Annotated in this window: 103 protein-coding genes and 1 tRNA gene (2 of these 104 only partly in view); 72 read left to right on the forward strand and 32 right to left on the reverse strand. The window is 72.8% G+C overall.

The window, feature by feature from the left end; translation table 11 throughout:
- On the reverse strand, positions 1–402 hold the 5' end (the start) of the coding sequence (locus GA0070216_RS20010) for a hypothetical protein (RefSeq protein WP_091248155.1). Its footprint begins 633 nt before the window's first position; 402 of the gene's 1035 nt are visible here — the first part of the coding sequence; the start codon lies at positions 400–402; the stop codon falls past the left edge of the window.
- A gap of 81 nt (positions 403–483) precedes the next feature.
- Between GA0070216_RS20010 and GA0070216_RS20015 the strand changes: the two genes are divergently transcribed.
- Positions 484–1524, forward strand: a complete 1041-nt coding sequence (locus GA0070216_RS20015; RefSeq protein ID WP_091248160.1) for a S66 family peptidase — start codon at positions 484–486, stop codon at positions 1522–1524.
- 24 nt (positions 1525–1548) lie between these two features.
- Here the strand turns inward: GA0070216_RS20015 and GA0070216_RS20020 are convergent, their stop codons facing one another.
- Positions 1549–1776: a winged helix-turn-helix domain-containing protein gene (locus GA0070216_RS20020; protein WP_091248163.1), complete on the reverse strand. Its 228-nt coding sequence runs from the start codon at positions 1774–1776 to the stop codon at positions 1549–1551.
- 270 nt (positions 1777–2046) lie between these two features.
- Between GA0070216_RS20020 and GA0070216_RS20025 the strand changes: the two genes are divergently transcribed.
- From GA0070216_RS20025 to GA0070216_RS20045, 5 genes are all read left to right on the forward strand, one after another.
- Positions 2047–2361, forward strand: coding sequence for a hypothetical protein (locus GA0070216_RS20025; protein WP_141723144.1), 315 nt, complete (start codon positions 2047–2049; stop codon positions 2359–2361).
- A gap of 223 nt (positions 2362–2584) precedes the next feature.
- On the forward strand, positions 2585–6223 hold the full coding sequence (mfd, locus tag GA0070216_RS20030) for a transcription-repair coupling factor (protein ID WP_091248169.1): 3639 nt from the start codon (positions 2585–2587) through the stop codon (positions 6221–6223).
- A gap of 123 nt (positions 6224–6346) precedes the next feature.
- The gene (locus GA0070216_RS20035; RefSeq protein ID WP_091248589.1) at positions 6347–7132 is read left to right on the forward strand and encodes a hypothetical protein; all 786 of its coding nucleotides are present in this window, start codon (positions 6347–6349) and stop codon (positions 7130–7132) included.
- A complete protein-coding gene (locus GA0070216_RS20040) occupies positions 7129–8118 on the forward strand; it encodes a nucleoside triphosphate pyrophosphohydrolase (protein ID WP_091248172.1) in 990 nt (329 codons plus the stop codon). Before GA0070216_RS20035 ends, GA0070216_RS20040 begins: the two co-directional genes overlap by 4 nt.
- A 114-nt stretch (positions 8119–8232) precedes the next feature.
- Positions 8233–9849, forward strand: a complete 1617-nt coding sequence (locus tag GA0070216_RS20045; protein ID WP_091248175.1) for a DUF885 domain-containing protein — start codon at positions 8233–8235, stop codon at positions 9847–9849.
- 16 nt (positions 9850–9865) lie between these two features.
- Here the strand turns inward: GA0070216_RS20045 and GA0070216_RS20050 are convergent, their stop codons facing one another.
- Together GA0070216_RS20050 and GA0070216_RS20055 are read right to left on the reverse strand one after the other, a co-directional pair.
- Positions 9866–10762: an NAD(+) diphosphatase gene (locus GA0070216_RS20050; protein ID WP_245722603.1), complete on the reverse strand. Its 897-nt coding sequence runs from the start codon at positions 10760–10762 to the stop codon at positions 9866–9868.
- Positions 10759–11451 carry a hypothetical protein gene (locus tag GA0070216_RS20055; protein WP_091248180.1) on the reverse strand — a complete coding sequence of 231 codons (693 nt, stop codon included), beginning with the start codon at positions 11449–11451 and terminating at the stop codon, positions 10759–10761. The genes GA0070216_RS20050 and GA0070216_RS20055 overlap by 4 nt, the downstream gene beginning before the upstream one ends.
- 220 nt (positions 11452–11671) lie before the next feature.
- Between GA0070216_RS20055 and eno the strand changes: the two genes are divergently transcribed.
- From eno to GA0070216_RS20160, 20 genes are all read left to right on the forward strand, one after another.
- Positions 11672–12955, forward strand: coding sequence for a phosphopyruvate hydratase (gene eno / locus GA0070216_RS20060; RefSeq protein ID WP_091248184.1), 1284 nt, complete (start codon positions 11672–11674; stop codon positions 12953–12955).
- Positions 12956–12986: 31 nt separating this feature from the next.
- Positions 12987–13613 carry a septum formation initiator family protein gene (locus GA0070216_RS20065; protein ID WP_091248598.1) on the forward strand — a complete coding sequence of 209 codons (627 nt, stop codon included), beginning with the start codon at positions 12987–12989 and terminating at the stop codon, positions 13611–13613.
- Positions 13614–13647: 34 nt separating this feature from the next.
- The gene (locus tag GA0070216_RS20070; protein WP_091248595.1) at positions 13648–14205 is read left to right on the forward strand and encodes a DUF501 domain-containing protein; all 558 of its coding nucleotides are present in this window, start codon (positions 13648–13650) and stop codon (positions 14203–14205) included.
- Positions 14202–14708 (forward strand): amino-acid N-acetyltransferase, encoded by a 507-nt coding sequence (locus GA0070216_RS20075; RefSeq protein ID WP_091248186.1) that lies wholly within the window; start codon positions 14202–14204, stop codon positions 14706–14708. Before GA0070216_RS20070 ends, GA0070216_RS20075 begins: the two co-directional genes overlap by 4 nt.
- A gap of 112 nt (positions 14709–14820) precedes the next feature.
- On the forward strand, positions 14821–16062 hold the full coding sequence (locus tag GA0070216_RS20080) for a hypothetical protein (RefSeq protein ID WP_091248189.1): 1242 nt from the start codon (positions 14821–14823) through the stop codon (positions 16060–16062).
- A 112-nt stretch (positions 16063–16174) separates the two neighbouring features.
- Entirely contained in the window at positions 16175–17116 is a 942-nt protein-coding gene (locus GA0070216_RS20085; RefSeq protein ID WP_091248193.1) for a Ppx/GppA phosphatase family protein, read from the forward strand.
- A 132-nt stretch (positions 17117–17248) separates the two neighbouring features.
- Positions 17249–17581, forward strand: a complete 333-nt coding sequence (locus GA0070216_RS20090; protein WP_067307540.1) for a PadR family transcriptional regulator — start codon at positions 17249–17251, stop codon at positions 17579–17581.
- Positions 17578–18660 (forward strand): HAAS signaling domain-containing protein, encoded by a 1083-nt coding sequence (locus GA0070216_RS20095; protein WP_176739056.1) that lies wholly within the window; start codon positions 17578–17580, stop codon positions 18658–18660. The genes GA0070216_RS20090 and GA0070216_RS20095 overlap by 4 nt, the downstream gene beginning before the upstream one ends.
- 108 nt (positions 18661–18768) lie before the next feature.
- Complete coding sequence (locus tag GA0070216_RS20100; RefSeq protein ID WP_091248198.1) at positions 18769–19266, forward strand: LppU/SCO3897 family protein; 498 nt, start codon at positions 18769–18771, stop codon at positions 19264–19266.
- Positions 19267–19493: 227 nt separating this feature from the next.
- Positions 19494–20180: a dienelactone hydrolase family protein gene (locus GA0070216_RS20105; protein ID WP_091248202.1), complete on the forward strand. Its 687-nt coding sequence runs from the start codon at positions 19494–19496 to the stop codon at positions 20178–20180.
- Between the two features lie 19 nt (positions 20181–20199).
- On the forward strand, positions 20200–21048 hold the full coding sequence (locus GA0070216_RS20115; protein ID WP_281190452.1) for a uracil-DNA glycosylase: 849 nt from the start codon (positions 20200–20202) through the stop codon (positions 21046–21048).
- Between the two features lie 19 nt (positions 21049–21067).
- Complete coding sequence (locus GA0070216_RS20120; RefSeq protein ID WP_091248601.1) at positions 21068–21805, forward strand: DUF4129 domain-containing protein; 738 nt, start codon at positions 21068–21070, stop codon at positions 21803–21805.
- A gap of 34 nt (positions 21806–21839) precedes the next feature.
- A complete protein-coding gene (locus GA0070216_RS20125) occupies positions 21840–22427 on the forward strand; it encodes a hypothetical protein (RefSeq protein WP_091248205.1) in 588 nt (195 codons plus the stop codon).
- Entirely contained in the window at positions 22427–23434 is a 1008-nt protein-coding gene (locus GA0070216_RS20130; protein WP_091248209.1) for an AAA family ATPase, read from the forward strand. The genes GA0070216_RS20125 and GA0070216_RS20130 overlap by 1 nt, the downstream gene beginning before the upstream one ends.
- Positions 23434–24804, forward strand: a complete 1371-nt coding sequence (locus GA0070216_RS20135) for a DUF58 domain-containing protein (protein WP_091248604.1) — start codon at positions 23434–23436, stop codon at positions 24802–24804. Before GA0070216_RS20130 ends, GA0070216_RS20135 begins: the two co-directional genes overlap by 1 nt.
- Before the next feature lie 5 nt (positions 24805–24809).
- Entirely contained in the window at positions 24810–25370 is a 561-nt protein-coding gene (locus GA0070216_RS20140) for a hypothetical protein (RefSeq protein ID WP_091248606.1), read from the forward strand.
- A 102-nt stretch (positions 25371–25472) separates the two neighbouring features.
- Positions 25473–26810: an NAD(P)/FAD-dependent oxidoreductase gene (locus GA0070216_RS20145; RefSeq protein ID WP_091248212.1), complete on the forward strand. Its 1338-nt coding sequence runs from the start codon at positions 25473–25475 to the stop codon at positions 26808–26810.
- Positions 26811–26943: 133 nt separating this feature from the next.
- Positions 26944–27027: transfer RNA gene (locus tag GA0070216_RS20150), tRNA-Leu, on the forward strand.
- A gap of 108 nt (positions 27028–27135) precedes the next feature.
- Positions 27136–27957: a Bax inhibitor-1/YccA family protein gene (locus tag GA0070216_RS20155; RefSeq protein WP_091248215.1), complete on the forward strand. Its 822-nt coding sequence runs from the start codon at positions 27136–27138 to the stop codon at positions 27955–27957.
- Between the two features lie 174 nt (positions 27958–28131).
- Positions 28132–28452, forward strand: a complete 321-nt coding sequence (locus tag GA0070216_RS20160; RefSeq protein WP_091248218.1) for a hypothetical protein — start codon at positions 28132–28134, stop codon at positions 28450–28452.
- A 3-nt stretch (positions 28453–28455) separates the two neighbouring features.
- Here the strand turns inward: GA0070216_RS20160 and GA0070216_RS20165 are convergent, their stop codons facing one another.
- The 3 genes from GA0070216_RS20165 to GA0070216_RS20175 all read right to left on the reverse strand — a co-directional run bounded on the left by GA0070216_RS20165 (position 28456) and on the right by GA0070216_RS20175 (position 31834).
- Positions 28456–29718, reverse strand: a complete 1263-nt coding sequence (locus tag GA0070216_RS20165) for an acetyl-CoA C-acetyltransferase (protein WP_091248222.1) — start codon at positions 29716–29718, stop codon at positions 28456–28458.
- A gap of 177 nt (positions 29719–29895) precedes the next feature.
- Positions 29896–30699 (reverse strand): SGNH/GDSL hydrolase family protein, encoded by an 804-nt coding sequence (locus GA0070216_RS20170; RefSeq protein WP_091248609.1) that lies wholly within the window; start codon positions 30697–30699, stop codon positions 29896–29898.
- An 85-nt stretch (positions 30700–30784) separates the two neighbouring features.
- Complete coding sequence (locus GA0070216_RS20175) at positions 30785–31834, reverse strand: SGNH/GDSL hydrolase family protein (RefSeq protein ID WP_091248225.1); 1050 nt, start codon at positions 31832–31834, stop codon at positions 30785–30787.
- Between the two features lie 181 nt (positions 31835–32015).
- Here GA0070216_RS20175 and GA0070216_RS20180 point away from each other — a divergent pair, with 181 nt between their 5' ends.
- From GA0070216_RS20180 to GA0070216_RS20190, 3 genes are all read left to right on the forward strand, one after another.
- The gene (locus GA0070216_RS20180) at positions 32016–32372 is read left to right on the forward strand and encodes a YkvA family protein (protein WP_091248227.1); all 357 of its coding nucleotides are present in this window, start codon (positions 32016–32018) and stop codon (positions 32370–32372) included.
- Positions 32373–32447: 75 nt separating this feature from the next.
- The gene (locus GA0070216_RS20185) at positions 32448–33818 is read left to right on the forward strand and encodes a cystathionine beta-synthase (protein WP_091248229.1); all 1371 of its coding nucleotides are present in this window, start codon (positions 32448–32450) and stop codon (positions 33816–33818) included.
- Between the two features lie 93 nt (positions 33819–33911).
- Positions 33912–34142: a peptidase associated/transthyretin-like domain-containing protein gene (locus GA0070216_RS20190; protein ID WP_176739057.1), complete on the forward strand. Its 231-nt coding sequence runs from the start codon at positions 33912–33914 to the stop codon at positions 34140–34142.
- 10 nt (positions 34143–34152) lie between these two features.
- Here GA0070216_RS20190 and GA0070216_RS20195 read toward each other — a convergent pair whose 3' ends face one another.
- Together GA0070216_RS20195 and GA0070216_RS20200 are read right to left on the reverse strand one after the other, a co-directional pair.
- Positions 34153–34671, reverse strand: a complete 519-nt coding sequence (locus GA0070216_RS20195) for a GNAT family N-acetyltransferase (protein ID WP_091248232.1) — start codon at positions 34669–34671, stop codon at positions 34153–34155.
- Positions 34668–35597, reverse strand: a complete 930-nt coding sequence (locus GA0070216_RS20200) for a ribonuclease Z (RefSeq protein ID WP_091248235.1) — start codon at positions 35595–35597, stop codon at positions 34668–34670. The genes GA0070216_RS20195 and GA0070216_RS20200 overlap by 4 nt, the downstream gene beginning before the upstream one ends.
- A gap of 474 nt (positions 35598–36071) precedes the next feature.
- Here GA0070216_RS20200 and GA0070216_RS20205 point away from each other — a divergent pair, with 474 nt between their 5' ends.
- A complete protein-coding gene (locus GA0070216_RS20205) occupies positions 36072–37790 on the forward strand; it encodes an alpha/beta hydrolase domain-containing protein (protein ID WP_091248237.1) in 1719 nt (572 codons plus the stop codon).
- A gap of 135 nt (positions 37791–37925) precedes the next feature.
- Here the strand turns inward: GA0070216_RS20205 and GA0070216_RS20210 are convergent, their stop codons facing one another.
- The 5 genes from GA0070216_RS20210 to GA0070216_RS20230 form a co-directional block, all read right to left on the reverse strand.
- Complete coding sequence (locus GA0070216_RS20210; protein ID WP_091248240.1) at positions 37926–39101, reverse strand: osmoprotectant NAGGN system M42 family peptidase; 1176 nt, start codon at positions 39099–39101, stop codon at positions 37926–37928.
- A complete protein-coding gene (gene ngg / locus GA0070216_RS20215) occupies positions 39098–40924 on the reverse strand; it encodes an N-acetylglutaminylglutamine synthetase (RefSeq protein WP_091248243.1) in 1827 nt (608 codons plus the stop codon). Before ngg ends, GA0070216_RS20210 begins: the two co-directional genes overlap by 4 nt.
- Before the next feature lie 2 nt (positions 40925–40926).
- Complete coding sequence (locus GA0070216_RS20220) at positions 40927–42717, reverse strand: N-acetylglutaminylglutamine amidotransferase (protein ID WP_091248247.1); 1791 nt, start codon at positions 42715–42717, stop codon at positions 40927–40929.
- Between the two features lie 233 nt (positions 42718–42950).
- Positions 42951–43613, reverse strand: a complete 663-nt coding sequence (gene msrA / locus GA0070216_RS20225) for a peptide-methionine (S)-S-oxide reductase MsrA (RefSeq protein ID WP_091248250.1) — start codon at positions 43611–43613, stop codon at positions 42951–42953.
- A gap of 207 nt (positions 43614–43820) precedes the next feature.
- Positions 43821–44237 (reverse strand): HIT family protein, encoded by a 417-nt coding sequence (locus GA0070216_RS20230; RefSeq protein ID WP_091248252.1) that lies wholly within the window; start codon positions 44235–44237, stop codon positions 43821–43823.
- A gap of 134 nt (positions 44238–44371) precedes the next feature.
- Between GA0070216_RS20230 and GA0070216_RS20235 the strand changes: the two genes are divergently transcribed.
- The 3 genes from GA0070216_RS20235 (at position 44372) to ilvA (ending at position 48322) form a co-directional block, all read left to right on the forward strand.
- Positions 44372–45511: a cystathionine gamma-synthase gene (locus GA0070216_RS20235; protein WP_091248253.1), complete on the forward strand. Its 1140-nt coding sequence runs from the start codon at positions 44372–44374 to the stop codon at positions 45509–45511.
- Between the two features lie 18 nt (positions 45512–45529).
- Complete coding sequence (locus tag GA0070216_RS20240; RefSeq protein WP_091248256.1) at positions 45530–46939, forward strand: amidase; 1410 nt, start codon at positions 45530–45532, stop codon at positions 46937–46939.
- 162 nt (positions 46940–47101) lie between these two features.
- Positions 47102–48322: a threonine ammonia-lyase gene (ilvA, locus tag GA0070216_RS20245; protein ID WP_091248612.1), complete on the forward strand. Its 1221-nt coding sequence runs from the start codon at positions 47102–47104 to the stop codon at positions 48320–48322.
- Between the two features lie 76 nt (positions 48323–48398).
- On the opposite strand, the gene greA is transcribed toward ilvA, so the two are convergent.
- Positions 48399–48899, reverse strand: coding sequence for a transcription elongation factor GreA (gene greA / locus GA0070216_RS20250; protein ID WP_176739058.1), 501 nt, complete (start codon positions 48897–48899; stop codon positions 48399–48401).
- A gap of 164 nt (positions 48900–49063) precedes the next feature.
- Positions 49064–49498: a DUF4307 domain-containing protein gene (locus GA0070216_RS20255; RefSeq protein WP_091248259.1), complete on the reverse strand. Its 435-nt coding sequence runs from the start codon at positions 49496–49498 to the stop codon at positions 49064–49066.
- 179 nt (positions 49499–49677) lie between these two features.
- On the opposite strand from GA0070216_RS20255, the gene mca reads away from it, so the two are divergent.
- From mca to GA0070216_RS20270, 3 genes are all read left to right on the forward strand, one after another.
- Positions 49678–50559: a mycothiol conjugate amidase Mca gene (gene mca, locus GA0070216_RS20260; protein ID WP_091248262.1), complete on the forward strand. Its 882-nt coding sequence runs from the start codon at positions 49678–49680 to the stop codon at positions 50557–50559.
- A gap of 50 nt (positions 50560–50609) precedes the next feature.
- A complete protein-coding gene (locus GA0070216_RS20265; protein ID WP_091248265.1) occupies positions 50610–50894 on the forward strand; it encodes a hypothetical protein in 285 nt (94 codons plus the stop codon).
- 242 nt (positions 50895–51136) lie between these two features.
- On the forward strand, positions 51137–53611 hold the full coding sequence (locus tag GA0070216_RS20270; RefSeq protein ID WP_245722612.1) for a putative bifunctional diguanylate cyclase/phosphodiesterase: 2475 nt from the start codon (positions 51137–51139) through the stop codon (positions 53609–53611).
- 406 nt (positions 53612–54017) lie between these two features.
- Here the strand turns inward: GA0070216_RS20270 and GA0070216_RS20275 are convergent, their stop codons facing one another.
- The gene (locus tag GA0070216_RS20275) at positions 54018–55052 is read right to left on the reverse strand and encodes a phosphatidylinositol-specific phospholipase C domain-containing protein (protein ID WP_091248271.1); all 1035 of its coding nucleotides are present in this window, start codon (positions 55050–55052) and stop codon (positions 54018–54020) included.
- 666 nt (positions 55053–55718) lie between these two features.
- Between GA0070216_RS20275 and GA0070216_RS20280 the strand changes: the two genes are divergently transcribed.
- From GA0070216_RS20280 to purE, 4 genes are all read left to right on the forward strand, one after another.
- Positions 55719–56501, forward strand: coding sequence for a MerR family transcriptional regulator (locus tag GA0070216_RS20280; RefSeq protein ID WP_091248274.1), 783 nt, complete (start codon positions 55719–55721; stop codon positions 56499–56501).
- 58 nt (positions 56502–56559) lie between these two features.
- Entirely contained in the window at positions 56560–58596 is a 2037-nt protein-coding gene (locus GA0070216_RS20285) for a thioredoxin domain-containing protein (protein WP_091248277.1), read from the forward strand.
- Positions 58597–58773: 177 nt separating this feature from the next.
- Entirely contained in the window at positions 58774–59934 is a 1161-nt protein-coding gene (locus GA0070216_RS20290) for a 5-(carboxyamino)imidazole ribonucleotide synthase (RefSeq protein WP_091248281.1), read from the forward strand.
- Entirely contained in the window at positions 59931–60422 is a 492-nt protein-coding gene (gene purE / locus GA0070216_RS20295; protein WP_091248285.1) for a 5-(carboxyamino)imidazole ribonucleotide mutase, read from the forward strand. The genes GA0070216_RS20290 and purE overlap by 4 nt, the downstream gene beginning before the upstream one ends.
- A gap of 353 nt (positions 60423–60775) precedes the next feature.
- Here purE and GA0070216_RS20300 read toward each other — a convergent pair whose 3' ends face one another.
- Both GA0070216_RS20300 and GA0070216_RS20305 read right to left on the reverse strand, forming a co-directional pair.
- Positions 60776–65668: an SCO7613 C-terminal domain-containing membrane protein gene (locus GA0070216_RS20300; protein ID WP_091248288.1), complete on the reverse strand. Its 4893-nt coding sequence runs from the start codon at positions 65666–65668 to the stop codon at positions 60776–60778.
- 157 nt (positions 65669–65825) lie between these two features.
- Positions 65826–67253 (reverse strand): UDP-glucose dehydrogenase family protein, encoded by a 1428-nt coding sequence (locus GA0070216_RS20305; RefSeq protein ID WP_091248292.1) that lies wholly within the window; start codon positions 67251–67253, stop codon positions 65826–65828.
- A gap of 246 nt (positions 67254–67499) precedes the next feature.
- Between GA0070216_RS20305 and GA0070216_RS20310 the strand changes: the two genes are divergently transcribed.
- Positions 67500–68663, forward strand: a complete 1164-nt coding sequence (locus GA0070216_RS20310; protein WP_091248296.1) for an acyl-CoA dehydrogenase family protein — start codon at positions 67500–67502, stop codon at positions 68661–68663.
- Positions 68664–68758: 95 nt separating this feature from the next.
- On the opposite strand, the gene GA0070216_RS20315 is transcribed toward GA0070216_RS20310, so the two are convergent.
- Complete coding sequence (locus tag GA0070216_RS20315; protein ID WP_245722604.1) at positions 68759–69907, reverse strand: helix-turn-helix domain-containing protein; 1149 nt, start codon at positions 69905–69907, stop codon at positions 68759–68761.
- Complete coding sequence (locus GA0070216_RS36185; RefSeq protein ID WP_281190451.1) at positions 69904–70035, reverse strand: hypothetical protein; 132 nt, start codon at positions 70033–70035, stop codon at positions 69904–69906. The genes GA0070216_RS20315 and GA0070216_RS36185 overlap by 4 nt, the downstream gene beginning before the upstream one ends.
- A 220-nt stretch (positions 70036–70255) precedes the next feature.
- Here GA0070216_RS36185 and GA0070216_RS20320 point away from each other — a divergent pair, with 220 nt between their 5' ends.
- The 4 genes from GA0070216_RS20320 to GA0070216_RS20335 all read left to right on the forward strand — a co-directional run bounded on the left by GA0070216_RS20320 (position 70256) and on the right by GA0070216_RS20335 (position 73076).
- Entirely contained in the window at positions 70256–71104 is an 849-nt protein-coding gene (locus GA0070216_RS20320) for a DUF5753 domain-containing protein (protein WP_176739059.1), read from the forward strand.
- Positions 71094–71273 carry a DUF397 domain-containing protein gene (locus tag GA0070216_RS20325; protein WP_091248302.1) on the forward strand — a complete coding sequence of 60 codons (180 nt, stop codon included), beginning with the start codon at positions 71094–71096 and terminating at the stop codon, positions 71271–71273. Before GA0070216_RS20320 ends, GA0070216_RS20325 begins: the two co-directional genes overlap by 11 nt.
- Before the next feature lie 77 nt (positions 71274–71350).
- Positions 71351–71872, forward strand: coding sequence for a UTRA domain-containing protein (locus GA0070216_RS20330; RefSeq protein WP_091248305.1), 522 nt, complete (start codon positions 71351–71353; stop codon positions 71870–71872).
- An 82-nt stretch (positions 71873–71954) separates the two neighbouring features.
- Complete coding sequence (locus GA0070216_RS20335; RefSeq protein ID WP_483819056.1) at positions 71955–73076, forward strand: NsdA family TPR-like regulatory protein; 1122 nt, start codon at positions 71955–71957, stop codon at positions 73074–73076.
- Positions 73077–73173: 97 nt separating this feature from the next.
- On the opposite strand, the gene GA0070216_RS20340 is transcribed toward GA0070216_RS20335, so the two are convergent.
- Positions 73174–73848, reverse strand: coding sequence for a hypothetical protein (locus tag GA0070216_RS20340; protein ID WP_091248312.1), 675 nt, complete (start codon positions 73846–73848; stop codon positions 73174–73176).
- Between the two features lie 23 nt (positions 73849–73871).
- Here GA0070216_RS20340 and GA0070216_RS20345 point away from each other — a divergent pair, with 23 nt between their 5' ends.
- Both GA0070216_RS20345 and GA0070216_RS20350 read left to right on the forward strand, forming a co-directional pair.
- Complete coding sequence (locus GA0070216_RS20345; RefSeq protein ID WP_091248315.1) at positions 73872–74387, forward strand: acyl-CoA thioesterase; 516 nt, start codon at positions 73872–73874, stop codon at positions 74385–74387.
- 249 nt (positions 74388–74636) lie between these two features.
- On the forward strand, positions 74637–76727 hold the full coding sequence (locus tag GA0070216_RS20350; protein WP_091248318.1) for an acetoacetate--CoA ligase: 2091 nt from the start codon (positions 74637–74639) through the stop codon (positions 76725–76727).
- A gap of 296 nt (positions 76728–77023) precedes the next feature.
- Here the strand turns inward: GA0070216_RS20350 and GA0070216_RS20355 are convergent, their stop codons facing one another.
- Complete coding sequence (locus tag GA0070216_RS20355) at positions 77024–77713, reverse strand: TIGR03089 family protein (protein ID WP_091248321.1); 690 nt, start codon at positions 77711–77713, stop codon at positions 77024–77026.
- Between the two features lie 151 nt (positions 77714–77864).
- Here GA0070216_RS20355 and GA0070216_RS20360 point away from each other — a divergent pair, with 151 nt between their 5' ends.
- Both GA0070216_RS20360 and GA0070216_RS20365 read left to right on the forward strand, forming a co-directional pair.
- Complete coding sequence (locus tag GA0070216_RS20360; RefSeq protein WP_091248325.1) at positions 77865–79010, forward strand: glycosyltransferase family 4 protein; 1146 nt, start codon at positions 77865–77867, stop codon at positions 79008–79010.
- 63 nt (positions 79011–79073) lie between these two features.
- Complete coding sequence (locus GA0070216_RS20365; protein WP_091248624.1) at positions 79074–80165, forward strand: mannose-1-phosphate guanylyltransferase; 1092 nt, start codon at positions 79074–79076, stop codon at positions 80163–80165.
- Between the two features lie 134 nt (positions 80166–80299).
- On the opposite strand, the gene GA0070216_RS20370 is transcribed toward GA0070216_RS20365, so the two are convergent.
- On the reverse strand, positions 80300–80884 hold the full coding sequence (locus tag GA0070216_RS20370) for an NUDIX hydrolase (protein ID WP_245722613.1): 585 nt from the start codon (positions 80882–80884) through the stop codon (positions 80300–80302).
- Between the two features lie 207 nt (positions 80885–81091).
- On the opposite strand from GA0070216_RS20370, the gene GA0070216_RS20375 reads away from it, so the two are divergent.
- Positions 81092–82129, forward strand: a complete 1038-nt coding sequence (locus tag GA0070216_RS20375) for a hypothetical protein (protein ID WP_091248328.1) — start codon at positions 81092–81094, stop codon at positions 82127–82129.
- Positions 82130–82407: 278 nt separating this feature from the next.
- Positions 82408–83409 (forward strand): ArsR/SmtB family transcription factor, encoded by a 1002-nt coding sequence (locus GA0070216_RS20380; RefSeq protein ID WP_091248332.1) that lies wholly within the window; start codon positions 82408–82410, stop codon positions 83407–83409.
- Positions 83410–83595: 186 nt separating this feature from the next.
- Here the strand turns inward: GA0070216_RS20380 and GA0070216_RS20385 are convergent, their stop codons facing one another.
- A complete protein-coding gene (locus tag GA0070216_RS20385) occupies positions 83596–84759 on the reverse strand; it encodes a coenzyme F420-0:L-glutamate ligase (RefSeq protein WP_091248335.1) in 1164 nt (387 codons plus the stop codon).
- Positions 84756–85703 (reverse strand): 2-phospho-L-lactate transferase, encoded by a 948-nt coding sequence (cofD, locus tag GA0070216_RS20390; RefSeq protein WP_091248339.1) that lies wholly within the window; start codon positions 85701–85703, stop codon positions 84756–84758. The genes GA0070216_RS20385 and cofD overlap by 4 nt, the downstream gene beginning before the upstream one ends.
- A gap of 98 nt (positions 85704–85801) precedes the next feature.
- Between cofD and GA0070216_RS20395 the strand changes: the two genes are divergently transcribed.
- From GA0070216_RS20395 to GA0070216_RS20420, 6 genes are all read left to right on the forward strand, one after another.
- Positions 85802–86722: a hypothetical protein gene (locus GA0070216_RS20395; RefSeq protein ID WP_091248342.1), complete on the forward strand. Its 921-nt coding sequence runs from the start codon at positions 85802–85804 to the stop codon at positions 86720–86722.
- A gap of 187 nt (positions 86723–86909) precedes the next feature.
- Entirely contained in the window at positions 86910–89432 is a 2523-nt protein-coding gene (locus GA0070216_RS20400) for a bifunctional FO biosynthesis protein CofGH (RefSeq protein ID WP_091248346.1), read from the forward strand.
- Between the two features lie 127 nt (positions 89433–89559).
- Positions 89560–89838 carry a hypothetical protein gene (locus GA0070216_RS20405; RefSeq protein WP_091248350.1) on the forward strand — a complete coding sequence of 93 codons (279 nt, stop codon included), beginning with the start codon at positions 89560–89562 and terminating at the stop codon, positions 89836–89838.
- A 179-nt stretch (positions 89839–90017) separates the two neighbouring features.
- A complete protein-coding gene (locus tag GA0070216_RS20410; protein ID WP_091248354.1) occupies positions 90018–91415 on the forward strand; it encodes a DUF4331 domain-containing protein in 1398 nt (465 codons plus the stop codon).
- Between the two features lie 76 nt (positions 91416–91491).
- Positions 91492–91785 carry a phospholipase gene (locus GA0070216_RS20415; RefSeq protein WP_091248631.1) on the forward strand — a complete coding sequence of 98 codons (294 nt, stop codon included), beginning with the start codon at positions 91492–91494 and terminating at the stop codon, positions 91783–91785.
- Between the two features lie 476 nt (positions 91786–92261).
- Positions 92262–92519, forward strand: a complete 258-nt coding sequence (locus GA0070216_RS20420; protein ID WP_007455784.1) for a WhiB family transcriptional regulator — start codon at positions 92262–92264, stop codon at positions 92517–92519.
- A gap of 303 nt (positions 92520–92822) precedes the next feature.
- On the opposite strand, the gene GA0070216_RS20425 is transcribed toward GA0070216_RS20420, so the two are convergent.
- The gene (locus GA0070216_RS20425; protein ID WP_091248357.1) at positions 92823–93272 is read right to left on the reverse strand and encodes a metallopeptidase family protein; all 450 of its coding nucleotides are present in this window, start codon (positions 93270–93272) and stop codon (positions 92823–92825) included.
- A gap of 153 nt (positions 93273–93425) precedes the next feature.
- Here GA0070216_RS20425 and GA0070216_RS20430 point away from each other — a divergent pair, with 153 nt between their 5' ends.
- Complete coding sequence (locus GA0070216_RS20430; protein WP_091248361.1) at positions 93426–93797, forward strand: DUF3499 domain-containing protein; 372 nt, start codon at positions 93426–93428, stop codon at positions 93795–93797.
- A 262-nt stretch (positions 93798–94059) separates the two neighbouring features.
- Here the strand turns inward: GA0070216_RS20430 and GA0070216_RS20435 are convergent, their stop codons facing one another.
- Entirely contained in the window at positions 94060–95406 is a 1347-nt protein-coding gene (locus GA0070216_RS20435) for an aspartate aminotransferase family protein (RefSeq protein WP_091248365.1), read from the reverse strand.
- Positions 95407–95948: 542 nt separating this feature from the next.
- Between GA0070216_RS20435 and GA0070216_RS20445 the strand changes: the two genes are divergently transcribed.
- The 3 genes from GA0070216_RS20445 to GA0070216_RS20455 are packed head-to-tail and all read left to right on the forward strand — an operon-like array spanning position 95949 to position 97061.
- On the forward strand, positions 95949–96692 hold the full coding sequence (locus GA0070216_RS20445; RefSeq protein WP_245722614.1) for a Scr1 family TA system antitoxin-like transcriptional regulator: 744 nt from the start codon (positions 95949–95951) through the stop codon (positions 96690–96692).
- Positions 96683–96871, forward strand: coding sequence for a DUF397 domain-containing protein (locus tag GA0070216_RS20450; protein ID WP_091248372.1), 189 nt, complete (start codon positions 96683–96685; stop codon positions 96869–96871). Before GA0070216_RS20445 ends, GA0070216_RS20450 begins: the two co-directional genes overlap by 10 nt.
- A gap of 4 nt (positions 96872–96875) precedes the next feature.
- Complete coding sequence (locus GA0070216_RS20455; protein ID WP_091248375.1) at positions 96876–97061, forward strand: DUF397 domain-containing protein; 186 nt, start codon at positions 96876–96878, stop codon at positions 97059–97061.
- A 174-nt stretch (positions 97062–97235) separates the two neighbouring features.
- Here the strand turns inward: GA0070216_RS20455 and GA0070216_RS20460 are convergent, their stop codons facing one another.
- Positions 97236–97748 carry an Lrp/AsnC family transcriptional regulator gene (locus tag GA0070216_RS20460; protein WP_091248381.1) on the reverse strand — a complete coding sequence of 171 codons (513 nt, stop codon included), beginning with the start codon at positions 97746–97748 and terminating at the stop codon, positions 97236–97238.
- A 208-nt stretch (positions 97749–97956) separates the two neighbouring features.
- Between GA0070216_RS20460 and GA0070216_RS20465 the strand changes: the two genes are divergently transcribed.
- The 7 genes from GA0070216_RS20465 (at position 97957) to GA0070216_RS20495 (ending at position 105790) form a co-directional block, all read left to right on the forward strand.
- Positions 97957–99141: a polyamine ABC transporter substrate-binding protein gene (locus GA0070216_RS20465; protein WP_091248384.1), complete on the forward strand. Its 1185-nt coding sequence runs from the start codon at positions 97957–97959 to the stop codon at positions 99139–99141.
- A gap of 5 nt (positions 99142–99146) precedes the next feature.
- Positions 99147–100298, forward strand: a complete 1152-nt coding sequence (locus GA0070216_RS20470; protein ID WP_091248634.1) for an ABC transporter ATP-binding protein — start codon at positions 99147–99149, stop codon at positions 100296–100298.
- Positions 100295–101206 (forward strand): ABC transporter permease, encoded by a 912-nt coding sequence (locus GA0070216_RS20475; protein WP_176739061.1) that lies wholly within the window; start codon positions 100295–100297, stop codon positions 101204–101206. The genes GA0070216_RS20470 and GA0070216_RS20475 overlap by 4 nt, the downstream gene beginning before the upstream one ends.
- A 233-nt stretch (positions 101207–101439) precedes the next feature.
- Entirely contained in the window at positions 101440–102312 is an 873-nt protein-coding gene (locus GA0070216_RS20480; RefSeq protein WP_245722605.1) for an ABC transporter permease, read from the forward strand.
- Positions 102309–103763, forward strand: coding sequence for an NAD(P)/FAD-dependent oxidoreductase (locus GA0070216_RS20485; RefSeq protein WP_091248390.1), 1455 nt, complete (start codon positions 102309–102311; stop codon positions 103761–103763). The genes GA0070216_RS20480 and GA0070216_RS20485 overlap by 4 nt, the downstream gene beginning before the upstream one ends.
- Positions 103763–104965 carry a saccharopine dehydrogenase family protein gene (locus tag GA0070216_RS20490; protein WP_091248393.1) on the forward strand — a complete coding sequence of 401 codons (1203 nt, stop codon included), beginning with the start codon at positions 103763–103765 and terminating at the stop codon, positions 104963–104965. Before GA0070216_RS20485 ends, GA0070216_RS20490 begins: the two co-directional genes overlap by 1 nt.
- A gap of 129 nt (positions 104966–105094) precedes the next feature.
- A complete protein-coding gene (locus GA0070216_RS20495) occupies positions 105095–105790 on the forward strand; it encodes an RlpA-like double-psi beta-barrel domain-containing protein (RefSeq protein ID WP_091248640.1) in 696 nt (231 codons plus the stop codon).
- Between the two features lie 13 nt (positions 105791–105803).
- Here GA0070216_RS20495 and gabT read toward each other — a convergent pair whose 3' ends face one another.
- On the reverse strand, positions 105804–107075 hold the full coding sequence (gene gabT / locus GA0070216_RS20500; RefSeq protein ID WP_091248396.1) for a 4-aminobutyrate--2-oxoglutarate transaminase: 1272 nt from the start codon (positions 107073–107075) through the stop codon (positions 105804–105806).
- Positions 107076–107078: 3 nt separating this feature from the next.
- Positions 107079–108515 carry a gamma-aminobutyraldehyde dehydrogenase gene (locus GA0070216_RS20505; RefSeq protein WP_091248398.1) on the reverse strand — a complete coding sequence of 479 codons (1437 nt, stop codon included), beginning with the start codon at positions 108513–108515 and terminating at the stop codon, positions 107079–107081.
- A 143-nt stretch (positions 108516–108658) separates the two neighbouring features.
- Between GA0070216_RS20505 and GA0070216_RS20510 the strand changes: the two genes are divergently transcribed.
- Positions 108659–110098: an aldehyde dehydrogenase family protein gene (locus tag GA0070216_RS20510; protein ID WP_091248644.1), complete on the forward strand. Its 1440-nt coding sequence runs from the start codon at positions 108659–108661 to the stop codon at positions 110096–110098.
- Positions 110099–110112: 14 nt separating this feature from the next.
- On the opposite strand, the gene GA0070216_RS20515 is transcribed toward GA0070216_RS20510, so the two are convergent.
- Positions 110113–111336, reverse strand: coding sequence for an SUKH-3 domain-containing protein (locus tag GA0070216_RS20515; protein WP_245722606.1), 1224 nt, complete (start codon positions 111334–111336; stop codon positions 110113–110115).
- A 74-nt stretch (positions 111337–111410) separates the two neighbouring features.
- On the opposite strand from GA0070216_RS20515, the gene GA0070216_RS20520 reads away from it, so the two are divergent.
- The 3 genes in view from GA0070216_RS20520 to GA0070216_RS20530 are tightly spaced (at most 21 nt apart) and all read left to right on the forward strand, a layout consistent with a single transcriptional unit that may run on beyond the window.
- Entirely contained in the window at positions 111411–111842 is a 432-nt protein-coding gene (locus GA0070216_RS20520) for a YbaB/EbfC family nucleoid-associated protein (protein ID WP_342670769.1), read from the forward strand.
- Positions 111835–112179: a hypothetical protein gene (locus GA0070216_RS20525; protein ID WP_091248401.1), complete on the forward strand. Its 345-nt coding sequence runs from the start codon at positions 111835–111837 to the stop codon at positions 112177–112179. Before GA0070216_RS20520 ends, GA0070216_RS20525 begins: the two co-directional genes overlap by 8 nt.
- Positions 112180–112200: 21 nt before the next feature.
- On the forward strand, positions 112201–115343 hold the 5' portion of the coding sequence (locus tag GA0070216_RS20530) for a toxin glutamine deamidase domain-containing protein (protein WP_245722615.1). It continues 1222 nt past the right edge of the window; the window shows 3143 of its 4365 coding nt (coding positions 1–3143); it begins with the start codon at positions 112201–112203; its stop codon lies beyond the right edge, outside the window.

A 115343-nucleotide genomic window follows, 5' to 3' on the forward strand; every position in this document is an offset into this window, starting at 1 on the left:
AACGGTGAGCGACAGTTGGGCCTGCCGGGCGGCCGGGGTGAGGACCTGGGTGACCAGTTCGGTGGCGGCCGGCGCGGAGGCGCTGGCGGTGGCGAGGGTGAGCGTGCCATCGGGGGCGGAGGTGAGCACGGCGTACACCCGACGGGCGGTGAGCGCGTCGTCGGCCGCGCCCGGGTCGGCGTACCCGATGGGCTCGATGGTGTCGGTGCGGGCCCGCACGGCGGTCAGCAGCGCCTCGGCGCGTTGGTCGCCGGTCACCACCCCGACCGGCACGTCCCGGGGGTGCGGCTGGTGCAGCGCGCCGACGTAGGCCGCGATGAACGCGGTGGCCAGCACCAGCGTGCCGAACAGCAGGGCTGCCGTGCGGGGCAGCCAGTCCGGGGTGCGCGGCTCCTCGTCCACGCCCTCAGCCTATGGCCGTAATGCGTGACTTAGGGGTTTTGTCGGGCGAAAACCGCTGGTGGTGGGCGGTAGGTTCCGATCGTGGCCCTTCCCGCATACCCCGCCAAGCCGAAGCCGGGTGACCGGGTCGCGGTGGTCTCCCCCTCCGCCGGCCTGCCGGGTCTCTTCCCGCACGTGCACGAGCTGGGCCTGCGCCGGCTGCGCGAGGAGTTCGGCCTGGTGCCGGTGGAGTATCCGACCACCCGGCAGACCCGGGCCGACCCCCGCGACCGGGCGCGTGACCTGACCGCCGCCTTCGCCGACCCGACGATCACCGCCGTGCTCGCCACCGTCGGCGGGGACGACCTGATCACCGTCACCCCGCACCTGGACGACGCGGTGCTGCGGGCCAACCCGAAGCCCTACTTCGGCTACTCGGACCACACCAACGTCCTCAACCACCTGTACCGGCTGGGGATGGTGGCCTACCACGGCGGCTCGGTGCTGGTGCACCTCGGCCGACCCGGAGCGCCGCACCCGCTGACCTTCGACTCGCTGCGCGCCGCCCTGTTCACCTCCGGCTGGTACGAGCTGACCCCCGCGCCGGAGTGGGGCGACGAACCGGGCGACTGGCGGGACCCCTCCACGCTCGCGGTCGCCCCACCGATGCGGCCCGGTGAGGGCTGGCGCTGGCGCGGGCCGTCGACGGTCGTCGAGGGCCGGACCTGGGGCGGTTGCCTGGAGATCCTGCACTGGCTGATGGCGGCCGACCGGGTCCCGTCGGCCGCGGAGTTGGCCGGCTCGGTGCTGGTCGTCGAGACCTCCAACGAGATGCCCGGCGCGCAGGAGGTGTTCCGGATCATGCGGAACATGGGGGAGCGGGGGCTGCTCGCCGCCTTCCCGGCGATCGTGGTCGGTCGGCCCAAGGCGTGGGACTTCGAACGGCCGCTGCCGGTGCCGGAACGACTCGCCTGGGCCGCCGCCCAACGGGGCGCCATCACCCGGGCGCTGGCCGCCTACCACCCGGACCCGGTGGTGGTCTTCGACGTCGATCTCGGCCACACCGACCCGCAGCTGATCGTCCCGTACGGCGGGGAGATCGTGGTCGACGCGGTCGAACGCCGGATCATGGTGCGCTACTGACGGCCCCGGTCGACGCGATCCGCGTTACCGGGCATCTCGTTTCAGCACGAAGACACCGGCACCTGGTGCGCCCTCCACCAGTCCGCGTGCCTTGAGCCAGTCGATGGCGGAGCGCACCACCTGGCGCGACACCTCGAACTCCGCGCACAGCTCGGTGCCCGAGGGCAGCTTGCTGCCCGGCGGGTACTCACCCGACTCGATGCGGTGGGTGAGGGTGTCGATCAGTTGCTGTTTCTTCGTGTAGGCAGGCATGGGCAGACTTCCGTGGCAGGTGAAGCCCATGTGATCACGGCGGCCGGCGGAGCGTCAATCAGAAGTGCTCACAGGTATTGACCTGACATGACAGGTAGTCATAGGTTGGGGTGGCGACCGTGGCAGGTCCGCCGCGTCAGTGCCGGGTGGCCGTGGCAGGACCGCCCGTCGAAACAGGGCGGCCCGGGGTGGAGCTGGCACTCCGCTCCCCGGGCCTTGACCAGGAAAGGACCCTGGCCCATGGGCAACCTACCGAATCCCACGCACCTGGTGAGTCCCGTCCGACCGTCGAACTCCGGCCATCCGCCGTGGTGCCTGCGTGGTCCGGACTGCGCCGGCCCGAACGACCTGCACCTGTCCCGACTCCTCGACGCGGCCGTACGCGGCGACGAGGTGATCCAGGTCCGGCTCGGCCTGTGGCGCATGGATGTCGGCCCGACCCCGCCGTCCGGGCTGCTGTTGGAGTGCTCGGCCGGCGAGGAGGTCGACCGCTGGCCGATCGGCCTCGCCCAGTCCCGCCGACTGGCCCGCCTGTCCCGCCACCTGATCAGCCAGCTCGACCCGCACCTGATCCGCGCCGCCTGAACACCTCCCGGGTGAGGCGCCGCAATGTCATGGATGTAGGGGTGTCTGCGAGCGGGGATGCCGCTACATCCGTGACATTGAGATGATCTTGGGTGGGGTGAGGGGCTCGTCGGGTGGGCGGGGATGGGGCGGTCGGCGGGGATAGGCTGGTCGTCGTGCACCCCCCGTCCGGCCGGACGAGGGGCAGCAGTCGTGCGCGTCGACTCCCTGGAAGTGATCACTGATGCTCACCGGACTCTTCTCCGCCGCCCTGGCCGACCCGGGGCTGGCCCGCGCTCGTGACCTGGCGCGCTCCGGTGCCGCCCAGGTCGACGGGCTGGACCTGACCGCCCCGGCCGCGCTGCGCCCGTTCGCCGTGGCCGCCGTCGCCGCCGACGAGCCGATCGGTGGGGCCGGCCGGCCGGTGCTGGCGGTGACCGCCACCAGCCGGGAGGCCGACGACCTGGCCACCGCGCTGGGCAGCCTGCTCCCGGCCGGGCAGGTGGCGGTCTTCCCGTCCTGGGAGACGCTGCCGCACGAGCGGCTCTCGCCCCGCTCCGACACCGTCGGCCGGCGGCTGGCCGTGCTGCGTCGCCTCGCCCACCCGGACGACGCCGACGCGCAGGGGGTGACCGGGCCGTTGCGGGTGGTGGTGGCGCCGGTCCGGTCGCTGCTGCAACCGCAGCTCAAGGGCCTCGGCGACCTGGAGCCGGTGCAGCTCGCCGCCGGCGAGGAGGCCGACCTGGAGGAGGTCGCCCGTCGGCTCACCGACCTGGCGTACGCCCGGGTCGACCTGGTCACCAAGCGCGGCGAGTTCGCGGTACGCGGTGGCATCCTCGACGTCTTCCCGCCCACCGACGAGCACCCGTCCCGGGTCGAGTTCTGGGGCGACGAGGTCGAGGAGATCCGCACCTTCGCCGTCGCCGACCAGCGCACCATCGAAGGCGTACCGCAGCTGTGGGCGTCGCCGTGCCGGGAACTGCTGCTGACCCCGGCCGTGCGCCGGCGGGCCGCCGCGCTCGCCGGGGAGCACCCGGAGCTGGCCGAGATCCTCGACAAGCTGGCCGAGGGCATCCCGGTCGAGGGGATGGAGTCGCTGGTGCCGGCGCTGCTCGGCAGCGAGAGCCTGGAGCTGCTGGTCGACACCATGCCGGCCGGCACCCACGTGCTGCTCTGCGACCCGGAGCGGATCCGCACCCGGGCGCACGACCTGGTCCGTACCTCGGAGGAGTTTCTCCAGGCCAGCTGGGCCGCAGCCGCCGTCGGCGGTCAGGCCCCGGTCGACCTCGGCGCCGCCGCCTTCAAGTCCCTGGCCGAGGTACGCGCCACCGCCCGCGCCCTGCGTCAACCCTGGTGGACCCTCGCCCCGTTCGGGCTCGGCGAGGCGGACGCCGCCACCCCTGCCCGGCAGCCCTGGGAGGACGCGCCGGCCGAGGTCGACGTGACCCCCGACGACGCGATCGCGGTGAGCCTGGCCGCCCAGCCCGCCCCGCTCTACCACGGTGAGACCGGCCGGGTGGTCGACGACATCACGCGCTGGACCGGCGAGGGCTGGTCGGTGGCGCTGGTCTTCGAGGGGCACGGTCCCGCCCAGCGGGCCGTCGAGGTGCTCCGCGACGCGGGCCTGGGGGCCCGGCTCACCGAGCAGGTGCCGGTCGCGCCGGCCCCCGGCGAGGTGCTGGTCGCCTGCGGCTGCCTGACCGCCGGCTTCGTCGACGAGACGTCGAAGTTCGTGCTGCTCACCGGCAACGACGTCAGCGGTGGCCGGGGAACCTCCACCCGGGACATGCGCAAGATGCCGAGCCGGCGGCGCAACACCATCGACCCGCTGGAGCTGAAGGCCGGCGACTTCGTCGTGCACGAGCAGCACGGCATCGGCCGGTACGTCGAGCTGGTGCAACGCACCGTCAACGGCGCGTCCCGGGAGTACCTGGTCATCGAGTACGCGGCCAGCAAGCGCGGTCAGCCCGGCGACCGGTTGTTCGTCCCCACCGACCAACTCGACCAGCTCTCCCGCTACGTCGGTGGTGAGCAGCCCACCCTGCACAAGATGGGCGGCTCGGACTGGCAGAAGTCCAAGGCCCGCGCCCGCAAGGCGGTCCGCGAGATCGCCGCCCAGCTGATCCAGCTCTACGCGGCCCGCAAGGCGTCCAAGGGGCACGCGTTCGCCCCGGACTCCCCGTGGCAGCGGGAGCTGGAGGACGCCTTCCCGTGGCAGGAGACGCCCGACCAGTTGGCCGCCATCGAGGAGGTCAAGCGGGACATGGAACAGACCGTCCCGATGGACCGGCTGATCTGCGGCGACGTCGGGTACGGCAAGACCGAGATCGCGGTCCGCGCGGCGTTCAAGGCGGTGCAGGACGGCAAGCAGGTGGCGGTGCTGGTGCCGACGACGTTGCTGGTGCAGCAGCACTACAACACGTTCGCCGAGCGGATGAACCAGTTCCCGGTGACCATCCGGCAGCTCTCCCGTTTCCAGACCGCCAAGGAGAGCGAGCGGACGCTGGAGATGGTCGCCGACGGCACCGTCGACATCGTCATCGGCACCCACCGGCTGCTCCAGACGGCCACCCGGTTCAGGTCCCTCGGCATGGTCGTCATCGACGAGGAGCAGCGCTTCGGCGTCGAGCACAAGGAGCACCTGAAGACGCTGCGCGCCTCGGTCGACGTGCTGAGCATGTCGGCCACCCCGATCCCGAGGACGCTGGAGATGGCGATCACCGGCATCCGGGAGATGTCGACCATCGCCACCCCGCCCGAGGAGCGGCACCCGGTGCTGACCTTCGTCGGGTCGTACGACGACCGGCAGGTGGCCGCGTCCATCCACCGTGAGCTGCTCCGCGACGGGCAGGTCTTCTATCTGCACAACCGGGTCGAGTCGATCGACCGGACGGCGCGGAAGCTGCGCGAGCTGGTGCCCGAGGCGCGGGTGGCGGTGGCGCACGGGCAGATGGGCGAGGAGGCGCTGGAGAAGGTGATGGTCGGCTTCTGGGAGAAGGAGTTCGACGTCCTGGTCTGCACCACCATCGTGGAGTCCGGCATCGACATCCCGAACGCCAACACCCTGATCGTGGAGCGGGCCGACCTGCTCGGCCTGGCCCAGCTGCACCAGATCCGGGGCCGGGTCGGCCGGGGCCGCGAGCGGGCGTACGCGTACTTCCTCTATCCGCCGGAGAAACCGCTCACCGAGCACGCGCACGAGCGGCTGGCCACCATCGCCCAGCACACCGAGTTGGGCGCGGGCATGTACGTGGCGATGAAGGACCTGGAGATCCGGGGCGCCGGCAACCTGCTCGGCGGTGAGCAGTCCGGTCACATCGAGGGCGTCGGCTTCGACCTGTACGTCCGGATGGTCGGCGAGGCGGTGTCGGCGTTCAAGGGCGAGAGCACCGAGGAGGAGACCGACGTCAAGATCGACCTCCCGATCGACGCGCACCTGCCGCACGACTACGTCGGGGTGGAACGGCTGCGGCTGGAGATGTACCGCAAGCTCGCCGAGGCACGCGACGACGTACGGCTGCGCGAGGTGGTGGCCGAGATGACCGACCGGTACGGCGAGCCGCCCGCCCCGGTGCAGAACCTGGTCGCGGTGGCCCGGTTCCGGCTGCTGGCCCGCCGGTACGGCCTCACCGACGTGAGCATGCAGGGCAAGCACCTGCGGTTCGGGCCGCTGCCGTTGCCCGACTCGAAGCAGTTGCGGCTCAAGCGCTACCACCCGGACTCGGTCTACAAGCAGGCCACCGACCAGGTCAGCGTGCCCCGGCCGAGCACCCGGCGGGTCGGTGGCGAGCCGCTGCGCGACCAGGCGCTGTTGGAGTGGTGCGCCCAACTGCTCTCCGACGTCCTCGGCGAGCCGGCCGCGTTGGCGGGGGCGCGGGCATGAGCGGTCCGTCGTGCGCGCGACGCCACCGCGTGCCGGGTGCCGGGTGGCGCGGGCACCGGGTGGGGCCGCAGCTCGCGGTGGGCGGCGTCACCGTACACGGGCAGGCATGAGAGAGTGACCGTCATGCGTGCACGCCGTCTCATCGCCGCCGCCAGCGTCGCGGCACTGGGTGTCCTCTCCCTCACCGCCTGCGGCAAGGCATCTCCGGATGTGGCCGCATACATCGGCGACAGTCGCTACTCGGTCGCCCGGGTGGACGCGATCTACACCGACGCGCAGACGAGGTACGCGGAGGCGGTGCGGCAGGGCGCGGCCCAGTCCGGCCAGACCCCCGGCCCGGAGCAGCTGCGTGCCGGGGTGACCCGGCAGGACGTGGTGAACCTGCTGGTCAGCATCGACCTGGGCAAGCGGGTGGCGGCCGAGAAGAAGCTCCAGATCCCGGACCAGATCACCCCGGACCAGTTGGCCCCGCAGCTCCAGTTGCCGCCGCAGGCGGAGTTCGCGAAGCTCTGGGGCGAGTGGGCGGACCTGTTCGCCGTCCTCAGCCAGCAGTTGCCGCCGGCCGACCTGAGCGACGAGTCGGTGATGGCGGTCTACCACGCGATCGAGAAGACCGGTGGCATCGACAAGGGGCTGCCGGTGGCCCAGGTGCGGCAGCTCTTCGGCGACGGCAGTTTCGTCCGTAGCGCCTCCGCGTTGAGTGCCGCGCTGGGGGAGCAGGCCGACAAGGTCGACGTCGAGGTCAACCCCCGCTACCGGCCGCTCGGCGTCCCCGCCTGGGTCAACAAGGGCCAGGAGCTGGTCTTCTACGCGCTGCCGTACATCGACGCGACCGGTCCGGTGACCGACGTGTCGACCCCCGACCCGGTTGCCAGCCCGACCCCGGCGCAGGGGCCGGTGGCCTCCTGAGCACGTCCCACCGGATCGTCCTGCTGGTCACCTCGCCCCGGTTGCCGGCCGGTCTGCTGACCGCCGCCGCCTGGGACGTGCTGCGCTCCGCGCCGGTGCTGACCGGTACGGAGAGCGCCCAGGTCACGGCGGTGCGCGCGGCGGGCGTCGAGGTCACCGTCGTTTCCGGCGGGGCCACCGACGCGCTGCTGGCCGCCACGTCGGCACACGGTACGGCGGTCTGGCTGGCCGGCCCGACCGGCGACGAGACCCTGGCCCGGGAGTTGGGCCTGCGGCTGGCCCGCCAACCAGGGCTGGCCGAGATGGAGCTGATGTACGGCTCGTGGGACCCGCCGGGGGCCCGGCTGCTCGACGCGGTCGAGGTGATGGACCGGCTCGCCTCGCCGGGTGGTGACCCGTGGAAGCGGGCGCAGACCCATCGCAGCCTGGCCGGGTTCCTGATCGAGGAGTGCTACGAGGCGTACGACGCGATCAACGACGACGACACCGACGCGCTGCGCGAGGAGCTGGGCGACGTCCTGCTCCAGGTGCTGCTGCACGCCCGCCTCGCGGAGAACCTGCCCGAGGGTGAGCGGTGGAACGTCGACGACGTGGCCGGCACCCTGGTCGACAAGATGGTCCGCCGCAATCCACACGTCTTCGCCGGTGCCGAGGCGGGCTCCCTGGCGGAGATCGAGGCGAACTGGGAGCGGATCAAGCAGACCGAGAAGACCCGCACGTCGGTGCTCGACGGCATCGCCCTGAGCCAGCCCGCCCTGGCCCTGGCCGCCAAGATCCTGGACCGGGCCGGTCGGGCCGGTCTGACCGTCCCGCTGCCGTCCCCCGACGCCCAGCCCGACCCGGAGTCCCGCCTGGGCGCCACCCTCCTGGCCCTGGTCGCCCACTCCCGCCACACCAACCTCGACCCCGAGGCCGCCCTACGCAAAACCATCCTCTCCCTAACCCCCACCCTCACCCTCCCCCCACCCTCACCCCCGTCCGCTTGAGTTGATCAAGAGGTTCAGGTCAGGCCGGCGCGGTTTCCTGACGCAAACCTCTTGATCACCGGGGTCTGGGTGGAGGGCGCAGGAGGGGGAGAGACGGGTGGGTAGGGTCGGGGGGTGAGTTTTGTGCCGTTGGCGGAGCGGATCGTTGATGCCGTGCTGGAGAGCCGGCCGGGGTTGGCCACGTCGAGTGGCGACCATCGGTTCGACGACCGGTTGCCGGATCTCTCCGCCCCGGCGGTCGCGGCCGACCAGGGGATGCTGAAGGAGGCCGCCGACGCGCTCGCCGAGGTCGACGCCGACTCCCTCGACGTCGAGGAGCAGGTCGACCACGCGCTGCTCAGCGCCCTGGTCGACCGGGAACTGTTCGAGTTGAGCGAGATCCGGGCCTTCGAGTGGGACCCGTTGGTGCACAATCCGGGGCCGCTGCTGCACGCCCTGCTCGCCCGCCCGTACGCCCCGGTGGAGGATCGGCTGGCCCACCTGGTCGGGCGGCTGACGGCCGTACCCGATGCGCTGGCGACCGCGCGGGCGACGCTGCGCGACATGCCCCGGGTCCACGCCGAGACGGCGGTCGGGCAGTTCGTCGGCACCGCCACGCTGATCCGCGACGAGGTGCCGCTGCTGCTCGCCCAGGCGCCCGCGCTGGACGGCACGGTCGGGCCGGCGGCGACGGCGGCGATCGCCGCGCTGGACGAGTTCGTCGGCTGGCTGCGCGCCGGGCTGGCCACCGAGGCCGGGCCGGGACGCGACCCCCGGCTGGGCCGCCGCCGCTGGGAGGCCCGGCTCTGGCACACCCTCGACACCGAGCTGGGCGCGGCCGAGGTGCAGCGCCGCGCCTGGGCCAACCTGGACCGGGTCACCGCCGAGATCCGCGCGGCGGCCGTCGAGCTGGTCGGCGGCCCGGCCGACGACGAGACGGTACGCCGGGCGTTGGACCTGCTCGCCGCCGAGCACCCCGACGACCACTCCATCGTGGACCTCGCCTCGGTCACCCTCGACGAGGCCAGCGACTTCGTCCGCGCCCACGACCTGATCAGCCTGGTCGACGACCCGTGCGTGATCCAGGAGATGCCGGAGTTCGCCCGGGGGGTCGCGGTGGCGTACTGCGACTCGCCCGGCCCGCTGGAGCCGGCCGACCTGCCCACCTTCTACTGCATCGCGCCGACCCCGGCGGACTGGTCGGCGCACCGGGTCGAGTCGTTCTACCGGGAGTACAACGACCACATGATCCGCAACCTGACCGTGCACGAGGCGATGCCGGGGCACTTCCTCCAGCTCGCCCACGCCCGCCGGTACGCCGGCCCCACCCGGGTCCGGGCGTTGACCGAGTCGGGGGTGTTCATCGAGGGGTGGGCGGTCTACACCGAGGAGCTGATGGCCGGCCTCGGCTTCGGTGGCCTGCCGGTACGCCTCCAGCAGCTCAAGATGCAGCTCCGGATGACCATCAACGCGCTGCTCGACCAGTTGGTGCACTGCGACGGGATGGCCGAGACGGACGCGCTGGCGCTGATGACCGGGCGCGGCTTCCAGGAGGAGGGCGAGGCGGCCGGCAAGTGGCGGCGGGCGCTGCTCACCTCGACGCAGCTCTCCACGTACTTCGTCGGCTACAGCGAGATGGCCGACGTCGCCGCGTCCCGCCCGGCCGGGGTGTCGGTGCGGGACTGGCACGACGCGATGCTCGCCCACGACTGCCCACCCCCGCGCCACCTGCGCACCCTGCTCGGCATCTGACCCGGCCGGGCCCGGCTCAGCCGCGGGCGGCGACGGCGTCGATCAGCCAGCGGGAGATCGAGTACGCCGGCGGCAGCTCCGCCGGCAGCCCGTCCACCGGGAACCAGCGGGCCCGCACCAGCTCCCGCCCGTCCACCACCGGCTCGACGTCGGGGTCGGCGACGGTGGCGGTGAAGCCGGCGAGCAGCACCCCCGGCCCGGAGATCGCCCAGGGCTGGCTGCCGAAGTAGTCGACCGTGTCGAGGGCCACCGAAACCTCCTCGGTGACCTCCCGACGGACCGCCGTCTCCAGCGACTCGCCGGCCTCGACGAAGCCGGCGACCAGCGCCCACAGCTCGGTCGGCCCGGACGCGTGCCGGACCAGTAGCAGCTCGGTGGGGCCGCCGGACCGGCCGGGGCGGGTGATCGCGGCGAGCACCGCCGGGGAGAGCCGCAGCGGCACGTACAGGCCGCAGTCGGGGCAGCGCCGGGCCGTCTGGCCCGGCACGTCGGCCAGCGCCGCCCGGCAGGCCCCACACCAGCGGTGGGTACGCCGCCAGGTGACCACGGCCACCGCCCGCCCGGCGAGCGTGGCGACCGGCTCGGGCAGCTCGGCGGCGAGCGCCCGCCAACTCCGCCACCGACCGACCGCCCGCCGACTCCCGGTCGTCGCCCCGGCAGCGGTCGTCCGGCCCGGGGTGACGGCACGGCTCGGGTCGGCCGTCTCCGTCGCCCAGGCCGGCACCCCGTCGAGCGTGCCCAGCGGCACCCACCCGGTCTCGGCCGGCAGCTCGCCGACCCGGGGCAGGCCCCCGTCGGGGGTGGTCAGCAGCCGGGTGCCCGACACCACCAGGCCCAGATCGCCCGGCGCGGGCGACAGGTCGGCTGCGTGGTCGGTCGTGGACGTGGGGCGTTCGGGAGGTGGCACGGTCACGACGTCGCCGGCCGGCGGTCCGTCACGCCGGCACCGGCCGGCAGGTCGAACGCCGTCGACGTCACCGAGTCGGTGAACCGCTCCAGAGCCAGCTCGACCGGCTGGCCGTCGAGGACACCGGTGAAGCTGCCGAGCACACCGTCGGTGGTGACGCAGGCGTCGAAGTTCCCGGTGGAGCGCCGGACGGCGACGCAGGTGGCGTGGTGTCCGACGATCGTGGTGTCGGTCTGCTTGACCTGGGCCTGCGGGTCCAGGGCGGCCTCGGTGAGCAGCCGGATGACGGCGGGTGGGGTGACCAGCCCGGCCTTGCGGGCCTCGGCGAACAGCGGGACCGCCGCCTTGCCGGACATCAGCACCGGCGGCTCCACCGTGCAGGTGGTCCGCCCGGCGGTGGTCTCGCAGCGGGTGATGGCCTGTTCGGAGACGGTGATCTTGCCGGCGGCCCAGGTGTACGCGGAGCGGGCCGGCTTTTTCTCCTGGGCGATGGTGGTGGTCCGGCCGCCGGGGAGCCGGTATTCGGCCGTCCAGGTCTGGACCAGTGACTCGTCCAGCCGGGTGGCGAGATCGTTGATCAGATCGGACCGGCCGAGGGTGCGTCCGGTGTCGTCGAGGGTCTGACAGCCGGTCACGGTGAGCGACGCGATGACCGACACGGCGAGCACGCGGAGGGTGGTCGAGACGGCGGGCATGGCGACCAGCGTGGTCGATCGGGTCCACCCGGCGCAAACCGGTTGCCGGTTGAGGGGTGAGAATACGGGAATGTCCGTTACGGCGTGCTGAATAGGGGTGGGCTACGTGTGCCCGGACGCCGTGCGTCCGGGCGTCGCCCGATACGCTGCGTTCAACAACTGCCTCAGCCGCACCGTCGCGGCCCAACCCGAATTCGCACAACGAACGAGGAGCGACTCAGTGGCAACCATCGAGGGAATCGTCGCCCGGGAGATTCTCGACTCGCGGGGCAACCCGACGGTCGAGGTCGAGGTAGGGCTGGACGACGGCACGATCGCCCGCGCCGCCGTACCCTCCGGCGCCTCCACCGGCGCCTTCGAAGCAGTCGAGCTGCGCGACGGTGACAAGGGCCGCTACCTGGGCAAGGGCGTCGAGAACGCGGTCGCCAACATCGAGGACAAGATCGTCGACCAGTTGATCGGCTACGAGGCCAGCGAGCAGCGGCTGATCGACCAGAAGATGCTCGACCTCGACGGCTCCGACAACAAGGGCGAGCTGGGCGCGAACGCCATCCTCGGGGTCTCCCTGGCGGTGGCCAAGGCGGCGGCCGGCAGCGCCGAGCTGAGCCTGTTCCGCTACCTGGGTGGCCCGAACGCCCACCTGCTGCCGGTGCCGATGATGAACATCCTCAACGGTGGGGCGCACGCCGACTCCAACGTCGACGTCCAGGAGTTCATGATCGCCCCGATCGGGGCGCCCAGCTTCCGGGAGGCGCTGCGCTCCGGCGCCGAGGTCTACCACGCGCTGAAGTCGGTGCTGAAGAAGAAGGACCTCTCCACCGGCCTGGGTGACGAGGGTGGCTTCGCCCCCAACCTGCCCAGCAACGCCGCCGCGTTGGACCTGATCGCCGAGGCGGTCGAGAAGGCCGGCTACCGGCTGGGCACCGACATCGTCTTCGCCCTCGACGTGGCCGCCACCGAGTTCTTCGACAACGGCACCTACACCTTCGAGAGCGCCGCCAAGAGCGCCGAGGAGATGAGCAACTACTACACCAAGCTCATCGGCGACTACCCGATCGTCTCCATCGAGGACCCGCTGGCCGAGGACGACTGGAGCGGCTGGGCGACCCTCACCGCCGCCGTCGGCGACCGGATCCAGATCGTCGGCGACGACCTGTTCGTCACCAACCCGCAGCGCATCGCCCGGGGCATCGCCGAGAAGTCCGCCAACGCGGTGCTCGTCAAGGTCAACCAGATCGGCTCGCTGACCGAGACCCTGGACGCGGTGGACCTGGCCCACCGGGCCGGCTTCAAGTGCATGATGAGCCACCGCTCCGGCGAGACCGAGGACACCACCATCGCCGACCTGGCCGTCGCCACCGGCTGCGGCCAGATCAAGACCGGTGCCCCGGCCCGGTCCGACCGGGTCGCCAAGTACAACCAGCTCCTGCGGATCGAGGAGGAGCTGGCCGACGCGGCGCGGTACGCCGGTGCCGGCGCGTTCCCGCGTTACCGTTCGGCCTGACCCAGGCGAACCTCGGGGGAGGGGTGTGACGATGCAGCAGCGCCGCACACCGGGTGGTCAACGCCCGGCCCGCCGGCCGACCGGTCGGCCGGGCGGGGCCCGGGGCGCCCGGACACCGCTGCGCGACGGCGGGGTCCGTGCCGCCGAGACGCGGGCCACCACGGCCCGGTCGCGCAGCGCCGACGGTGTGCGTTCGGCGAACCGTCCGGCGGCGGCCCGCCGGACGGCGGCCGGCGGCACCATCCGGCGACTCACCGCACCCCACCCCCGCCGGTTCACCGGGCGGGCCACCGTGCTGTTCGCGGTGCTGCTCGCGCTCGCCCTGGCGTACACCTATCCGGTCCGGGTCTATCTGGACCAGCAGGTCGACATCGAGCGGATGGAGGCGTCGCAGGCCGCGCAGCGGCAGCGCATCTCCGACCTCTCCGCCGAGGCGGCGAAGTGGCAGGACAAGGAATACATCAAGATCCAGGCGCGGGAACGGTTCTACATGGTGGTGCCGGGGGAGACCCCGGTGATCGTGCTCAACGACGTGGACGGCGCGACCCGGGAAGCCAACGGCGGCCGGCCGCCGACCTCACCCAAGACCCCCGACCCCTGGTACGACACCCTGTGGTCGAGCGTCCAGGCGGCGAACGGCGACGCCCCGGACCAGTGAGCAGCACCCGCGTACCGAACGAGAGATGGGCACCGTGACTGTCCTACCACCGCAGGAGCCGGCGGCGGGCTCCGTACCCCCGCCGGAGCACCAGCCGGCCACCGAGGCCGACCTGGCCGCGGTGGCCGCACAGCTCGGACGCCCACCCCGGGGCACCCGGGCGGTGGCCCACCGCTGCCCGTGCGGTCTGCCCGACGTGGTGCAGACGACGCCCCGGCTGGCCGACGGCACCCCTTTCCCGACGCTGTTCTATCTGACCTGCCCCCGGGCGACGGCGGCGTGCAGCCGGCTGGAGTCGGCCGGGCTGATGAAGGAGATGGCCGGGCGGCTCGCCGAGGACCCGGAGTTGGCCCACCGCTACCGGGCCGCGCACGAGGACTACCTGGCCCGCCGGGCCGCGATCGGCGAGGTGCCGGAGATCGCCGGCATCTCCGCCGGTGGGATGCCCGGCCGGGTGAAGTGCCTGCACGTGCACCTGGGCCACGCGCTCGGTGCCGGGCCCGGCGTCAACCCGTTCGGCGACGAGACGCTCGCCCTGGTGGAGAAGTGGTGGACCGGCGGGCCGTGTGTGGACCTGCCGGCGGCGCAGTGACCGACGCGATCGTGGTTCGCCGGGCCCGCACCGGCGACGTACGCGGCATCCGCCGGCTGGTCGACACCTACACCGACGACCGTCGGCTGCTCAGCAAGGCCACCGTCACCCTCTATGAGGACGTGCAGGAGTTCCGGGTCGCGGTGGCCGGCGACGGCACGGTCGTCGGCTGCGGCGCGCTGCACGTGATGTGGGAGGACCTCGCCGAGATCCGTACCGTGGCGGTCGACCCGGCCTGCCGGGGGCGCAAACTCGGCCACCGGATCGTCACCGAGTTGATCGACGCCGCCCGGGAGTTGGGCATCGCCCGGATCTTCGTGCTCACCTTCGAGACGGCGTTCTTCGGCGCGTTCGGGTTCACCGAAATCGACGGTGCCCCGGTGCCGCAGCCCGTCTACGAGCAGCTGCTGCGCTCCTACGACGAGGGTGTCGCCGAGTTCCTCAACCTGGAACGGGTCAAGCCGAACACCCTGGGCAACACCCGGATGCTGCTGCGGCTCTAGCCCGGCGGGTGGGTCCGGGCCCGGTGCGGCGTCCGGCGTCCGGTACGGCGGACCGGGTGCGGTGCACGGTGGACCGCGGGGGCGACTTGACCCGGTCCGCCACCCTGGGCCGGTGACGATCGTGCGTCGTTTGGTTGCGGTGTTCGCCATTCTGGTCACCCTGTTCGCCCTGGTCGGCGTGGCCCGGCTGATCGCCCCGGCGACCGGTGGCGTCGCCGGCCAGCCGCCCGGGGTGGACCGGCAGCTCAGCTACCTGCGCGCCGAGTTGGACGCCGGTGCCGGCGAGGACGCCCAGGCGATGTTCCCGGAGGGCTGGTTCTTCGCCCACGCGCTGTACGGGCTGACCCGGGTGGAGACCGGCCTGCGGCAACCGGCCGAGGGTCGCGACGAGGCGCTGCGGGAGGCCCGGTGGGCGCTGGCCCGGCTGGAGTCGCCGGCCGGCACGGCCCCGTTCAGCCCCGACCTGACCCCGGCGTACGGCGTCTTCCACGCCGGTTGGACGAACTGGCTGCGCGGCGGGGTGCTCGCCCTGCAACCGGCGTCCGGGCGGGACCCGGCCGAGGTACGCCGGTTCACCGAGGCGTCGGCCGCCCTGGCCACCGCGTTCGACGCCTCGGCCACGCCGTACCTCGCCGCGTACCCGGGGCAGGCGTGGCCGGTCGACTCGACGGTCGCGGTGGCCTCGCTGCGGCTGCACGACACCCTGCTGCCGCCGCGGTTCGACCGGACCACCCGACGCTGGCTGGACGGGGTACGCCAGCGGCTCGATCCGCGTACCGGCCTGCTGCCGCACCGGGTCGACCCGGGCACCGGCGCGCCGGCCGAGGTGGCCCGGGGCACCTCGCAGAGCGTCATCCAGCGGTTCCTGCCGGAGATCGACCCGACCTTCGCCCGTGAGCAGTACCTGCGGTTCCGCACCGGGTTCGTGGTGTCGCCGCTGGGGCTCGGCCCGGCCGTCCGGGAGTACCCGCGCGGTCTGGACGGCCCAGGGGACGTCGACTCGGGGCCGCTGCCGCTCGGGGTGAGCTTCTCCGCCACCGTGGTGACCCTCGGCGCGGCCCAGGTGCAGGGCGACCGGGTGCTGGCCGGCGCGCTCGCCAACTACGGCGAGCTGGTCGGCTTTCCGCTGGACACCCCGCACACCCGGCGGTACGCCTTCGGCCTGCTCCCGATCGGCGACGCCTTCCTGGCCTGGTCGAAGACCGCCCGCCCGTGGGTCTCCGCACCCGCCGACCCGCCACCGGCGACGGTGGACCCGTGGTGGCGCACGCCGCTGGTGGTGCTGCTGGTGCTGGTCGCGGTGCTGGCCTGGGTGCCGTGGCTGCTGCTGCGGCGTCGGTCCCGGCGTCGGTGACCACCCCCGGGCCGGCCGGCGCTGCCGTGCGTGCGGTCGGGGCTGCGCGTGCGGTCGGCGCTGCGCGTGTGCGGTCGGCGGCTGCCGTAGGGTTGCTGGCGTGACGACGCGTGTGGCCGCCATCGACTGCGGGACCAACTCCATCCGCCTGCTGGTGGCCGACCTGCCCGACCCGTCGGCCGGGCCGCAGGCCCCACTGGTCGACCTGGCCCGCCGGATGGAGATCGTCCGGCTCGGTCAGGGCGTCGACCGGACCGGCCGGCTGGCCCCCGAGGCGATCGAGCGGACCCGGGTGGCACTGGCCGGTTACGCCGCCGAGATCGAGAAGCTGGGCGTCGACCGGGTCCGGATGTGCGCCACCTCGGCGTCCCGGGACGCCAGCAACGCGGCCGACTTCCGGGCCATGGTCACGCAGACCCTCGGCGTCGCGCCCGAGGTGGTCAGCGGCGACGAGGAGGCGCGGCTGTCGTTCACCGGCGCGGTCCGGGGACTGCCTGCCGACGCGGAGCCGCCGTACCTGGTGGTCGACATCGGCGGCGGCTCGACCGAGTTCGTGGTGGGCACCCGCGACGGCGGGGTCGAGGCGGCGATCTCGGTGGACATCGGCTGTGTCCGGATGACCGAGCGGCACCTGCACGGCGACCCGCCGACCGGCGACGAGGTCGCCGCCGCGCAGGCCGACATCGCGGCCGCCGTCGACCGGGCGCTCGCCGCCGTCCCCGGCCGCGAGGCCGCCACCCTGGTCGGCCTCGCCGGCTCGGTCACCACCGTCGTCGCCATCGCCCAGGATCTCCAGGAGTACGACCCGGAGCGCATCCACCACGCCCGGGTGCCGTACGAGCGGGTCGCCGGGGTGACCGCCGACCTGCTGGCGAAGACCGCCGCGCAGCGGCTGGCGATCCCGGTGATGCACCCGGGCCGGGCGGACGTGATCGGGGCGGGCGCGCTGGTGCTGCGGGTGATCATGGAGCGGGCCGGGATGTCCTCGGTGGTCGCCTCCGAACACGACATCCTCGACGGCATCGCCTGGAGCCTGCACCCCACCACAACCTGACCCCCTCCCATCGCCCCGCTGACCAAGAGACCTGCGTCAACAGCTCCCGGCCACCCACCGGGGTGGGGGCCTGTCGGTGGGTGGGTGGTGTGTTGTTGACGGTAGTGCGCATTGCGCAGTAGTGTGTGATGCGTGGACACCACACAACTACTCAAGGGTGTGCTTGATCTGGCCGTGCTGGCCGTGCTGCGGGATTCCGACGGGTACGGCTACGACATCCTGCGCCGGCTGCGCGAGGCCGGGTTGGAGGAGGTCGGGGACGCCTCGGTCTACGGCACCCTGCGTCGGCTCTTCGCCGCCGGACTGCTCACCACGTACGTGGTGCCCAGCGAGTCCGGCCCGCACCGCAAGTACTACGCGCTCAACGCCGCCGGTCGTGACCAGCTCACCCGCTCCGGCAAGACCTGGCGCGCATTCGCCACGACGATGGACCAGCTGCTCGACGATCGGGGGATGGCGGCATGACCGTCACTGGGCAGGAGATCACGGACTACGTCGAGCGGGTGCGGGCGGCCCTGGCCGACCTGCCACCGCAGGCCCGCGACGAGCTGACCGAGGATCTGCCGGAACACCTCACCGAGGTCGCCGCCGAGGCCGACGGCTCCCTGGTCGACCGGCTGGGCACCCCCGAGGCGTACGCGGCGGAGCTGCGCGCCGCCGCCGGGGCGGGTGATCCGGCGGCCGGTCGACGGGCCCTGGAACGGCGGATCGCCGCCGTGCTGGGGCGCACCCGGGCCAGGGTCGGTCGGGTCGACGCCCGGCTCGGCCCCTTGGTCGGCCACGCCACGGCGGGCGAGTTCCTGCGGCTGCTCCGTCCGGCCTGGTGGTTGGTTCGCGCCTACCTGGCCGCGATGCTGGTCACCGCGATCAGCACCAATGGTCCACTCGGCCTGTTGCCCCGGCTCGACGGCAACGAGTTCGTCGGGCTGCTGATGTTCGCCGGCCTGGTCGTCGGTTCCATCTGGTTGGGCCGGCGCACCCCCGAGCTGCGCACCTGGCGGCGCTGGGCGGTGCACGCCGGTGCCGTGGTGCTGGCCCTGTTCGCGGTCGGCGCGGTGGCGAACGTGGACGACCATGCCCGCTCCGGTTATGGCTACGGCTACGAGTCGATCTCCGTGCAGAACCCGTACGACCAGGTGCAGGACGTCTACGTCTATGACAGCGAAGGGCAGTTGGTGGAGAACGTCCGGCTCTTCGACCAGAACGGCACCCCGATCCGGTTGGGCTGGCCGGCCTGCGACGATCCTGCCCTGCCCGATGTCAATGCGGTGCAGCGCAGCTACCCGTACTGCCCGCAGCAGGCCCCGTTCCGGCCGCGCCCGCCGGCCGACCGCCCACTCCCGCCCGGGTCGATCGGCGCGACCGGCGATCCGAGCGGCTCGCCCGCACCGACCGCGCCCGGGGCCGTTCCGACGGCCACCGCCCCGGGCGCGCCCGTCCCCACCAAGACGGCCACGGCTGTCCCCAGCGGGACGACGTCGCCGCCGCCGGTCGCGCCGCCGCCGGTGTCCGGGCCGGGGGCCGTGCCCACCGCCACCGGCTGACCTGACGTTCCTGGGAAATGGCTGAACGGACGATGGGAACGGGGCAGCACGCGCTGATCTTCGTCGCTACGTTGTCGTCTGCTCATTCACCCCTCGGAAGGAAAACCCGTGTCAGAGCAGGTCGCACCGCCGCCCCCCGCGCCGCAGGCAGAGCAGGCCGGCCAGCCTGAGCCGGTCGCCCCCGCCGCCGCACCGGAGCAGCCGGAGAAGCCGAAAGGCGGCGGCGCTAAGAAGGCGCTCGGCATCATCGGCGCGATCGTCGCCTTTCTGGTGATCGCCGCGCTGAAGTTCGGTGCCGCCAGCGCCATCGGCAACTTCCTCAACCCCGACGAGACCGCCGAGGCCAAGGCGGGCGACTGCATCGCCGAGCTGCCCGAGGTGACCGGCACCGAGGAGCAGTCGGTCAGCGACGCCAAGGTGGTCAAGTGCACCTCGACCGAGGCCGTCTACAACGTGGTCGGCCGGGTGGAGGACCAGACCGAGGCGCAGGCCAAGACCGGCAAGGCGTGCGAGCAGTACATCAAGGAGGGTGACGACGGCTACGTCTTCTACAACATCGCCCCGGGCGGCAAGGGCTACCTGCTCTGCCTGACGAAGAAGGCCTGAGCAGCCGACCGGTAGACCCGACCGGGTGGTCGGGGGCAGGCAACCGCCGACGGCGGCGCGGAAGCTTCCGCGCCGCCGTCGGCGTGTCCCACACCACCGTCGGTGAACGCGAGGTATATGCCACTGTTCCGGCATCTTCCCGGCACGCGTACGGCGTGGCAGGCTACCGACACGTAGGAGCGCCCTGCGACCAGCCGATGATGACTGACCGACAGGAGGACGGGCCGATGGGCGAGATGGTGAGTTACCGTCGTAGCGCAGGGACCGGCGAGGGGTATCTCGCGATACCGTCCAGCGGAGCGGCCAGCCCGGCGGTCATCGTCATCCAGGACTGGTGGGGCCTCGTCCCGCACATCCGTTCGGTGGTGGACCGGTTCGCCGAGGCCGGCTTCGTCGCGCTGGCCCCCGACTTCCGGCACGGCCAGCCGGCCAGCAAGCCGAGCGAGCCCCGGCAGATGCTCAACAGCACCCAGATGGACGAGGCGGCGGCCGACATCGCCGTCGCGGCGGAATACCTGGCCGGCCGGGCCGAGGTGACCGGCAAGGTGGGTTGCGCCGGGTTCTGCGCCGGTGCCAGCCTGGCCCTCTGGGCGGCCACCCGCGCCGAGCGGATCGTGGCCACCGCCGCCTTCTATCCCCGGCTGCCGTGGGACGGGATGCCCACCGAGTGGGCCGACTACGCGGGCAAGTCGGCGGTCGTGCACTGCTCCGAGGCGGACGGGCTCGCCGCCGCCGACGGCGTACAGACCGTGCGTCGGGCCGTCGAGAACGCCGGTGGCACCTGCCAGACCTACGACTACCCGGGCACCGCGCACGCGTTCTTCAACGAGGACCGGCCGGAGAACTTCGACCAGCGGGCCGCCGCCACCGCCTGGGCCCGCACCCTGGAACTCTTCCGGGCGAAGCTTGGCTGAGTCCCGTACCCCCGCCGAGGTGGTCGCCCGCGCCGCGCGGGCGACCGACCTGGCCGACCTCGACGCGGCGATCGGCGACTGCTTCGCCTGCCCGCGCCTGGTCGACTGGCGGGAGGAGGTCGCCCGGACGAAACGGGCCGCCTTCCGCGACCAGGAGTACTGGGGCCGCCCGGTGCCCGGCTTCGGCGCCCCGGACAACCGCACCGGGCGCGGCGGCGCGGGCCCACCGATCACGGCCACGACCCTCGCGTCGGGCCCGACCCCGGCAGCAACGGCCGGTGGTCCGGCGGCCACGGGCGTCGTCGTCCGGGAACCGGTGCCGGTGACGGAGGCCCGGATCGGGATTCTCGGGCTGGCCCCGGCCGCGCACGGGGGCAACCGGACCGGCCGGGTCTTCACCGGGGACCGCTCCGGTGACGTGCTCTTCGCCGCCCTGCACCGCGCCGGGCTGGCCAACCAGCCGATCAGCGTCGCCGCCGACGACGGCCTCGCCCTCGCCCACACCCGGATCTTCGCCGCCGTACGCTGCGCGCCGCCGGACAACAAGCCCACGCCGGCCGAGCGGGACACCTGCGCCCCCTGGGTGCACCGGGAGGTGGCGCTGATCCGACCCACCCTGCGGGTGGTCGTCGCGCTGGGCGCGTTCGCCTGGGCGGCGTGGTGGCCGGTGCTGCGCCAGGTGTACGGCGTCAGGCCGCCCAGCCCGCGACCGGTCTTCGGCCATGGGGCACACTGGTCCGGGTCGGCCGCTCCCGATCTGCTCGGTTGCTACCACGTCAGCCAGCAGAACACCTTCACCGGGCGGTTGACCACACAGATGCTGGACGATGTGTTCGCCCGGGCGAAACAGCTCGCGGGGGTGGACTGAGCAGCGTGGGGTGGTGGTGATGGACCTCGGCGTACTGCGCAGATGGTGGCCCGTCGCCCTGGTGGCGCTGCTGCTGCTCGCCGCCGCGCTCGCCGCCGGGCACTCGTCGATCGGCGCCAGCCGCATCCCGCCGGCCGCCGACAACATCCCGTACGTGCCGGAATACCCGTCCGCCGAGCCGGCCGCGTCGATCCCGGTCGAACCGCGAACCGACGCCGAGCAGACCCGGGCGAGCGTTCCGCAGTGGATCGCCACGGCGGCGATCGGCCTGCTCGGGCTGGCGATCCTGGTCGCCGTGGGCTACCTGGCCTGGACATTGCTGCGCGGCGCGCTGCGCCGTACCACCCGGGCGGTACCCGCCGCGCGGGCCCGGCGTACCGCCGAGGGCACCGCCCGGGAGGTGGTGGCCGCGCTCGACGCCGGGCTGGAGGAGTTGGACGACGCCGACACCGACCCGCGTACCGCCGTCATCGCCTGCTGGGTGCGGCTGGAGGAGGCCGCGACCGAGGCCGGTGTGCCGAGGCGCACCGGGGACACCCCGACCGACCTGGTCACCCGGCTGCTGCGCGGCGACCCGGCCGCCGGGGTGCCCGCCATCGCCAGCGCCGACGTGCTGGACGGCTTCGCCCACGTCTACCGCGAGGCCCGCTACGCCACCCGCAGCGTCGACGCCCGGATGCGGGACCAGGCCCGGGGGGCGCTGCGCCGGTTGCGGGGCGAACTCACCGCGTTGGCCGACCCGCAGGTGCCGGCGTGACCGCCCGCCACACCGCACCCGGCGGGGGGTCGGGGTGAGCGAACCGACCGGTCTGGACGACCTGTTCTCCTTCGAGGAGGAGCCACCGGCCCGGCCGGGCCGGGCCCGGGGTGGCCGCCTCCGCTGGCTGTTCCGGCTGCTCCTGACCGCCGCCGGGGTGACCGCTGTGGTCCTGGTCGGCCTGCGCGCGGTCGGCCTGCAACTGTCGATCGGCATCGTGGTGGCCGGGGTGCTGGCGGTGCTCACCGTCCGCCGGGTCACCGCCGCGCTGGCCCCGCCGCCCCCGCCCCGCAGTGGCCCCCGGACCCCCGCCGGTGAGGAGCCGGGCGGCTACAACTGGGCGGCCCGGGACGCGCTGCGGGCCGCCATCAACGGCTGGGAACGCCCACTGGAGTGGTCCTCGGGCAACCAGGAGCGGTTCACCGGGCGGATCCTGCCCCGTCTCGGCGAACTGGCCGACGAGCGACTGCGCCAACGCCACGGCCTGACCCGGGAAGCCGACCCCACCCGGGCCCGGGCCCTGCTCGGGGACCCGCTGTGGAGTTTCCTCGAGACCCCCTCCCGCCGTCCCCCGTCGCCGCGCGACCTCGCGGCGATCGTCGCCGAACTGGAGAAGATCTGATGAACGACGTGGACCGCAGCATTCCCGCCACGGAGGTCGGCCACCTGGCCCGGGCGGTGCTGGACGCGGTCGGCACGGTCGTGGTCGGCAAGCGGGAGTCCCTGGAACTGGTCCTCGCCGGCATCCTGGCCGGCGGGCACGTGCTGCTGGAGGATCTGCCCGGGTTGGGCAAGACACTGACCGCGCGTTCCTTCGCCCAGGCCCTCGGGCTGGACTTCCGCCGGCTCCAGTTCACCCCCGACCTGCTGCCCGCCGACGTCACCGGCTCGTTCCTCTACGACCAGCGCAGCGGCGACTTCTCCTTCCGGGCCGGCCCGCTCTTCACCAACCTGCTGCTGGCCGACGAGATCAACCGGACGCCGCCGAAGACCCAGTCGGCGCTGCTGGAGGCGATGCAGGAGAAGCAGGTCTCCGTCGAGGGCGTCACCTACCGGCTGGACGAGCCGTTCCACGTCCTGGCCACCGCCAACCCGATCGAGTACGAGGGGACCTACCCGCTGCCCGAGGCGCAGCTGGACCGGTTCCTGCTGCGGGTGTCGTTCGGCTACCCGCAGCGCGACGAGGAGTGGGAGGTGCTGCGTCGGCGGATGGACCGCCGCCGCGAGGAGGCGCAGATCGAACCGGTGGTGGACGCCGGCACCCTGCGGGCCATGCAGGCCGCGTTGGAGGACGTGGTGGTGGAGGACTCCGTCGGCAAGTACATCGTGGACCTCACCGCGGCCACCCGGGAGCACCCGTCGGTGCTGGTCGGGGCGTCTCCCCGTGGCTCGCTGGCGCTGCTGCTGCTGGCCCGGGTCCGGGCCGTCTTCGCCGGCCGCGACTACGTGGTGCCGGAGGACGTCAAAGAGGTGGCGGCCCCCGCGCTGGCACACCGGATCACGCTGCGCCCGGAGATGTGGCTGCGCCGGGTCGACCCGGCGTTCGTGGTCGGCGAGGTGCTGGAGCAGACCCCGGCCCCGGCCAGCGGCGCGCTGCCCAGCTACGCGGCCGGCCGGTCCGGGCGCTGATCGTCGTGGCTGACCGTCAGGAGCCGACGGCGGGCTGGTCGCCCACCTGGGCGCTCGGCCGGGCGGTGCTGCTCACCGGGCTGCTGCTGATCGCCGCCGTCCTGCTCGGCCGGGTCGACCTGGTCGTGCTGGCCACCCCGTTCGCGCTCGGCACCGCGTACGCGTTGCGCCGCCGGCCCGTCGCCGCCCCCGAGTTGGAGATCACCGCCTCGGACGCCCAACTGGTCGAGGGCGGTGAACTGGCCGGCGCGGTGGCGGTGGGCAATCCGGACATCGTGCCGTACGACGTGGTGGTGGTCCGGACCCGCGTCTCGCCGTGGCTGTCGGTGCGGCGGGCCGGCTTCGGCGGCATCGGGCGGGATGTCAGCCGCTCCGGCGGTGTGGACCGGCCCTTCGTGACCACGCTGTCCACCGGCACCGCCGTCGACCTGGAACTGTCCGGCACCGCGCTGCGCTGGGGCCGGCACCCGATCGGGCCGGCCGGCGCCCGGGCCGCCGCCGCCGACGGGCTGCTGGTCTCCCGGGCGGTGCTCACCGAACCGGTGCGGATGCGGGTGTACCCGAAGACCGAGCCGTTCGAGGCGGTGGAGGCGATGCCCCGGGCCGCCGGGCTGGTCGGCGCGCACCACTCGCGGCGGCCGGGGGAGGGCGGTGAGCTGGCCGGGGTCCGGGTCTTCGGGCCGGGGGACCGGCTGCGCCGCATCGACTGGCGGGTGTCGCTGCGGACCCGGCAACTGCACGTGGCGTCGACCCTGTCCGACCGGGACGCCGAGGTGGTCGTCCTGCTCGACGTGCTGGCCGAGGCGGGCCGCTCCGGCGGGGTGGCCGGCGCGGCGTCCGTGCTGGACACCACCGTCCGGGCCGCTGCCGCGATCGCCGAACACTACCTGCACCGGGGCGACCGGGTGGCGTTGCTGGAATACGGCCCGGCAGCCCGCCGACTGCGCCCGGCCACCGGCCGCCGGCAGTACCTGACCGTCCTGGAGTGGCTGCTCGACGTGCACGCCGAGTCCTCCCCGCACGAGCCGTACGACCAGGTCTTCGGGCCGCAGGTGCTCTCCGCCGACGCGCTGGTGGTGGTGCTCACCCCGCTGCTCGACGAGCGGTCCGCGCAGATGCTGGCCCGGCTGGCCCGGGGCGGACGGTTCGTGGTGGCGGTGGACACCCTGCCGACCGATCTCGCTCCGCCCGGCGACCGGGGTTGGGCGCCGGTGGCGTACCGGCTGTGGCGGCTGGACCGGGACACGATGATCGGTCAGCTCCGGGAGCACGGCGTGCCGGTGGTGGGCTGGGCCGGCGCGGGCAGCCTGGACCAGGTGCTGCGGGACGTCGCCCGGCTGGCCACCGCCCCCCGGGTGGGTGGCCGGTGAACGCGGTGGACACGACCCGGGAACGGGTGCGGGCGGCCCGTACGGCGGTGCGTCGGGTGGCGCCGCTGCCGATGCTGGTGCGCGGGGCCGTCTTCCTGGTCGTGCTGGCCGGCCTGCTGTTGGCGTACCCGGCGGAGTTGTTCCAGGCCCGGTCGTTGCTCGCGCTGACGGTGGTGGCGGTGCTGCCGGCGGCGGCCCCCCGCCGGGTCTGGCCGACCTTCGCCGCGCTGGTCACGGTGGCCGGCTGGGTGTTCGCCTCGGCGGGTTACGACCGGCCCATCGCGTTGTGGCGGTTGCTCGCCGTGGCGACCCTGCTCTATCTCGGGCACACCCTCTGCGCGCTGTCGGCCGTGCTGCCCTACGACGGGGCGATCGACCCGAATGTCGTGCTGCGCTGGCTCACCCGGGCCGGCGCGGTGGTGCTGGCCTCCGCGGTGCTCGGCGTGCTGCTGACCGGCGCGGGGCAACTCGGCCCGGCTGACGGTTTCCAGGCGGTCACGGTGGTGGGACTGCTGGTGGCGGTGGGTCTGAGCGGCCTGCTGGGCTGGTTGCTGCGCCGCAGATAGTGGGATTCGGCGGGTACGTAGCGCAGCTCACAGGTGTTGTGCTCCGTCACAGAAGGGGGTCTCGAGGGGTATTACCGCAGCCGCCCGGGGAAAGATGGATACGTGAATCCGAAGCGGATCCTTGTCGTGGGTGCCGGGCACGTGGGCCTGTACGCCGCTCTGCGCCTGTCCAAGAAGCTGAGCTCCCGTGAGGCCGAGGTCGTCGTCGTCGACCCGCAGCCGCACATGACGTACCAGCCGTTCCTGCCGGAGGCGGCGGCCGGCAACATCTCGCCCCGGCACTCCGTGGTGCCGTTGCGGCGCGAGTTGCGCAAGTGCAAGGTCGTCGCGGGCGCGGTGACCCGGATCGACCACAGCCGTAAGACCGCGGTGGTGCAGCCGATCTCCGGCCCGACCCGGGAGATCGGCTACGACCACGTGATCGTGGCCCCCGGCTCGGTGTCCCGCACCCTGCCGATCCCGGGCCTGCACGAGCACGGGATCGGGTTCAAGACCATCGGTGAGGCCATCTACCTGCGCAACCACGTGCTGGACCGGCTCGATGTGGCCGCCGCCACGCCCGACGCCGACGTCCGTCGGTCCGCGTTGACCTTCACCTTCGTCGGCGGTGGCTACGCCGGCATCGAGGCGTTGGCCGAGATGGAGGACATGGCCCGGGACGCGCTGCGCTACTACCCGGAGCTGGAGCCGGACGACATGCGCTGGGTGCTGGTCGAGGCGACCCAGCGGGTGCTGCCCGAGGTCGACCGGGACATGGGCGCCTACACGGTGCAGCAGCTGCTCAAGCGGAACATGGACATCCGGCTGGACACCCGGCTGGAGTCCTGCGTCGACGGTGTGGTGAAACTCTCCGACGGGGACAGCTTCCGCTCCGACACCATCGTCTGGACGGCCGGTGTCAAGCCGTCGCCGATGCTGGACCGGACGGACTTCCCCCGCGACGAGCGGCGGCGGGTCACCTGCCTGCCGACCCTCCAGGTCGTCGACGGCGACCGGGTGGTCGAGGGGGCGTGGAGCGCCGGTGACTGCGCCGCCGTGCCGGACCTGACCAAGGAACCGGGCAACTACTGCTCGCCGAGCGCCCAGCACGCGGTGCGGCAGGCCGCCCGGATGGCCGACAACATCGTGTTGGTGGTGCGGGGCCGGGAGCCGGTCGACTACAAGCACAAGCACGCCGGCAGCGTGGCCAGCCTCGGCCTGCACAAGGGCGTGGCCCAGGTGTACGGCATCAAGATGAAGGGCTGGCCGGCCTGGTTCATGCACCGCACGTACCACATGAGCCGGATTCCGTCGTTCAACCGCAAGGTCCGGGTCGTGGTCGACTGGTCGCTGGCCTTCTTCCTCAAGCGCGAGGTGGTCGCGCTCGGCCAGCTGCACGACCCGCGGGAGGAGTTCGCGGAGGCGTCGCAGCCGATTTCGATCACCAGCAGGGCGGCCTGACCGCTGATCCGACGCCGGACGCCCCTTCCCGCCTCGCGCGGGGAGGGGCGTCCGGCGTCGGCGGGGTACGCCGGGTCGACGCCGACCGGATACCGTGAGACTGCACCGCTGCGCATCGACGTGACGCGCTCCCGCCCGGGTGGTGGAACGGCAGACACGGCCGCCTTAAAAGCGGCTGCCGCAAGGCGTGCGGGTTCGAGACCCGCCCCGGGCACCACACTCTCAGCTTTCCCACAGCGTCCCGGTCGTCGCCTGTGACACCTGGCCGTTTACCCTGGGAGTGCACGTTTGCGTGCGACTGACCCCCTGAGGGAGGCCTGAGACAGTGAAGACCTCGAACCCGGTGCTCGCCCGGCTCGGCCAGGCGGCCGAGCGGGAGCGGTCCGCCGGGTACGCCCAGCCCGGGCCGTACGGTTACGGACAGCCCGGCGTTCCCCAGCAGTACCCGGGCCAGCCCGGTTCCCCGGTCGCCCCGACGGTGTCCGGCACGATGACCCTCGACGACGTCGTGGTCAAGACCGTCACGCTCCTGGCCATCCTCGGCGTCTCCGCCGCCGCGGCCTGGATCCTGGTGCCGGACTCGGTGCTCGGCGTCGCCTGGATCGGCGCGGCGATGGTCGGTCTGGCCCTCGGCCTGATCATCTCGTTCTCCCGGGTCGCCAACCCGGCGCTGGTGGTCGCGTACGCGATCGTCGAGGGCGCGTTCGTCGGCCTGGTCAGCAAGGTCTACGAGACGGCCTACCAGGGCATCGTGCTCCAGGCCGTGGTCGCCACCTTCGGCGTCTTCTTCGTGATGACCATCCTCTACAAGGCGCGCGTCATCCGGGCCACCCCCAAGTTCGTCAAGGGCATGATCGCCGTGATGGCGGGCCTGTTCGCCGTCATGCTGATCAACCTGGTGCTGGCTCTGTTCGGGGTCAACACCGGCCTGCGCGACGGCAGCCCGCTGGCCATCGGGTTCAGCCTGGTCTGCATCGTGGTCGCCTCGCTGAGCTTCGTGCTCAGCTTCAAGGAGGTCGAGGACGGCGTCCGGATGGGGCTGCCGGCCCGCTACTCCTGGACGGCCGCGTTCGGCATCGTGGTCAGCCTGGTCTGGCTCTACCTGGAGATGCTGCGCCTGATCAGCTACTTCCAGGGCGACGACTGACGGTTTCGCACCCCGGCGCCCGCCACCGCGACCTCGCGGCGGCGGGCGTCGTCGTCTGTCCGCCCCTGTCGGCCGGGGTGGGCCCGCGGGGACGCCGTCGGGCCGCGTGCGCCGGCGGACCGGCTCCCCGCCGCTCAGCCCGTACCGACCCGTCGGTGCGTAGACTCGCCGACGATGAGCGCAGCGGAGTTGGACCGGGCGGTGGGCCTGCTGGTCCGTCAGGTGGCCCACTGGGAGCAGCCGCGCTGGGCGGCGGTCGCCGGGGGCGGCAACGTGTCCCGGGCCGACCTGGTGCACAAGCTGGTGCAGGAGGTCGCCGACCTGGCGGCCGACGCGGAGGGTGGGCCCCGGCGGGACGTACCCCGGTTGGCGCAGCCGATGGCGCTGCCCGACCAGCTCCGGGTGGTCGCGGCGGACCTGGTGGCCGCCGGCCCGCCGGAGGCGGTGCTGGCCGGGGCCGCCGTCACGGTGACGGCGACCCGCAGCGCGCTGTAGGGCTCAGCTCAGCCGTTCGAGCACCATCGCCATGCCCTGACCGCCACCGACGCACATGGTCTCCAGACCGATGGTCCGGTCGTGCCACTGCAGGGCGTTGAGCAGGGTGCCGGTGATCCGGGCGCCGGTCATGCCGAACGGGTGGCCGACGGCGATCGCCCCGCCCATCACGTTGACCTTGTCCTCCGGGATGCCGAGCTGCCGGTACGACGGGATCACCTGGGCGGCGAACGCCTCGTTGATCTCGACCAGGTCGACGTCGTCCACGGTCATCCCGGCCCGGCGCAGCGCCTGCCGGGACGCCTCGACCGGGCCGAGGCCCATGATCTCCGGCGACAGGGCGGTGACCCCGGTGGAGACGATCCGGGCCAACGGGGTGAGCCCCAGTTCGTCGGCCCGCTGGGCGCTCATCACCACCACGGCCGCAGCCCCGTCGTTGAGCGGGCAGCAGTTGCCGGCGGTGATCCGGCCGTCCGGGCGGAAGACCGGCTTCAGCCCGGCCACCGCCTCCAGGGTGACCCCGGCGCGTGGGCCGTCGTCGGTGCCCACCACGGTGCCGTCCGGGGTGGTGACCGGGGTGATCTCGCGGGCCCAGAAGCCGTCGGCGATGGCCTTCTCGGCCAGGTTCTGGCTGCGGACGCCGAACGCGTCCATCTCCTCCCGGGTGATGTCGTGCACCTGGGCCAGATTCTCCGCCGTCTGCCCCATCGTCAGGTAGATGTCGGGGAGCTGACCGGCGTCGCGGGGGTCGGTCCACACCTCGGCGTCCCCCTGGGCGCGGGCCGTCGACCGCTGCCGGGCCTCGGCGAAGCGTGGGTTCTCCCAACCGCCGCCGACCAGCGCCTGCGCCTCGGGCGGCAGGGTGTCGGAGTTGCCCCGGGCGTACCGGGAGACCATCTCGACACCGGCCGAGACGAAGACGTCGCCCTCGCCGGCCCGGATCGCGTGCATCGCCATCCGGGTGGTCTGCAACGACGACGCGCAGTAGCGGGTCACCGTGGCGCCGGGCAGGCCGTCCAGACCCATCAGGGTGGAGACCACCCGGGCCAGGTTGAAGCCCTGCTCACCGCCGGGCAGCCCGCATCCGACATAGAGGTCGTCGATCGTGGTGGGATCGAGCCCGGGGACCTTGTCCAGCGCGGCCTGGACGATGGTGGCGGCGAGATCGTCCGGGCGGACCTCGCGCAGGGAACCCTTGAACGCGCGGCCGATGGGGGACCGGGCGGTGGCGACGATGACGGCGTCGCGGGACGACTCAATCGGCATGAACCAACGTTAACTTGACGGTAACTTGACGCGGAAGCGGACCGACCAGCGGGAAATGTCACCCGGCTGCGGCCCCGGGCCGGTGGCGGCGTCGGCCCGCTGGCGGCCCGGGTCGGCGTGGTCCGCTCCGCCGACGGCGGGGGCACGCCCGGCCGGTGCGGGCGACACCGGGGCCGGTCAGTGCCGGGAGGCGACGTTGGCGGCGGCGACCACCGCCGGCAGCAGGGCGTGCGCCCACACCCGGTAACCGTCGGCCGACGGGTGGAAACCGTCGTGGCACAGCGTCCCGGCGTCGGCCCGGAACACCGGCCCGGTCTCCGTGCCCAGGTCGACGACCGTGCCCCCGGCGTCCAGCACCGCGGCGGTCTGTGCCCGGGCGACCCGCCGACCCGACCACCCGATCACCTGCCGCAGCGGCGGGGCGACCGCACGTACCGCACCCAGGTCCGGGCAGGTGCCGACGACGACCTCGACCCCGGCCTCCCGCAGCCGGCGCACCGCCGAGGCGAGGTACGCCGCCGCCTCCAACGGCCGGCTCATCGCCGTGGCGTCGTTCGCCCCGATCAGCACCACCGCGACGTCCGGCCGGTCGCCGAGCAGCGCCCGCGCCACCTGGGTCGCCAGGTCGGTGGAGCGGGAACCGGAGACCCCCACGCTGGACAGGTGCACCCGCCGGCCGGCCGGCCCCTCGGCCAGCAGGTGGGCGAGCTGCCCGCCGACCGTCTCGTCGAAGCGGCCCACCCCGACGCCGAGCGCCGAGGAGTCACCGAGCAGCACCAGCCGCAGCAGTGGAGCACCGGCCCGGCCGACCGTGGCCCGTAGCGCCAGGCCCAGTTCGGGTTGGGCGTAGTCGCGGTTGCGGGCCGCCACCGCCTGGCCGGCGAGCACCGCCGCACCGCCGATCGTCCCGGCGACCAGGGAGACCGCCGCGGCCTTGCCGAGGCGTACGGCCAGCTCGCCGCCGAGGGACCGGCCGGTCACGACGTCACCGTCCGGAAGTTCGCGTCGGCGCTGACCGGCGTGGCGTGGCAGCCGTGGCACCCGGTGGTTCGCTCGCTGTGCTCGCTCATGCCAGTTCCTCCAGTTGGGGTGAGTCGGCGGCGACGCCGGGCTGCGGCACCGGGGCCACGCCGAAGAAGGCCCGCCGCCGTAGCTGCGCCCAGCGACCGGCCGGGCCGTGGTCGCGGCCCCGGACCTGCACGCCGCTGACCTCCGTACCGGCGTGCCGGGCGGCTTCCTGGGCGGCCTCGGGCAGCGACCGCACACCGTCGCCCCGGGCCGGCGTCGGCCGGCGTTCCCCGCCGCCGAGCGCCGACAGCACGGTCGGCAGGAGCGCGGCGGCGGCCATCGCGTAACCCTCGGCGGAGGGGTGGAACCGGTCCCAGGCGAACATCCGGGTCGGCTCGGCGGAGAACCGTGGGCCGAGCAGGTCACCGAGGGAGACCGTCCAGCCGCCCGCCTCGACCACCGCGACCGTCTGGGCGGTGGCGAGCTGCCGGCTCCACCGGCGGGCCAACCAGCGCAGCGGAGGTTGGATCGGCTGGATCGCGCCCAGGTCGGGGCAGGTCCCGACGACCACCTCGCAGCCGGCCGCGCGCAGCGTGCGGACCGCGTCGACCAGGTGCCGGACCGCCACGGAGTATGGCGACCGGTTGGTGACGTCGTTGCCGCCCACCATGATCACCGCCACGTCCGGCGCGCACTCCAGGGCGGCCTCGACCTGCGGCCGGAGCCCGGCGGAGAGGGCGCCGACCACGGCGAAACGATGCACCCGTACGGCCCGGTGCAGTCGTCGGGACAGCCCGGTGGCCAGCAGCGAACCCAGGGTCTCCCGCCGTCGCCGCACGCCGTAGCTGGCGGCGGAGGAGTCGCCGAGGATCACCAGGGTCAGCGGTGCCCCCGGGATCTTGGCGCCGTAGACACCGTCGCAGCGCGGCGGCGGAGCCTCCGCCATCGGGATGGCCTGCCGGGCCTGCCGGGCCTGGCCGAGCAGCACCCCGCCGGTCGCGGCGATGGCCGCCGCGGTGGCGCCCGTGCCGATGGCTGCCAGCCGGGCGACCTGACGGGCGCGGTGCCAGCGCGGAACCACCGGTACGACGGAACCAGCCTCCCCCATACAGCGACATTATCGCGCCGCAACGGCCCCCCGCTTCCGTCGGGACGGTCGGTTTCAGGGCTGGGCGGCGACGATTCTGGGTACCTGATCCGACGGCGGGGTCCCCTGCGGTCGCCCCGCCGCAGGTGGCGACGGCTTGCGCCGGGGAGTCACGCTGGTCGGTGGAGAGGGGCTGGATGAGATGGGTAGGACATTGAAGCGGACCGCGGCCTTCACGGCATTGGCCCGGTCGCTGGCGGCGGGCGCGCGCGGTGGCCCGTCGCTGGGCACCCGGCTGGCGGCGCTGCCCCGGATGATCCGGGCCACCGCCCGGGGCGAGTACGACGGCGGGCTCCGGCTGGCGATGATGACGGCGGCCACGGTCTACGTCGTGTCGCCGGTCGACCTGGTGCCGGAGCTGTTCCTGACCGTCCTCGGTCTGGTGGACGACGCCGTGATGGTCACCTGGCTGGCCGGCAGCGTGCTGTCGGAGACCGAGCGTTTCCTGGAGTGGGAGGCGCGTCGCGGCTCCGTCATCCCCGGTCATGTGGCGCTCTGACAGCACGTACCCTGAGCGACGAAGGACCGTCTGCCAGGCCGCCGTCGTCGGCGCCGCAACGAAGGGCACAACGAGGTGCAGTACTACGACAACGTCGTCGACCTGATCGGCAACACCCCGCTGGTACGACTGCGCAACGTCACCGAGGGCATCGGGGCGACCGTGCTGGCGAAGGTGGAGTACCTCAACCCGGGCGGTTCGGTGAAGGACCGGATCGCGCTGCGGATGGTGGAGGACGCCGAGGTCGCCGGGCTGCTCAAGCCCGGTGGCACCATCGTCGAGCCGACCAGCGGCAACACCGGTGTCGGGCTGGCCCTGGTGGCCCAGCTCAAGGGCTACCACTGCGTCTTCGTCTGCCCCGACAAGGTCAGCCAGGACAAGCAGGACGTGCTGCGCGCGTACGGGGCCGAGGTGGTGGTCTGCCCGACCGCCGTCGCCCCGGAGGACCCGCGCTCCTACTACAACGTCTCCGACCGGCTGGCCCGGGAGATCCCCGGCGCGTGGAAGCCCGACCAGTACAGCAACCCGGCCAACCCGCGTTCGCACTACGAGACCACCGGCCCGGAGCTGTGGAAGCAGACCGGGGGTGGGCTCACCCACTTCGTCACGGGGGTCGGCACCGGCGGCACCATCACCGGCATCGGGCGTTACCTCAAGGAAGCCTCCGAGGGGCGGGTCCGGGTGATCGGGGCGGACCCGGAGGGTTCGGTCTACTCCGGCGGTACCGGCCGGCCCTACCTGGTCGAGGGCGTCGGTGAGGACTTCTGGCCCGAGACGTACGACCGGGGGATCGCCGACGAGATCATCGAGGTTTCCGACAAGGCGTCCTTCGAGATGACCCGGCGGCTGGCCCGCGAGGAGGGTCTGCTGGTCGGTGGCTCCTGCGGGATGGCCGTGGTGGCGGCGCTGGAGGTGGCCCGCGCGGCCGGCCCGGACGACGTGATCGTGGTGCTGCTGCCCGACAGCGGCAAGGGCTACCTGTCCAAGATCTTCAACGACCGGTGGATGGCCCGGTACGGCTTCCTGGACCACGCCGGCACCGAGCCGACCGTGGCCGACGCGCTGGCGAGCAAGCCGGGCGGCCTGCCCGAGCTGGTGCACGTCCACCCGACCGAGACGGTCCGCGACGCCATCGACTACATGCGCGAGTACGGCGTCTCGCAGCTCCCGGTGCTCAAGGCCGAGCCGCCGGTGGTGACCGGCGAGGTGGCCGGCTCGATCGCCGAGCGGGACCTGTTGGACGCCCTCTTCACCGGTCAGGCGCACCTGCACGACACCATCGAGCGGCACATGGGCGACCCGCTGCCGATGATCGGCGGCGGTCAGCCGGTGAGCGAGGCGGTGGGCCTGCTGGAGAAGTCCGACGCGGCGCTGGTGCTGGTCGACGGCAAGCCCAAGGGCGTACTGACCCGTCAGGACCTGCTCGCCCACCTCGGCGCGCACTGATCCGACGCAGCTGCGGGGCCCGCCGTCCGGCGGGGCCCCGCAGCCCGTCCGGTGCGACCGCAGTGGGGTGGTCGCACCACGCACATCCACGCGATGGTGCACGTGGCCAACGACCGGGTGCTCACCACCCAGCTGATGTTCGACGAGGCCCTCAACAGCACGGTGTACGCCGCCGCGCCGTACTCCGCGCACACCGGGCGGGACACCTTCAACGACAACGACAACATCTATGCCGAGACCATGCTGATGAAGGTCGTCGAGGACGGCGACGGCCATCTCTCAGTGATCAACTTCTCGGTCGACGCGGACCAGGAAGGCACCTGACCCGCCCGCGTCAGCAGCCCGGTAGCTGCCGGGCGTAGCGCAGCTGTGGGGTGCGGGTGGGGCCGATCCGCTCGTCCCGACGATCGCCGGTGGCCTGCCAGCCGCCGCGTTCGTAGAAGTGCCGGGCCGGGGCGTTGCTCTCCAGCACCCACAGCACCCCCCGACGCCAGCCCCGGGCCCGCATGGTGTCCAGCGCGTCCACCATCAGCGCCCGGCCGGTGCCCCGGCCCCGCTCGGCCGGGTCGAGGTGGATGGCGTTGAGCAGGCCGGTCGCCGGGTCGCCCTCGTCGTCCGGGCCGAGATAGCTGAACCCGACCAGCCGGCCGTCCCGCTCGGCCACGGTCATCAGGTGCTCGTCGCGCTCCCACCTCCACCGCTCGACCCAGTACGCCCCCATCGCCTCAGGCGTCGGGTCGGCCAGCGCCCCGGGCGGCAGGAACGACGAGTACGCCGCGACCCGGGACCGCTGGTGCAGGGCGCCCACCGGCATCAGGTCGTCGGCGACGGCGGGACGGAGCGTGACGGTCACCCGGCCGAGGCTACCCGCCGGGGCGGGACCGGCACGGTGGTCAGGTCCGCGGCGATCACCAGCTCCCCGGTGAAGTGTTCCCGGGCCTCGTCGTGGAAGCGGCGCGGGTCGGCGTACCGCTGGGAGAAGTGGGTGAGCACCAGCGTGCGTACCCCCGACTCGGTGGCCACCCGGGCGGCCTGGCCGGCGGTCAGGTGGCCGACCTCGGCGGCGAGCGCGGCCTCCGACTCCAGGAACGTCGACTCGATGACCAGCAGGTCGGCGTGCTCGGCGAGGGCGTACACCCCGTCGCAGAGGCCGGTGTCCATCACGAAGGCGAACCGCTGCCCCGGCCGGACGACGCTCACCTCGTCCCGGGTGACGCGGCGTCCGCCGACGTCCAGGTGCCCGACGCGCAGCAGCTCCCCGACCGCCGGCCCGCCGATGCCGTACGCGGACAGCCGCTCCGGCAGCATCCGGCAGCCGTCCGGCTCGACCAGCCGGTACCCGTACGTCTCGATCGGGTGCCGCAGCCGGCGGGCCTCCAGCGTGCCCACGCCCAGGGTGATCCGCTGCCCGTCGGCGGTGATCGGCGCGACGGCCAGCTCGGCGGTCTCGTGGAAGCTGCTGGCGTGCCGCAGCCGGGCGAAGTAGTCGGCCCCGCCGGCCGGGAAGTGCACCGCCACCGGGTGCGGCACCCGGTCCAGGGAGAGCCGCTGGATGGTGCCGGGCAGGCCGAGGCAGTGGTCGCCGTGGAAGTGGGTGACGCAGATCCGGGTCAGGTCGGTGGCGGTGACCCCGGTGTGCAGGAGCTGCCGCTGGCTGCCCTCGCCCGGGTCGAAGAGGATGACCTCGTCGTCCCAGCGCAGCACGTAACCGTTGTGGTTGCGCAGCCGGGTGGGCGTCTGGCTGGCCGTGCCGAGCACCGTCAGCTCACGCGTGGACACCGCCGGCCTCCCCCGGGAACGAAGCGACCCCCGGGGCTTCCGCGCTTGCGCGCGGGCCGACTGGACTGGGTCGGCACCCCGGGGGTCGGGTGGCTGTCGTGGTTTCGCCGCACCGCTGCCACACGGTCTCGACGATCATGCTTGGTGTTTCACTGTCGAGGACAGCGGCTAGCGGACAGCCACCTCACGAGTCCGATTGCTATACAAGTCTGGACCACCTCCTTTCCCGTGTACCGCCACGCTACCTACTGCCCCCGGGGTGCCGGTAGTGATTTTTCGCGAGATACCGCAGACGGCGTCATGCCGGCGGGGGAGGGTCGCCGCCCGGTGACTTTTGTTCAACGAAGCGAAAGTTCGTGCTCATCTGGCCTATCTTTCGCTTGAAGTGAGCATTACTCTCTGCCCCACAGCGGCCACCTCCCGCCGCTGCCCGCCCGAGCCGTCCCCTCGGTCGCTCCCCCCGTGAGGTGAACCGTGCCTGTTTCGTCCACCACCCGCAGGAACACCCGACGATCCTTCACCCTCGGTCTGGTCGGTGCGCTGGCCGTCGCCGCCGGCCCGGTCCCACCGGCCGGCGCCGCCCCGCCGGCCACGCCGCAGCCGTCCACCGCCGCCGGCGCGACAGTGGCGAACCCGGTGGTCGCCGGGCCGATCGCCCGGACCACCCCGGTCGGCGACCCCGGCCACGGCTATCCGTTCCTCGCCACCGACGTCGAGCTGGCCGCCGCCGGCTACGTCGAGGAGGAGTTCTTCCTCTTCGGCACCGCCACCCGGTACGCGGTGCCGGGCACCCAGAACGCGACGGTCCTCGGCACCGACCAGCCGTACGGCACCCGGCTGGTGGTCCGGCGGCCGGCCAACACCAAGAAGTTCAACGGCACCGTGATCGCCGAGTGGAACAACGTCAGCAACCAGTGGGACCAGGAGGTCGACTGGTTCCAGTCGCACGAGCACCTGATCCGCTCGGGCTACGCCTGGGTCGGGGTCTCCGCCCAGCGGGCCGGGCTGCACTCCGCCACCGGTCTCAAGGCGTGGAGCCCGACCCGCTACGGCCCGCTGGACGTCACCGTGGGCGGCACGGTCACCGACGACAGCCTCTCGTACGACATCTTCAGCCAGGCGGTGAAGGCGGTCCGCAACCCGACCGGGGTCGACCCGCTGGGCAAGCTGCCCGCCCCGCAGTACGTGATCGCCACCGGCCACTCGCAGTCCGCCGGCCGGCTCGCGAGCTACTACAACGGCGTCCAGCCGTCGGCCAACGTCCTCGACGCGGTCGTCCTGCACGGCGGCGGCGGGGTGCTGCGCACCGACCTGGCGACGCCGGTGTTCCGGATCAACTCGGAGGGGGACGTGGCCAGCGGCATCCTGCCCGCAGCGGCCCGGGCCCAGGCCGACTCGCCCGTCCTGCGGTCCTGGGAGGTCGCCGGCGCCTCGCACGGCGACTGGAAGCTGATCACCGACTACGGGCCGCTACGCAAGCGGGACATCGGCAGCTACCCCGGTGGCTACCCGGGCGAGCCGCAGACCTGCACGCTGCCCTCGCTGTCGCGCGTCCCGCAGCACATGGTGCAGAACGCGGTGTACGACCACACCGTCGCCTGGGTCGCCCACGGTGTGACCCCGCCGACCGCCCCACAGATCCAGACGACCACGACGACCCCGCCGGCCATCGCCCGGGACGACCTCGGGCTCGCCCTCGGTGGCATCCGGCTCGCCCAGCACCAGGTGCCGCTGCGGATCAACAGCGGCAGCAACAGCGGCCCGGGCTTCTGCTTCCTCGACGGCAGTTCGGTGCCGTTGACCGACGCGCAACTCGCCACCCGCTACCCGACCGTCGGGTCGTACGTGGACGCCGCCGTCGCGGCGACGCTCGCCGCCGCCGACGCCGGTTACCTTCCCGCGTCGTTCACCCGCGACCCCGCCTGGTACTCCGACCTGCGGTACCTCATCGCGGAGTACGTCGCCGCCGGCCGGATCACCGAGTACGTGGCGGCCCGGCTGGAGGACCGGCTGCACCGGGCCGAGCAGGCCGGCACCGCCGGGAACGCGGCCCGGGCGAGTGAACTGCTGGGACAGTTGGCCGACCGGGCGCAGCTGCGGATCACCGGTGACCCGGGCGCCCGGGACGCGGTGCTGCGGGTCACCGGGGCGCTGATCGCCCTGCTCGACGCGGCGGAACGCCGCAGCCGGTGACCCGGCCGGCCGGCGGTGAGTGACCGACGCGCTCGGTGAGCGGCGGGTACGACGGGACACGTCGTACCCGCCGCTCACCGGTGACACCGTCACGACGGCGTCCAGCCGACCGACGGTGACGCGGTGCGGAGCCGGTCAGTCGATGCCGATCGGGCCCTCGCGGGGGCCGTCCCCGCCTGCCGGCTGCACCGCCAGGGACGGGAAGTCGGCCAGGTCGCCCTCCGGCTCGGCGTCCCACTCGGGAAAGACCAGGTCGCTCTGGAGATAGAGGCAGAGCAACTGGGCCAGGTGGCGCAGCCCTTCCAGGTGGGTGCGCTCGTGGCCGTGGGTGGCGTCCACCCCGAAGCCGAGCAGCGCCACCCGGGCGTGTGCGCCCGCCTCGACCGCCGCCGCGACATCCGAGCGGTAGTAGTCGAAGACGTCGCGGACCAGGTCCACCCCGTGCTCCCGGGCGATGGCGGCCAGGTTGCGGGTCAGGTGGTAGTCGAACGGGCCGACCCCGTCACCCATCGCCAGGGTCGCCGCGTCCTCCCGGGACTGCTGGCCGGGGGCGACCACCGCCGCGTCCACCGAGACGATCTCGGCGACGTCCGGGTCCAGGCCGTGGCTGGCCCCGTGGCCGATCTCCTCGGTGACGGTAACCAGCAGGTGGGCGGTGACCGTGGGGGTGATGCCGGCGTCCACCACCGCCTTCAACGCGGTCAGCACCGCCGCCACCCCGGCCTTGTCGTCCAGGTGCCGGGACTTCACGTAACCGGACGGGGTGACCATCGGGTTCGGCAGGAACGCCACGAAGTCGCCCGCGTCGATGCCGAGCGCCCGCAGCCCGGCGATGTCCTCGACCGGCTCGTCGACGCGTACCTCGACGTGCTCCCAGCCGACGCCCTGGAGGTCGACGTCGTCGTTGTAGCGGTGCCCGCTGGCCTTCAACGGCAGCACCTGGCCGGTGATCACCCGGTCCAGGTCGTCGGTGAAGATCCGGACGTGCGCGCCCTCGGCGAACCGGGCCGAGTGGGTGCCGATGGTCTTCAGCTCCAGCCGGCCGTTCTCCTTGAGCCGCTTGACCATGCCGCCGATGGTGTCGGTGTGCACCACGATGGCCCGGTCCGCACCGGTCTGCCGGGGGCCGGGCAGGCAGGCGCTGAGCGCCCCCCGCCGGGTCAGCGTGGACGGGATGCCGAGCGCGGAGAGGCGCTCCCCGACGTACTGCTGCACGTGGTCGGTCCGCCCCGACGGGCTCGGGATGTCCAGTAGCTCCACCAGCACCTGGCGCAGGTAGTCCAGGTCGATCTCCAGGGGCTTGAGGCTCACGCGACCCCTCCGGGCCCGGCCGGGCTCCAGAGACGCTGCGGGGCACGGGTGCCCGGAAAGAGCAGGTCCACGAAGCGCTCGGCGGTCGGCTGGGGCTCGTGGTTGGCCAGCCCCGGCCGCTCGTTCGCCTCGATGAACACGTGCTCGGGCTGGTCGGGGGCGGGGACCAGCAGGTCCAGCCCGGTCACCGGGATGTCCAGGGCCCGGGTCGCCGCCACGCAGGCGGTGGCGATCGTCGGGTGCAGTTCGGCCGTCACGTCGTGGATTGTGCCACCGGTGTGGAGGTTCGCCGTCCGGCGCACCGCCAGCACCTGTCCCTCGGGCAGTACGTCGTCCATCCGGTGCCCGGCCTCGGCCACCACCTCGCGGGTCATCTCGTCGACCGGGATGCGGGACTCACCCCCGGTGGCGGCGGCCCGTCGCCGGCTCTGCCGCGCGATCAGCTCGGTGATGCCGTGCACCCCGTCGCCGGTGATCTGCGCCGGTCGACGTACGGCGGCGGCCACCACCTCGTGGTCGATGACGATCACCCGCAGGTCCTCGCCCGCGCGCAGCTCCTCGATCAGCACGTCGGGGCAGAACCGGCGGGCCAGCTCGACGGCGGTCGCCAGCGCCTCGGCGGTCCGCACCCCGACGGTGATCCCGTTGCCCTGCTCGCCCCGGGCCGGCTTGACCACCACCGGGCCGACCTCGGTGAGGAAGGCCAGGTCGTCTGGCTCCCCGGTGGCGGTCCGGCCGCGCGGCACCGACAGGCCCGCCTCGGTGAGGATGCGCCGGGTGACCCGCTTGTCGTCGCAGCGGCTCATCGCCACCGCCGAGGTCAGCTCGGACAGCGACTCGCGGGTGACGATCGTCCGGCCGCCGTTGGTCAACCGCAGTTCACCCCAGTGCGGGTCGGTGACCTCCACCCGGATGCCGCGCCGCATCGCCTCGTCGGCGACGATTCTCGCGTACGGGTTGAGCTGGGCGTACCCCGCCGGGGCAGCCGGCAGGAAGAGCCGCTGGTTGATCGGGTTCTTCCGCTTGACACACAGTGTGCCGGTGCGGTGGAAGCCCAGCCGCTCATAGAGCCGGATCGCGCCGGAGTTCTCGGCGAGCACCGACAGGTCGACGAAGGCGCGTCCCCGCTCGTCCAGCCGGTCGGCCAGCTCGGTGAGCAGGGCCTGACCGGTGCCGGGCGGCGCGGTGTTGAAGTCCACGGTCAGACACCAGAGGCTCGCGCCGTTCTCCCGGTCGCCGAAGACCGCCACGTGGTCGACGCCGGTGATGGTGCCGACGATCTCCCCGGTGCTCGCCTCGGCCACCAGGTGCAGGAACCGGTCCGTGCCGGCGTTGTCGACCAGCACCTCCACCGGCGCGGTGACCATGCCGTTGCGGGCGTAGATCCGGTTCACCGCGTCCGCGTCGTCGGCGTCGCGCAGCGGCCGGACGGTCAGCCCGGGGATCTCGGTGCGCTCGGTGGCGGCGGGCCGGTGCGCGCCCAGCGGCAACCGGTAGGTCAGCGACGGGTCGATGAACAACTCGTCGGGGAGCCGGGACACCAGCAGGTGCGGGTCGCGCAGGTAGATGCAGATGTCCCGGGCACCGGCCGCCTCGGACCGCAGCACATAGGCCACCGCGACCTGCTCGGCGAAGGTCTGGCCGAACACCAGCCGCCCCCAGCCGCAGTCGAGCACCACGTCGGCCGGCCCGGTGGGGCGCTGTCGCGGCTCCGGGGCGTCCGGGGCCATCGGGTCGCCGCCGGGTCCGGTCCGTTCCCGGCGACGGCCGAGCACCCGCTCCCGGTCGGTACGGGCCGTGCCGGTCGCGAGGGTCTCGTTCACGGTCAGTCGATTCCGTGGCTCTGGAGCCACATTTCCAGAAGTCCCAGTTGCCACAGTTTGTTTCCGTTCAACGGGGTCAGTTCGGCGTTCGGGTCGGCGAGCAGCGCATTGACGTAGTCGGCACGGAACAGGTCGCGGCGGCGGGCCTGCGGCGCGCCGAGCGCGTCACGGACCCGGCCGAGGAGCTTGCCCTCCAGATGGGTCAGGCCGGGCACCGGGAAGTAGCCCTTGGGGCGGTCGATCACCTCGTGCGGCAGGACCCGGCGGCCGATCTCCTTGAGCACGCCCTTGCCGCCCTGGGCCAGCTTCAGCTCGGGCGGGCAGCCCGCCGCCAGCTCCACGAACTCGTGGTCGAGGAACGGCACCCGGGCCTCCAGGCCGTGCGCCATGGTCATGTTGTCGACCCGCTTCACCGGGTCGTCGGTGAGCATGATCTGGGTGTCGATCCGCAGGCCGGCGTCGACGGCGGTCTGCGCCCCGGCCCGGCCCAGGTGGGCGGCCACGAACTCGCGCGCCGGATCGCCGTCGGCCAGCCACGCCGGGTGGAGCACCCGGGCCAGTCCGGCCGCGTCCCGGTCGAAGAACGCCTTCGCGTACGTGTCGAGCGCCTGCTCCCGGTCGATGCCGGCCAGCGGCGGGTACCAGTGGTAGCCACCGAGGATCTCGTCCGCGCCCTGGCCGGACTGGACCACCTTGACGTGCTTGGACACCTCCTGGCTGAGCAGGTAGAAGGCGACGCAGTCGTGGCTGACCATCGGCTCGCTCATCGCGGCCACCGCCGCCTCCAGCGGTGGCACCAGGTCACCGGCGGCCACCTTGAGCTGGTGGTGGTCGGTGCCGAAGGTCTTCGCCACCAGGTCGGAGTAGACGAACTCGTCGCCCTCGCGGCCGCCGACGGCGTCGAAGCCGATGGAGAAGGTGGACAGCCCGGAGCGGGTCTGCCCCTCGCCGGCCAGCAGCGCCACCACCAGGCTGGAGTCCAGGCCGCCGGAGAGCAGCACGCCCACCGGGACGTCGGCGACCATCCGGCGGCGTACCGCGGTGGTCAGCGACTCCAGCAGGGCGTCCTCCCAGTCGCGGGCCGACCAGTCGGCGCGCGACGCGTCCCGGGTGAAGGACGGGTCCCAGTAGACCCGCTCGTGGGTGCGGCCGTCCGGCTCGTAGACCCGGACGGTGGCCGGGGGGAGCTTGGCGACGCCGCGCAGGATGGTGCGCGGCGGCGGCACGATGCTGTGGAAGCTGAGGTAGTGCGACAGCGCCACCGGGTCGATGGAGGTGTCGATCCCGCCACCGGCCAGCAGGGCGGGCAGGGTGCTGGCGAACCGCACCACGCCCGGCGTCTCGGCCAGGTAGAGCGGCTTGATGCCGAGCCGGTCCCGGGCCAGCACCAGCCGGCCGGTGTCCCGCTCGGTGATCGCGACGGCGAACATGCCGATCAGGTGGTCGACGAAGTCGAGCCCCCACTCGGCGTACGCCTTGACCACCACCTCGCTGTCGCCGGAGGAGAAGAAGCGGTGCCCCTTGGCCTGCAACTCCTGGCGCAGCTCGCGGTAGTTGTAGATGCAGCCGTTGAACACGCCGGTGAGCCCGGCGGCCGGGTCGACGATCGGTTGTCCGCTGGCGGCGGAGAGGTCGATGATCTTCAAGCGGCGGTGCCCGAGGGCGGTGGCCCCCTGTGACCACACTCCGCTGTCGTCGGGCCCCCGGTCACTCATCGTGGCCGCCATGCGTTCCACCGCTGACACATCGGCCCGGGAACCGTCACGCCGGAACTCTCCCGCAAGTCCGCACATGCCAGCCAATGCTGCCAGAGGTTGTTGCACTTCGCCTGTTGAGCTGATGTCGGCCGTGTTACGGGATTGCTAGTATGTGCGCCACTCACCGTGACGTTGCCGCGTGAGTCGAGCTTCCTGCCCCCGGGGCGACCGATGCCCGGACCGGGCCGGGCCCGCGATGTGACAAACACCGCAGGCCCGGTCAACGCCGCTGGGCGGGTCGCCCGGCGGCCGGGTTCGGGGCCGGCCGCTCAGCCGGCGGTACGGGCCACCCCGACCGGGCAGCTCAGCCCGTTCGGTCCGTGGTTGCAGTACCCGTTCGGGTTCTTCGTCGGGGCCAGATATTGCTGGTGATAGTCCTCGGCGAAGAAGTAGTCGCCCAGCGGGGCGATCTCGGTGGTGATCTCACCCTTGCCGGCCCGCGCCACGATCGGCGCGAACGCGTCCCGGGACGCCTGCGCGGTGGCCAGCTGCGCGTCGCTGGTGGTGTAGATCGTCGAGCGGTACTGGCTGCCGACGTCGTTGCCCTGACGCATGCCCTGGGTCGGGTCGTGGTTCTCCCAGAACACCTTGAGCAGGTCCTCGTAGCTGATCACGGCGGGGTCGTAGACCACCTGAACCACCTCGGCGTGCCCGGTCATCCCCGAACACACCTCCTCGTAGGTCGGGTTGGCGCTGTAGCCGCCCGCGTAACCGGCCGACGTGGTCAGCACCCCCGGCAGGGTCCAGAACAGCCGCTCGGCGCCCCAGAAGCAGCCCATGCCGAAGACGGCGACCTGGGCACCCTCCGGGAACGGGCCCTTCAGCGACGACGGCAGCACCTCGTGCCGGTCCCCGATCGGCATCGCGATCGGGCGGCCGGGCAGGGCCTGGTCGGGGCTGATCATCTCGGCCTTCATGCGGCGAAGGAACACGGTGGAACTCCTCTCGTACCTCTCCCCGCATGCAACACCGGCGGGCCCGGCTTCCTTACCCACTGAGCCCCGCCTCTCGCCCGCTGCGGCCCCCTAATGTCGCCCCGTCTCCGGCCGGCACCCCGGATGCCGGCCGATCGTGGAAAGAAACGGCCCCTCTGGGGGCCGGAACCCGCCAAGATTCGATGGCCGGGGCCGGGGCAGGGGTCAGGAGGGGAGGGCGGTGGTGATGCGGGTGGCGTAGGAGTCGGCCTCGGTGTCGTCGGCGTAGCGGGTGCGCGGCCAGAAGAAGCCGCGCAGGCCGTCGCCCTTCGTCCTCGGCACCACGTGGGTGTGCAGGTGGGCCACCGACTGGGACACCTTGTTGTTCATCGCCACGAACGTCCCACCGGACCCCAGGCCGGACTCCACGGCCACCGCCAGGCGCTGCACCAGCCCGAAGTAGCCGGGCAGGGCCGCCGCCGGCAGGTCGGTCAGGGTGACCAGATGGTCCCGGGGCACCACCAGGACGTGCCCCTTGAAGACCGGCCGGGTGTCCAGGAACGCCACCCCGTCCGGCTCGTCGGCCACCCGGAACGCCGGCACCTCCCCGCCCACGATCCCGCAGAACACACACCCACCCATCGGCGCAGCCTACTGCCGGACCCACGCGCCCGCTGGCACCCCGCACGTCGCCCCCGCGCCCCGCCTCGACTGATCGTCTACGGCAGGTGCGGGTTCCGTCCGGCCGGTGGGTGCGGCGGACTAACGTCTGCGGGATGAGTCACGGCTTCGAGACGCTCGCCATCCACGCCGGCCAGGACCCGGAGGCCCGGACCGGCGCGGTGATCCCACCGATCTACCAGACCAGCACGTACGCCCAGGACGCCGTCGGCGCGCCCCGGCAGGGCTACGAGTACAGCCGCTCCGGCAACCCCACCCGGGACGCGCTCCAGGAGTGCCTGGCCGCGCTGGAGGGTGGCCGGGTCGGCCTCGCCTTCGCCAGCGGCCTGGCCGCCGAGGACACCCTGCTGCGGGCCGTCTGCCGGCCCGGCGACCACGTGGTGATCCCCGACGACGCGTACGGCGGCACGTACCGGCTGTTCGCCCGGGTCGCCGAGCGCTGGGGGCTGACGTACACCCCGGCGAAGGTCTCCGACATCGACGCGGTCCGGGCGGCGATCCGCCCCGACACGAAGATCGTCTGGGTGGAGACGCCGACCAACCCGCTGCTCGGCATCGCCGACATCGCCACCCTGGCCGCGGTCGCGCACGACGCGGGCGCGCTGCTGGCGGTCGACAACACCTTCGCCTCGCCGTACCTGCAGCAGCCGCTTGCGCACGGCGCGGACGTGGTGGTGCACTCCACCACCAAGTACGTCGGCGGGCACTCCGACGTGGTCGGCGGCGCGCTGGTCGTCGCGGACACGGCGCTCGGCGACGAACTGCGCTACCACCAGAACGCGATGGGCGCGATCAACGGGCCGTTCGACGCCTGGCTCACCCTGCGCGGCATCAAGACCCTCGGGGTACGGATGGACCGGCACTGCGACAACGCCGAGCGGATCGCCGCCTTCCTCGACGGGCACGCCAAGGTGGCCCAGGTGATCTATCCGGGCCTGCCGTCGCACCCCGGGCACGAGGTGGCCGCCAAGCAGATGCGCCGGTTCGGCGGCATGATCTCCTTCCGGGCCGCCGGTGGCGAGGAGCACGCCGTGCAGATCTGCAACCGGGCCCGGCTGTTCGTCCTCGCCGAGTCGCTCGGCGGGGTGGAATCCCTGATCGAGCACCCGGGTCGGATGACACACGCAAGTGCTGCCGGCTCGCCGCTTGAAGTTCCCGGCGATCTCGTGCGACTGTCTGTCGGCATCGAGACGGTCGACGACCTGCTCGCCGATCTGGAGCAGGCGCTGGGCTGACCGCGGGCTGGGGAGAAGGTGGCCGTGCAGGACATCATGCCGACCTGGGTGGGGGCGACCGCCAAGCAGATCGCCCGGGGCGTACGCCGGGGCGACGTCTCCGCCACCCAGGTCGTCGCCGACCACCTCGACCACATCGGCCGGGTCGACGCCGACCTCGCCGCGTTCCGTGCGGTACGCGGCGGGGAGGCGATCACCGAGGCGGAGAAGGTCGACGAGCAGGAGGACCTGGCGAACCTCCCGCTCGCCGGGGTGCCGGTCGCGGTCAAGGAGAACACCCCGGTCGCCGGGCTGCCCACCTGGAACGGTTCGGCCGCGGCGCGTACCCCCGTGGCGGAGGCCGACCACGAGGTGGTGCGGCGGTTGCGTGGCGCGGGCGCGGTGATCCTCGGGGTGACCCGGATGCCGGAACTGGGGCTCTGGGCGATCACCGACGACGCGTCCGCCGTCACCCGCAACCCGTGGGACGTCCGGCGTACCCCCGGGGGGTCCTCGGGTGGGGCCGCCGCCGCGGTCGCGGCCGGCCTGGTGCCGATCGCGCACGGCAACGACGGGCTCGGGTCGATCCGCATCCCGGCGGCCTGCTGCGGCCTGGTCGGGCTCAAGCCGGGCCGGGGCGTGGTCCCGTGCCAGCTCGGTGCGGAGGACTGGTTCGGGCTGACCGAGCACGGCATGCTCACCACCACGGTCGCCGATGCCGCCGTCGGTTTCCAGGTGCTGGCCGGGCGTCGCCCGGACACGCTGGTCCCACCGTCCCGGCTGCGGGTCGGCGTGTCGCTGCGCTCGCCGGTGCGCGGCGTCTCCCCGGATGCGCCCAACCGGGACGCGGTGGCCGCCGCCGGTCGGCTGCTCGCCGCCGCGGGGCACGACACCGTACCCGCCGACCCGGTCTATCCGACCGCGCTCGGCCTCCAGGGCATCGCCACCTGGTTCGCCGCCGCCGCGGCGGACGTGCGGGCCGCCGGCATCGACCGGCGCGGCCTGCAACGGCGCAGCCGCCGCCATGTCGCGCTGGGGGAGTGGGCCCAACGCCGGGGGTACGTGCGGGAGGCCGACCGGGCCGCCTGGCGGGAACGCTCCATCGGCTTCTTCACCGACCACGCGGTCGACCTGCTGCTCACCCCGGCGCTGGCCGGGCCGCCGCCGGAGGCCACCGCCTGGTCCGGCCGGTCCTGGCTGGCGAACATGAAGACCAACATCCGGTACGCCCCGTTCGCCGCGCCGTGGAACGTCGCGGGCCTGCCGTCGATCGTGGTGCCGGTGGGTCGCCGGCCGGACGGCCTGCCGGTCGCCGCGCAGCTGGTCGGCCCGCCCGGCTCGGAGCTGCTGCTGCTCGGCATCGCCGGGCAGTTCGAGATGCAGGCCCCGTGGACCCGGCACGCCCCCGGCTACCCCCGGGTCGACACGGGCTCCCCGGCCGTCGCCTGACCCGCCCGCCGCCGGCCCGTCGGTCCGCCGGTCGGGTCCGCCGGCCCGGGTCGTCCGCCGGCCGGCGCGGGTGGGCCGCCCCGGTCGGTGAGCGGGTCGTCGCTGCTGGTGGCCGGTGGCGTCGCCGTCGGTGCGACCCGGATCGGGTGGCACGATCGGGGCATGACGGAACTGGTCGACCTCGCCGACGTACGGGCCGCCCGGGAACTGCTCGCCGGGGTCACCCGGACCACCCCGCTGGAGCCCTCCCGGCCGCTGAGCGCGACGCTGGCCGGACCGGTCTGGCTCAAGTGCGAGAACCTGCAGCGCGCCGGCTCCTACAAGGTGCGCGGCGCGTACGTGCGGATCTCCCGGCTGTCGGCGCAGGAGCGGGACCGGGGCGTGGTCGCGGCCAGTGCCGGCAACCACGCCCAGGGGGTGGCGCTCGCCGCCGGCCTGGTCGGCACCCACGCCACCGTCTTCATGCCGGTGAACGCGCCGCTGCCGAAGGTGGCCGCCACCAAGGGGTACGGCGCCCGGATCGAGCTGATCGGCAACACCGTCGACGAGTCGTTGGTGGCCGCGCAGACCTTCGCGGAGCGCACCGGCGCGGTGTTCATCCACCCGTTCGACCACCCGGACGTGATCGCCGGCCAGGGCACGGTCGCCCTGGAGATCCTCGAACAGTGCCCCGAGGTGAGGACGATCATCACCGGGGTCGGTGGCGGCGGCCTGATCTCCGGCATGGCGGTGGCCGCGAAGGCGCTGCGCCCCGACGTGCGGATCATCGGCGTGCAGGCGGCCAGCGCCGCCGCCTTCCCGCCCTCGCTGGCCGCCGGGGAACCGGTCCGGCTGCCGGCGTTCGCGACGATCGCCGACGGCATCGCGGTCGGCCGGCCGGGGGAGATCACCTTCCACCACGTCCGCAAACTGGTCGACGAGATGGTCACCGTCACCGAGGAGGACATCTCGCGGGCGCTGCTGATGCTGTTGGAGCGGGGCAAGCAGGTGGTCGAGCCGGCCGGAGCGGTCGGGGTGGCCGCGCTGCTGGCCGGCGTCGTGCAGGTGAGCACCCCGACGGTGGCGGTGCTGTCCGGCGGCAACATCGATCCGTTGCTGATGATGCGGGTGATCGAACACGGTCTCGCCGCCGCCGGCCGCTACCTGCGGGTCACCGTGCGCTGCTCGGACCGGCCGGGTCAGCTCGCCTCGCTGCTCACCGAGATCGCCGGGCACCGGGCGAACGTGGTCGACGTGGAGCACCAGCGGGCCAATCCGCACCTGCGGCTCGGTGAGGTGGAGGTGGCCCTGTCGGTGGAGACCCGGGGTGTCGAGCATTCCGACACCCTGATCAGCGCCCTGCGGGCCAGCGGCTACCAGGTGGTCTTCACGGCCGAGGCGTGACATCCGGCGGATGCCACGCCCCGGTGCGTACGGGATGGGGTGTCGTCGGGTCGCGCGGGCCCGACGGCGGTGCGGCTCAGCCGGAGAACGGCTCGAAGCTGACGATCGTCACCTTGATGTCCGCGCCGCTGGGCGCGGTGTAGGTGCAGGCCTGACCGGGGCGACCGCCCAGGATGGCCTTGCCGAGCGCCGACTCCGGGCTGTAGACCGTCAGATCGGTGGTGGCGGCGATCTCCCGCGACCCGAGCAGGAACGTCTCGGTGTCGTCGCTGTCGTCGTCGAAGTAGATCGTCACGACCATGCCGGGCGACACCACGTCGGCCGTCGGTGCCTCACCGACCTGGGCGGTACGCAGCAGCTCCTTGAGGTAGAGGATCCGGCCCTCGGCCTTGCCCTGCTCCTCACGGGCGGCGTGGTAGCCACCGTTCTCCCGCAGGTCGCCCTCTTCCCGCCGGGCGTTGATCTCGGCGGCGATGACCGGCCGGTTGGCGATCAGCTCGTCGAGCTCGGCCTGGAGGCGGTCGTGCGCGTCCTGGGACAGCCAGGTGGCGGGCGCCTTGTTGTCATTGATGGACACAGGCGTACTCCTCGGATGTGCGTGCTGGCTGACAGGTGACTTACCAACCTACCAGTGGCCCGCACTTTCGGGCATCGTCGATCACCCGGTCGGGTGGGAAGCGACGCCACCGGTGGCTCGCTCGGGGGTCTCGCCGCCGCGCCGCCGCGACCGTCGGTGGCGGTTCAGCCCGCCGGGCGGCAGCGGACCACCTCGCCGATGAACGGCCGCTCGGTGGTGGTGACCCGGTGCCGGGCGGTGACGTGCCGCTGGCCGGGGGGTGCGGTCACCGTGACCTCCTCGTGCCCCACCTCGGCGCCGGCGTGCGAGCGGGCCCGCACCAGACACACCGCTGCGCCGCCCTCGGGCACGGTCACCCGGAAGTCGACCTGTACGCCGGTGTCGCTGATGTCGGTGTAGGTGATCACCTCGGGCTTGTACTCCGGGTCGCCGTAGCGCTGGTAGAGCTGCGTCGCGGCCAGGACCAACCCGGCGATCAGCACGGCCACCAGCGACCAGCGCAGCACCGGGCGGCGGCGCTCGGGCTCCCGCCGACGTCCGTACCGGCCGGGCGGGAACACCGGCGCGGCCGAGGGAATTGTGGCGTGCGTCTCGGTCACCGGCGGGTATCTCCTGGCGTTGTTGTCGGTCGCATCGGCAAGAATGACAGAGTCCATCTTCCCAGCCCGGGGCCGAGCCCGGAATGGCAGGTCGGCAGCCGCGCCGACAGGTCACCGCGGCAGGCCAGGCGAGCGACCCGGACCGGGCCGCCGGCGGGCACAGACGAGGAGCGCCCACGTTGGCAGAGAAGCTGCGTCTCATGGCCGTGCACGCACACCCGGACGACGAGTCCAGCAAGGGCGCCGCCACCATGGCGAAGTACGTCGCCGAAGGGGTGGACGTGCTGGTCGTGACGTGCACCGGGGGTGAGCGGGGCAGCGTGCTCAACCCCAAGCTGGACCGCCCCGACGTGTGGGCCAACATCGGCGAGATCCGGCGGGCCGAGATGGACGCCGCCCGGGCGGTGCTCGGCGTCGAGCAGGCCTGGCTGGGGTTCGTCGACTCGGGCCTGCCCGAGGGCGACCCGCTGCCGCCGCTGCCCGAGGGCTGCTTCGCCCTCCAGGACGTCGAGGTGGCGGCCGGGCCGCTGGTCAAGCTGATGCGGGAGTTCCGTCCGCACGTGGTGACCACCTACGACGAGGAGGGTGGCTACCCGCACCCCGACCACATCATGTGCCACAAGATCAGCGTGGCCGCGTTCGAGGCGGCCGGCGACCCGACCCGCCACCCGGAGCTGGGTGCCCCCTGGCAGCCGTTGAAGCTCTACTACGACATCGGCTTCTCCAAGGGCAAGCTCCTGGCCCTGCACGAGGGCACGCTGGCCGCGGGCCTCCCCTCGCCGTACGAGGACTGGCTCAAGCGCTGGGACGAGCGGCCGGACAAGGGTTCGCGGATCACCACCCGGGTGGAGTGCGCGGAGTACTTCCCGGTCCGCGACGACGCGCTGCGCGCCCACGCCACCCAGGTCGACCCGGACGGCTTCTGGTTCCACGTGCCGATGGAGATCCAGCAGCACGCCTGGCCGACGGAGGACTTCCAACTCGCCCGCTCGACGGTCGAGTCCCCGCTGCCGGAGTCCGACCTGTTCGCCGGGGTACGGGAAGCCGCCCATGCCGGGTGACCGGCGGTCGGGGCTACGCTGACACTCCACCGCACATCGGAGAAAACACCATGCTGAACGCTGTCCAGGTGCTCGCGGAGAACAACTTCGGGGACACCCGCACGGGCGGCCTGGCCGGGCCGATGGGCCTCTTCCTCATCGTGCTGCTCGGCACCGCCACCGTCCTGCTGATCCGCAACATGAACTCCCGGCTGCGTCGGCTGCCCGAGCGGTTTCCCCAGCAGGGCGGCCCGGTCGAGACCGATCGGACCGATTCGTCGGCTACCGGTCCGTCGGACGGGACAACGGGGCAGGAATCACGTACGAACCTGCCCAGCGGCCACCAGCAGCCCTGAGTGGGGTGACCGGGGCGTGAATCACGCCGATCCGGGTCGTCGCCCCCTGTTGCGGCCACCCGGATTGGCTTAGCCTTCCGCCGGGGGACGAAAGTCCCTGAGCCGTGCGCGGGAGGGGGTGCCATGACCGTCGTAGCCGCGTTCGTCCGTCGCGCCGTCGACGGCCCCGCGGACGGAGCCGGGCGGTGACCTCCGGCATCCCCGGCGCGTCCGACGACGGGCCGGAGCCGCCGGACACTCCGCTGCGGGTGCGTGTCCTCACCCTCGCCGTGACCCTGACCGCGTTGGTGGCGGTGGTGATCGGCCTGCGCCTGCCGACCGCGCTGCCGCCCGACGACCCGCTCCCGCCGGCGGCCCGGTTCGGCATCGTGGCCGCCGTGTTCGCGATCGCCCAACTCGCCCGGTTGAGGTTCCGCACCGCCACCGGCATGGTGAGCATCACCTGGGGCGAGGCGGCGCTGATCGGCTGCCTCTACCTTGCGCCGGCCGGCTGGTTGCCGGCCGCCGCGCTGCTCGGCACCGGCACGGCCTGGACGATCATGTCGCTGGCCGCCGACCGCCGTCCCCCGGTGGAGTTGCTGCGGATCGCCGCCTCGCTGACGGCGGCCACCGCGCTCGCCGTCGCCGTCACCACCGCGATCGGCGAGCCGTTGCTGGCCGGCCCCACCCCGGCGCTCGTGCCCGCCCTGGTGGCCGGTGCCGTCACCTACCTGCTGACCACCGCCGGGCTGGGCGGGGCGACCCTCGCCCTGCGGCACGGTGTGGCGGTCGGCCCGGCACTGCTCGTCGCGCTACGCGGCAAGGTGCTGATGTTCGTCGGCAACGTGGTGGTCGGGCTGGTCGTGGTGGCGTTGCTGGAGGTCGACCCGCGCTGGCTGCTGCTGCTCCCACCGCTGCTCTGGCTGCTCCAACAGACCTACCGCCACCGGCTGCGCGCCGATCAGGAACAGCGCACCTGGCGGGCGTTCGCCGAGGCCACCGCCGCGCTCAACCAGCTCGACGAGCGGGGGGTGGCCACGGCGGCGGTGACCGGCGCGTTGACCCTGTTCGGCGCCGAACTGGTGGACGTCGACGTGGTCCGGGGCGACGGCCGGTGGCGGCGCTATCGGGGTGACGCCTCGGGCCAGGTGCGGGACCGGGAGGCCGGGCCGCCCGGCGGGGCCACCGTGGACACCCACGAACTGGTCCGGCCGCTCGTCGTCGGCGACGTCCAGGTCGGACAGTTGCGGGTCCGGTTCCCCTCCACCGGGCCGCCGAGCGACCGGGAACGGGACGCGGTGGCGGCCTACTCCGACGCATTGGCCGCCGCGCTGCACGACGCGGCGACCCATCGGGAGCTGCGGCTGGTCAGCGCCCGCTCGTCGTACGACGCGGTGCACGACGCGCTGACCGGGCTGGTCAACCGGACGGCCATGCTGACCAAGGGCGACCAGGCGTTGCGGCAGCTCGCCCACGACCATCCGGTGGCGCTGCTGCTGCTCGACATCGATCAGTTCAAAGAGGTCAACGACACCCTCGGACACGCGGCCGGCGATCAGCTGCTGCGGCTCACCGGCAACCGGTTGGGCACCCTGGCCCGCTCCGGTGACCTGCTCGCCCGGCTCGGTGGCGACGAGTTCGCCCTGCTGCTGACGTCGGTCCCGGTGCTCGGTGACCGGGCCGCCCCGATGGCGTACGCGCTGCGGCAGGCCCGGGAGATCGCCGAGCGGCTGGCCGCGCCCACAGAGGTGGCCGGGGTGCGGATGTCGGTCGAGGTCTCGGTGGGGGTGGTGGTGGCCGGGGCGGGCACCGCCGACCTGACCGAGCTGCTGCGCCGGGCCGACATCGCGATGTACCAGGCGAAGGAGGGCGGCGGCAGCGTCGCCGCGTACGACAGCACCCGGGACGCCGCCAGCACCGACCAGTTGGCCCTGCTGGCCGAGTTGCGGGAGGCGTTGCAGGCCGACGACCAGCTGGTGCTGGCGCTGCAACCGGCGGTCGACCTGAGCACCGGCGCACCGACCGGGGTGGAGGCGCTGATCCGTTGGCAGCACCCCCGCCGGGGCTGGCTCGGCCCGGCCGACTTCATCCGCCCGGTGGAGAACAGCGAGCAGCTCGGCACCTTCACCCGGTATGTGCTGGACAAGGCGCTCTCGGTGGCCGCCGAGTGGGCCCGCGACGGGCTGGACGTGCCGATCTCGGTGAACCTCTCGGCCCGCAGCCTGCTCGACCCCCGGCTGCCGGCGGAGATCGCCGACGCGCTGCGCCGCCACCAGGTGCCGGCGCACCGGCTGGTCCTGGAGATCACCGAGACGGTGGTGATGAGCGAGCTGGAGGTGATCGACGAGGTGCTGGCGACCCTGCGGTCGATGGGCGTCCAGTTGGCCGTCGACGACTTCGGCACCGGCTTCTCGTCTCTGTCGTCCGTGACCCGGATCGCGGTGGACGAGTTGAAGGTGGACCGGTCCTTCGTGATCCGGATGGCCGACTCGCCGGAGGCGGCGGCGATCGTCCGGGCGACTGTCGGTCTCGCCCACGAGCTGGGGCTGCGGGTGGTCGCCGAGGGGGTGGAGACTGCCGAGCAGCGGGCCGCGCTGGTGGCGTTGGGCTGCACCGCCGCCCAGGGCTACCACTTCTTCAAGCCGATGCCGGCCGACAAGATCGGCGCGGTCCTCGGCTCGCTGCGTGACTCCGCCGAGTCGAACGTCTTCCCGCTGCGCGCCGACGGCGCCTCCTGACCGGGCCGCAACCCCGCCACGATCCCGCCCGATCCCGCCCGGTCCCGCCCGTCCCCGTCCGTCCCCGCCCGGTCCCGCCCGTCCCCGCCCGGCCCGTCCACGCCCCGCCCGCCCCGCCGCCCGGTCCGCCCGGTCCGCCCGCCCGGTCCGCCCGCCCGGTCCGCCCGCCCGGTCCGCCCGGCCCGCTTGCCCGGTCCGGGTCTGCGCGCCTGCCGGGGTCTGTCCGCCTGCCCGGTCCGTTCGGTCCGGGGCGGCTTGCCCTCCCGGTCCACTCGCCCGTTCATCGTGATCGACTCAGGAGGGTTGATGTAGCGGTATCCGGCTGGCCGGATACCGCTACATCGGCGACATTGCGAGCAGGCCCCGCAGGGGCGGGCCAAAGGACGGGCGGGCAGGTGGGGGTGGGTCAGCCTCGGGGGAGGACCTCGGCGACGACCGACGGCATCGCCGCCCAGTCGGCGGAGGCGACGCTGGCGTGGGCGGCGGCGAGCTGGGCGAGGCGGGCGCGGGCGGCCGTCTGGTCGGTGTTCCCGACCGCCGGGGGAACGTTCTGCGCGTCGGTCATCACCAGCAGGTAGTGGTTGGTGTCGTACCAGGAGGTGTCGATCCCACCGGTGACGTACGCGCTGGCGTCGCCGTCGAAGAGGACGAACCACGGACGCAGGCTGGTGTCGGCGTACCGGCTGCGCGGGTCGCCGGACTGGGCCCGGTGCACCGCCGGGAACGCCTGCGCCTGACCCAGGGTGCCGGCGGCCGACAGGCCGGCCAGGTGCTGGGCGTACTCGATGTCGGTCCACAGGGTGTCGGTCGGGTTGCCCTCCTCGACGGTGCCGGGGATCAGCTCCACGATCACCTTGCCGGCGAGCTGCCCCCGGGTCGGCCAGGCGTTCGCGCGGGCGGCGGCATCCAGGCTGGCGTACCCGCCGCGCAGGTCGGCCGGGCGGAACACCCGGCTGCCGAGCCGGGCGGCGAGCACCGCGTCGAGCTGGACCGGCCCCTGCCCGGTACGGCTGCTGAAGCCGGTCTTCAGCTCCAGCTTGAGCTGGAGCGGGCCGGCGTCGGGGTGGGCGTCGAACCAGAGCCGGATGTCGTCCAGGCAGTTCTCCAGGTTCTTGTTGCGGGCGCCGGTGTAGAGCTGCGCGGGGGTGGTGGCGGCGACGCAGTTGTTGTCGTTGCCCAGCGGGTTGGAGTGGCTGACCCGCCACTGTTTGGTGATGATGTCCGGCCAGACGTCCAGCTCGATCAGGCCGGGGCGGGCGTCGAGCGCCTGCGCCAGGTAGGTGTACGTCCCGCGTTCGTACGCGTTGTGCGTGCCGACCACGGTGGTCGCCGAGACCCGGGTGCCGGGGTCCACCGCGGCCGAGGCGGGTGCGGCGGTGCTGAACACCGCCGCGGCCACCGCGACCGACATGAGCGCCGACAGGAGACGGGAACCGCGCATGGGGTACCTCCTCGCAGGGCCGGTGCCGGTCACCGCACCCGCACAGATCAAAGACGATGAATGTGAACGGGGGAAGGCCCGGTTTCGGCGGGACGGTTGCCCCGGCGGGTGCGCCCGGGGGTGGACAGGGTCGTCGGGTGAACCGACTCGCCCAGGCCACCTCGCCGTATCTGCTCCACCACGCCGACAACCCGGTCGTCCAACTCGGCCGCGTCGTCTGGCGGTCGGTCGCGCCGGCAGCACCACGCGGGTCTACCGCCTCGTCCTCGGGGTGACGAACCAGCCGGCGGGGGTGTCCAACTCGCCGGCCGGGGGTGACAGCCCGAGCGGGGCGGGGTCACCCGAGGTTCCTAAGGCCATTGAGAAGAAGGGCCGCGCTGGCGCGGGACTGGCGTCGGCGCTCGCCGAGCTGGCTGTACGTCCGCGCAGGGCTACCACTTCTTCAAGCCGATGCCGTCGGACAGGATCGCGACGTGCTCCGCTCGCTGCCGGACTCCGCCCAGGCGCGGATCTTTCCGTTGCGCGCCCGACGGCGCCTCCTAGCCCCCGGGGGGCCTAGGACCACCCCCGCTGGATCGGCGGGTTGACTTTGACGTTACGTCAACTTCTAACCTGGACCGGCACGACGAGATCAGGGCTGGACGGCGAGATCAGGGGTGGACGGCGATGGAATGGTCAATCCAGGACCTCGCCCGTTCGGCCGGGACGACCAGTCGGACCCTGCGCCACTACGGGCAGGTCGGACTGCTGGCTCCGAGCCGGATCGGTCGCAACGGTTACCGCTACTACGACCAGGAGTCCCTGGTACGGCTGCAGCGAATTCTGCTGCTGCGCGAACTGGGCCTCGCCCTGGCCGATATCGGCCAGGTGCTGGACGGTGAACGGGAGCCGACGGCCGCGCTCCGCACCCATCTGCGGCTCCTGTTGCGGGAGCGCGAGCGGATCGGGCGGCAGATCGAGTCGGTACGGACCACGCTGCGCAAGACGGAAGGAGGTGAACAACTCATGGTGGAGGAAGTGTTCGACGGCTTCGACCACACCCAGTACGAGCAGGAGGTGACGCAGCGGTGGGGCCGCGAGGCGTACCAGCGGGCGGACCAGTGGTGGCGCTCGCTCAGCGATGCCGACAAGAAGGCGTTCCAGCAACGTCAGCTCGACATCGCGGCCGACTTCGGCCGGGCGCACGACGTCGGCATCCCGGTCGAGAGCGACGAGGTGCAGGCGATCACCCAGCGCCTCTACGACTGGCTGTCGCTGACGACCGGGACGGTGACGAAGGAGTACTTCGTCAACCTCGGCGAGATGTATGTCGCGGACCCGCGCTTCACGGCGAACTACGACGTGCATGGCGACGGCACGGCGGTATTCACCCGGGACGCGATGAAGGTCTACGCCGAATTCGTCCGGGACGCGATGAAGGTCTACGCCGAGCGGAAGCTCAGCGGCTGATCCGGGCGGGCGGGGCTGCAGACCCGCTCACCCGCGTACGGGGGGTTATGGTCGTCGGGTGAATCGACTGGCCAGCGCGACCAGCCCGTACCTGCTCCAGCACGCCGCGAATCCGGTGGACTGGTGGCCCTGGTCCGCCGAGGCGTTCGCCGAGGCCCGGCGGCGCGACGTCCCGGTGCTCATCTCGGTCGGCTATGCCGCCTGCCACTGGTGCCACGTGATGGCCCACGAGTCGTTCGAGGACGAGACGGTCGGCGCGCTGGTCAACGCCGGCTTCGTGGCGATCAAGGTGGACCGTGAGGAACGGCCCGACGTGGACGCCGTCTACATGACCGCCACCCAGGCGATGACCGGTCAGGGCGGCTGGCCGATGACGGTCTTCGCCACCCCCGACGGCACCCCGTTCTTCTGCGGCACCTACTTCCCGAAGCCCAACTTCGTCCGGCTGCTGGAGTCGGTCGGCACCGCGTGGCGGGAGCAGCGGGAGGCCGTGCTGCGGCAGGGTGCCGCGGTGGTCGAGGCGATCGGTGGTGCCCAGGCCGTCGGCGGCCCCACCGCCCCGCTCACCGCCGACCTGCTCGACGCCGCCGCCGCCCAACTCGCCACCGAGTACGACGAGACCAACGGCGGCTTCGGCGGCGCACCGAAGTTCCCGCCGCACATGAACCTGCTCTTCCTGCTCCGGCACCACCAACGGACCGGTTCGGCGGAGAGCCTGGAGATCGTCCGGCACACCGCCGAGGCGATGGCCCGGGGCGGCCTGCACGACCAGCTTGCCGGCGGGTTCGCCCGCTACTCGGTGGACGCCCACTGGACGGTGCCGCACTTCGAGAAGATGCTCTACGACAACGCCCTGCTGCTGCGGGTCTACACCCAGCTGTGGCGGCTCACCGGGGACCTGCTGGCCCGTCGGGTGGCCCGGGACACCGCCCGGTTCCTCGCCGACGAGCTGCACCGGCCCGGGGACGGCTTCGCCTCCGCCCTCGACGCCGACACCGACGGGGTGGAGGGCCTCACCTACGCCTGGACCCCGGCCCAGCTCGTCGAGGCGCTCGGCGAGGACGACGGCCGGTGGGCCGCCGACCTGTTCGACGTCACCGAGGAGGGCACGTTCGAACACGGCACGAGCGTGCTCAGGTTGGCCCGGGACGTCGACGACGCCGCCCCGGAGATCCGGGACCGCTGGCGGGGTGTGGTGGGCCGGCTGCTGGCCGCCCGGGACACCCGCCCCCAACCGGCCCGCGACGACAAGGTGGTGGCCGCCTGGAACGGCCTGGCGATCACCGCGCTCGTCGAGTTCCTCCAGGTCGCCGCGATCCGGGTGACCCCCGACGACGAGGACGCCAACCTGATGGACGGGGTCGCCATCGTCGCCGACGGGGCGCTGCGGGACGCCGCCGAACACCTGGCGGGCGTGCACCTGGTCGACGGCCGGCTCCGCCGGGCCTCCCGCGACAAGACGGTCGGCGATCCGGCCGGCGTGCTGGAGGACTACGGCTGCGTGGCCGAGGCGTTCTGCGCGCTGCACCAGCTCACCGGCGAGGGACGCTGGCTGGAGCTGGCCGGCGGCCTGCTGGACGTCGCACTGGCCCGGTTCGCCGCCCCGGACGGCGGTTTCTACGACACCGCCGACGACGCCGAACGGCTGGTCGCCCGGCCGGCCGACCCGACCGACAACGCCACCCCGTCGGGCCGGTCGGCGGTCGTGGCGGCGCTGACCGCGTACGCGGCGTTGAGCGGGGAGACCCGCTACCGGGAGGTGGCCGAGGCGGCCCTGTCGACGGTCGCGCCGATCGTCGGCCGGCACGCCCGGTTCACCGGGTACGCGGCCACCACCGGCGAGGCGCTGCTCTCCGGGCCGTACGAGATCGCGGTGGTCACCGACGACCCGGCGGGGGACCCGCTGGTCGCCGCCGCGCACCGGCACGCCCCACCCGGCGCGGTGGTGGTGGCCGGCCGGCCCGACCAGCCCGGCGTGCCGCTGCTCGCCGACCGGCCGCGGCTCGACGGACGGCCCACCGCGTACGTCTGCCGGGGGTTCGTCTGCCAGCGCCCGGTGACCTCGGTCGAGGACCTGGTCGCCCAGCTCACCTGAGCCGGCCCGGCCCCGCCCGGGGTCGGCGGGCTGTCCGCTGGGGCGGCTGTCCGCTGGGGCGGCGACCGGCTCGGGTGGTCGCCCACGGGGAGCGGTGAGCGGTTTCGGGTGGCCGTCCGCCCAGCCGGGTGGCCCTCGGGCCGGGCGGCGAACGGCCCCGGTTAGGCTGGCGGCGCTATGGATTCCCGTACCGGTCTGCCCGTCGTCGGCATGGTGGGTGGCGGCCAACTGGCCCGGATGACCCACCAGGCCGCCATTGCCCTCGGCCAGTCACTGCGCGTGCTGGCGCTCACCCCCGACGACGGTGCCGCGCTCGTCGCCGCCGACGTCCAGTACGGCGACCACACCGACCCCGCCGCGCTGCGTACCTTCGCCAAGGGCTGCGACGTGGTCACCTTCGACCACGAGCACGTCCCGACCGAGCACATCCGGGCCCTCGCGGCCGAGGGGGTGAGGCTCTTCCCGCCCGCCGACGCGTTGCTGCACGCCCAGGACAAGCGGGTCATGCGGGAACGGCTCGGCGCGCTCGGCGCCCCCAACCCCGCGTGGCGGCCGGTGGACGCCCCGGCGGACCTGCTCGCGTTCGGCGCGGAACAGGGCTGGCCGGTGGTGCTCAAGGCGGCCCGGGGAGGCTACGACGGGCGCGGCGTGTGGCTGGTCGACGACGCCGGGCAGGCCGCCGAGCTGGCCGCCACCCTGCTCGCCGGTGGCACCTCGCTGATCGTCGAGGAGCGGGTCGCGCTGCGCCGGGAGTTGGCCGTGCAGGTGGCCCGTTCGCCGTTCGGGCAGGTCGCCGCGTACCCGGTGGTGGAGACGGTGCAGCGGGACGGGATCTGCGTCGAGGTGCTCGCCCCCGCGCCCGGTCTGCCGGAGGAGCTGGCCGTCGCCGCCCAGCAGCTCGCCATCGACCTGGCCACCGCGCTCGGCGTGGTCGGCCTGCTGGCGGTGGAGCTGTTCCAGACCGATGCCGGCCTGGTCGTCAACGAGCTGGCGATGCGTCCGCACAACTCCGGGCACTGGACCATCGAGGGGGCCCGGACCTCGCAGTTCGAGCAGCACCTGCGGGCGGTGCTCGACTACCCGATGGGGGACACCGCGCTGACCGCCCCGGTGGTGGTGATGGCGAACGTGCTCGGCGGTGAGCCGGGTGGGATCTCCCTCGACGAACGGCTGCACCACCTCTTCGCCGCCGAACCGGGCGCCCGGGTCCACCTGTACGGCAAGCAGGTCCGACCCGGCCGCAAGATCGGGCACGTCACGGTGCTCGGGAACGACCTGGACGACGTACGGGCGCGGGCCGCGCGGGCTGCCCGTTGGCTGCGGGAGGGACACGGGTGAGCACCGTCGGGCTGATCATGGGCAGCGACTCGGACTGGCCGGTGATGAGGGCCGCCGCCGACACGCTGGACGAGTTCGAGGTGCCGTACGAGGTGGCGGTGATCTCCGCGCACCGCACCCCGGTCAAGATGATCGAGTACGGCCGGGACGCCGTCGACCGGGGACTCAAGGTGATCATCGCCGGGGCGGGGGGCGCCGCCGCGCTGCCCGGCATGGTCGCCTCGGTCACCCCGCTGCCGGTGATCGGCGTACCGGTCCCGCTGAAGCACCTGGACGGGATGGACTCGCTGCTGTCCATCGTGCAGATGCCGGCCGGGATTCCGGTGGCCACCGTGTCGATCGGCAACGCCCGCAACGCCGGCCTGCTGGCGGTCCGCATCCTCGGTGCCACCGACCCGGCGCTGCTCGCCCGGATGACCGCCTTCCAGGCCGACCTGGAGGACCTGGTCGCCGAGAAGGACGCCGCCCTCCGCGCCTCCCTGGCCTGACGGACACCCCCGCCCCACCGACCCAGGGCTGCCCTCGCCCGATGTTGCCGGGCGGGCTGCCCTCGCAGTGGGGGCGATACTGCGGCATCCAGGCGTCGCCGACACCGCAACCTCACCCCCATTGAGTCGATCACGCAAGGCACGCCACCCCGTTGACCGGACGGGCGTGGCGGGGCCGATCGCGCAGGGACCGGGCGTGCTCAAGCGCTACCGGGGCACGCCGGGCCCACCCCTGACGTCGCGGCCACCGGGCCCACCCCTGACGCCCGCGGCCACCGGGCCAACCCCTGACGCCCGCGACCACCGGGCCCACTCAGCCCAGCCACCGTCCGACCCCGCCGTGACCCTCCGCTTCATCTCATGGCGCGCAGGGCCGTCTGCAGCCGGTCCTGGGCGCGGCGGCGACGCTCGTTGCTCGCCCCGAGCACCAGCAGCACCAGGCCGACCGGGATGAGCACCAGCCAGGGGCCGAGGCTGAACAAGGCGTGCACCGCCGCGATCGCGGTCACCGCCGCGCCGACGATCACCGGGGCCTGCTGCCGGCTGGTCGAGCCGAAGACGAGCACCGCCACCGCACCGAGCAGCAGGAGCACCTGACGCAGCATGCTGGAGTCGGTGGCCAGCACGATCGCCAGCGTCGGCACGAACGCCGCGACCAGCGCCGGGCCGTACGCCACCCAGCTGGACAGATCCGGGCGGTGGCGTAGCTCCAGCATGCCGACCAGCAGGGCGAGCGCCGCGAACGGCAGCGTGTACGCCTCGGGCAGCGCCACGTCGGCGACCCGCATCAGGATCCACCAGGCGACGATCTCGCAGGCGACCACCGCCCAGAAGAGGATCCGCCGCTCCACCGGTCGCCGCCCCGGCCGGACGGCGGCCAATCCCAGCACCGCTCCCCAGGCGGCGAGCAGGGCGGCGATGTGCCGGGGGGAGTCGAACGCCAGGGCCAGGGCGATGAGCGCGGCGGCGTACCCGCTCCACTCGACCGTGGCGGCCTCCCGTTGCGCCTCGGGTCGACGCAGCCGGGGCAGCGTCGCGGCGAAGACCTGCAACGCCGCGCCCACGGCGAGCACCCCGAACGCCGACCAGACGGCGGCCAACCCGGCCACCAGACCGGCGGTGAGCACGAAGAGCTGCGCCATCAGCGAGGCGAACAGCCAGCCGAGGATGCGGGCCTGCCCGGTGGTGCCGAAGAACGCGGCGACCGCGCCGACGCCGACCGCGCCGCCCAGGGTGAACAGGGTCAGGCCCTGATCGGCCAGGCTGCCGGCCAGCCCCGCGCCGCCGCCGGCCAGCCCGATGAGGAAGACCAGCACCCGGGCCAGTCGCAGCGACCGGGCCCGCTCGGCCAGCGGGGGCGGCGGGGTCAACGCGAGCCCCAGCATCGAGATGGTGAACACGGCGAGGGCGGCCAACGCGTTCTGCGGCCAGGCCATGCCCAGGGCGATCGGCGTGATCAGCAGCGTCACCGCCAGGCCGGGCAGCACCACCGGCACCGCCCGGGACCGACGCCCACCGGACAGGCCGGTGGCGGCCAGCGCGGCGGTGCCGGTGAGCAGCAGCGCGGTGAGCACGTGCGTCGGGTCGACCAGCTCCGGCGGCGGGGTACGCAGCTGCGGCGGTGGCCCCTGCCAGATGTGGGCGAGCATCCGGTGCGGCTCGACCAGCGCCACGAAGAGCAGCGGCGCGAGGGAGATCAGGGCCAGCACGGTGGGTACGGCCGCCGCGGCCAACGCCCCGGCGGCGGGGCTGATCCGCCACCGTCGCTGCGTACCGTCGTCCGGCAGCCGGCGCAGCGCCCCGTCCAGCAGGACCGTCCAGCGGCGCGTCGGCTGGGCGGACCCGACCGGTGGCACGGTCGCGGCCCGGACCAGTTCGGCGAGCACCCCGAGCAGCGCCGCCGCGGCGGCGAACACCCCGGACGGCAGGTCGACGAAGATGGCGGCCAGCGCGCTGATGGTCGCCCCACCGGCGATCGCCGCGCTCGCGTACGGCAGATACTGCGGGACCTGGCGACGGACGGCGGCCACGGCGGCGAGTCCGAAGCTGGACGCGGCCAACGCGGCGGTCAGCACCACCTGCGCCCCGTGGCCGAACTCGGCGGCGAGGGCGGCCACCGCACCGGGGAGCGCGAGCAGCGCGGCGGCCGTCGCCGCGCCCCCGATCTGCACCAGGTGCGGCGGCATCCCCTCGGTCTCGACGTCGTCCACCAGGGAGGGGGCGACGGACCGGGCCACCGCCGCGACGGCCAGCCCGATCAGCGCGATGCCGCCCAGGGCGAGCGCGGTGGTCCACGGGCGCACCAGTCCGGCCCCGGCGGCGTGCAGCGCGACCACCCCGGCGACGGTGGCCCGGGACAGCCCGGCGCGCGGGTCGGCGGAGGCCACCGCGGCCATCGCGAACACGGTGGCGACGGTCAGCCCCACCAGGACGGGCGACCACCAGGGCAGGTCGAAGGCGGCCGGGACGCCGACGGTGGCCAGCACCGCGCCGACGCCCGCCACGTCGTACTTCCAGGGGGCGGGGAGCAGGATCGCGGCGGCCAGTGCGAGCAGCGCCAGTGCGACCGGGGCCTGCCAGGTCTGGCCGCCGGTCGGCGCGGCCGGCCAGCCGGTGAGGTCGCCGGCCCAGATCGGGCCCGGGGTGGCCAGCACACCCACCCCGCCGCGCAGCGCCGACCAGCCGGCAAGCACCCCGATCAGGGCGGCGCCGACGGCGATGCCGAGCACCGGCCCGCGACGCCACTCCTCGGGCATCGCCCGGGCGGCGACGGCGACCACCAGCACCAGTACGGCGGCGACCGCGAGCTGCCCGCCGGGGGAGATCACCGCCGTGATCCGGGCCAGGGTGGCGATCAGCGCCGCGGTGACGGCGGCGGCGGCCAGGTCGGCGCCGTCCAGCGCCAGGTCGGAACGCCGACCCGCGTCGATCCGGCCGGCGAAGAGCAGCAGCAGGGTGGCGATCAGCATCAGCCCGCCGAGCCAGGCGTCGGCGGCCGTCCGGCCCGGGGCGAAGAAGGCCGCCCCGATCACCGCCAACGCGCCCAGCCCGGTGCCGACGGCGTGCGGCAGGCTCAGGTGCCGCTGCGACACCTGCATCATCGCCGCATAGCCGAGGGTGACGCAGACGGCCAGGAAGCTCGCCGCCAGGATCGGCACCGTCAACTCCCGGAGCACCGCCGGGGTGAGCACCGGACCGGACGGCTCGGTGGCCGCGACGAACGCGGCGACCGCGCCGGGCAGCGCCAACGCCGCCCCACCGGCCGCCCACCCGGAGAGGACGTCGGCGGCGGCCGGGGCGATCCGCACCCGGGGTGCGAGCGCCACCAGCACGCCCGCCAGCATCAGCACGGCCAGGGCGGCGGCGGTCACCGACGGCCGGCTCAGCGCGGCGCCGGCCCCGATGAACCCGACCACGGTGGCGGTGCCGGCGTGCACCACGGCCGCCCGGGTCGTGCCGGCGGAGATCCCGGCAACGCCGATCGCGACCGCCGCCAGCACCATCGGCCAGGGCGCCGCCACCCACCCCAGGCCCAGTGAGGCGGGTACGGCCAGCGCGGTCAGCCCCGCGCCGACCACCGCGAACTCGCGGCGGATCTCCGGCGGCAGGGCCAGCACCGCCGCGACGGTGAGCAGCAGGGCGCTGGCGGCGAGCTGCCCGGCGGACGGACCGGCCGTCGCCGCCACCTCGCCAGGGAACGCGGTCAGGTCGGCCCGCCAGGCCGGCAGCGCCGCCTGGACCGGTGCCAGCCCGGCCCGCAGGGCGCCGCCGGCCACCACCAGGCCGCTGACGGTCAGCGCCGCGGCGGAGGCGAGCTGCGGCCCACGCCGGGCCGCCTCCGGTACGGCCCGCACGGCCAGCCCGGTCAGCATGATGACCACGGCTATCAACAGCAACGCCCGGTCCGGGAAGGCCACCGCGGCGATCCGCCCGAGCGCGCCGATCACGGCCAGGGTGAGGATGCCGGCCCCGACGTCCGGCAGTGGCGGGCGGCGCAGCAGCAGGGTGCCGGCCAGGGCCACCACCGCGGCCAGCAGCAGCGCCGCACCCGCCCCGGTGGCCGCCGGCACGGTCTGCACCCGCAGCAGCGCGGTGACCGCGTACGCCAGGGCGAGCGCCACCGCCACCCCGTGCAGCAGCCAGGTCAGCTCGGGCAGCCCCGGCACCGGTCGGGCCGCACCGGTCGGGGTGGCCGCCGCGCCGTCGAGCACCTCGGCCGACTCCTCGGGCGCGCCCTCCGGCCGACCGTCCGGGGTGACCCGCTGCCGGGGCGGCGCGGTGGGGGTGGCGGTCGTGGGCTCCGGTCGGGCCGGTCGTTCCCGCATGATGCCGGAGCGGACCAGTCCGAGGTCGAGCACGGCCACCACGGTGAGCACCACGGCCCAGCCGGTCGGGCCGCTGATCCACCCGTAGGCGAGCAACGGCACCACGGGTTGGGCGGCCAGCACCGCCGCGAACCGGGGGGCCCGTAGGCCGGTGCCGGCGGCGTAGGCGAGGGCGACCCCGGTGGTCAGCGCGAAGATCGCACCGGAGAAGATCGCCCCGGAGGCGCCGATCCGGTCCACCGCCCACAGGGCGTACCCGGCCAGCGGCACCAGCAGCAGGCCGACCGTGGCGATCGTCTCGGCGGTGGAGGTCAGCCCCCGCTTGGCCAGCACCGGCGGGGCGAGCAGCAGCAGCACGGTGGCGACCAGCAGGATGCCGAGCCGGGCCAGGGCGTCCATCGAACTGGTCGCGACGGCGGCGAAGACCACCGCGGCCACCGCCAGCACCAGGGCGCCCAGCCCGAGGGGGATGTTCTGCACCTCCCGGGAGGACGCCTCCGCCGGATGCTCCGGGTTGTCCGCGCCCAGCCAGGTGGCGGTCCGGTACGGCGGTGGGAGCGGTGGTTCGTCCGGGCCGGCCGGGGTGCCCTGCCGGGGCACCCGGGGCGGCGCTCCGGTGGTGGCGGTCGGCGGTCGGCGGCCCGCCTTGCGGCGCAGCACCCGACGCGGCCGGGTGGCCTGCTTGACGCGTTCCTCACCGGCGTGGGCGAGGATGTCGCGCTGGAAGAGGGCGGCCTGCATCTTGGCGGCGATCTGCCGTTGCTCCCGGGCGATCTCGGCGTCGCGTGCCTTCATCTCCGCGATGGAGCGTTCGATCTCGGCCAGGTGCTCGCGCCACTGCGGTTGCTCGGCCCCGCAGTTGGGGCAGCGGGCCGCCGGCTTGATCTGCCGCCCGCACGAGGAGCACTGGAAGCTCTCCACGACATCCCTCCACCCGGCCGGCCGCACTGTGGACGCCGTCCCCACGCAGCATGCCCTGAGCGGGCGTGGATTTCGACACCTGCCGCTCCGTTAGGGGTACAAAAAACGCGCCGGTGCGGGGAGTGTCACCTCCCGCACCGGCGCGTTCCGGGCATTGTCAGGGGCGTCCCATGCCCCGGTATTCCCAGCCGGCCTGGGTCCACAGTGCCGCGTCGAGGCAGTTACGGCCGTCGACGACCTTGCGCCCGGCGGCCAGTTCGCCGAGGGCGACCGGGTCGGCGTTGCGGAAGTCGGCCCACTCGGTGAGTACGCAGACCAGGTCGGCGCCGGAGACCGCGTCGTTCATGCTGTCCTCGAAGATCAGCTCCGGGGCGATCCGGCGGGCGTTCGCGGCGCCCTGCGGGTCGTACACGTGCACGTCGGCGCCGGCCTTGGCGAGCAGTGCGGCGACCGCGAGCGCCGGGGCGTCGCGGACGTCGTCGGTGTTGGGTTTGAAGGTCGCGCCGAGCACCGCGATCCGGGTGCCGGAGAAGTCCGGGCCGGCCGGGCCGGTGCGGCGGCCGAGCAGGTCGGCGGCGAGCTGGAGGACCCGGGTCCGGCGACGCAGGTTGATCAGGTCCACCTCGTGCAGGAAGCGCAGCGCCTCGCCGGCGCCCAGCTCCTGGGCGCGGGCCTGGAAGGCGCGGATGTCCTTGGGCAGGCAGGCGCCGCCGAAGCCGAGGCCGGCCTGGAGGAACCGGTTGCCGATCCGAGGGTCGTAGCCGATGGCGCGGGCGAGTTGGGTGACGTCGCCGCCGCTGGCCTCGCAGACCTCGGCCATCGCGTTGATGAAGGAGATCTTGGTGGCCAGGAAGGCGTTCGCGGCGACCTTGACCAGCTCGGCGGTGGCGAAGTCGGTGACCACCAGTGGGACCTCCCGGTCCTCGGTGGCGGCCAGGTCGAAGACGCCCTTGTGGGCGGCGTAGAGCATGGCGTTGGCCCACTCGCTCTTGACGCCGACCACGATCCGGTTGGGGCGCAGCACGTCGTCGACGGCGAAGCCCTCCTGGAGGAACTCGGGGCTCCAGGCCACCTCGACGGCCAGGTCGGTGGGGGTGTGCTTGCCGACGAGCTGCTCCACCCACTCGGCGGTGCCGACCGGCACGGTGGACTTGCCGACGATCAGCGCCTTGCGGGTGAGCTGCTGGGCCAGGGCGGTCACCGAGGCCTCGACGTACGACAGGTCGGCGCCCATGCCGTCGGCGCGCTGCGGGGTGCCGACGCAGATGAAGTGCACGTCGCCGAAGTCGGCGGTCTCGGCGATGTCGGTCGAGAACCGCAGCCGGCCGGCGGCCAGGTTACGCCGCAGCAGCTCGTCGAGGCCCGGTTCGTGGATCGGCACCTCGCCCGCGTTCAGCTTGGCGATCTTGTCGACGTCGACGTCGAAGCCGAGGACCTCGTAGCCCAACTCGGCGTAGCAGATGGCGTACGTCGCGCCGAGGTAGCCGGTGCCGAGGAAGGTCACCCGCGGACGCGGCGCACCCGAGGGGGGCGTCACCGGGGAGATGGTCGGCGCCGGCTGGATGTTCGGGTACGGGATCGTCACGCCTGTCTTCTCCGCTCGCGCTGGCGGCGCTTCACTGCGTCGCAATCGGCTGCGGCGCCTGGCCGGGCACCGATGGAAAACCTGTCGTCATGTCAGCGTAGTTGTGCGCTCTCGGGGGCCGCGCGGCGTGATCCTACCTGTCGGTAACATGACGGGGGTCGCGATGGCTATTCTTCAACTGCAGCAGTCGGCGGCCTGAGGGACGTCACAGACTGCGCATGATAGCCGTGAAATGGGAGGGTCGACATGGCCGCAGAGCAGACGTTCGACGTCTACCGGTTGCCCGAGGAGCACGACGCGATCCGCGAGGCGGTCCGCGATGTCTGTGCCGCCAAGGTGGCCCCGCACGCGGCCGAGGCCGACGAGACCGGCGAGTTCCCCCAGACGTCGTACGACGCGCTGCGGGCCGCCGATTTCCACGCCCCGCACATCCCCGTCGAGTACGGCGGTGCGGGCGCGGACGCCCTGGCCACCGCGATCGTGATCGAGGAGGTGGCCCGCGCCTGCGCCTCGTCCGCCCTGATCCCGGCCGGCAACAAGCTCGGCACCATGCCGCTGATCCTGGCCGGCTCCGAGGAACTCAAGCAGCGCTACCTGACCCCGGTCGCCGCCGGCGAGGGGATGTTCTCGTACTGTCTCTCGGAGCCGGAGGCGGGTAGTGATGCGGCGTCGATGACGACGCGCGCGGTGCGTGACGGTGATCACTGGGTGCTCAACGGGGTGAAGCGGTGGATCACCAACGCGGGGGTGTCGGAGTTCTACACGGTGTTCGCGGTGACCGATCCGGCGGCCCGGTCGCGGGGCATCTCGGCGTTCGTGGTGGAGAAGTCCGATCCGGGGGTCAGCTTCGGCGCGCCGGAGAAGAAGTTGGGCATCAAGGGTTCGCCGACCCGGGAGGTCTACCTCGACAACGTACGCATCCCCGCGGACCGCATCATCGGCGAGCAGGGCACCGGGTTCGGCACCGCGATGCGGACCCTGGACCACACCAGGGTCACCATCGCCGCCCAGGCCGTCGGGATCGCCCAGGGGGCTCTGGACTACGCCAAGGGGTACGTGCGGGAGCGTAAGCAGTTCGGCAAGGCGGTCGCGGAGTTCCAGGGTGTGCAGTTCATGCTCGCCGACATGGGCATGAAACTGGAGGCCGCCCGGCAGTTGACCTATGCGGCGGCCGGGAAGTCGGAGCGGGGTGACGCGGACCTGACGTACTTCGGTGCGGCGGCGAAGTGCTTCGCCTCGGATGCGGCGATGGAGATCACCACGGACGCGGTGCAGTTGCTCGGCGGGTACGGCTACACCCGCGACTACCCGGTCGAGCGGATGATGCGCGACGCCAAGATCACCCAGATCTACGAAGGCACCAACCAGGTCCAACGCATCGTCATGGCCCGCCAACTCCTCAAGGACTGACCGCCTGTCTCGTAGCTCTTCCGTCCCGGACGCCTGCTTCGCACCTGACAGTCTGTGTCAGTCGTCCACCTCGGCGGCAGGAGGGTGCTGGCGGGTCAGCGGGTGAGGCCGACGAGGGTGGCGAGGCGGGCCACGCCGGCGGCCGGCGGGCCGTTGCGGGCGATCTCGGCGACGAGGGTACGCGCGGCAGGGCGGTAGCGGACCTCGGCGGGCGCGATGGTGTCGGCCTCGACCAGCGTGAGCCCGGCGGCGGTGAGGTCGCCGGCGTCGAGGTAGGCGCGGGCCGCGTCGACGAGGTGCGCGGCCCGATGCTCGACGGGGAGCCGACGCCAGTCGTCCCGGCGGACGGCCTTTTCGTGGCGGTAGACGGCCTGGGCGGTGTCGCCGAGGCGCAGGGCGGCGAGAAAGCGGGCCAGCAGCACGGCGGTGGGGCCGAACGCGGTGTGCTGAGGGTCGTCGTCGCCGGGAAAGCGATCGGCCAGGGCGGCGGCATGATCGATCAGGTGGTCGGCGCGGCGGCCGTCACCGCAGCCGGCGGCGGCCAGCGCGGCCTGGAGGAACAGCGTTCCCCGTACCGCATCGTCGGCGGCGGTGCCGATGGCGGCGACGGCGGCCGTCAGGGCGAGCCGGTCTCGGCCGAGCGCGCGCAGCGCCTGGGCGACCGCGATGGTGGCGGTGCCGGTGCGGACGGGGTCGCCCACGGCGGCGGCGACGGCCCGATCGGCGGCGAGCCAGCCGAGATCGGCCTCGCCGAGCTTGACCAGCACCGAGGCGGTGATCCGGTACGCGGACACCAGCGGCCCCGGCGTGGCGTGGGCGGCGTCGAGCAGGGTGGGCAGGGCCCGGAGAAGTTGCGTGTAGTGGGCGTGCTGGTAGCTGAGCCAGGCGTGCGCGACGTGCCGACCCACCTCGTCGGGCGACACCGTCCGGGCGGGCCGCTGGTGGTAGCGGGCCAGGGCGGCACGGACCGCGTCGACCCCGTCGAGGCCGGCGGTCGCCGTCGGTAGCGGTCTGCGGGGGTCGAGCAGGACGGCCGGGTCGAGGCGCAGCACCTCGGCGATCTCCTGGACGGTCGAGTAGCGGTCCAGGCTGCGTACGCCGCGTTCGACCTTGTCGACCCAGCTCTTCGACTTGCCGAGCCGGTCGGCGAGCATCTGCTGGGTCATCCGGCGGCGTACCCGCCAACGGGCCACCCGCCGGCCGATCGGCAACTCGTCGGCATCGGACAGGACCGGGCGGGTCACCGGTCCCGCCCTATTGGCGGGTGGACGGCGGTGGTGGACTCCCCGCAGCGCGGACACCACCTCGACTTGACCCGGAACGCGAGCAGCCCGACCAGAAAGCCCGGCACCAGGCCACCGAACACCAGCATCACGACTCCCGAAACCACAGACGTCCTCACTTTCTGGCCTGCCCAGGGCGGTACGTTGCCGCACTTCCGTCACGCAAGTGGCGGAGGGCGTTGCGGAACGTGTCCGGCATGCGGCTAGAGTTGCGCATCAAGTGATGCAACGCAAGGCCGCTCGCGCATTCACGTTGATTGGCCTCAGGTTCGGCGTGACAACGTGATGATGGGGGTGCACGATGTGTGCATGCCTCGATTCACTCCGGCAACACCACGGTCCCGCAGACTCGGCCGGGAGCTTCGTAAGCTCCGCGAGGCGAAGGGGCTGACCGGTGATCGCGCGGCGGAGATCGTCTGCTGCTCGTCGTCCCGGATCAGCCGGATCGAGTCCGGCGAGATCAAGCTCCGTGCCGGCGACGTCATGGAGCTACTGGTCGCGTATGGCGTAAAGATTGACGGTGAAGCCGGCACCTCCCTGTTGGAGCAGGCCCGTGGCCTGCGTGAGGAGGGCTGGTGGCAGCGTCTCGGCGGCAAGTACGCCACCTACATCGCGTACGAGACCGAGGCCATCGAACTCAAGAACTTCGAGCCGATGCTGGTGCCCGGTCTCCTGCAGACCGAGGCGTACGCCCGCGAGGTCAACGTCATCGGCCGGGAGACCGACCCGGAGGGGATCAAGCAGCGGGTCGCCGCCCGGATGACCCGGCAAGAGGTTCTGCATCGCAGGCCGACACCGCTGCGGATGCACGCGATCCTCTCCGAGGCTTCGGTGCGCACCGAGGTCGGCGGACCGGGCGTGCTCCGCGAGCAACTCCACCACCTGGTCACCTTGAGTCGGCTGCCGAACGTCACGATCCAGGTGCTGCGCTTCGAGGCCGGCGCTCATCTGGCCATCAGCAGTGGCTTCGCCCTGCTCGCCTTCGAGCCGGACGACCCGCCGTTGGGCTACATCGAAACCCTTGCCGGTGAACTGTTCCTGGAGTCGAGCCGCGACCTGGCGCGACTGTCGGCGGCGTACGACAATCTGAAGACGCTGGCGTGGTCGCCCGCCGAGTCGATCAGGTTCATCAGGGAGTTGAGCGAGCATGGAACGTAACGCCTGGCGCACGTCGAGCAGGTCCGGCAACAACGGCCAGTGCGTCGAGGTGCGGGACCGGGGCGCGCAGGTCGACGTCCGCGACTCCAAGGCCCCCGATGCCGGCACGCTGAGCTTCGAGCCTGCCGTCTGGGATGCGTTCATCAGCGGCTTCAAGGCGTCGCACTGACTTTCGAGGGGCGACCTGGCCCCGGCAACCACGTCGGCAACCGGACGCCGCTCGTGCGTCGCGCCCACTCTCGGGACATGCGCAGGCGCATCGGCAGCACGTCACCGTTCACCCGGGACAGTGAGGCCGCAGGCCAGCAACCGAGCTGGGAGTCTGACAGCGAGAAGACTCCCGCAACGCCCCGCATCGCCGAACGGCTCGGCATCCGGCCCGGCGACGTCGTCATGCACACCGGGTACCGCTACCTGGCCGACGGAGCCCCGATACAGCTTGCCCACTCGTACGAGCCGCTGGCCATCACGGGCGGCACGCAGGTCGAGTACCCCGAGCAAGGTCCGGTCATCGGCGTGGTCGCCCGAATGGACTTCATTGGCGTGGTCATCGACCAATTCGTGGAAGAGGTCACCACCCGGCCGGCGATGCCCGAAGAGGCTGACGCCCTCGAACTCGACCGGCGTGGCGTCAGGTGGGTGATCGAAGTCGAGCGCACCTACTTCGCCGGACAGACCGCAGTGGAGACCGCCGACATCGTGTTTTCCGGTGACCGCTACCGGCTCGTCTACGAGTTGCCCGTCGACCCGTGGTCGCCACCCGACTGAACCCAGCTGCCTCTGACACGGGCAGTGAGGAGCCGGAGAAGTCAATTCTGATGGTGGTCGTTGGCCGCGTCGGTGGAGAGAGTTGGCCGGAGACTGCCCTCGCCTCTTCCAGCCCCTGACCTGCGCTCGGGCCTCACCCGGGGCCTTGCGGGCGGCAGACGTGGTGAACGACCCTGAGGGGATGATGCACCGACGGATGTTCCTCACTCTGCTCGGTTCCGCCCTGACGTCACCGGCACACGAGTGGATGATCGCTCAGCCGCCGCAGGACATCGCATCAACCACCGGCCGCCTCCTGTCCGGCGACGTCGTAGACCACCTGGACGCGGTGACAGCCAGTCTGCGCCGGATGGACGACCATCTCGGTAGTGGCCAGACCCTGGGACTGGTCCGCCAACACCTGAGAACCGTGGTGGGGGTGCTGCGAGAGCGGAGCTACACCGACACGGTCGGGCGACGCCTCCACGGCACGGCCGGTGAGCTGCTGCGCCTCGCTGGCTGGCTCTCCTTCGACGACGGCCACCACACGCAGGCGCAGCGGTTCTTCATCGCCGGCCTCTACCAGGCCAACGCGGCCGGCGATCGCGGGCTCGGCGCGAACATCCTCGGCTTCATGTCCTGCCAGGCCAAGGATCTCGGGCAACTCCGCCAAGCGGTAACCCTCGCGGAGACGGCACGTGCCAGCTACCCGGCCACCAGTCCCAAGGTCGGGGCGATCCTCGACCTGCGAGCCGCTGAGGCGTACGCGAACAACCGGTCGGTGACCGATACCCGGCGCGCGCTCGACAAGGCGTTCGACAAGTTCGCCGACAGCCCGGCGGAGCACGGCGACCCGGACTGGTCCTACTGGATCAACGAGGCGCAAGCCCATGCCCAGGCCGGCTACTGCTTCGTCAAGCTCGAAGACTGGCCCCGCGCTCGCGATCATCTGCGGGCGGCACTACGGCTACAGAACAACGAGTACACCCGGGAGGGCGCACTTCGTCATGCGCTGCTCGCGACCACCTACGTGCAGCAGGAGCAGCCCGAGTTGGACAAGGCGCTGGCCCTCGGGAGTCAGGCCGTGCATACCCTGACCGGGCAGGTCACCTCTACCAGGTGCATCAAGCATGTCCGCAACCTGGTCGGCGCGTTGACCCCGTATCGACGTACCCCTGCCGTCCGTCGCTTCTGCCAGGACGCCCGGGATCTCGTCGCCTCCTGACCACGTGGGGTGGACGGCTCGCCGAGGCGTCGGACGGCGAGAGTCTCTGCTGATCGAGCGGTCGGGTGGGCCGGTCTGGCCGGCCCACCCGAAGGCGTCAACGGTTGTCGGGGCTGTTCTCCGGCTTCGCGCCGTAGCGCGGCGGCGCGGACCACGGGGACTCGGTCCCGGTCCGCCGGGGCAGCGGCTCGGTGGGGGTGTCCAGGTCGGGGTAGCCGAGGGTGAGCGGGACGGTGTCCGGCTCGCTGCGGGCGGGCGGACCGGCCGGCGGCCAGTCGCTCGTGGCATAGCTGGGCGGCGGCGGGTTGTCGTAGTCGGCCGGGGCCGATTCCGCTGCGGTCACCGGCTGCGGCCAGCGCCGCCACCGCCGCACGCTGAACACGGCCATCAGCAGCAGTACGCCGATCAGGAACAGGGTGCCGTTCTGCACCGGCTGGCGCAGCGGCAGCGGGTCGCCGAGCACCTTCCAGCCGCTCGGAATCCAGTCGAGCACGGTGAACGGGGCGATGAACATCCCGACGTACGGGGTGATCAGCAGCAGCCCGGCGACGAGCGGCCCGACCGGTGAGGTGCGCAGCGTGCCGACCAGGCCGAGCAGAATGCCGGCGATGCCGAGGTAGACGGCCGGCTCGATCAGGTTGGCCGTGCTGTACGTGCCGATCTCCACCCAGCGGTCCACGGTCCGGCCCGACCCGTCCTGCCCGAGGGTGATCAGCACCCACGTGACGGGTGCCACCACCAACCCGGCGAGGAAGCTCCAGAGATGTCGCATTGGCGCACCGTACCGTTTCTGCCATGACCGAGCACCCCACCACCCCTCCCGGCAAGCCGACGTCGTACTCCCGGGTCACGCTGAGTCGCATCATGACCGCTGTCGATGTCAATCTGTACGGAACCGTGCACGGTGGGGTGTTGATGAAGTTCGTCGACGACGTGGCCGGTGCGGCGGCGGCCCGGCACAGCGGCGGTACGGCGGTGACCGCCTCGATCGACGAGATCGTCTTCTCCGAACCCGTCCGGGTGGGTGACCTGGTGCACGCCCACGCCCAGGTCAACTGGACGGGCAACACCTCGATGGAGGTGGGGGTGAAGGTGGTCGCCGAGCGCTGGGACTCGGCCGAGGACGAGCCGGTCCGGGTGGCCACCGCGTACCTCGTCTTCGTCGGCGTGGACGTGGCCGGCGCCCCCCGCCCGGTCCGCCCCGTCCTCCCGGAAACCCCCGACGACCACCGTCGCTACAAGGAGGCCGAGATCCGCCGCGCCCACCGCCTCGCCAAACGCCGCGCCATCCAAGCCCACCGCGCCTCCTGACCCCCACCTCCCCAGCTCGCCCCGGTGATCAAGAGGTTTACGTCAATCCCGCGCTGAAAACTGACCCAATCCTCTTGATCACCGGGGCGGGGCGGGGCGGGGCGGGGCGGGGGAGGTGGGGGGAAACGGATTGTGTGCGCGGGGCACGTTTCCGTGGTGGGCCCCGGTGTGGATGATGACGCTGCCAGGTAGGCAAGATGGCGGTATGGCCGGGCACAGTGCCGTGTGGGCCTCAGGGAGGGTGGAGCGGTGGGTGACGTGCTGTGGACGCCGCCGGCGGACGTACGCGAGCGGTCCCGGATCGGGGGCTACCTGCGGTGGCTGCGGGAGCACCGGGGGCTGGATTTCGCCGACTACGACGCGCTGTGGCAGTGGTCGGTCACCGACCTGGACGCCTTCTGGCGCTCGATCTGGGACCACTTCGAGGTGGTGGCGCACACCCCACCGACGGCGACCCTGGGTGATGCGGCGATGCCCGGCGCCCGGTGGTTCCCCGGCGCGACGCTCAACTACGCCGAGAACGTGCTGCGGATGCCCGGCCGCGCCGATGACGACCCGGTGGTGGTCGCCCACTCCCAGACCCGCCCGCCGGTCACCCTGACCGCCGCCGAGCTGCGCGAGCAGGTCCGTCGGGTGGCGGCCGGGCTGCGCCGGCTCGGCGTCGTCGCCGGGGACCGGGTGGCCGCGTACGCGCCGAACATCCCCGAGACGTACGTGCTGCTGCTGGCGACCAGCAGTCTCGGGGCGATCTTCTCGTCCTGTGCCCCGGAGTTCGGCACCCGCAGTGTCGTCGACCGCTGGCAGCAGATCGCGCCGAAGGTCCTGGTGGCCGTGGACGGCTACCGGTACGGCGACAAGCCGGTGGACCGGCGGGCCGAGGTGGCCGCGATCCGGGCCGCCCTGCCGTCGCTGGCGTACACCGTCGACATCGCCTACCTGCACCCGGCCGGCCCCGACAGCTCTGCCCCGGCCGATGCTGACCGCGCTGCCCTCCCGGTCGGTTCCGACGGCACTGCCCCGGCATCCGCGCTGCCCGGCACCCCCGCCGACCGCGCGGAGGCCGCGCCGGACGGCGTACCGCAGGGCGTCCTGAGCTGGGCCGAGTTGGCGGCGGAGACCGACGAGCCGCTGACCTTCACCCCGGTCCCGTTCGACCATCCGCTCTATGTGCTCTATTCCTCCGGCACCACCGGCCTGCCCAAGCCGATCGTGCACGGGCACGGCGGCATCCTGCTGGAACACCTCAAGATGCTGGCCCTGCACCACGATCTCGGCCCGGCCGACCGGTTCTTCTGGTTCACCACCACCGGCTGGATGATGTGGAACTTCCTGGTCTCCGGGCCGGCCGTGGGGACGACGATCGTGCTGTTCGACGGCAACCCCGGCCACCCGGACCTGGGTGCGCTGTGGCGACTGGCCGAGGAGACCGGCAGCACCTACTTCGGCACGTCCGCGCCGTTCCTGCTGGCCTGCCGCAAGGCCGGCCTGGTGCCCAAGGACCTCGCCGACCTGTCCGCGCTGCGCGGGGTCGGCTCCACCGGCGCGCCGCTGCCCGCCGAGGGCTTCACCTGGGTGTACGAGACGGTCGGCACCGACCTTCAGCTCCAGTCGCTGTCCGGCGGGACGGACGTCTGCACCGGCTTCGTCGGTGGGGTGCCGCTGCTACCGGTGTACGCCGGTGAGATCACCTGCCGGGCGCTCGGCGCGAAGGTGGAGGCCCGCTCGACCGACGGCACCCCGGTCATCGGGGAACTGGGCGAGCTGGTGATCACCGCGCCGATGCCGAGCATGCCGGTGGGATTCTGGAACGACCCGGACGGTCGCCGCTACACGGAGGCGTACTTCGACGTCTATCCCGGGGTGTGGCGGCACGGCGACTGGATCACGATCAACGAGCGGGGTGGCTGCGTGATCACGGGCCGCTCCGACGCCACCCTCAACCGGGGCGGCGTACGGCTCGGCACGGCCGAGTTCTACTCGGTGGTGGAGAGCCTCGACGAGGTGGTCGACTCGGTGGTGGTGCACCTGGAGGACGACGAGGGCGGGGCCGGGGAACTGCTGCTGTTCGTGGTGCTCGCCGAGGGTCTGGAACTCGACGACGCCCTCCGCAAGAAGATCGCCCGCGAGCTGCGTACCGCGTTGTCGCCCCGGCACATCCCCGACGAGATCCACCAGGTCAGGGCGGTCCCGCGCACCCTGTCGTCCAAGAAGCTGGAGGTCCCGGTCAAGAAGATCCTCACCGGCACCCCGGTCGACTCGGCCGCCGCCAAGGGTGCCCTGGCCAACCCCGAGTCCCTGACCGCCTTCGTCGCCTTCGCCCAAACCCGCCCCACCCCGTAACCCACCCCACCCTGCCCCGCCTGGCCCCACCCTGCCCCTTGCCCCGCTTGCCCCCCTTGCCCCGCCCTGTCCCCGCCCGCCCGCCCGCCCGCCCGGCCCCGCTCCGCCCGGCCCCGCCCGCCCGGCCCCGGTGATCAAGAGCTTTACGTCATCCAAGTCCCCCATTGCTGCCCCAAACCTCTTGATCACCGAACGCCGTCGCGTCGGGGGCGGGTGATCAAGAGGTTTACGTCGTCTGTTGGCCGGATGTTGACGTAAACCTCTTGATCACCGGGGCTGGGCGGGGAGGGGTGGGGTCAGGGGAGGGTGTGGGTGGTGCGTTCGGTGGTGGTGCGGGCGGGGAAGCGGGACCGGTCGGCGTTGCCGGTCAGCACGATCGTCGCCTGGCGGACCAGGGGGGCGAGCAGCCAGTCGCGCGGGTCGGGGTGGGTCGCCGCGTCGATGAGCAGGCGGTCGCCGGGGGAGATGCCGAGGGCCGTCGCGCGGGCGTCCGCCTGGGCCAGCAGGGCCGCGTCGGTGGGGCCACCCTGGGCGGACGGGGTGAAGTGGTCACCCTGGGTGCGTACCTCGACGACGTAGTCGGCGAATCCGGCGGGCACCTCGCGCAGCGGGGCGGCGAACGGGGCGAGCGCCAGCGCGTACCGGTCGCCGGCCGGCCAGGCGTCCACCTCGGTCACCCGGTCGGCGGCGGCGAAGAGCACGTCCACGTCACCCGGTTCGTCCCGCACCGTCAACCCGGCCGACCAGCAGCCGAGCAGCACCGCAGCGGTCTGCCAGTGCGGCGGCAGCAGCACCCCGGCCGGGTCGCCGGGGCTCAGGCCCAACTCGTCGACGAGCAGGTTGGCGGTCTTGGCCACCCAGTTCGCCAGGGTCGCGCCGGAGAGTTCGGTGCGTTCGCCGGTGGCGTCGTCATACCAGGTCAGCAGGGGGCGGGCGGGGTCGGCCGCGATCGCGGCGGCGAACACCCGGGCAATGTTGTCGGCCATCGGCGCGAACGATACGCCCCTGCCGCCCGTATTCGATGACGATGACAAGTCGGCGTACGGTCGGGTCGGAGTCAGCGTCCGTACCGGGCTCCGGCGTAGGCTTGCCCGGAGTGTTGTTCCCCACAGGCCCGCCATTGCAAGGAGTCGCCCCGTGACCGCCGGTCGCCCGCCCCGCGTGCTCATCGACGCCACGAGTGTCCCCGCCGACCGTGGCGGCGTCGGTAGATACGTCGATGGCCTGCTCGGAGCCCTCGGTACAGTCTGCGGGGAGACGGTCGACCTGGTCGTGGTGAGCCTGCGCACCGATCTGGAGCGCTACGCCCGGAAGCTGCCCGGGGCCGAGGTGATCCCCGCTCCGGCCGCCGTCGCCCACCGCCCGGCCCGGCTCGCCTGGGAGCAGACCGGCCTGCCGCTGCTCGCCCAGCAGGTCGGTGCCGAGGTGCTGCACTCGCCGTTCTACACCTGCCCGCTGCGGGCCGGCTGCCCGGTCACGGTGACCGTGCACGACGCGACGTTCTTCACCGAGCCGGAGCACTACGACAAGTCCCGGCGGACGTTCTTCCGCAGCGCGATCAAGACGTCGCTGCGCCGGGCCAGCCGGGTGATCGTGCCCAGCAAGGCCACCCGCGACGAGTTGATCCGGCTGCTCGACGCCGACCCGACCCGCATCGACGTGGCCTACCACGGGGTCGACCAGGACGCCTTCCACGCCCCGGGCGAGGAGGAGAAGGCCCGGGTACGGGCCCGGCTCGGGCTCGGCGGCAGCAGCTACATCGCCTTCCTCGGGGCCAAGGAGCCGCGCAAGAACGTACCCAATCTGATCCGGGGCTGGGCGCGGGCGGTGGGCGACCGGGAGAACCCGCCGGCCCTGGTGGTCGCCGGTGGTCAGGGGCACGACGACGACATCGACCGCGCGGTGGCCGAGGTTCCCTCGCACCTGCGGTTGCTGCGTCCCGGCTACCTGCGTTACGCCGACCTGCCCGGCTTCCTCGGCGGCGCGCTGGTCGCCGCCTACCCGTCGTACGGCGAGGGGTTCGGCCTGCCGATCCTGGAGGCGATGGCCTGCGCCGCCCCGGTGCTCACCACGCCCCGGCTCTCGCTGCCCGAGGTGGGCGGTGACGCGGTCGCCTACACCAGTGAGGACCCCGACCAGATCGCCACCGACCTGGCTGCCCTGCTCGACGACGAGCAGCGGCGGTTGTCGCTGGCCAAGGCGGGTTTCGACCGGGCCAAGGAGTTCACCTGGGCGTCCAGCGCCGAGGTGCACATCGCCGCGTGGAGCCGGGCGCGTTCCTGAGTGGTCGCTGGCCGTACGGCCGACCCGGCATCCGACCTGTGGCGGTTCGGGCATGATGTGCTGATGCTCTACGCCGTCATCCCGGCGGGTGGCAGCGGCACGAGGTTGTGGCCGCTGTCCCGCGCGGGGCACCCCAAGTTCCTCCATCCGCTCACCGGCACCGACGCGTCGCTGCTCCAGGCGACCGTGGGCCGGCTCGCGCCGTTGACCACACCGGAGCGCATCCTGGTGGTCACCGGGGCCGCCCACGCGGCGGCGGTGGCCCGGCAACTGGGCGGGGTGCCGGAGGAGAACATCCTGGTCGAGCCCTCGCCCCGGGACTCCTGCGCGGCGATCGCGTTGGCGGCGGCGGTGATCGCCCGGCGCGACGAGGCGGCGGTGATGGGCTCCTTCGCCGCCGACCACCTGATCCGCGACCCCGCCACCTGGGTGGAGACGGTCCGGGCGGCGATCGGTGGCGCCGAGCAGGGGCTGCTGATGACGGTGGGGATCACCCCGACCCGGGCCGAGACCGGCTACGGCTACCTGGAGACCGGTGAGCCGACCGGCGACGGACCGCTGCGTCCGGTGACCGAGTTCAAGGAGAAGCCGGCCGCGCCGGTCGCCGAGGCGTACCTGCGCTCGGGTCGGCATCTCTGGAACGCCAGCATGTTCGTCTGGCGGGTGGACGTCTTCCTCGCTGAGCTGGCCCGTCAGCAGCCGACCCTGCACGCCGGGGTGATCTCGATCGCGGCGGCCTGGGGCACCCCCGAGCAGGACGAGGTCCTCGGCGCGGTCTGGCCGACGCTGCCGAAGATCTCCGTCGACTACGCGGTGATGGAGGGCGCGGCCACCGCCGGCCGGGTCGCCACCGTGCCGGGCGACTTCGGCTGGAACGACGTGGGCGACTTCCACACCCTCGGTGAGGTGTTGCCCGCCGACCCGGCCGGCAACGTGGTGCTGGGCACCGACGCCAAGCCGGGGGTCCTGCTGCACGACGCCCACGACCTGGTGGTGGTGCCGCAGTCGGGTCGGCTGGTGGCCGCCCTCGGGGTCCGTGACCTGATCGTGGTGGACACCCCCGACGCGGTGCTGGTCTGCCCACGTGACCGGGCGCAGGACGTCAAGGCGCTGGTCGACGAGCTGAAGGCCAGGGGCGAGGACGGACTGGTCTGACCGCCGGGCGGCGTGACCCGCCCGGTGGCGTGGCGCTCCCACAGCCGGGCGGGCGTGGGTCGGAGCCTGCATGATCCTGAAGCGACGGGGCGTGCGGCCGGCGGGCCCGGTTCAGGGTGTCGGCGGCCGCGAGGTCAGCGGGGACGGCGGGCGTGGGCGGCCAGAGCCGGGGCGACGAGTTGGGCGGTGCCGCCGGCCAGCGGCTCCGGCAGCCGGTCGGTCGGGAACCAGCCGAGCGCCTCGGACTCGTCGCTGACCTGCTCGACCGCGTCCTGCGGGGCGAAGACCGCGAACCGCACGTCGTGGTGCAGCGAACCACCCTGGCAGGCCACCGGATGGATGTCCACGTCGATCGGGACGGGGTCGATGACCAGGCCGGCGATGCCGGACTCCTCGGTGGCCTCGCGCAGCGCCGCCCCGGCCAGCGTCTCGTCGCCCGGTTCGCAGTGCCCGCCGAGCTGCACCCAGCGGTGCAGCTTGCCGTGCAGGCAGAGCAGCACCCGGGCACCGGTGGCGTCGAGGATCAGCGCGCTCGCGGTGAGGTGGCCCGGCAGGTGGTGGCGGGTCAGGGCGACCGGGCCGTCGGCGAGCAGGGCGAGGGTACGGTCCCGCGCCTCGGCGGCGGCCGGCCCGGTCGGCGTCCAACCGGCCAGCACCGCCACCGCGTCCGCGTGCAGCGCCACGTTTCCGTCGCCGGGCACTCCGGGCGTGGTCCCGATGGTGCCGCCCGGCAAGGTGGCGGTGCCCGCCCCGGTGGTGCCGGTGGACTCGGCAGTCCCGCCCGGTTCGGTGGTACCGCTGGCCGGCTGGGTGGTGCCGCCCGGCGCGGTGGTGCCGGTCGGGTCGGCCGGGGAGGGGGCCGGGGCGGCGGGGGAGGCGTCGGGCATCCCGACACTCTACGAGCGTGCGCTCCCTACCCTGGTGCGGTGAGCCTGAGACTTCTGGAGTTCGTGGTGGCCGGCAACGAGGCCAGCGACCTGTTGCCGGTCCGGTCCCGGTCGCTGCTGCGGGCGCACGACGCCGTCCGTGGTTTCTGGACCGTGCTCGACGAGGGGCCGGTGGAGCAATGCCTGGCCCTGCTGCTGGAGCGCACCGACGGCGAGTGGGTCGCCCATCACGTGTCGGCCGACGCGGGGGTCGAGAACGGCCGTACCGAGGACGGTGAGGCGCTGGCCGCGCACGACGGCTGGGTGTACGTCTTCGGCTCGCACTTCGGTTCCAAGGCGGGCCCGCTGCGGCCCCGCCGGGCGTTCGTGGCCCGGTTCCGGGAGGACGACGCGGCCACCGGGACGCTGCCGGTGCAGGTGGTCCGCAACCGGTTCCGGGTGCACCGGGCGATCAACGACGCCCTGGTCAAGGCCGCGTTCGTCCCGTTGCCGCCGGGCGAGCGGGTCCGGCAGCGGTTCATCGGCGAGACGGTGTCGCGGGGCACGGCCCGGGCCAAGTCCTGGGTACGCCGGCTGGCCGACGGCGACCTGCCGCTGAACGTGGAGGCGGCGGCGTTCACCCCGCACGGGACGGTGCTGCTCGGGCTCCGCTTCCCGGTGACCGTGGACGGGGAACCGGTCCTGGTCGAGCTGGCCGGGGTCCCGGAGATGTTCACCCCGGGCGGCGGCTGGCCACGCGCCGGGCGGGCGTACGCGCTGACCGGGGTGACGCCGCCGGGCGCGCTGGTGGGCTTCCGGGCCGTCACCCCGACGGACGACGGCGGGTACGCGGCGGTGGTCGGGTCGATCGACGCGCTCGGCAAGGGCTCGGTGCTGCTGGACGACCATCCGACCGGCGGTGAGGTGACCTCGCGGCACGTCCGGTTCCGGGTTGAGCCGACCGACGACGATCGGATCGCGGGTGAGGTGGTGGCCGAGTTGACGCCGTTCCGGAACGTCGAGGGGGTGGCCGAGGTGGACGGACGCAGCTTCTACGTCACCGACGAGGACCACCGGGTGGCGCTCTGGATCGGCTGAACCGCCCCACCGCACGGGTGGCGGGGCCCGGGTGACACCTCTGCGGAACCAGGGCCGCAGACCCTCGTGGTGCCTCCCGGGCGCCACGTTTCCCTGGCCCCAGGCCACCCGGGGACGGTGGGGTGACCCCCACGCGTCGTGCCGGGCAGTAGGAGCATGCCAACCGACAGTACGGGCGTCGAGGTCTTTCAGTCCACGCTTAAAAGTGGAGATAAGTGCCGCCCGGTACAGTTCAGTGGGTCGGCGGGCCTCCCCCTGCCCCGCCCCAGGAGCGCTCGATGCTGACCATCCACTTCTCCCAGGAGGACATCCTCCGGACCCGGGTCGCCCCTGCCGCCGACCCGGTCTGGGAGCTGGTCCTCAGCCTGCACCTGCTCCAGGGGCGCACCCGCGACCCGCTGATGGCGGGCTGGCGACGTGGGGTCGCCGCCGGGCTGCGCCGGGAGACCGCCGCCGATCAGTTCCGGCTGCTGTTCGCGCTGAACCCGCCCCGCGGCTACTTTCCCGACTTCCTCACCCCGTACCAGAGCCTGGACGGGTTCGAGGCGGGGCTGGACGCCGTCCGGTCCACCCCGACCGGGCTGCTGCGCCGGGACCTGAACGTGCTGGCCGGGACGAACCTGCTGCCGTCGTCGGCCGCCGCGCTGGCCCGGGGCGAGCCGGAGGTGCTCCGCCACCTGACGGAGTCGATGACGCAGTACCGGTCGGTGGCGATCGACCCGTACTGGGGGCGGATCAGGGCCGCCGTGGAGGCCGATCGCGCGGTACGCGCCCGGGCCCTGCTCGACGGTGGCGCGGAGGGGCTGCTGGCGAGCCTGCGACCGGGGATGCGCTGGGAATCCGGCGTCCTCCAGGTCCTCGACTATCCGAACCGTCGGGAGTTGCACCTGGACGGTCGGGGGCTGCTGCTGGTGCCGTCGTTCTTCTGCGCGCGTACCCCGGTCGCCCTGCTCGACCCGGCGCTGCCGCCGGTGCTGGTCTACCCGGCCGACCGGCTCGGCGGGTTGGACCCGCCCCCGGGTGAGGGTGGGCGACCCGCCGGCGACGGCGGCCGGGAGGCGCTGGCGGCGTTGCTGGGCCGTACCCGGGCTGCGGTCCTTCAGGTCAGCGACGACGGCGCGACCACCGGCGAGGTGGCCCGCCGGCTGCACATCTCGGCCGCTGCGGCCAGCCAGCACACCACCGTGCTGCGCAACGCGGGGCTGCTGGTCAGCCGCCGGGACCGCAACACGGTGCTGCACACCCTGACCCCGCTCGGCCGGGCCATGCTCGACGCCTGACGCCTGACGCCTGACGCCTGACGCCTGACGCCTGACGCGCGGGGCGCTCATGGCGCCCGGCGCGCGGCGCAACTGCGCTGACATAGCGGTGTCCAACCTCGCGGAAACCGCCACTTCGGCGACATTGTGGTGATCACGACCGGCTCGGTCAGGGGCGGGTCGGTCGGCCCGCCGGGGGCGGGTCGGTCAGAGGGCCAGGCAGGCGCTGGCGATGCTGCCCGTCGGCGGCGGTAGCAGGGTGGACGGGACCCCCTCGGCGGCCAGTGCGATCCGCAGCCGGTGCAGGTCGGCGCCGAAACGCACCAGATCGGGCTGGTCGACGGGGGTGGGCGCCGTGCCGAGCAGCAGAGCGGTCGCCCCGGTCGGCCAGCCGTCGACGGTCGCGGCGAGACCGGCGCGTACCTCGTCGTCGGTGATCCGGGTGAAGGTGGTGCCGGGGGCGACCACCTCGGCCACCGCGGCGATCGCCCGGTCGACCGCCGCCGGGTCGGCCGGTGCCTCGCCGGGTCCGTCGGCCAGCGTCGCGGCGGCGCGTAGCCCGGCCGCCATCGCCTCGGCGGTGCCGAGCGAGAACAGGTCCAACGCGCTCTCCCGGACCAGGGCGGCAGCCCCGACCCCGTCGTCGACCGGCCGGATCGCCGGCGAACCGTCCCGGCGGTTGCCGTCGGACGGCCGGGGGTCAAGGTCGCCGTCGGCCGGTGGGGAGGTCGCCGGCAGGTAGCCCCGGACCACCGCCACCGGGACCTGGTCGCACTTGCCCTTGATCAGCTCGCCCGCGCCGGCCAGCTCGTCGACCACCGCCATCTGGGTCAGTTGCAGCTCGTTGCCGTAGGGGTCGACCTCGCCCCGGTGGTCCCGGATGGCGGCCATCCCGGCGACGCCGAGCGCCACGTCGGTCAGCCCGTTGCGCCAGGGCCGGCCCATCGTGTCGCTGATGATCACCGCGACGTCGATCCGGTAGCGGTCCCGCAGCGCGGCGCGCAGCGACCGGGCCGACGCGTCCGGGTCCACCGGGAGCAGCACCAGCCGGGTCTTGTCGACGTTCGAGGCGTCGATCCCGGCGGTGGCCATCACGAAACCGTGGTGGGTCTGCACGATCCGGGTCTGTCCCCGGACGGCCACCACCCGGGCGGTCTCGGCGGCCAACACCTCGTCCCGGGCGGCCAGCCGTTCCGGCCCGTCGGCCGGCACGTCCACCAGCCGGCCCTCCGCCTTCGACACGATCTTGCTGGTGACCACCAGCACGTCGCCGTCGCGCAGCCACGGTGCGGCCGTGCCGATCAGCACGGCCAGGTCGTCGCCCTCGGTCACGTCACCGATGCCCGGCACCGGCAGGATCTCCAGTCTCACACCAGCTCCATCGCGGCCCGGACCATCGCCGTGGTCGCCGCCTCGTCGGTCATCCGCAGCGGGACCGCGCGCACCGTCACCCCCGGCACCGTCACCCCGTCGTCCTCGGGCGCGACCAGCCAACCGTCGAGCAGGCCACCCTCGCTGCGACCGCCGTAGAGCCGGCCCACCCCGGCGGCGCTGCACTCGACGTCGAGCACCTCCAGGCACCGGTCGGCCATCCCGCGTACCGGTGCGCCGCCGATGATCGGCGACACCCCGACGACCCGGGCGGGGCCGGTGGCGACCGCGTCACGCAGGCCGGGCACCGCCAGCACCGGGGCGATGCTCACCACCGGGTTGCTGGGCGCGACCAGCACCACGTCGGCGGCGGCCAGCGCCTCGGTCACCCCGGGGGCCGGCTTGGCGGTGTCCGCGCCGACGAAGACGAACCGGTCGGTGGGCACGCCCGCCCGGTACCGGACCCACCACTCCTGGAAGTGGATGGCCCGCCGCTCGCCGTCCAGGTCGACCACCGCGTGTGTCTCCAGCCGGTCGTCCGTGGCCGGCAGCAGCCGTACGCCGGGCTGCCAGCGTGCGGCCAGCGCGTCGGTCACGTGCGACAGCGGATAACCGGCGGTGATCATGGTGGTGCGCACCAGGTGGGTGGCGACGTCCTTGTCACCGAGGGAGAACCAGCCCGGCTCGGCGCCGTACGCCGCCAACTCCTGCTTGATGGTCCAGCTCTCGTCGACCCGCCCCCACCCGCGTTCCGGGTCGGCGCCCCCGCCCAGGGTGTACAGGACGCTGTCCAGGTCGGGGCAGACCTTGAGTCCGTGCAGGTAGAGGTCGTCGCCGACGTTGACCACGGCGGTCACCTCGGCACCCACCTCACGGGCGTACGCCCGGACGCCGAGCAGGAATCGGGCACCCCCGATCCCGCCGGTCAGAACCACGATGCGCATGTCGTCCATCCTCCCGTACGGGACGCGTGCAGCCGGCGGGCGGCCCGGGAGACTAGGCTCACGTCGGCATCTGTCCGTTTCGCCCCGAGGGAGAGTTCGTGACCAGCCCCGCCGAGCCCGCGTCGCGCGACGCGTCGCAGGCCCGCCAGATCACCGCACCCCTGCGCGAACTCGCCGCGCTCGTCCTGCTCGGCGCGAACGCCGTGCTGCTCTTCGTCGGGTTCGTCCGGCTGCTCGTACCGACATCGGACTACAGCACCTTCTCGGGGCGGGCGGGGAGCGAGTTCTTCGCCTTCGTCGGCCTTGAGGCGACGGTGCTGCCGCTGCTGGCCGTGTTGCTGGTCACCCACCTCGCACCGGTGTCCGGTCGGGCCCGGCAGTTCACCCAGGTCGCCCTCGCCGAGTACGCCTTCGGCGCCCTGTTCGGCGTGTTGACCTTCCTGATCTGGCTGGTGGGCCGGCTGGCCGAGGCGGAGGTGCTGGACGCCCTGCTCGGCATGCTGACCCGGGCGGCCTGGTTGGCGCTGTTCGGGATGGCCGCCTTCGTGGTCTACCGGATCTGGCGCACCCTCTACCACGTCGCGAAGCCGAAGCCCCAGCCCGGCGTCTACGGTCAGCCGCAGTCCGGCTGGCCGCAGCAGCAGGGTGGCTACCCGGGCCAGGGCTACCCGCCCCCGGGTCACCCCGGCGCCGGGCAGTACGGCCAGCCCGGGTTCGCCCCGCCGCCGCAGTCCGCGCCGCCGTTCGGGGTCGCTCCGCAGTCCGCGCCGCCGTTCGGGGCGCCGCAGTCCGCCCCGCCGCAGTCCGGGCCACCGACCGGCATCCCGCCGCAGTCGGCCCCGCCGTTCGGGGCGCCGCAGTCCGCGCCGCAGTCGGCCCCGCCGTTCGGGCAGCCTCCGTCGGCCGACCCGACCCAGGCGATTCCGCGCCAGTCCACGGAGCCGACCACCGGCCCGGCCGACGCGGACGGCGACCGCACCCAGCCCTTCCGTCGGGACGACCCGAACACCCCGCACTGAGCCACACCCGGCCGGGCCGGTCCGCGCTGCGGCGTGCGCACCGACCCGGCCGGTGCGGTACCGCCCCCGCCCGTCCAGGTCGGCTCGGGTCGCGCCGGGTCGGGTCGGGTCGGGTCGGGTCGGGGATGATGTCACACCCGGCTCGCATGCCTGCCGGATCGTCCCGGCCAGCGCCTAGGCTGGGCGGATGGTTGACCGCACCGATCCCGGCCCGACCTCGGCGAGTGTGCGACGGGCGCTGCGCCGGGCCGCCACCGGGCGCGCGCTCGACGTCGACGAGGCCACCGCGCTGCTGAGCGCCCGGAATGCCGACCTGGACGAGTTGCTCCGGATCGCCGGGGAGGTCCGGGACGCCGGGCTGCGGGACGCCGGCCGGCCGGGCGTGGTGACGTACTCGAAGAAGGTCTTCATTCCGCTGACCCGGCTCTGCCGGGACCGGTGCCACTACTGCACCTTCGCGACCGTGCCGCACCGGCTGCCGGCGGCCTTCCTGGAGACCGACGAGGTGCTGGAGATCGCCCGGCAGGGCGCGGCCCTGGGCTGCAAGGAGGCCCTGTTCACCCTCGGTGACCGGCCGGAGGAGCGGTGGCCGGCGGCCCGCGCCTGGCTGGACGAGCGGGGCTACGACTCCACCGTGGACTACCTGCGGGCCTGCGCGGTGGCGGTGCTGGAGGAGACCGGGCTGCTGCCGCACCTCAACCCGGGGGTGCTCTCCTGGTCGGAGCTGCAACGGCTCAAGCCGGTCGCGCCGAGTATGGGGATGATGCTGGAGACCACCGCCACCCGGCTCTGGTCGGAGCCGGGCGGGCCGCACTTCGGCTCCCCCGACAAGGAACCGGCGGTGCGGCTGCGGGTGCTCGACGACGCCGGCCGGGTCGGGGTGCCGTTCACCACCGGCATCCTGATCGGCATCGGGGAGACCCCCGCCGAGCGGGTCGACGCGATCTTCGCGATCCGCCGGTCGCACCGGGAGTACGGCCACCTCCAGGAGGTGATCGTGCAGAACTTCCGGGCCAAGCCGGACACCGCGATGGGCGGCCTGCCCGACGCCGAGCTGCACGACCTGGCGGCCACCGTGGCGGTGGCCCGGCTGCTGCTCGGCCCGAAGGCCCGGCTCCAGGCCCCGCCCAACCTGATCGAGGACGAGTACGACCTGCTGCTGCGGGCCGGCATCGACGACTGGGGTGGGGTCTCCCCGCTCACCCCGGACCACGTCAACCCGGAACGGCCGTGGCCGCAGCTCGACGAGCTGGCCCGGCAGACCGAGAAGTCCGGCTTCACCCTGCGCGAGCGGCTGACGATCTACCCGGAGTACGTCCGGGTCGGCGACCCGTGGCTCGATCCCCGGCTGTCACCGCACGTCACCGCGCTCGCCGACCCGGCGACCGGGTTGGCCGTGGAGGCGGCCCGGCCGGTGGGCCGCCCGTGGCAGGAGCCGGAGGAGGTCTTCGGCGGCGGCCGGACCGATCTGCACGCCACCATCGACACCGCCGGCCGCACCGACGACCGGCGGGGCGACTTCGACAGCGTCTACGGCGACTGGGCGGAGGTCGCCGGCAAGGTGAGCCCCGCCGCGTCGGGCGGACCGGTGCCGGGTGCCGACGGCGACCTGCGGGCGGGGCTGCGGCTGGCGGCCGACGACCCGGCGGCGCTGCTGGAGCCCCGGCACGCCGACGCGGCCCTGGCGCTGTTCGGCGTGGACGGCCCGGCCCTGGACGCGCTGTGCCGGCTCGCCGACGACGTGCGTCGGGACACCGTCGGCGACGACGTCACCTACGTGGTCAACCGGAACATCAACTTCAGCAACGTCTGCTATGTGGGCTGCCGGTTCTGCGCGTTCGCCCAGCGGGAACGGGACGCCGACGCGTTCCGGTTGTCGGTGGAGCAGGTGGCCGACCGGGCCGAGGAGGCGTGGGCGGCCGGGGCCGGGGAGGTCTGCCTCCAGGGCGGCATCGACCCGAAACTGCCGGTGACCGGTTATGCCGACATCGTCCGGGCGATCAAGGCCCGGGTGCCCGGCATGCACGTGCACGCGTTCTCCCCGATGGAGATCGTCACCGCCGCCGCCAAGGCGGGCGTGCCGGTGCGGGACTGGCTGTCGATGCTGCGCGAGGCCGGCCTGGACACCATCCCGGGCACCGCCGCCGAGATCCTCGACGACGACGTGCGCTGGGTGCTCACCAAGGGCAAACTGCCGGCCGCCGCCTGGGTCGAGGTGGTCTCGACCGCTCACGAGCTGGGCATCCGCTCCAGCTCCACGATGATGTACGGCCATGTCGACCATCCCGGGCAGTGGCTGGCGCACTTCCGGGTCCTCGCCGGGGTGCAGGACCGCACCGGTGGGTTCACCGAGTTCGTGGCGTTGCCGTTCGTGCACACCAACGCGCCGATCTACCTGGCCGGCATCGCCCGTCCCGGCCCGACCTGGCGGGAGAACCGGATCGTGCACGCGATGTCCCGGCTGTTGCTGCACGGGCGGATCGACAACATCCAGTGCTCCTGGGTGAAGCTCGGCGACGAGGGCACCGTGGCGATGTTGCAGGGCGGCTGCAACGACCTGGGCGGCACCCTGATGGAGGAGACCATCTCCCGGATGGCGGGTTCGGGCAACGGTTCGGCGCGTACCGAGGAGCAGTTGCGGGCGATCGCCGCCGCCGCCGGACGTCCGGCGCGCAAGCGGACGACCGCGTACGGTCATCCGTCGCGATGACATCGAACCTTTCGCGCGTGCGGGCCGTACCAGTGTTCGCCGGCGGCGGTTGAGGCGAGGGCCGCCGCCGGCGACCTCGCGCTCCACACCGCGCGCGCTCACGCGCCGCCGGAGGAAAGGTTCCCCCATGACGAGCGAAGTGCGGAAGCGTTCCTGGCCGCGACTGACCCGGCGGCAGACACTGACCGCCGCGGCGAGTGCCACGCTGGGCGCGGCGGCGCTGACGGTGACCGGCGTGTCGGCCGCGCAGAACTCCCCGTCGGCCAGCAGCGCGGAGGGCCCGATCGTGGTCCACCTGCGCGACGCCAGGTCCGGGACGTTGGACGTCTTCGTCGGTACGTCCCGGATCGAGGTACGTGACCGGGGGCTGGCCGACCGGCTCCGTCGGGCTGCCGGGCGCGGCTGACCCGTCCGTCGCCACCGGGCGGTCCGACCTGTCCGTCGTCACCGGGTGGGGCGACCCGCCCGCTGTCCCGGGCGGCGCTGACCCGCCCGGCCCTCTTCCCCTTCACCGCCAGGCGCAGGCTCTCGGCGCCCGGTTCGTCATGCCCTGACTCCCCATGATCCCGCAAAGGTTGGTCCGCCATGTCGTCCCACCGCGAAGCACCGGAAATAAGCAAGGACCCGGTCGCCGACAGTTCCGACCTCTACGCCTTCGTCAGCCCCGACCGGCACGACTCGGTGACGTTGATCGCCAACTACGTGCCTTTGCAGCTCCCCTCGGGCGGCCCGAACTTCTTCGAGTTCGGCGACGACGTGCGGTACGAGATCCATATCGACAACGACGGTGACGGCCATCCCGACGTGACCTACCGGTTCGAATTCCGTACCGAGATCACGAACGAGAACAGTTTTCTCTACAACACCGGGCCGATCGAGTCGCTGGACAGCAAGAACTGGAACCGGCGGCAGTTCTACAAGCTGACCCGGGTGACCGACGGCAAGGAGCACGTGCTCGCCAACAAGCTGCCCTGCCCGCCGTGCAACGTGGGGCCGCTGTCCATCCCCAAGTACAACGACCTGGTCCGGCAGGCGACGTACAAGCTGTCGACGGGGGAGAAGGTGTTCGCCGGGCAGCGCGCGGACGGCTTCTTCGTCGACCTGGGCGCGATCTTCGACCTGGGTACGCTGCGGCCGTTCCAGCAGTTGCACGTGGCCGGCAAGAAGCTGTTCAAGACCGAGGGCGAGCCGGTCAACTCGGTGGACCGGATGAACGTGCACAGCATCGCGGTGCAGGTGCCGCTGAGCAAGGTCCGCCGCAAGTCCAACCGGTACGGCGTGGGCGACCGGGCCTCGACGATCGGGGTCTGGACGACGGCGTCCCGGCAGCAGGTGCGGGTGCTCGGCGACAAGGTCGCCGCGGACGCCGCGATCGGCCCGTGGACCCAGGTGTCCCGGCTGGGCAACCCGCTGTTCAACGAGGTCATCGTGCCGATGTCCAAGAAGGACCTGTGGAACACGCTGCCGCCGACCGAGGACAAGCGGTTCGCCCGGTTCGTCGAGCAGCCGGAGTTGGCGGCGTTGCTGCCGGTGCTCTACCCGGGTGTCTTCCCCAACCTGGACGCGCTGAACAAGTCCAAGAAGCCCCGGGCCGACCTGCTCGCCATCCTGCTCACCGGCATTCCGTCCGGGCTGATCGACGGCTTCACGAACCTCACCGGTGACGTGCAGGCCGACATGCTGCGGTTGAACACCGCGATCAAGCCGAGCAGCCGGCCCAACCAGTTCGGTCTGCTGGGCGGGGACCTGGCTGGCTTCCCCAACGGCCGCCGGGTCGTCGACGACGTGGTGAGCATCGCGTTGCGGGCGGTGGCCGGGGTCACCGTGCCGCTGGTGGACAAGAAGTTCAGGCCGGACGCGGCAGCCGGTGCGGTCACCCCCGGCCTGAGCGCCGCCGACGTGACGGCGCCCTTCCTGCGGGACTTCCCCTTCCTCGGCACGCCGTACGACGGGTTCAACAACCCGGCCGCGGCGAAGTCCTGACCGGACGGAGAGCGGCGTGAGCGGGCACCACCACCATCATCATCACCAGTACGGGCCGACGGAGAGCGGCACGGTGATGCTCGACGTCGGTGGTGACACCGGCGCACTGATCATCTATACCGGACGTGACCAGCACGGCCGGGAGATCGAGATCAGCCGGGTCGACCAGGGCGGCGCGGTGCGGACGCACTCCGCCGTGCGGGAGCGGATCGTCCGGGACGGGGTGTTCCACAGTGCCGTCTATCCGGACCTGACGGCGGGTCTCTATACCGTCTGGTGGGACGAGGAGACGCCCGCCGGAACGATCTCCGTCAACGGGGGGTCGATCGCCGAATTCACCTGGCCGACCAGCCCATCACGGTCGGCCTGAGCGCCGCATCAGCCGTACCGACCCGAGCGCCCCGTCCACAATGTGGACGGGGCGCTGTCGTTATTTCCGGCTCGACGAGCGATCCGGGGCCAACCGCGTTAACCTGTCCCCCACCATGCTCATGATCTTGGCGAGACCGGCCGACCGGAGCGTCGGACGGCGTTCCCCGGAGGCGTCCGGGACGGCGACGCCACGGCAGAAATCTGGGGCAACTCGCCGGAGAGGGCGTTACTCGCCCGGGGTCTGAATCGATAGGGCAGGTTGCGAGGGCCGGGTGGTCCGGGTGACCGTCCGGCGGCGTGTCGGGAGGGCGACTCCATTATCAAGTTCGGCTTGACGGCGCACGCATTACACGCGTGTAATTTCGATGGGGTTGTTCGCGCGGAACGCACAAATAGGGACCGGACGGACAAGCACGCCTTTCGCGTGGGGGGTTGCAGCGGCGGCGACGTCGGTGCGCGACAAGGAGGCATCTGATGGACGGCCAGCTTGAGGTGGCCGACCTGCTCGGAAACGCGCCGGAGTGGCAGGAGCGGGCACTGTGCTCGCAGACCGACCCGGAAGCGTTCTTCCCCGAGAAGGGCGGCTCGACCCGCGAGGCGAAGCGGATCTGTTCGCGGTGCGAGGTCAAGACGGAATGCCTCGAATACGCTCTCGGGCACGACGAGCGGTTCGGGATCTGGGGTGGGCTCTCCGAGCGGGAGCGGCGCAAGCTCAAGCGGCGGGCCGCCTGAGTGGAAGGGTTGAGCCGGGGCGGTGGGGGCCGCCCGGCTCACGCCCGACGACGGTCGCGGGGGTGACCGGCATCGGGGAGGTGGTCCGGCCACAGTGGTGGCGGGCCGCAACGGCGGTGCACCGGGTCACGGCGTGACCCGGTGCGGGGCCCGGTGACGGTCGGGTCAGTTCCCGGGCCGCGGTCCTGGCAGCTCCGGGAAGCAGTGCGCGAGGGTCGACCCCGGCATCGGGTGCTCGGCCCTGCGGTGGGCTGGTGTCCGCCCGTGCGGCGGGTGGCCCGGGGTGTCACCGGTGGCGTAGGTTCAGGTCAGCTCGTCCGGGTCGACCCCGAGCAGGTTCGCCACCTGTTCGATGATCACGTCGTGGACCAGGTCGGCCAGGTCCTCACGGTCCATCGCGCGAAACTCCAACGGCCGCCGGTAGAGCACGATCCGGGGCGGCACCTCCTGCCGGCCCGGCCGGCCGGGCAGCAACCGGGCCAGCGGCACCTCGCCGTCCTCCAGCACGTCGGAGTCGTAGACATTCAGATCCGGCGGCACGTCCTCGACGGCGAACTCGACGCCGGCCAGCTCCGTGGCGAACCGGCGCTCCAGGGTTTCCACCGTGTCCAGCACCAGGTCGTCGAAGATCTCGGCCTTGGTCCGGGCCAGCGGTACGGTCGCCGGCACCAACCGCCCGCGCAGGCCACGTCCGTGCCGGTCGCGGTGGTTGCGCCGGCCGGAGCCGGGGCGGCGGCGTTCCGGGCTCGTCATGAGCCAAAGGGTAGCCCTCGGCCCGGCCCGCCCGGTGGCAGCACGCCTCGACGGGCGCGGCGGGGCGTCAGGTGCGAATTGTGATCACGGTGACGGGCGTGTCGGAAAGCGAACCGGTGCGCCGGACCCGGTAATGGGGATACCCTGCCGCACGTGAGGTCACCACGGCGCTGCTCCCGTAACGCATGCCCCCGGCAAGCGGTTGCCACATTGACCTATGTCTACAACGAGTCGACCGCGGTGGTGGGCCCGTTGGCGGCGTTCGCCGAGCCGCACACGTACGACCTGTGTGAGCAGCACGCCCGGAGCCTGACCGCCCCCCGGGGCTGGGACGTCGTCCGGCACGAGGGCGAGTTCGAGCCGCCACCGCCCACCACCGACGACCTGGTCGCCCTGGCCGAAGCCGTCCGCGAGGCGGCCCGCCCGGTCGCCCCCCGCCCACCCCAGGACGACCCCCACCCCCACCCCCAGAACCCCCCCACCGGCCGCCGAGGCCACCTCCGAGTAATCCCCCCCAACCACTAACCCCCCCCGTACACCCTCGGCTGTCCCGGCTGCCGGCTGTCCCGGCTGCCGGCCGTCCCCGGTGATCAAGAGGTTTGCGTCAAGTGGGAGATCAACTTTGACGCAAACCTCTTGATCACCGGGGACAGTGGCTTGTGGAGAGGGTGGGCTGGGGTTGGGGTGTGGTTCTGCGGTGGGGTGGGGTCGGGTACTCAGGAGCAGGTCGTGGGCCGGTGCAGACGATCGCGGCGGCGGCGGCGGTGTGGGTGAGTGGGTGGGGGAGCTACAGGCGGGACCACGCCTCGGTCAGGACGGCGCGCAGGATCTGCTCCATCTCGTCGAACTGCTCCTGCCCGGCGATCAGCGGCGGGGCGAGCTGGATCACCGGGTCACCCCGGTCGTCGGCCCGGCAGTAGAGCCCGGCGGCGAACAGCGCCGACGACAGGAAACCGCGCAGCAGCCGCTCCGACTCGGCCTCGTCGAAGGTCTCCCGGGTCGCCTTGTCCTTGACCAGTTCGATGCCGTAGAAGTAGCCGTCCCCCCGGACATCGCCGACGATCGGCAGCTCGGTGAGCTTCTCCAGGGTGGACCGGAAGGCGTCCTCGTTGGCCCGGACGTGGCCGGTCAGGTCCTCCCGGGCGAAGACCTCCAGGTTGGCCAGGGCCACCGCGCAGGAGACCGGGTGGCCGCCGAAGGTCACCCCGTGGGCGAACATGCCGGTCTCGGTGAGGAACGGCTCCATCAGCCGGTCACTGGCGATCATCGCGCCGAGCGGGGCGTAACCGGAGGTGATGCCCTTGGCGGTGGTGATGATGTCGGGCTGGTAGCCGTACCGGACGGCGCCGAAGTACTCGCCGAGCCGGCCCCACGAGCAGATCACCTCGTCGGAGACGAGCAACACGTCGTACGCGTCGCAGATCTCGCGTACCTGCTGGAGGTAACCGGGCGGCGGCGGGAAGCAGCCGCCGGAGTTCTGCACCGGCTCCAGGAACACCGCCGCGACCGTGTCCGGCCCCTCCCGCTCGATGGCCCGACGGATCTCGTCGGCGGCCCAGCGGCCGAACGCCTCGGGCGAGTCGCCGTGTTCGGGGGCCCGGTAGAAGTTGGTGTTCGGCACCTTGATCCCGCCCGGCACCAGCGGCTCGAAGTCGCTCTTGATGCCGGGGAGGCCGGTGATCGACAGGGCGCCCATCGAGGTGCCGTGATAGGCGAGGTAGCGGCTGACCACCTTGTGCTTGTTGGGCTTGCCGGTGCGCTTGAAGTAGGCGCGGGCCAGCTTCCACGCCGACTCGACGGCCTCCGAGCCGCCGGTGGTGAAGAAGACCCGGTTCAGGTCGCCGGGCGTCAGCGAGGCGATCTTCTCGGCCAGCTCCACCGCCTTCGGGTGGGCGTACGACCAGAGCGGGAAATACGCCAGCTCGGCGGCCTGCTTCGCGGCTGCCTCGGCCAGCTCGGTACGCCCGTGACCGGCGTTGACGACGAACAACCCGGCGAGCCCGTCCAGGTAACGACGGCCCTGCGAGTCCCAGACGTACGTGCCCTCGCCGCGCACGATGGTGGGCACCTCGCCGGCCGAGTAGCTGGCCATCCGGGTGAAGTGCATCCAGAGGTGGTCGGTGGCGTTGGCCATGTCAGCCCCATCGGGTCTCGGGCCGGTCAGGGGTGACACCGGCCGCTCTGCCCACGGTTATCCCACAGCCTGACCGCGAAATGCAAGCCCACTTCGCCTTCAAGGCGACGGATTCAGCGCGACCGGGGATAGTTGGCAACGGAATCCGCACACCTCCGATCGGCTCGCCCGTCACCCCGCCCCGCGCCCCGCCCCGCCCCGCCCCGCCCCGCGCCCCGCCCCGCCCCGCGCCCCGCGCCCCGCCCCGCCTCGGTCGGCGGAGAATCGCTTGATCCACTCCTTGGGGTCGATATGGCGGTATCCGGGATGGCGGGACACCGCTGTATCGGCCCCCTGGAGTTGATCAACCCGGATGGCGGTCTGGAGCGGGCGTTTCGGGACGCTTGCGGGGCGTTCTCGGCGCACCTCGGGGGCTTTCGGAGAGGTCCCGCGCCGACACGCCGATGACGGGCGGATCTCGACACGCGCTGTCGCTAGGGTGCGCCGGAGCGTGTCGGTCGGGCGGGAGGGGCTGCCGTGTGAACGAGGTGCTTCGCGTGGCGATGGCCGAGCGCGGGGAGACGGTGGAGTCCCTCGCGCATCGGGTCGGGGTCGATCCGAAGACGGCCGGCCGGTGGCTCAGTGCCGGGCGGGTGCCGCATCCCCGGACCCGGGTCGCGGTGTCCGGGATTCTCGGTCGGGAACCCGCCGAACTCTGGCCCGAGCCCTACCGTCGCCGCGATCTGCCCTGGTTCCGTCCGTGGGCAGAACTGGAGCAGGACGCCACGTCGATCCGTTCATACCAGTCGTTGCTCGTGCCGGGCCTGCTCCAGACCGAGGAGTACGCCCGAGCGGTTCTAGGGACCGGCGGCCTGCTCCCGCCCGACGAGGTTGCGCAACTGGTGGGCGGGCGGTTGGAGCGACAGGTCCTGCTCGACCGCGACCCTCCAGCCCAGTTGGTTTTCGTGATCGACGAGGCGGTGCTCCACCGAGTGGTTGGCGATCGCGTGACCATGGCCGGACAGGTGGCCCACTTGGCGGCCGTCGTCGGGCGGGAGCACGTGCAGGTGCGGGTAGTTCCGCTCGGTGGCCCCTGGCACACCGGTCTGGCCGGACCGTTCATGCTGGCTCGGCTGCTCGACGGCAGCGAGCTGGCCTATCTGGACAATCAGCTCCGTGGCGAGCTGGTGACCGAGAGCGCCGACATTGCTAGCCTGGGCAGAAGGTGGGAGAGCGTGGCCGGCGAGGCGCTGCCCGCTCGTCGGTCGAACGAGCTGATCCGGGAAGCGGTGGAGAGATGGACGTGATCGAGCCCCGCTGGCGGACCGCCAGCCGCAGCAGCAACAACGGCGGTGACTGTGTCGAGGTGGCGGACAATCTGGCGGGTCGGGTGCTGGTGCGCGACAGCAAGGACCGGGCCGGCGGCATGCTGAGCTTCGCCCCCGAGGTCTGGCGCATCTTCGTGGCCGCCAGAAGTGAGCGGTGAAGAGATGGACCTGATCGAGCCCTGCTGGCGTACGGCAACTCGGAGCAGCAGCAATGGCGGTGACTGTGTCGAGGTGGCGGACAATCTGGCGGGTCGGGTGCTGGTGCGCGACAGCAAGGATCGGGCCGGTGGCACGCTGAGCTTCGCCCCCGACGCCTGGCGCACCTTCGTCGCTGCCACCTCCCGCTGAACGCTCTTCACCCCGAGTGGCCGCGCCGTCTCCCGCCGCGCGCAGCCTTCCGCTGCGCGCCTCGTCGTCGCTTGATCGGGGCCGCATGATCGACTCAATGTCGGTCACATAGCGGTGTCCGGGCGCGGGGATGCCGCTACTTCGGCCCACGGGAGTGGATCAAGGTGGGCGGCGTCAGGCCGTACCCCAGGTGTAGGTCTGTTTGCGCAGCTTGAGATAGACGAACGCCTCGGTGGCGAGGACCCCGGGCACCGAGCGCAGCCGTTGCAGGATCTCCAGCAGGTGGGCGTCGTTGCGGCAGACCACCTCGGCGAGCAGGTCGAACGAGCCGGCGGTGATCACCACGTAGTCGAGTTCGTCGAACTCGGCCAGCCGGTCGGCGACGGCCTCCAGGTCGCCGTCGGTGCGCAGACCGATCATGGCCTGCCGGGGGAAGCCGAGCTGGAGCGGGTCGGTCACCGCGACGATCTGCATCACCCCGGCGTCGAGCAGCCGCTGCACCCGCTGGCGGACCGCCGCCTCGGAGAGCCCCACCGCCTTGCCGATGGTCGCGTACGGCCGGCGGCCGTCCTGCTGCAACTGTTCGATGATCTGTTTCGCCACGTCGTCCAACAGCGCGTGACTGGCACCTTCGCGCACCGCGACGCGCCGCCCCCCGTTGCCGCTCTCCTGCTGTCGGATCGTCATCGACCGCTCCCCATGTCCGTTCCCCCAGCTGAGCCTAGTGTCATCGCGCAGTCTGGCGTAATTCGTCGTCAGAGGCTATTGCGGCAACGGAATCCCTTGTGGGGCTGGTTACCTCATGCCAGGATCAGTCGTCTCAGGCACCCGACCCCTCCCGCCGGCGCCGCACCCCCGTCCCCGCCGCCGTCGGACGACCCCTAGGAGTCGTCACATGCGTATTCCCCTGCGGCCCCTCACCCGGCGTGGACTGCTCACCGGCACCCTCGGCTCGGCCGCCCTGCTCGCTGCGGGCGGCAGCCTGGCCGGCTGCGGCACCAAGGCCGCTACCCAGACCGAGGCGGGCTGCAAGAGCGACGACCTGTCGGCCACGGAGAAGACCCTCGCCTTCTCCAACTGGCCGCAGTACATGGACGTGGACGACAAGGACGCCGCGAAGCGGCCCAGCCTCGACGCGTTCGTCGCCGCCAGCGGCATCAAGGTGACCTACACCGAGGACATCAACGACAACAACGAGTTCTTCGGCAAGGTGCAGAACCAGTTGGCCGGCTGTCAGAGCACCGGGCGGGACATCATCGTCCTCACCGACTGGATGGCCGCCCGGATGATCCGGCTCGGCTGGATCCAGAAGCTCGACCCGGCCAAGCTGCCGAACGTGGCGGCCAACCTGCTGCCGTCCCTGCGGGGGCGCTCCTTCGACCCGGAGAACCGGATCTCGATCCCGTGGCAGTCCGGCCTCGCCGGGCTGGCCTACAACGGCAGCGTCACCGGCGAGGTCCGGACCGTCGACGAGCTGCTCACCCGCCCCGACCTCAAGGGCAAGGTGACCGCCCTGTCGGAGATGCGGGACACCATGGGCCTGCTGCTCCAGTCGAACGGGCACGACCCGTCGAAGTTCACCGCCGCCCAGTTCGACGACGCGCTCAACAAGCTGCGCAAGGCGGTCGACTCCAAGCAGATCCGCAAGTTCACCGGTAACGACTACGCCCCCGACCTGGCCAAGGGTGACATCGCCGCGTGCGTCGGCTGGTCCGGCGACGTGATCCAACTGGCCGGCGACAACCCCAAGGTGAAGTTCGTCGCGCCGGACTCGGGCGTGATGCTGTTCAGCGACAACATGCTGGTGCCGAACAAGGCCACCCACAAGGCCAACGCCGAAGCGCTGATTGACTACTACTACCAGCCGGCGGTGGCCGCCAAGCTGGCCGCCTTCGTGAACTACATCTGCCCGGTCACCGGCGCGCAGGCCGAGATGGAGAAGATCGACCCGGAGTTGGCCGCCAACCCGCTGATCTTCCCGGACGACGCCCTGCTGGCGAAGTCCAAGGTCTTCATGGCCCTGGACGAGAAACAGGAAAAGGAATACGAGTCCAAGTTCCAGCAGGTCATCGGGGCGTGAGCGGGATGGCGAACGAGGCACCGGCCGGTGACCTGCGGCTGGTCGACCTGACCAAGCGGTTCGGCATCTTCACCGCCGTCGACGAGCTGAGCCTGACCGTCCCGCAGGGCTCCTTCTTCGCCCTGCTCGGGGCGTCCGGCTGCGGCAAGACGACCACCCTGCGGATGATCGCCGGGCTGGAGGAGCCGACCAGCGGGCAGGTGCTCCTCGGCGACCGGGACATCGCCCGGCTGCGGCCGTACAAGCGGCCGGTCAACACGGTCTTCCAGAGCTACGCGCTCTTCCCACACCTGAACATCGCCGAGAACGTGGCCTTCGGGCTGCGCCGGCGGGGCATCCGCCGGGTCGAGGAGCAGGTCCACCGGATGCTGGCGCTGGTGCAGCTCGACGGCTACGGTCGTCGCCGCCCGGCCCAGCTCTCCGGCGGCCAGCAGCAGCGGGTCGCGCTGGCCCGCGCCCTGATCAACCACCCGCAGGTGCTGCTGCTCGACGAGCCGCTCGGCGCGCTCGACCTGAAGCTGCGCCGGCAGATGCAGATCGAGCTGAAGCGGATCCAGACCGAGGTCGGCATCACCTTCGTGCACGTCACCCACGACCAGGAGGAGGCCATGACGATGGCCGACACGGTCGCGGTGATGAACGCGGGGCGGATCGAACAGCTCGGTGCCCCGGCCGAACTCTACGAGTACCCGGCGACCGCGTTCGTGGCGAACTTCCTCGGCCAGTCCAACCTGCTCGCCGCCGACGCCGCCGGCCCGGCCGGGTCCGAGGTGCCGGTCACCGCGCACGGCGTCCGCTTCTCGGTGCCCGCCGACCGGGCCCGCGCCGACCGGGGCCCGGTCTACCTGGGGGTACGTCCCGAGAAGCTGCACCTGGTCGAGGCCGTCGACCAGGTGCCCGCCGGCCACCAGCACGTCGAGGGGGTGATCACCGACGCGTCGTACGTGGGGGTGAGCACCCAGTATCTGGTGCGGACCGGATGGGGCAGTGAACTGTCCGCGTTCACGGCGAACAGCGGCGTCGGCGGGCAGCACCCGGTCGGCGCGCCGGTGGTGGCGCACTGGGACCCCCGGCACGCCTTTCTCCTACCCCGCGAGCCGGGGCAGGACGACCGGACCACCCCGCTGGTCGACGAGCCGGTCGGGAAACCGTCGTGACCGCACTGGCGCAGGTGTCCGGCGGTTCCGGTCCGGCGAGGACACCGCCACCGGCCCGGCCCGGCCGGCACCGGCTGCTGCCGTACCTGCTGCTGTTGCCGGGGGCGGCCTGGCTGCTGGTCTTCTTCGCCGTGCCGCTGTTGCAACTCGCCGCCGCCAGCCTCTACGACCCGACCGGCTCCCTCTCCACCGGGTATGCGCTGACCTGGGCATTCGGCAACTACCCGGAGGCGTTGCAGGCGTACTGGCCGCAGTTCGCCCGGTCGTTCGGCTATGCCGGGGCGGCGCTGGTGCTGGCCCTGCTGATGGGCTACCCGCTGGCGTACGCGATCGCGCAGAAGGCCGGCCGGTGGAAGAACCTGTTGCTGGTCTGCGTGGTCGCCCCGATGTTCACCAGCTTCCTGGTGCGCACCCTGGCCTGGAAGACCATCCTGTCGGACAACGGCGCCCTGGTCGGGCTGCTGCGGGACGTACACCTGCTCGGCCCGGACGGGCGGCTGCTCGCCACCCCGGTCGCGGTGGTGCTCGGGTTGACGTACAACTTCCTGCCGTTCCTGGTGCTGCCGCTGTACGCGAGCCTGGAGCGGCTCGACCACCGGCTGCTGGAGGCGGCCAGTGACCTGTACGCCGGCCCGCTGCACGCCTTCCGCACGGTCACCCTGCCGCTGTCGATGCCCGGCCTGATCGCCGGCACCCTGCTCTTCTTCATCCCGGCCACCGGCGACTACATCAACGCCGAACTGCTCGGCACCCCCAACGAGTACATGATCGGCAACGTCATCGACTCGGCGTTCCTGGTCCGGCTGGACTACCCGCAGGGTGCCGCCCTGTCGTTCCTGCTGATGGCGGCGATCCTCGCGGTGGTCTTCGTCTACCTGCGCCGCGCCGGCACGGAGGAGGTGCTCTGATGAGCGCGAGGAGTGCAGCGCAGCGGAGCCCCGCAGTCGCGAATGAAGGTGGGTGCTGATGAGCGCGAGGAGTGCAGCGCAGCGGAGCCCCGCAGTCGCGAATGAAGGTGGGTGCTGATGAGCGCGAGGAGTGCAGCGCAGCGGAGCCCCGCAGTCGCGAATGAAGGTGGGTGCTGATGAGCGCGAGGAGTGCAGCGCAGCGGAGCCCCGCAGTCGCGAATGACGGCCGGTCCGTGAGGTTGTCCCGGTGGTGGGCCGACCGGTGGGTCATGATCGTCGCCCTGTTGGTGCTCGGCTACCTGTTCCTGCCGATCGCCGTGGTGGCCGGGCTCTCCTTCAACCGCCCGTCCAGCCGGCTGTCGTACGACTTCCACGAGTTCACCCTGGACAACTGGCGGCAGCCCTGCGCCACCTCCGAGATGTGCGACGCGGTGGTCCGCAGCGCGCAGATCGGTTTCCTCGCCACCGTCGGCGCCACCGTGATCGGCACCCTGATGGCGTTCGCCCTGGTCCGGCACCGGTTCCGGGGCCGCAGCGGGATCAACCTGCTGATCTTCCTGCCGATGGCGACGCCGGAGTTGGTGCTGGGCACCTCGCTGCTGGCCCTGTTCGTCTCCGCCGGGGTGCCGCAGGGCTTCTGGACCATCGTCATCGCGCACGTGATGTTCTGCGTCTCGTTCGTGGTGGTGACGGTCAAGGCCCGGCTCGCCGGGATGGACCGGCGGCTGGAGGAGGCCGCGATGGACCTCTACGCCAGCGAGTGGCAGACGTTCCGGCGGATCACCCTGCCGCTGGTGCTGCCCGGCATCGTGGCCGCCGCGCTGCTCGCCTTCTCGCTGAGCTTCGACGATTTCATCGTGACGAACTTCAACGCCGGCACCACCGTCACCTTTCCGATGTACGTCTGGGGCGCCGCCCAACGGGGCATCCCACCGCAGGTCAACGTGATCGGCACGGCGATGTTCGCCATCGCGCTCCTGCTCGTCGGGCTCAGCTCGCTGCGCGGAGGACGGTCCCGCCGCGCCGCGCTCCCGGTCGCCGCGCCCGCCGGCCGGGGCGCACCGGCACCGGCCGGGCCCGGCCGACGGGCGACGGGCCCGTCGTGATCCTCCCGCATACCGGCCGGGCGCTCGCCGACGCGACGCCCGTGCCCTACTGGCTGGACCGCCCGGAACGCCCCGACCCGTTGCCGCCCCTGCACGGCACACACCCCGCCGACCTGCTGGTCGTCGGCGGCGGGTACGGCGGACTCTGGGCCGCCCTGCTCGCCAAGCGGGCCGATCCGCAGCGGGACGTGCTGCTGGTCGAGGCGGGCACCTGCGGGTGGGCGGCGTCCGGGCGCAACGGTGGGTTCTGCGCCGCCTCGCTCACCCACGGGCTGGCCAACGGGGTGGCCCGGTTCCCCGACGAGATCGACGAGTTGGAGCGCCTCGGCCGGGAGAACCTGGACGCCATCGCCGCCACCATCGCCGAGTACGACATCGACTGCGACTTCGCCCGCACCGGCGAACTGTCGGTGGCGGTGGCCCCGTACCAGCTCGCCGGGCTCGCCGAGGACGCCGACCTGGCCCGCCGGCACGGCCACCGGGTGCGGCTGCTCGACGCCGACGAGGTGCGTGCCGAGGTGGACTCGCCGACGTACCTCGGTGGGTCGTGGGACGCCGACCGGGTGGCCCTGCTCGACCCGGCGCGGCTGGCCTGGGGGCTGCGCCGCGCCTGCCTGACGCTCGGGGTGCGGATCCACGAGCACACCCGGGTCACCGGGCTGCGCCGCGAGGGGGCCGGGCTGCGCGCCGACACCCTCGGCAACCCACCGTCGCGCCCCGCCGGGCGGGCGACGGGGGAGGGCGGGATGCCCGGGGTGGTGCGGGCCCGGCAGGTGGTGCTGGCGACGAACGCCTTCCCGCCGCTGCTGCGCCGGCTGCGCGCCCGGACCGTGCCGGTCTACGACTACGCGCTGATGACCGAGCCGCTGACCGGGGCGCAGCGGGCCTCGATCGGCTGGCGCCACCGGCAGGGGCTGGCCGACACCGGCAACCAGTTCCACTACTACCGGATCACCGACGACGGCCGGATCCTCTTCGGCGGCTACGACGCGGTCTACCACTACGGCAACCGGGTCGCCCCGGAACTGGAACAGCGCCAGGCCACCTTCACCGCCCTCGCCGAGCACTTCTTCACCACCTTTCCCCAGCTGGCGGGTCTGCGGTTCAGCCACCGCTGGGGCGGGGTGATCGACACCTGCACCCGGTTCTGCGCCTACTTCGGCACCGCCTACGGCGGGCGGCTGGCGTACGCCTGCGGCTACACCGGCCTCGGCGTGGGGGCCACCCGGTTCGGGGCGCGGGTCATGCTCGACCTGCTGGCCGGCGGGTCGACCCCGCTGACCCGGCTCGACCTGGTCCGCCGGGTGCCGTTGCCGTTTCCGCCGGAGCCCGTCCGGGCCGCCGGCATCCACCTCACCCGCTGGTCGCTGGCCCGCGCCGACGCGCACGACGGCCGGCGCAACCACTGGCTCCGTACGCTCGATCGTCTCGGTTTGGGGTTCGATTCCTGATGCGCATCCTGCTCGTCGGTGCCGGCGGGGTCGGCTCCGCCGCCGTCGCCATCGCCGCCCGCCGCTCCTTCTTCGCCACCGTCGTCGTCGCCGACTACGACCTGACCCGGGCCGAACGGGCCGTCGCCGGACACGGCGACCGGTTCGTCGCCGCGCAGCTCGACGCCTCCTCGGCGGACGCGGTCGCCGCGCTCTGCCGGGAACACCGGATCACCCACGTGCTCAACGCGGTCGACCCGCGCTTCGTCATGCCGATCTTCGACGGGGCGTTCGCCGCCGGGGCCGACTACCTGGACATGGCGATGTCGCTGTCCCATCCGCACCCGGCACGGCCCTACACCGAGACCGGGGTGAAGCTCGGCGACACGCAGTTCGCCGCCGCCACCACCTGGACCGACGCCGGCCGGCTGGCGCTGTGCGGCATCGGCATCGAACCGGGCCTGTCCGACGTGTTCGCCCGGTACGCCGCCGACGAACTGTTCACCGAGATCGACGAGATCGGCATCCGCGACGGTGCGAACCTGACCGTCGACGGCTACGACTTCGCCCCCTCGTTCTCCATCTGGACCACCATCGAGGAGTGCCTCAACCCGCCGGTGATCTGGGAGCGGGACCGGGGCTGGTACACCACCGAGCCGTTCAGCGAACCGGAGGTCTTCGACTTCCCGGCCGGCATCGGCCCGGTCGAGTGCGTCAACGTCGAGCACGAGGAGGTGCTGCTGATCCCGCGCTGGGTCAAGGCCAGGCGGGTCACCTTCAAGTACGGCCTCGGCAACGAGTTCATCGAGGTGCTCAGGGCGTTGCACAAGGTCGGTCTCGACTCGACCGTCCCGGTGTCGGTGCGCGGCGTGCAGGTCTCGCCCCGCGACGTGGTCGCCGCCAGCCTGCCCGACCCGGCCACCCTCGGCGACCGGATGCGCGGCAAGACCTGCGCCGGCACGTACGTCACCGGCACCGGGACCGACGGCCGGCCGCGCCGGGTCTACCTCTACCACGTGGTCGACAACGAGTGGTCCATGCGGGAGTACGGCCACCAGGCGGTGGTCTGGCAGACCGCGGTCAACCCGGTGGTCGCGCTGGAACTGCTCGCCACCGGCGGCTGGTCCGGTGTCGGGGTGCTCGGCCCGGAGGCGCTGCCCCCGCGCCCGTTCCTCGACCTGCTCACCGACTACGGTTCACCGTGGGCGCTGGAGGAGCGCTGACCCCTGCCCCCGACTCCTTCTCGACGCCCGCTGACCCGGTGTCCGGAACTTTCCTGACAGTGGAACTGAACGGGGAGCGCTCCTGGGCCGTATCAGCCGATGCAGGCAACGGCGACGACGGGAGACGTGGTGAAGGTGCAGCGCAAGCACGTACTGGCGGCGGGGGTGGCGGTGGTCGCCACGGCGGTGGTGGCGGTGGGGACCGGATTCGGGTTCGCCGACACCACGTCCGCCCGTCCGAGCCTCTGCTCCGGGTCGGTGACCTTCTCCGCCGAGGGTGGGGGACCCGCCGCGACAAGTGACCGGTTCCCCGTGGGCACACGGTTGCGGGTGACGAATCTGGACAACGGCAAGGTGGCGACGGTGTCGGTGAGTGGGCCGTCGGGCAGTTGTGTGCTGCTCAACGCCGCCGCGATGGACCTGGTCCGGGAGCCCGGCAAGAACGTGATCCGGCGCAACGTGGTCGAGCGGGTCGGCGTCGACGCGCCGGTGGCTCCCGCCCCCGGCGAGACCCGGCCCGGTGCCGCCCAGCCGCCGGCCACCCAGCGGCCGACGCCCCCGGCGACCGGCGTGGCTGCCGGGCGCAGCGCGTGCAGTGGCTCGGTCACCTTCTCCGCCGAGGCCGGCGCAGCCGCCGCGACGAGCGACCGGTTTCCGGTGGGGACCCGGTTGCGGGTGACGAACCTGGACAACGGCAAGGTGGCGACGGTGTCGGTGAGTGGGCCGTCGGGCAGTTGTGTGCTGCTCAACACCGCCGCGATGGAGCTGCTCCGGGAGCCCGGCAAGAACGTGATCCGGCGCAACCTGGTGGAGCTGGTGCGCTGACGGCCGTGGACGGTCAGCCGAAGGCGGCGTCCAGGATGTCCAGCCCACGGGCCAGCTCGTCGTCGGAGATCACCAGCGGGGGCAGGAAACGCAGCACGTTGCCGTAGGTGCCGCAGGTGAGGGTGAGCAGGCCGGCGGCGTGGCAGGCCGCCGAGACGGCGCTGGCGGCGGCCGGGTCCGGGACCAGGGTTCCCGGTCGGACCAACTCCACGGCCAACATCGCGCCCCGGCCGCGTACCTCGGCGATCCGGGGGTCGCGGGCGGCGACCGCGTGCAGCCGGTCGGTCAGCACCGACCCGATCCGCCGGGCGGCGGCGCTCAGGTCCAGCTCGCGCATCGTCTCGATGCTCGCCAGGGCCGCCGCGCAGGCGATCGGGTTGCCGCCGTAGGTGCCGCCCAGGCCACCGACGTGCACCGCGTCCATCAGCTCGGCCCGGCCGGTCACCGCCGCCAGCGGCAACCCACCGGCGATGCCCTTGGCCAGGGTGACCAGGTCCGGCACGACCCCCTCGTGGTCGCAGGCGAACCAGTCGCCGGTACGGCAGAAACCGGTCTGGATCTCGTCGGCGACGAGGACCGCCCCGGCCGCCGTCGCCCACTGGCGCAGCGCGGGCAGGAAACCCGGCGCCGGTACGACGAAACCGCCTTCACCCTGGATCGGCTCGATCAGCACGGCCGCCACGTTCTCCGCCCCGACCTGCTTGTCCACCAGGTCGAGCGCCCGCGCCGCCGCCTCGGCCCCGGTCAGCCCGCCGTCGCGCAGCGGGTACGACATCGGCACCCGGTGGATCTCCCCGGCGAACGGCCCGAACCGGTGCTTGTACGGCATGTTCTTCGCGGTCAACGCCATGGTCAGGTTGGTCCGGCCGTGGTACGCGTGCTCGAAGACCACCACCGCCTGCCGGCCGGTGGCGTGCCGGGCCACCTTCACCGCGTTCTCCACCGCCTCGGCACCCGAGTTGAACAGCGCCGAGCGCTTCTCGAAGGTGCCCGGGGTCAGCGCGTTGAGCTGCTCGCAGACCGCCACGTACGACTCGTACGGCGCGACCATGAAGCAGGTGTGGGTGAACCGTTCGACCTGGGCCCGCACCGCCTCGACGACGCGCGGAGCGGAGTTGCCGACGCTGGTGACCGCGATGCCGGCGGCGAAGTCGATCCACTCCCGCCCCTCGACGTCGACGATGGTGCCGCCGCTCGCGGTGTCGACGTAGGAACTGATCACACTGCCGACACCCCGGGCCACGGCAGCGCCCCGCCGCCGGTGCAGCTCCGCGCTGGAAGTCATGGGTCAGCCCTCGATGTGGTGCATGACGTGCTTGATCCGGGTGTAGTCCTCCAGGCTGTAGACCGACAGGTCCTTACCGTGGCCGGAGTGCTTGAAACCGCCGTGCGGCATCTCCGAGACGAACGGGATGTGGGTGTTCACCCAGACACAGCCGAAGTCGAGTCGGCGGGTCATCCGCATCGCCCGGCCGTGGTCGCGCGTCCAGACCGAGGCGGACAGGCCGTAGTCGACGCCGTTGGCCCAGCGCACCGCCTCGTCCTCGTCGGTGAACCGCTGCACGGTGATGACCGGGCCGAACACCTCCTGCTGGATGATCTCGTCGGCCTGGCGCACCCCGGAGACCACGGTGGGGGAGTAGAAGTAGCCGCGCCCGCCCACCCGTGCGCCACCGGCGTGCAGGTCGGCGTGGTCGGGGAGCCGGTCGACGAAGCCGCTGACCCGGGCGAGCTGGTGGGCGTTGTTCAGCGGGCCGTAGAGCACGTCGGCGTCGTCCGGGGCACCGGTCCTGGTGTTGCGGGCCTGCTCGGTCAGGGCCGCCACGAAGTCGTCGTGCACGCCGGGGCCGGCCAGCACCCGGGTCGCCGCGGTGCAGTCCTGACCGGCGTTGAAGTAGCCGCCCAGCGCGATCGCCTCGGCCGCCGCCGCCACGTCCGCGTCGTCGAAGACCACCACCGGGGCCTTGCCGCCCAGCTCCAGGTGGGTGCGCTTGAGGTCCGGCGCGGCGGCGGAGGCGACCTCCATGCCCGCCCGGGTCGAGCCGGTGATCGACACCAGCTGCGGCGTCGGATGCGCCACCAGGGTACGACCGGTGTCCCGGTCGCCACAGACCACGTTGAACACCCCCGGTGGAAAGAACTCGGCGGCGATCTCGGCCAGCAGCAGCGTCGACACCGGCGTGGTGTCCGACGGCTTCAACACCACCGTGTTGCCGGCCGCCAGCGCCGGGGCGATCTTCCAGACCGCCATCATCAGCGGGTAGTTCCACGGGGTGACCTGCGCGCAGACCCCGATCGGCTCGCGCCGCACGTACGAGGTGTGCCCCGCCAGGTACTCCCCGGCCGAACGGCCCTCCAGCAGCCGTGCCGCCCCGGCGAAGAACCGGAACTGGTCCACCGCCGGTGGCAACTCCTCCTCGGCGGTGAGCTGCCGGGGCTTGCCGGTGTTGCGCACCTCCGCGTCGACCAGCTCGGCGGCCCGCGACTCCACCGCGTCGGCGAGCTTCAGCATCGCGCGCTGCCGCTCCGCCGGGGTGGTCTCCCGCCAGCTCTCGAAAGCGGTGGCCGCGGCCCGCATCGCCGCGTCCACGTCCGCCGGCCCGGAGACGGGAGCCTGGGCGAAGACGTCACCGGTGCAGGGGTCGATCAGGTCGGCGTGACCGCCGTCCACCGGGTCGACGTACGCGCCGTCGACGAAGTTGCGCAGCTGCTGCTGGTCGCTCATGGTGAGGTCTCTCCAGGGGTGGCTGGGAGTCGGAGTCAGCGGAGGTAATCGTAATCTGACTGCCATCTTGGCTACTGAATTCGCGGCAGACAAGGGCTTGGGCGACTGTTTCCGTGCGACCCCGGGTCGTCTACGCTGCCGACGTGGAGCCGAGAGCGTTCTGGGTCGCCGGTCGTGCCGTCCACGGCGAGGACGAGCTGACCGTCACCCACCCGTACGACGGGCGGGCGGTGGGGCGTACCAGCTGGGCCACGCCCGACCAGGTCGAGACGGCGGTCGCGGCGGCGGCGCGGGTGGCGGCGGAGGCCACGGCCCTGCCCGCGCACGTCCGGGCGGCGGCGCTGGACCACGTCTCCCGGCAGCTCGCCGCGCGGGCGGCGGAGGCGGCCGACCTGATCACCGCCGAGAACGGCAAACCGATCAGCTGGGCGCGGGCCGAGGTGGGCCGGGCGGTGTCCACGTTCCGCTGGGCCGCCGAGGAGGCGCGACGGTTCTCCGGCGAGTTGCAGCGCCTCGACACCGACCCCGCCGCGACCGGCCGGATCGCCCTGGTCAGGCGGGTGCCCCGGGGCCCGGTGCTGGGCATCGCCCCGTTCAACTTCCCGCTCAACCTGGTGGCGCACAAGGTCGCCCCGGCCCTCGCGGTGGGCGCGCCGATCATCGTGAAGCCGGCCCCGGCGACGCCGCTGTCCGCGCTGCTGCTCGGGGAGATCCTCGCCGGCACGGAGCTGCCGGCCGGCATGTTCTCGGTGCTGCCGCTGCCCAACGACCGCGCCGCCGACCTGGTCACCGACCCCCGGCTGCCGGTGGTCTCGTTCACCGGCTCCGGGCCGGTCGGCGCGCAGATCCGCCGCCGGGTGCCGGAGAAGCACGTCACCCTGGAACTCGGCGGCAACGCGGCGGCGGTGATCTGCGCGGACTGGGCGTCCGACGAGGACCTCGCCTTCGCCGCCCGGCGGATCGCCACCTTCGGCAACTACCAGGCCGGGCAGTCCTGCATCGCCGTGCAGCGGGTCCTCGTGCACGAACGCCACCACGACGTCTTCCTGCCCCGGCTGGTCGCCGCCGTGCGGTCGCTGCGCACCGGCGACCCGGCCGCCGAGTCGACCGACGTCGGGCCGCTGGTCTCCGTCGAAGCCGCCCAACGGGTCGAGGCGTGGGTCGACGAGGCCGTCGCCGCCGGGGCCACCGTCGAGACCGGGGGCCGCCGCGACGGCGCCAGCTATCCGCCCACCGTGCTGACCGGGGTGCCGTCGTCGGCCAAGGTCTGCGCCGAGGAGGTCTTCGGGCCGGTGCTGGTGGTGGCGTCGGTGGAGAGCGACGACGCCGCGTTCGCCGCCGTCAACGACTCGGCGTACGGGTTGCAGGCGGGGGTGTTCACCCACCGGCTCGACGTGGCGTTCGTCGCCGCGCGGGTGCTGGAGGTGGGCGGGGTGATCGTGGGCGACGTGCCGTCGTACCGGGCCGACCAGATGCCGTACGGGGGCGTCAAGGGCAGCGGGGTCGGCCGGGAGGGCGTGCGGTCGGCGATGGACGACTACACCGAGCCGAGGGTGCTGGTGCTGACCGGGGTGCAGTTGTAGGCCCGGCGCCCGTCTCACCAGGTGCCGTCGTCCCGGACCCGGGGTGCGGCGAGGCCGAGCAGCAGAGTGGTCAGCGCGGCGTCGATGTCGTCGCCGAGAAACCACTCACCGGCCTGGTCCAGCGCGAAGACCCGGCCGTGCTCGTCCACGGCCAGGATGCCGTCCGGGTGCTCCGCGCCGATCGGAAAGAGCCGTACGCCGAGCACGGCACCGAAGTCCGCCAGGGTGTCGGCGGTGTACGCGGCGTGCACGGGGTCGACGGAGAACCGAGAGATCCAGACCTGCCGCCCGGGGCCACGCCGACTGCTTTCCAGCGAAGGGAAGCGGCTCAACGTGTCCAGTGCCGCAGGAAACTCCGGATGCCCGTGGCGCACCTCGCGGGCTTCGAGAATTGCCATTCTCGCCAGAGCCTCGTCGCCGTGACTGGGTTCCCAGCCCCCTTCGACCAGCGCCTGAGCAACCTCTGCGACGAATCGGTCAGGTTCGGGGGCCGCAGCCGGTTCTGGCTGCCACTGACGGGTGAACGCCAGCTCCGACCAGCCGAGGACCGCGAAGTGCACCAGGAAGTTGAGGCAGGAGTCGCACGGGCGTTCCGCCGGGCCGGCCTGCGGATCGCCGGGCTCGCGGACCAGGAACACGTCCACTCCGGTCGCCAGGAGCAGCGACTCCGCCTCGCGCATGGTCAGCGGCGGCTGGCCGGCGGCGGCGCGGCGGTGGTCGTGGTCGTGCAGGACGTCGGAGACGACGATCAGTTCGGCGTGCCGGTCGCCTCCGCGCACCAGGTGCCCGGGGGGCAGCCCATCCAGGTAGGCCCGGACCAGCGGGTGGTGCCGCAGCGGCACGTCGCCCTTGACACCGTGACCGAGGTAGGTGCGGCCCCCGACGGTCAGGTGCGCCACGGTGGCGGGTGTCGGCAGCCGACGGATCTCGCGCAGCAGCAGGCTGGCCGGGTCGACCGTCCGGGGGGCGGGGGTGCCGGTGGGACGGCTGCGGCGGTACATCTGCTGCACCACGGCGGCCGGCACCCGGGGCCAGGTGGTGACCTCGCCGGTCTCCTTGTCGACGACGGTGGTCGGTAGGTCGCCGGGGTTCGTGTCGACCGCGCGGTCGACGGTCGACCGGATCACGTAGCCGAGGTCGAACTCGTCGAGCATGGCCCGGCACTCGTAGCCCAGGCGCAGCGAGTCACGCCGGGCCCACGCATCGGCGAGTTGCTCGGCCTGTTGGCGATCGATCACGGCCCGAAACTACCGGACCCCACGGAATCGTGGCGCCCGGTATGGTTCGCCTGACTGACGGTGACCGGGGGAGGGTGGCCTTGGCCGAGAGGGTGGACCGGGACGCGAACCAGGCGCTCCGGGCGCGGTTCGACGAGGTGTACGGCCAGTACCGGCGGTTGCGGTCCGGTGTGGACGACCTGCGGTCCGAGCTCGCCGCACTGCGGATCACCGAGCGTTCGGACGACGGCCAGGTCACCGCGACGGTGGGCGCACAGGGTGAGCTGATCTCGGTGGAGCTGACCGGCGAGGTCTATCACGACCGTGATCACCAGGCGCTGAGCCGGAAGATCACCACGACCGTGCACCGGGCCTGCGCCCGAGCCGCCACGGCCACCCAGGAGTTGGTGGCCGCGCACCTGCCGGCCGGCTCGGGATCGGTGGAGTTCCTGCGTACGGGCGACTTCGGCGCGCTGCTCGGGCGGGCCGACGCGGTGCTCCGGCGGGAGGACGAACGGCATGGGTGAGGGACAACTCTGGCTCGATCCGGGCCGGGCCCGGCGGGGCGGCACCGACCTGCACCTGGCCGGTGAATCGGTGTCGGCCCGCCGGGCCACCCTCGGTGGGGAGATCGCGGCGGCCAGCGCACCCCGCCCGTGGGGTCGGGACGACATCGGCGCAGCCTTCGAGAAGAGCTACCGGTCCTACGAGGAGACCCTGCTCCGCGCCTGGGCCGGGCTCGGCCGGTCGCTGGAAGGGCTCGGCGCCGAGGTGGTCACCTCGGTCGACGCCAACATGCGGACCGACGCGGCGAGTGGCCGGCGCTTCGACAGGGTGGTCGACCCGCGCGACCGCCGGCGCTGACCTGCGGGGGAAGCCTTGACCGTGCTGCCGAGCCCGATCCCGCACCCCCTGGACTACAGCCCCTGGGACCTGCCGGGCTGGGCCTACGAGGCGCTCGACTGGGTGGTCGGCGTGGAGTGGCCGGAAGGCAACGAGCGTGCCGTCTGGGACCTCGCCGACCAGTGGTACGCCGTGGCGGGTGCCCTGACCGGCCCTCGTGCCGACGCGATCGCCGCCGCCACCGAGGTACGCAGCGGATACGGCGGAGCCGGCGCGGTCCCGGAGGCATTCGAGGCGGCCTGGCGTCGGCTGGCCGACGGCGACGAGGCTCCGTTGTCGGTGCTGCTCGCGGTCAGCACCGACCTGGGCCGGCTGGTCGAGGAGTGCGGCTGCGACATCGAGGCCGCCAAGCTCGAAGTGTGGATCGAACTCGGCATCCTGGTCGTGGAACTGCTCGCGCTCGCCGTCGCTGCCGCACTCACCGCCGGGGCCGCCTCACCGGCGGCCGGCGCGGCGGTCACCGCCAGTCGGCTGGTGATCCAGCAGATCTTCCGCCGGTTGACGGCGCAACTGGCCAAGAAGGCGCTCCGACAGGGCCTCAAGGAAGCGGGCGAGCGCGCCGCCAAGGAAGTGGCCAAGGACGGGATGCGCGGTCTCGGCAAGCGGGCGGTCAGGGGAGGTCTGTTCGAGGCGGGGGAGGAGGCCGGCGTCAGCCTGGCGACGCAGGCGTACCAGAACTCCACCGGTCGCCGGCACGGCCTCGACGTCGCCGATCTCGGTGCGTCGGCGGTCGGCGGGTTCGCCGGTGGTGCGGTCGCGCCGCTGGCCGGCCTCGGTCGGCACGCCACCGGCCGGGGAGCCCGGGTCGGTGAGCACTTCGGCCGCGAGATGGCCGGTGAGGTGCTCGCGGAGGGAGCGGCGGGGCTGGCCACCGGCCAGGGAGTGATGTCGCTGGAGGAGGCGAGCCGGGCTGCCGTCTCCGGGGTCAGCGGTTCGGCGACCGGCCAGGCGGATGCCGCGCTGCACGCCCGGCTCGACGGTCGGTTGCACTCGTTGGCCGACGCGTCCCCGGTGTCGGCGGCCTTCCCCGTCCCACCGCCGCCGGTGCTGACCGGCGGTGACCAGGCAGCCCCGTCCGTCGATGCTCCTGCGTGGCCGTCCGCCGACGCTCCGGTGCCGAGGCAGGCGGCGCCGGTCGATCCGACCGTCGTGGCCGGTCACGGCACAGGCGCTGCTGTCGAGACACCGCCGCCAGTGCCGACTGACCACAGCCGGGTCGACGCTGTCGTCGGGCAGGTGGACAGGCCGGCGGAACCGAGTTCGGCGACCCCTCCGGTTCCACTGGTCGCCGCCCCCGACCGCCCTGCCGACGCCGCTCCGGCGTTGATCGCCGACCGGTCGGTGTCGTCCAGCCCGACCCTGTCATCGGTCACGGCTGATCAGGTGACCTCGCCACTGATGGCAGGTCGCGCCGGCGAGACGGCGGCGACGGGCGCTGCGGTCGCCGCACCACCCGGTGTCGACACCGCACCGGTCAACCCGGCGGCGAGCGTGACGACAGCGGGCGGACCAGCGGTGGGAACGGCTGCGGCGTCCCCACCCACCGCAGACCCGGCTCCGGGACGCGCGACCTCGGCGGCTCCCACAGCCGGTGTTCCGGTGGGGTCGGCGGCGGGCGTTCCGCCGGGGCCGGCACCGACGGTGGGCCCACCGACACACGGCAGCGCCCCCGTCGCGGGACCGGATGCCCCGCCGGCTGCCCGGGAGAGGCCGCCGGGCACCCCGGACGATGATGGCGAGCGGCAGGGTGCCCGCCGTTTCCCGCTGCTGGAGGCGCTGGCACCCCGGCCCGTGGTCTCGCCGGCCACCGAGTCGATCGCCCCGACGCCACCCGCGACCGACGAGCCACCTCGCCCGCGAACGCCGCAGTGGTACGCCGCGAAGTGGGCGGCCGAGCGGGAAGCGCTCGAACGGCGTCGCTATCAGGGCTACTTCGAGGCACAGCGACACTGGTTCGAGGACCGACGGCGCGCGGACGCGGCGGCCCGCCAGAAGAAGGCAGGCCGCAGGCGCGAGACGGTCGCCAGACGTGCTGCCCGCCAGGCGTTCGGACTCCAACGTGAGGGCCGATCGGCCCTGGCGAACTGGTTCCAGGGACTAGCCCGTCAGGCACAGCGTGACGCCTACGGCCACCAGGATCTCGCCGAAGAGATCCTGGCGGGTCGGTTGGTCCCGGACGCGGTGTTCGTGGCGGACCGGGCCGACTTCTCCCGCATCAACGACGATGTGGCCGAGCTGGCGGTGGGTGGGGTCGAGACGGGCGACCGGTCGGCGCTCACCGGTGACGACGGTCCGCCGCCCATCGACCGATCCCGTCGGTACGGGCAGTTCGGCGGGTTGCGGCCACCGCTCGCACTGCACCAGACGGACCTCGAACGGCAACTGCCCCGGCAGCCGGACGGCAGCGTCGTGCGTACCGCCGATCCTCGGCAGGGTGGGTGGTTCGCGCTGGCCAACGACGGCGGACCGCAGGCCGACCCGACCCGGGGTATCAACTGCCTGGACTGCACCCTGTCCCTGTTCGAGACGTGGGTGCACGGTCGGCCCCGGGTGGCCGCGCCCCGGACCTTCGACGGCTACCTGCAGGGGGACATCCGGCGTCCGGTCAACGGCGAGGCCGGTGGGCCCGGCCGGGTCGAAGAGGTCACCGGCGGACGGTTCCAGAAACTGTTCGCGGTCGACGAGGGCGTCCCACCGGGGCCGGCAGCCCTGGGCCAGTCCGTCGAGCGGGGTTACCGCAACCTGCACGACCAACTCATCCTGGGAGGCCACGGCAGCTACGCCTTCCTGATCACCGAGTGGGAGAACGGCGGCTCGCACGCCTGGGTGGCGCTCAACCAGAACGGCACGGTGCTCTACCTCGACCCGCAGGCGGGTACGGTCCGCGACCGCCCCCTCTATGCCCACGCCGGTCGACGGCACCCCGACAACGTCGTCGGCATCGACGCGCTGATCCTCGGCGGGGACGGCCGACCGATGCCGTTGGGCGGGTTGGCGCGGGGACGGTTCAGCGTCCACCCCGACCTGCCCGATCACCCTCCGGCAGCCGAGGACGAGCAGGGGTACGGCGACCCGTACCTCAACCGCATGCACCTGCTCGACGGGCCCGGATCTGCCGAGCGGGT

Source organism: Micromonospora matsumotoense, from assembly GCF_900091525.1.
GTDB classification, from domain to species: Bacteria; Actinomycetota; Actinomycetes; order Mycobacteriales; family Micromonosporaceae; genus Micromonospora; species Micromonospora matsumotoensis.

Bases quoted from the DNA above. Each gene is read 5' to 3' on its own strand.
- GA0070216_RS20265 (WP_091248265.1), top strand. From the start codon at position 50,610: ATGCTGAACGCTGTCCAGGTGCTCGCGGAGAACAACTTCGGGGACACC.
- GA0070216_RS20230 (WP_091248252.1), bottom strand. From the start codon at position 44,237: ATGGGTGGGTGTGTGTTCTGCGGGATCGTGGGCGGGGAGGTGCCGGCG.
- GA0070216_RS20525 (WP_091248401.1), top strand. From the start codon at position 111,835: ATGGGTGAGGGACAACTCTGGCTCGATCCGGGCCGGGCCCGGCGGGGC.
- GA0070216_RS20320 (WP_176739059.1), top strand. From the start codon at position 70,256: ATGCCTCGATTCACTCCGGCAACACCACGGTCCCGCAGACTCGGCCGG.
- GA0070216_RS20190 (WP_176739057.1), top strand. From the start codon at position 33,912: ATGGTGCACGTGGCCAACGACCGGGTGCTCACCACCCAGCTGATGTTC.
- GA0070216_RS20275 (WP_091248271.1), bottom strand. From the start codon at position 55,052: ATGCGCGGTTCCCGTCTCCTGTCGGCGCTCATGTCGGTCGCGGTGGCC.
- GA0070216_RS20450 (WP_091248372.1), top strand. From the start codon at position 96,683: ATGGACGTGATCGAGCCCCGCTGGCGGACCGCCAGCCGCAGCAGCAAC.
- GA0070216_RS20280 (WP_091248274.1), top strand. From the start codon at position 55,719: ATGGAATGGTCAATCCAGGACCTCGCCCGTTCGGCCGGGACGACCAGT.
- GA0070216_RS20415 (WP_091248631.1), top strand. From the start codon at position 91,492: ATGCTCGACGTCGGTGGTGACACCGGCGCACTGATCATCTATACCGGA.
- ilvA (WP_091248612.1), top strand. From the start codon at position 47,102: ATGACGGAACTGGTCGACCTCGCCGACGTACGGGCCGCCCGGGAACTG.
- GA0070216_RS20160 (WP_091248218.1), top strand. From the start codon at position 28,132: ATGAGCGCAGCGGAGTTGGACCGGGCGGTGGGCCTGCTGGTCCGTCAG.
- GA0070216_RS20105 (WP_091248202.1), top strand. From the start codon at position 19,494: ATGGGCGAGATGGTGAGTTACCGTCGTAGCGCAGGGACCGGCGAGGGG.
- GA0070216_RS20055 (WP_091248180.1), bottom strand. From the start codon at position 11,451: ATGCCCGCCGTCTCGACCACCCTCCGCGTGCTCGCCGTGTCGGTCATC.
- GA0070216_RS20220 (WP_091248247.1), bottom strand. From the start codon at position 42,717: ATGTGCGGACTTGCGGGAGAGTTCCGGCGTGACGGTTCCCGGGCCGAT.
- GA0070216_RS20095 (WP_176739056.1), top strand. From the start codon at position 17,578: ATGACCGTCACTGGGCAGGAGATCACGGACTACGTCGAGCGGGTGCGG.
- gabT (WP_091248396.1), bottom strand. From the start codon at position 107,075: ATGACTTCCAGCGCGGAGCTGCACCGGCGGCGGGGCGCTGCCGTGGCC.
- GA0070216_RS20340 (WP_091248312.1), bottom strand. From the start codon at position 73,848: ATGCGACATCTCTGGAGCTTCCTCGCCGGGTTGGTGGTGGCACCCGTC.
- GA0070216_RS20505 (WP_091248398.1), bottom strand. From the start codon at position 108,515: ATGAGCGACCAGCAGCAGCTGCGCAACTTCGTCGACGGCGCGTACGTC.
- GA0070216_RS20290 (WP_091248281.1), top strand. From the start codon at position 58,774: ATGGATTCCCGTACCGGTCTGCCCGTCGTCGGCATGGTGGGTGGCGGC.
- GA0070216_RS20380 (WP_091248332.1), top strand. From the start codon at position 82,408: ATGCTGACCATCCACTTCTCCCAGGAGGACATCCTCCGGACCCGGGTC.
- GA0070216_RS20425 (WP_091248357.1), bottom strand. From the start codon at position 93,272: ATGACGAGCCCGGAACGCCGCCGCCCCGGCTCCGGCCGGCGCAACCAC.
- GA0070216_RS20180 (WP_091248227.1), top strand. From the start codon at position 32,016: ATGGGTAGGACATTGAAGCGGACCGCGGCCTTCACGGCATTGGCCCGG.
- GA0070216_RS20455 (WP_091248375.1), top strand. From the start codon at position 96,876: ATGGACCTGATCGAGCCCTGCTGGCGTACGGCAACTCGGAGCAGCAGC.
- GA0070216_RS20460 (WP_091248381.1), bottom strand. From the start codon at position 97,748: ATGACGATCCGACAGCAGGAGAGCGGCAACGGGGGGCGGCGCGTCGCG.
- GA0070216_RS20235 (WP_091248253.1), top strand. From the start codon at position 44,372: ATGAGTCACGGCTTCGAGACGCTCGCCATCCACGCCGGCCAGGACCCG.
- GA0070216_RS20035 (WP_091248589.1), top strand. From the start codon at position 6,347: ATGCGTGCACGCCGTCTCATCGCCGCCGCCAGCGTCGCGGCACTGGGT.
- GA0070216_RS20405 (WP_091248350.1), top strand. From the start codon at position 89,560: ATGACGAGCGAAGTGCGGAAGCGTTCCTGGCCGCGACTGACCCGGCGG.
- GA0070216_RS20410 (WP_091248354.1), top strand. From the start codon at position 90,018: ATGTCGTCCCACCGCGAAGCACCGGAAATAAGCAAGGACCCGGTCGCC.
- GA0070216_RS20355 (WP_091248321.1), bottom strand. From the start codon at position 77,713: ATGGCCGACAACATTGCCCGGGTGTTCGCCGCCGCGATCGCGGCCGAC.
- GA0070216_RS20490 (WP_091248393.1), top strand. From the start codon at position 103,763: ATGCGCATCCTGCTCGTCGGTGCCGGCGGGGTCGGCTCCGCCGCCGTC.
- GA0070216_RS20020 (WP_091248163.1), bottom strand. From the start codon at position 1,776: ATGCCTGCCTACACGAAGAAACAGCAACTGATCGACACCCTCACCCAC.
- cofD (WP_091248339.1), bottom strand. From the start codon at position 85,703: ATGCGCATCGTGGTTCTGACCGGCGGGATCGGGGGTGCCCGATTCCTG.
- GA0070216_RS20120 (WP_091248601.1), top strand. From the start codon at position 21,068: ATGGACCTCGGCGTACTGCGCAGATGGTGGCCCGTCGCCCTGGTGGCG.
- GA0070216_RS20470 (WP_091248634.1), top strand. From the start codon at position 99,147: ATGGCGAACGAGGCACCGGCCGGTGACCTGCGGCTGGTCGACCTGACC.
- GA0070216_RS20345 (WP_091248315.1), top strand. From the start codon at position 73,872: ATGACCGAGCACCCCACCACCCCTCCCGGCAAGCCGACGTCGTACTCC.
- GA0070216_RS20400 (WP_091248346.1), top strand. From the start codon at position 86,910: ATGGTTGACCGCACCGATCCCGGCCCGACCTCGGCGAGTGTGCGACGG.
- GA0070216_RS20445 (WP_245722614.1), top strand. From the start codon at position 95,949: ATGGCCGAGCGCGGGGAGACGGTGGAGTCCCTCGCGCATCGGGTCGGG.
- GA0070216_RS20130 (WP_091248209.1), top strand. From the start codon at position 22,427: ATGAACGACGTGGACCGCAGCATTCCCGCCACGGAGGTCGGCCACCTG.
- mfd (WP_091248169.1), top strand. From the start codon at position 2,585: ATGCTCACCGGACTCTTCTCCGCCGCCCTGGCCGACCCGGGGCTGGCC.
- GA0070216_RS20365 (WP_091248624.1), top strand. From the start codon at position 79,074: ATGCTCTACGCCGTCATCCCGGCGGGTGGCAGCGGCACGAGGTTGTGG.
- GA0070216_RS20465 (WP_091248384.1), top strand. From the start codon at position 97,957: ATGCGTATTCCCCTGCGGCCCCTCACCCGGCGTGGACTGCTCACCGGC.
- GA0070216_RS20325 (WP_091248302.1), top strand. From the start codon at position 71,094: ATGGAACGTAACGCCTGGCGCACGTCGAGCAGGTCCGGCAACAACGGC.
- GA0070216_RS20435 (WP_091248365.1), bottom strand. From the start codon at position 95,406: ATGGCCAACGCCACCGACCACCTCTGGATGCACTTCACCCGGATGGCC.
- GA0070216_RS20330 (WP_091248305.1), top strand. From the start codon at position 71,351: ATGCGCAGGCGCATCGGCAGCACGTCACCGTTCACCCGGGACAGTGAG.
- GA0070216_RS20175 (WP_091248225.1), bottom strand. From the start codon at position 31,834: ATGGGGGAGGCTGGTTCCGTCGTACCGGTGGTTCCGCGCTGGCACCGC.
- GA0070216_RS20165 (WP_091248222.1), bottom strand. From the start codon at position 29,718: ATGCCGATTGAGTCGTCCCGCGACGCCGTCATCGTCGCCACCGCCCGG.
- GA0070216_RS20310 (WP_091248296.1), top strand. From the start codon at position 67,500: ATGGCCGCAGAGCAGACGTTCGACGTCTACCGGTTGCCCGAGGAGCAC.
- GA0070216_RS20420 (WP_007455784.1), top strand. From the start codon at position 92,262: ATGGACGGCCAGCTTGAGGTGGCCGACCTGCTCGGAAACGCGCCGGAG.
- GA0070216_RS20065 (WP_091248598.1), top strand. From the start codon at position 12,987: ATGCAGCAGCGCCGCACACCGGGTGGTCAACGCCCGGCCCGCCGGCCG.
- GA0070216_RS36185 (WP_281190451.1), bottom strand. From the start codon at position 70,035: ATGCTGGTGTTCGGTGGCCTGGTGCCGGGCTTTCTGGTCGGGCTGCTC.